The organism is Lysinibacillus sp. EB271-A1-10B (genome assembly GCF_058791335.1).
In genome coordinates, this window is sequence record NZ_JBYTDL010000014.1 from 6,490 (window position 1) to 118,813 (window position 112,324).

At 35.3% G+C, this 112,324-nt stretch carries 122 protein-coding genes and 6 pseudogenes; 32 read left to right on the forward strand and 96 right to left on the reverse strand.

Annotation, left to right across the window (positions count from 1 at the left end; translation table 11 throughout):
* Both AC3WSK_RS16950 and AC3WSK_RS16955 read right to left on the reverse strand, forming a co-directional pair.
* A pseudogene (locus AC3WSK_RS16950) lies at positions 1-569 on the reverse strand (hypothetical protein); the annotation flags it as partial.
* A 397-nt stretch (positions 570-966) separates the two neighbouring features.
* Positions 967-1,236 (reverse strand): hypothetical protein, encoded by a 270-nt coding sequence (locus AC3WSK_RS16955; RefSeq protein ID WP_492414798.1) that lies wholly within the window; start codon positions 1,234-1,236, stop codon positions 967-969.
* Between the two features lie 516 nt (positions 1,237-1,752).
* Between AC3WSK_RS16955 and speD the strand changes: the two genes are divergently transcribed.
* On the forward strand, positions 1,753-3,258 hold the full coding sequence (gene speD / locus AC3WSK_RS16960) for an adenosylmethionine decarboxylase (protein WP_492414799.1): 1,506 nt from the start codon (positions 1,753-1,755) through the stop codon (positions 3,256-3,258).
* A 620-nt stretch (positions 3,259-3,878) separates the two neighbouring features.
* Positions 3,879-4,919, forward strand: a complete 1,041-nt coding sequence (locus AC3WSK_RS16965; RefSeq protein ID WP_427483969.1) for a flavin-containing monooxygenase — start codon at positions 3,879-3,881, stop codon at positions 4,917-4,919.
* Positions 4,920-5,084: 165 nt separating this feature from the next.
* Here the strand turns inward: AC3WSK_RS16965 and AC3WSK_RS16970 are convergent.
* From AC3WSK_RS16970 to AC3WSK_RS17025, 12 genes and pseudogenes are all read right to left on the reverse strand, one after another.
* A pseudogene (locus AC3WSK_RS16970) lies at positions 5,085-5,174 on the reverse strand (RidA family protein); the annotation flags it as partial.
* 14 nt (positions 5,175-5,188) lie between these two features.
* Positions 5,189-6,013, reverse strand: a complete 825-nt coding sequence (locus tag AC3WSK_RS16975; RefSeq protein ID WP_079560342.1) for a sugar phosphate isomerase/epimerase family protein — start codon at positions 6,011-6,013, stop codon at positions 5,189-5,191.
* A complete protein-coding gene (locus tag AC3WSK_RS16980) occupies positions 6,010-6,978 on the reverse strand; it encodes a DUF6005 family protein (protein ID WP_492414800.1) in 969 nt (322 codons plus the stop codon). The genes AC3WSK_RS16975 and AC3WSK_RS16980 overlap by 4 nt, the downstream gene beginning before the upstream one ends.
* 13 nt (positions 6,979-6,991) lie before the next feature.
* Positions 6,992-7,249, reverse strand: a complete 258-nt coding sequence (asbD, locus tag AC3WSK_RS16985) for a petrobactin biosynthesis protein AsbD (protein ID WP_427483967.1) — start codon at positions 7,247-7,249, stop codon at positions 6,992-6,994.
* Positions 7,246-8,478, reverse strand: coding sequence for an AMP-binding protein (locus AC3WSK_RS16990; protein ID WP_492535076.1), 1,233 nt, complete (start codon positions 8,476-8,478; stop codon positions 7,246-7,248). Before AC3WSK_RS16990 ends, asbD begins: the two co-directional genes overlap by 4 nt.
* 2 nt (positions 8,479-8,480) lie before the next feature.
* Positions 8,481-10,235 carry an IucA/IucC family protein gene (locus tag AC3WSK_RS16995; RefSeq protein WP_492414802.1) on the reverse strand — a complete coding sequence of 585 codons (1,755 nt, stop codon included), beginning with the start codon at positions 10,233-10,235 and terminating at the stop codon, positions 8,481-8,483.
* Positions 10,207-12,030, reverse strand: coding sequence for an IucA/IucC family protein (locus AC3WSK_RS17000; RefSeq protein WP_492414803.1), 1,824 nt, complete (start codon positions 12,028-12,030; stop codon positions 10,207-10,209). The genes AC3WSK_RS16995 and AC3WSK_RS17000 overlap by 29 nt, the downstream gene beginning before the upstream one ends.
* Before the next feature lie 600 nt (positions 12,031-12,630).
* Complete coding sequence (locus AC3WSK_RS17005; RefSeq protein ID WP_427483963.1) at positions 12,631-13,227, reverse strand: hypothetical protein; 597 nt, start codon at positions 13,225-13,227, stop codon at positions 12,631-12,633.
* Positions 13,228-13,496: 269 nt separating this feature from the next.
* Complete coding sequence (locus AC3WSK_RS17010; protein WP_079560336.1) at positions 13,497-14,975, reverse strand: Lsa family ABC-F type ribosomal protection protein; 1,479 nt, start codon at positions 14,973-14,975, stop codon at positions 13,497-13,499.
* 377 nt (positions 14,976-15,352) lie between these two features.
* Positions 15,353-15,577, reverse strand: a complete 225-nt coding sequence (locus tag AC3WSK_RS17015) for a hypothetical protein (protein WP_492414804.1) — start codon at positions 15,575-15,577, stop codon at positions 15,353-15,355.
* 17 nt (positions 15,578-15,594) lie between these two features.
* Positions 15,595-15,951, reverse strand: a complete 357-nt coding sequence (locus tag AC3WSK_RS17020) for a hypothetical protein (protein WP_079560335.1) — start codon at positions 15,949-15,951, stop codon at positions 15,595-15,597.
* A gap of 227 nt (positions 15,952-16,178) precedes the next feature.
* Positions 16,179-16,769, reverse strand: a complete 591-nt coding sequence (locus AC3WSK_RS17025; protein ID WP_079560334.1) for an undecaprenyl-diphosphatase — start codon at positions 16,767-16,769, stop codon at positions 16,179-16,181.
* A gap of 310 nt (positions 16,770-17,079) precedes the next feature.
* Between AC3WSK_RS17025 and AC3WSK_RS17030 the strand changes: the two genes are divergently transcribed.
* Positions 17,080-17,478 (forward strand): glucosamine 6-phosphate synthetase, encoded by a 399-nt coding sequence (locus tag AC3WSK_RS17030; RefSeq protein ID WP_492414805.1) that lies wholly within the window; start codon positions 17,080-17,082, stop codon positions 17,476-17,478.
* A gap of 116 nt (positions 17,479-17,594) precedes the next feature.
* On the opposite strand, the gene AC3WSK_RS17035 is transcribed toward AC3WSK_RS17030, so the two are convergent.
* On the reverse strand, positions 17,595-18,371 hold the full coding sequence (locus AC3WSK_RS17035) for a class I SAM-dependent methyltransferase (RefSeq protein ID WP_492414806.1): 777 nt from the start codon (positions 18,369-18,371) through the stop codon (positions 17,595-17,597).
* 573 nt (positions 18,372-18,944) lie between these two features.
* Here AC3WSK_RS17035 and AC3WSK_RS17040 point away from each other — a divergent pair.
* Positions 18,945-19,292 (forward strand): hypothetical protein, encoded by a 348-nt coding sequence (locus AC3WSK_RS17040; protein WP_079560331.1) that lies wholly within the window; start codon positions 18,945-18,947, stop codon positions 19,290-19,292.
* A gap of 79 nt (positions 19,293-19,371) precedes the next feature.
* On the opposite strand, the gene AC3WSK_RS17045 is transcribed toward AC3WSK_RS17040, so the two are convergent.
* The 3 genes from AC3WSK_RS17045 to AC3WSK_RS17055 all read right to left on the reverse strand — a co-directional run bounded on the left by AC3WSK_RS17045 (position 19,372) and on the right by AC3WSK_RS17055 (position 21,159).
* Positions 19,372-19,581, reverse strand: coding sequence for a hypothetical protein (locus AC3WSK_RS17045; RefSeq protein ID WP_492414807.1), 210 nt, complete (start codon positions 19,579-19,581; stop codon positions 19,372-19,374).
* A 71-nt stretch (positions 19,582-19,652) separates the two neighbouring features.
* Positions 19,653-20,183, reverse strand: coding sequence for a GNAT family N-acetyltransferase (locus AC3WSK_RS17050; protein ID WP_492414808.1), 531 nt, complete (start codon positions 20,181-20,183; stop codon positions 19,653-19,655).
* A 112-nt stretch (positions 20,184-20,295) separates the two neighbouring features.
* Positions 20,296-21,159, reverse strand: coding sequence for a GNAT family N-acetyltransferase (locus AC3WSK_RS17055; RefSeq protein WP_492414809.1), 864 nt, complete (start codon positions 21,157-21,159; stop codon positions 20,296-20,298).
* 427 nt (positions 21,160-21,586) lie between these two features.
* Between AC3WSK_RS17055 and AC3WSK_RS17060 the strand changes: the two genes are divergently transcribed.
* Positions 21,587-22,759, forward strand: coding sequence for a multidrug effflux MFS transporter (locus tag AC3WSK_RS17060; protein WP_492414810.1), 1,173 nt, complete (start codon positions 21,587-21,589; stop codon positions 22,757-22,759).
* 79 nt (positions 22,760-22,838) lie between these two features.
* Here AC3WSK_RS17060 and AC3WSK_RS17065 read toward each other — a convergent pair whose 3' ends face one another.
* From AC3WSK_RS17065 to AC3WSK_RS17095, 7 genes and pseudogenes are all read right to left on the reverse strand, one after another.
* Positions 22,839-23,345: a hypothetical protein gene (locus tag AC3WSK_RS17065; RefSeq protein ID WP_492414811.1), complete on the reverse strand. Its 507-nt coding sequence runs from the start codon at positions 23,343-23,345 to the stop codon at positions 22,839-22,841.
* A gap of 457 nt (positions 23,346-23,802) precedes the next feature.
* Complete coding sequence (locus AC3WSK_RS17070) at positions 23,803-23,943, reverse strand: hypothetical protein (protein ID WP_492414812.1); 141 nt, start codon at positions 23,941-23,943, stop codon at positions 23,803-23,805.
* A gap of 125 nt (positions 23,944-24,068) precedes the next feature.
* Positions 24,069-24,493, reverse strand: a pseudogene (locus AC3WSK_RS17075) (suppressor of fused domain protein).
* A 237-nt stretch (positions 24,494-24,730) separates the two neighbouring features.
* A complete protein-coding gene (locus tag AC3WSK_RS17080) occupies positions 24,731-25,057 on the reverse strand; it encodes a hypothetical protein (RefSeq protein ID WP_139376944.1) in 327 nt (108 codons plus the stop codon).
* Between the two features lie 489 nt (positions 25,058-25,546).
* A pseudogene (locus tag AC3WSK_RS17085) lies at positions 25,547-25,828 on the reverse strand (phosphotransferase); the annotation flags it as partial.
* A 64-nt stretch (positions 25,829-25,892) separates the two neighbouring features.
* A complete protein-coding gene (locus tag AC3WSK_RS17090) occupies positions 25,893-26,336 on the reverse strand; it encodes a GNAT family N-acetyltransferase (protein WP_492414813.1) in 444 nt (147 codons plus the stop codon).
* Positions 26,337-26,361: 25 nt separating this feature from the next.
* Positions 26,362-26,679, reverse strand: a complete 318-nt coding sequence (locus AC3WSK_RS17095) for a MazG nucleotide pyrophosphohydrolase domain-containing protein (RefSeq protein ID WP_079560382.1) — start codon at positions 26,677-26,679, stop codon at positions 26,362-26,364.
* A gap of 142 nt (positions 26,680-26,821) precedes the next feature.
* Between AC3WSK_RS17095 and AC3WSK_RS17100 the strand changes: the two genes are divergently transcribed.
* A complete protein-coding gene (locus AC3WSK_RS17100; RefSeq protein ID WP_079560320.1) occupies positions 26,822-27,397 on the forward strand; it encodes an LOG family protein in 576 nt (191 codons plus the stop codon).
* A gap of 168 nt (positions 27,398-27,565) precedes the next feature.
* Here the strand turns inward: AC3WSK_RS17100 and AC3WSK_RS17105 are convergent, their stop codons facing one another.
* Complete coding sequence (locus AC3WSK_RS17105; RefSeq protein ID WP_492414814.1) at positions 27,566-27,877, reverse strand: hypothetical protein; 312 nt, start codon at positions 27,875-27,877, stop codon at positions 27,566-27,568.
* A 15-nt stretch (positions 27,878-27,892) separates the two neighbouring features.
* On the reverse strand, positions 27,893-28,087 hold the full coding sequence (locus AC3WSK_RS17110; RefSeq protein WP_492414815.1) for a transmembrane Fragile-X-F protein: 195 nt from the start codon (positions 28,085-28,087) through the stop codon (positions 27,893-27,895).
* Positions 28,088-28,280: 193 nt separating this feature from the next.
* Here AC3WSK_RS17110 and AC3WSK_RS17115 point away from each other — a divergent pair, with 193 nt between their 5' ends.
* The 4 genes from AC3WSK_RS17115 to AC3WSK_RS17130 all read left to right on the forward strand — a co-directional run bounded on the left by AC3WSK_RS17115 (position 28,281) and on the right by AC3WSK_RS17130 (position 33,185).
* Positions 28,281-29,447 (forward strand): hypothetical protein, encoded by a 1,167-nt coding sequence (locus AC3WSK_RS17115; RefSeq protein ID WP_492414816.1) that lies wholly within the window; start codon positions 28,281-28,283, stop codon positions 29,445-29,447.
* Positions 29,448-29,740: 293 nt separating this feature from the next.
* Positions 29,741-30,889, forward strand: a complete 1,149-nt coding sequence (locus AC3WSK_RS17120) for a hypothetical protein (protein ID WP_492414817.1) — start codon at positions 29,741-29,743, stop codon at positions 30,887-30,889.
* 357 nt (positions 30,890-31,246) lie between these two features.
* Positions 31,247-32,404 (forward strand): hypothetical protein, encoded by a 1,158-nt coding sequence (locus tag AC3WSK_RS17125; RefSeq protein ID WP_492414818.1) that lies wholly within the window; start codon positions 31,247-31,249, stop codon positions 32,402-32,404.
* A 469-nt stretch (positions 32,405-32,873) separates the two neighbouring features.
* Positions 32,874-33,185: an RNHCP domain-containing protein gene (locus AC3WSK_RS17130; protein WP_492414819.1), complete on the forward strand. Its 312-nt coding sequence runs from the start codon at positions 32,874-32,876 to the stop codon at positions 33,183-33,185.
* A gap of 75 nt (positions 33,186-33,260) precedes the next feature.
* Here the strand turns inward: AC3WSK_RS17130 and AC3WSK_RS17135 are convergent, their stop codons facing one another.
* Complete coding sequence (locus AC3WSK_RS17135) at positions 33,261-33,704, reverse strand: hypothetical protein (RefSeq protein ID WP_492414820.1); 444 nt, start codon at positions 33,702-33,704, stop codon at positions 33,261-33,263.
* 150 nt (positions 33,705-33,854) lie between these two features.
* Here AC3WSK_RS17135 and AC3WSK_RS17140 point away from each other — a divergent pair, with 150 nt between their 5' ends.
* Positions 33,855-34,100 (forward strand): YkuS family protein, encoded by a 246-nt coding sequence (locus tag AC3WSK_RS17140; protein WP_079560313.1) that lies wholly within the window; start codon positions 33,855-33,857, stop codon positions 34,098-34,100.
* Positions 34,101-34,182: 82 nt separating this feature from the next.
* On the opposite strand, the gene AC3WSK_RS17145 is transcribed toward AC3WSK_RS17140, so the two are convergent.
* Entirely contained in the window at positions 34,183-34,386 is a 204-nt protein-coding gene (locus AC3WSK_RS17145) for a CPCC family cysteine-rich protein (RefSeq protein ID WP_492414821.1), read from the reverse strand.
* Positions 34,346-34,648, reverse strand: a complete 303-nt coding sequence (locus AC3WSK_RS17150; protein WP_492414822.1) for a YfzA family protein — start codon at positions 34,646-34,648, stop codon at positions 34,346-34,348. The genes AC3WSK_RS17145 and AC3WSK_RS17150 overlap by 41 nt, the downstream gene beginning before the upstream one ends.
* Before the next feature lie 504 nt (positions 34,649-35,152).
* Between AC3WSK_RS17150 and AC3WSK_RS17155 the strand changes: the two genes are divergently transcribed.
* The gene (locus tag AC3WSK_RS17155) at positions 35,153-36,076 is read left to right on the forward strand and encodes a VanZ family protein (protein WP_492414823.1); all 924 of its coding nucleotides are present in this window, start codon (positions 35,153-35,155) and stop codon (positions 36,074-36,076) included.
* 360 nt (positions 36,077-36,436) lie between these two features.
* Here the strand turns inward: AC3WSK_RS17155 and AC3WSK_RS17160 are convergent.
* A pseudogene (locus AC3WSK_RS17160) lies at positions 36,437-36,826 on the reverse strand (RidA family protein).
* Between the two features lie 163 nt (positions 36,827-36,989).
* Here AC3WSK_RS17160 and AC3WSK_RS17165 point away from each other — a divergent pair.
* A complete protein-coding gene (locus AC3WSK_RS17165; protein ID WP_492414824.1) occupies positions 36,990-37,499 on the forward strand; it encodes a tubby C-terminal domain-like protein in 510 nt (169 codons plus the stop codon).
* A gap of 148 nt (positions 37,500-37,647) precedes the next feature.
* Here AC3WSK_RS17165 and AC3WSK_RS17170 read toward each other — a convergent pair whose 3' ends face one another.
* Positions 37,648-37,875: a hypothetical protein gene (locus AC3WSK_RS17170; protein ID WP_492414825.1), complete on the reverse strand. Its 228-nt coding sequence runs from the start codon at positions 37,873-37,875 to the stop codon at positions 37,648-37,650.
* Between the two features lie 1,140 nt (positions 37,876-39,015).
* Between AC3WSK_RS17170 and AC3WSK_RS17175 the strand changes: the two genes are divergently transcribed.
* Together AC3WSK_RS17175 and AC3WSK_RS17180 are read left to right on the forward strand one after the other, a co-directional pair.
* Entirely contained in the window at positions 39,016-40,008 is a 993-nt protein-coding gene (locus tag AC3WSK_RS17175; protein WP_492414826.1) for an Ig-like domain-containing protein, read from the forward strand.
* A 220-nt stretch (positions 40,009-40,228) separates the two neighbouring features.
* Complete coding sequence (locus tag AC3WSK_RS17180; protein WP_492414827.1) at positions 40,229-40,471, forward strand: hypothetical protein; 243 nt, start codon at positions 40,229-40,231, stop codon at positions 40,469-40,471.
* Positions 40,472-40,529: 58 nt separating this feature from the next.
* Here AC3WSK_RS17180 and AC3WSK_RS17185 read toward each other — a convergent pair.
* The 3 genes and pseudogenes from AC3WSK_RS17185 to AC3WSK_RS17195 form a co-directional block, all read right to left on the reverse strand.
* Positions 40,530-41,219, reverse strand: a pseudogene (locus tag AC3WSK_RS17185) (peptidoglycan recognition protein family protein).
* Positions 41,220-41,570: a phage holin family protein gene (locus tag AC3WSK_RS17190; RefSeq protein ID WP_427483941.1), complete on the reverse strand. Its 351-nt coding sequence runs from the start codon at positions 41,568-41,570 to the stop codon at positions 41,220-41,222.
* A 50-nt stretch (positions 41,571-41,620) separates the two neighbouring features.
* Positions 41,621-41,881, reverse strand: coding sequence for a hypothetical protein (locus AC3WSK_RS17195; protein ID WP_079560302.1), 261 nt, complete (start codon positions 41,879-41,881; stop codon positions 41,621-41,623).
* Between AC3WSK_RS17195 and AC3WSK_RS17200 the strand changes: the two genes are divergently transcribed.
* Positions 41,872-42,159 (forward strand): tyrosine-type recombinase/integrase, encoded by a 288-nt coding sequence (locus AC3WSK_RS17200; RefSeq protein WP_170938897.1) that lies wholly within the window; start codon positions 41,872-41,874, stop codon positions 42,157-42,159. The two genes, AC3WSK_RS17195 and AC3WSK_RS17200, sit on opposite strands and share 10 nt — an antisense overlap.
* A gap of 36 nt (positions 42,160-42,195) precedes the next feature.
* Here the strand turns inward: AC3WSK_RS17200 and AC3WSK_RS17205 are convergent, their stop codons facing one another.
* Both AC3WSK_RS17205 and AC3WSK_RS17210 read right to left on the reverse strand, forming a co-directional pair.
* The gene (locus AC3WSK_RS17205; protein WP_079560300.1) at positions 42,196-43,131 is read right to left on the reverse strand and encodes a PD-(D/E)XK nuclease family protein; all 936 of its coding nucleotides are present in this window, start codon (positions 43,129-43,131) and stop codon (positions 42,196-42,198) included.
* 12 nt (positions 43,132-43,143) lie between these two features.
* Positions 43,144-43,884 (reverse strand): sulfite exporter TauE/SafE family protein, encoded by a 741-nt coding sequence (locus tag AC3WSK_RS17210; protein ID WP_079560299.1) that lies wholly within the window; start codon positions 43,882-43,884, stop codon positions 43,144-43,146.
* A 90-nt stretch (positions 43,885-43,974) separates the two neighbouring features.
* Between AC3WSK_RS17210 and AC3WSK_RS17215 the strand changes: the two genes are divergently transcribed.
* Complete coding sequence (locus AC3WSK_RS17215; RefSeq protein ID WP_079560298.1) at positions 43,975-44,472, forward strand: hypothetical protein; 498 nt, start codon at positions 43,975-43,977, stop codon at positions 44,470-44,472.
* A gap of 99 nt (positions 44,473-44,571) precedes the next feature.
* On the opposite strand, the gene AC3WSK_RS17220 is transcribed toward AC3WSK_RS17215, so the two are convergent.
* From AC3WSK_RS17220 to AC3WSK_RS17255, 8 genes are all read right to left on the reverse strand, one after another.
* Positions 44,572-45,432, reverse strand: a complete 861-nt coding sequence (locus tag AC3WSK_RS17220) for a hypothetical protein (protein ID WP_079560297.1) — start codon at positions 45,430-45,432, stop codon at positions 44,572-44,574.
* Positions 45,398-45,916: an RNA polymerase sigma factor gene (locus AC3WSK_RS17225; RefSeq protein WP_079560296.1), complete on the reverse strand. Its 519-nt coding sequence runs from the start codon at positions 45,914-45,916 to the stop codon at positions 45,398-45,400. The genes AC3WSK_RS17220 and AC3WSK_RS17225 overlap by 35 nt, the downstream gene beginning before the upstream one ends.
* Before the next feature lie 121 nt (positions 45,917-46,037).
* Complete coding sequence (locus AC3WSK_RS17230; RefSeq protein ID WP_492414305.1) at positions 46,038-46,661, reverse strand: hypothetical protein; 624 nt, start codon at positions 46,659-46,661, stop codon at positions 46,038-46,040.
* 168 nt (positions 46,662-46,829) lie between these two features.
* Positions 46,830-47,015 (reverse strand): helix-hairpin-helix domain-containing protein, encoded by a 186-nt coding sequence (locus AC3WSK_RS17235; protein WP_079560295.1) that lies wholly within the window; start codon positions 47,013-47,015, stop codon positions 46,830-46,832.
* Positions 47,016-47,287: 272 nt separating this feature from the next.
* Entirely contained in the window at positions 47,288-47,896 is a 609-nt protein-coding gene (locus tag AC3WSK_RS17240) for a CPBP family intramembrane glutamic endopeptidase (protein ID WP_492414306.1), read from the reverse strand.
* Positions 47,897-48,142: 246 nt separating this feature from the next.
* Positions 48,143-48,544: a hypothetical protein gene (locus tag AC3WSK_RS17245; RefSeq protein WP_079560292.1), complete on the reverse strand. Its 402-nt coding sequence runs from the start codon at positions 48,542-48,544 to the stop codon at positions 48,143-48,145.
* Between the two features lie 60 nt (positions 48,545-48,604).
* Positions 48,605-49,033, reverse strand: a complete 429-nt coding sequence (locus AC3WSK_RS17250) for a GNAT family N-acetyltransferase (RefSeq protein ID WP_427483935.1) — start codon at positions 49,031-49,033, stop codon at positions 48,605-48,607.
* Positions 49,034-49,048: 15 nt separating this feature from the next.
* Positions 49,049-49,489 (reverse strand): GNAT family N-acetyltransferase, encoded by a 441-nt coding sequence (locus AC3WSK_RS17255; protein WP_492414307.1) that lies wholly within the window; start codon positions 49,487-49,489, stop codon positions 49,049-49,051.
* A 113-nt stretch (positions 49,490-49,602) separates the two neighbouring features.
* On the opposite strand from AC3WSK_RS17255, the gene pdxR reads away from it, so the two are divergent.
* Positions 49,603-50,988, forward strand: coding sequence for a MocR-like pyridoxine biosynthesis transcription factor PdxR (gene pdxR, locus AC3WSK_RS17260; RefSeq protein WP_427483933.1), 1,386 nt, complete (start codon positions 49,603-49,605; stop codon positions 50,986-50,988).
* A 25-nt stretch (positions 50,989-51,013) separates the two neighbouring features.
* Here pdxR and AC3WSK_RS17265 read toward each other — a convergent pair whose 3' ends face one another.
* From AC3WSK_RS17265 to AC3WSK_RS17285, 5 genes are all read right to left on the reverse strand, one after another.
* Entirely contained in the window at positions 51,014-51,166 is a 153-nt protein-coding gene (locus AC3WSK_RS17265) for a DUF5412 family protein (RefSeq protein ID WP_170938896.1), read from the reverse strand.
* Between the two features lie 151 nt (positions 51,167-51,317).
* The gene (locus AC3WSK_RS17270; RefSeq protein ID WP_492414308.1) at positions 51,318-51,602 is read right to left on the reverse strand and encodes a DUF5412 family protein; all 285 of its coding nucleotides are present in this window, start codon (positions 51,600-51,602) and stop codon (positions 51,318-51,320) included.
* 173 nt (positions 51,603-51,775) lie between these two features.
* Complete coding sequence (locus AC3WSK_RS17275; RefSeq protein ID WP_079560288.1) at positions 51,776-52,999, reverse strand: GNAT family N-acetyltransferase; 1,224 nt, start codon at positions 52,997-52,999, stop codon at positions 51,776-51,778.
* Positions 52,996-53,724 carry an AAA family ATPase gene (locus AC3WSK_RS17280; protein ID WP_427483932.1) on the reverse strand — a complete coding sequence of 243 codons (729 nt, stop codon included), beginning with the start codon at positions 53,722-53,724 and terminating at the stop codon, positions 52,996-52,998. The genes AC3WSK_RS17275 and AC3WSK_RS17280 overlap by 4 nt, the downstream gene beginning before the upstream one ends.
* Positions 53,725-54,411: 687 nt before the next feature.
* Complete coding sequence (locus AC3WSK_RS17285) at positions 54,412-55,434, reverse strand: trypsin-like serine peptidase (RefSeq protein WP_079560286.1); 1,023 nt, start codon at positions 55,432-55,434, stop codon at positions 54,412-54,414.
* Positions 55,435-56,010: 576 nt separating this feature from the next.
* On the opposite strand from AC3WSK_RS17285, the gene AC3WSK_RS17290 reads away from it, so the two are divergent.
* From AC3WSK_RS17290 to AC3WSK_RS17300, 3 genes are all read left to right on the forward strand, one after another.
* Entirely contained in the window at positions 56,011-56,226 is a 216-nt protein-coding gene (locus tag AC3WSK_RS17290) for a hypothetical protein (protein WP_079560285.1), read from the forward strand.
* A 380-nt stretch (positions 56,227-56,606) separates the two neighbouring features.
* Positions 56,607-57,998: a class II fumarate hydratase gene (gene fumC / locus AC3WSK_RS17295; RefSeq protein WP_079560284.1), complete on the forward strand. Its 1,392-nt coding sequence runs from the start codon at positions 56,607-56,609 to the stop codon at positions 57,996-57,998.
* A 353-nt stretch (positions 57,999-58,351) separates the two neighbouring features.
* Positions 58,352-58,945, forward strand: a complete 594-nt coding sequence (locus AC3WSK_RS17300; protein ID WP_492414309.1) for a YdeI/OmpD-associated family protein — start codon at positions 58,352-58,354, stop codon at positions 58,943-58,945.
* 127 nt (positions 58,946-59,072) lie between these two features.
* Here AC3WSK_RS17300 and AC3WSK_RS17305 read toward each other — a convergent pair whose 3' ends face one another.
* The 4 genes from AC3WSK_RS17305 to AC3WSK_RS17320 all read right to left on the reverse strand — a co-directional run bounded on the left by AC3WSK_RS17305 (position 59,073) and on the right by AC3WSK_RS17320 (position 61,359).
* Complete coding sequence (locus AC3WSK_RS17305) at positions 59,073-59,690, reverse strand: NUDIX hydrolase (RefSeq protein ID WP_427483928.1); 618 nt, start codon at positions 59,688-59,690, stop codon at positions 59,073-59,075.
* Positions 59,691-59,769: 79 nt separating this feature from the next.
* Positions 59,770-60,426, reverse strand: coding sequence for a GAP family protein (locus AC3WSK_RS17310; RefSeq protein ID WP_427483927.1), 657 nt, complete (start codon positions 60,424-60,426; stop codon positions 59,770-59,772).
* 24 nt (positions 60,427-60,450) lie between these two features.
* Positions 60,451-61,191 carry a MerR family transcriptional regulator gene (locus AC3WSK_RS17315; protein ID WP_427483926.1) on the reverse strand — a complete coding sequence of 247 codons (741 nt, stop codon included), beginning with the start codon at positions 61,189-61,191 and terminating at the stop codon, positions 60,451-60,453.
* Between the two features lie 18 nt (positions 61,192-61,209).
* Positions 61,210-61,359: a hypothetical protein gene (locus tag AC3WSK_RS17320; RefSeq protein ID WP_170938893.1), complete on the reverse strand. Its 150-nt coding sequence runs from the start codon at positions 61,357-61,359 to the stop codon at positions 61,210-61,212.
* Between the two features lie 154 nt (positions 61,360-61,513).
* Here AC3WSK_RS17320 and AC3WSK_RS17325 point away from each other — a divergent pair, with 154 nt between their 5' ends.
* Positions 61,514-62,176 carry a DUF4097 family beta strand repeat-containing protein gene (locus tag AC3WSK_RS17325; RefSeq protein WP_427483975.1) on the forward strand — a complete coding sequence of 221 codons (663 nt, stop codon included), beginning with the start codon at positions 61,514-61,516 and terminating at the stop codon, positions 62,174-62,176.
* Between the two features lie 188 nt (positions 62,177-62,364).
* Here the strand turns inward: AC3WSK_RS17325 and lepB are convergent, their stop codons facing one another.
* The 13 genes from lepB to AC3WSK_RS17390 form a co-directional block, all read right to left on the reverse strand.
* Positions 62,365-62,958, reverse strand: coding sequence for a signal peptidase I (lepB, locus tag AC3WSK_RS17330; RefSeq protein WP_079560267.1), 594 nt, complete (start codon positions 62,956-62,958; stop codon positions 62,365-62,367).
* Positions 62,959-63,222: 264 nt separating this feature from the next.
* Positions 63,223-63,456, reverse strand: a complete 234-nt coding sequence (locus AC3WSK_RS17335; protein ID WP_079560266.1) for a hypothetical protein — start codon at positions 63,454-63,456, stop codon at positions 63,223-63,225.
* 21 nt (positions 63,457-63,477) lie between these two features.
* The gene (locus AC3WSK_RS17340) at positions 63,478-63,639 is read right to left on the reverse strand and encodes a hypothetical protein (RefSeq protein WP_492414310.1); all 162 of its coding nucleotides are present in this window, start codon (positions 63,637-63,639) and stop codon (positions 63,478-63,480) included.
* Positions 63,640-63,670: 31 nt separating this feature from the next.
* On the reverse strand, positions 63,671-64,327 hold the full coding sequence (locus AC3WSK_RS17345) for a TetR/AcrR family transcriptional regulator (protein ID WP_427483925.1): 657 nt from the start codon (positions 64,325-64,327) through the stop codon (positions 63,671-63,673).
* A gap of 271 nt (positions 64,328-64,598) precedes the next feature.
* Complete coding sequence (locus AC3WSK_RS17350) at positions 64,599-64,976, reverse strand: hypothetical protein (RefSeq protein ID WP_492414311.1); 378 nt, start codon at positions 64,974-64,976, stop codon at positions 64,599-64,601.
* A gap of 182 nt (positions 64,977-65,158) precedes the next feature.
* A complete protein-coding gene (locus AC3WSK_RS17355) occupies positions 65,159-65,971 on the reverse strand; it encodes a DUF6597 domain-containing transcriptional factor (RefSeq protein ID WP_492414312.1) in 813 nt (270 codons plus the stop codon).
* 33 nt (positions 65,972-66,004) lie between these two features.
* A complete protein-coding gene (locus tag AC3WSK_RS17360) occupies positions 66,005-67,525 on the reverse strand; it encodes an aldehyde dehydrogenase family protein (RefSeq protein WP_492414313.1) in 1,521 nt (506 codons plus the stop codon).
* A gap of 14 nt (positions 67,526-67,539) precedes the next feature.
* Positions 67,540-68,085 (reverse strand): hypothetical protein, encoded by a 546-nt coding sequence (locus AC3WSK_RS17365; protein WP_492414314.1) that lies wholly within the window; start codon positions 68,083-68,085, stop codon positions 67,540-67,542.
* A 21-nt stretch (positions 68,086-68,106) separates the two neighbouring features.
* Complete coding sequence (locus AC3WSK_RS17370; protein ID WP_492414315.1) at positions 68,107-70,053, reverse strand: primary-amine oxidase; 1,947 nt, start codon at positions 70,051-70,053, stop codon at positions 68,107-68,109.
* Positions 70,054-70,324: 271 nt separating this feature from the next.
* Positions 70,325-70,870, reverse strand: a complete 546-nt coding sequence (locus AC3WSK_RS17375) for a GNAT family N-acetyltransferase (protein ID WP_079560259.1) — start codon at positions 70,868-70,870, stop codon at positions 70,325-70,327.
* A 14-nt stretch (positions 70,871-70,884) separates the two neighbouring features.
* Positions 70,885-71,418, reverse strand: a complete 534-nt coding sequence (locus tag AC3WSK_RS17380; RefSeq protein WP_079560258.1) for a cysteine hydrolase family protein — start codon at positions 71,416-71,418, stop codon at positions 70,885-70,887.
* A 234-nt stretch (positions 71,419-71,652) separates the two neighbouring features.
* Positions 71,653-72,585, reverse strand: coding sequence for a stalk domain-containing protein (locus tag AC3WSK_RS17385; RefSeq protein WP_079560257.1), 933 nt, complete (start codon positions 72,583-72,585; stop codon positions 71,653-71,655).
* A gap of 799 nt (positions 72,586-73,384) precedes the next feature.
* Positions 73,385-75,157, reverse strand: a complete 1,773-nt coding sequence (locus tag AC3WSK_RS17390) for a glycerophosphoryl diester phosphodiesterase membrane domain-containing protein (protein WP_492414316.1) — start codon at positions 75,155-75,157, stop codon at positions 73,385-73,387.
* A 258-nt stretch (positions 75,158-75,415) separates the two neighbouring features.
* Here AC3WSK_RS17390 and AC3WSK_RS17395 point away from each other — a divergent pair, with 258 nt between their 5' ends.
* Positions 75,416-75,634, forward strand: a complete 219-nt coding sequence (locus AC3WSK_RS17395) for a hypothetical protein (protein WP_079560255.1) — start codon at positions 75,416-75,418, stop codon at positions 75,632-75,634.
* Positions 75,635-75,676: 42 nt separating this feature from the next.
* Here the strand turns inward: AC3WSK_RS17395 and AC3WSK_RS17400 are convergent, their stop codons facing one another.
* Together AC3WSK_RS17400 and AC3WSK_RS17405 are read right to left on the reverse strand one after the other, a co-directional pair.
* The gene (locus tag AC3WSK_RS17400; protein WP_492414317.1) at positions 75,677-77,251 is read right to left on the reverse strand and encodes an amidohydrolase; all 1,575 of its coding nucleotides are present in this window, start codon (positions 77,249-77,251) and stop codon (positions 75,677-75,679) included.
* A gap of 149 nt (positions 77,252-77,400) precedes the next feature.
* A complete protein-coding gene (locus AC3WSK_RS17405; RefSeq protein WP_079560253.1) occupies positions 77,401-77,985 on the reverse strand; it encodes a biotin transporter BioY in 585 nt (194 codons plus the stop codon).
* Between the two features lie 516 nt (positions 77,986-78,501).
* Between AC3WSK_RS17405 and AC3WSK_RS17410 the strand changes: the two genes are divergently transcribed.
* Positions 78,502-78,711 (forward strand): hypothetical protein, encoded by a 210-nt coding sequence (locus tag AC3WSK_RS17410; protein ID WP_079560252.1) that lies wholly within the window; start codon positions 78,502-78,504, stop codon positions 78,709-78,711.
* A gap of 29 nt (positions 78,712-78,740) precedes the next feature.
* Positions 78,741-79,709, forward strand: coding sequence for a DUF2167 domain-containing protein (locus AC3WSK_RS17415; RefSeq protein ID WP_427483914.1), 969 nt, complete (start codon positions 78,741-78,743; stop codon positions 79,707-79,709).
* A gap of 238 nt (positions 79,710-79,947) precedes the next feature.
* Here the strand turns inward: AC3WSK_RS17415 and AC3WSK_RS17420 are convergent, their stop codons facing one another.
* From AC3WSK_RS17420 to AC3WSK_RS17440, 5 genes are all read right to left on the reverse strand, one after another.
* Positions 79,948-80,610 (reverse strand): TIGR04104 family putative zinc finger protein, encoded by a 663-nt coding sequence (locus AC3WSK_RS17420; RefSeq protein ID WP_492414318.1) that lies wholly within the window; start codon positions 80,608-80,610, stop codon positions 79,948-79,950.
* Positions 80,597-81,112: a sigma-70 family RNA polymerase sigma factor gene (locus AC3WSK_RS17425; RefSeq protein WP_079560250.1), complete on the reverse strand. Its 516-nt coding sequence runs from the start codon at positions 81,110-81,112 to the stop codon at positions 80,597-80,599. The genes AC3WSK_RS17420 and AC3WSK_RS17425 overlap by 14 nt, the downstream gene beginning before the upstream one ends.
* Before the next feature lie 188 nt (positions 81,113-81,300).
* Complete coding sequence (locus AC3WSK_RS17430) at positions 81,301-82,749, reverse strand: tetratricopeptide repeat-containing diguanylate cyclase (protein ID WP_427483913.1); 1,449 nt, start codon at positions 82,747-82,749, stop codon at positions 81,301-81,303.
* Between the two features lie 702 nt (positions 82,750-83,451).
* On the reverse strand, positions 83,452-84,660 hold the full coding sequence (locus AC3WSK_RS17435) for a hypothetical protein (RefSeq protein WP_427483912.1): 1,209 nt from the start codon (positions 84,658-84,660) through the stop codon (positions 83,452-83,454).
* The gene (locus AC3WSK_RS17440; protein WP_079560247.1) at positions 84,653-85,159 is read right to left on the reverse strand and encodes a sigma-70 family RNA polymerase sigma factor; all 507 of its coding nucleotides are present in this window, start codon (positions 85,157-85,159) and stop codon (positions 84,653-84,655) included. The genes AC3WSK_RS17435 and AC3WSK_RS17440 overlap by 8 nt, the downstream gene beginning before the upstream one ends.
* Before the next feature lie 125 nt (positions 85,160-85,284).
* Here AC3WSK_RS17440 and AC3WSK_RS17445 point away from each other — a divergent pair, with 125 nt between their 5' ends.
* From AC3WSK_RS17445 to AC3WSK_RS17455, 3 genes are all read left to right on the forward strand, one after another.
* Positions 85,285-85,725, forward strand: a complete 441-nt coding sequence (locus tag AC3WSK_RS17445; RefSeq protein WP_079560246.1) for a MerR family transcriptional regulator — start codon at positions 85,285-85,287, stop codon at positions 85,723-85,725.
* Positions 85,712-86,065, forward strand: coding sequence for a DUF4260 domain-containing protein (locus tag AC3WSK_RS17450; protein ID WP_079560245.1), 354 nt, complete (start codon positions 85,712-85,714; stop codon positions 86,063-86,065). The genes AC3WSK_RS17445 and AC3WSK_RS17450 overlap by 14 nt, the downstream gene beginning before the upstream one ends.
* 86 nt (positions 86,066-86,151) lie before the next feature.
* Positions 86,152-86,481, forward strand: coding sequence for a YrdB family protein (locus AC3WSK_RS17455; RefSeq protein ID WP_079560244.1), 330 nt, complete (start codon positions 86,152-86,154; stop codon positions 86,479-86,481).
* 28 nt (positions 86,482-86,509) lie between these two features.
* On the opposite strand, the gene AC3WSK_RS17460 is transcribed toward AC3WSK_RS17455, so the two are convergent.
* The 7 genes from AC3WSK_RS17460 to AC3WSK_RS17490 all read right to left on the reverse strand — a co-directional run bounded on the left by AC3WSK_RS17460 (position 86,510) and on the right by AC3WSK_RS17490 (position 92,921).
* Positions 86,510-87,457, reverse strand: a complete 948-nt coding sequence (locus AC3WSK_RS17460) for an MBL fold metallo-hydrolase (RefSeq protein WP_427483910.1) — start codon at positions 87,455-87,457, stop codon at positions 86,510-86,512.
* A 106-nt stretch (positions 87,458-87,563) separates the two neighbouring features.
* Positions 87,564-87,785, reverse strand: a complete 222-nt coding sequence (locus AC3WSK_RS17465) for a hypothetical protein (RefSeq protein WP_079560242.1) — start codon at positions 87,783-87,785, stop codon at positions 87,564-87,566.
* Positions 87,786-87,796: 11 nt separating this feature from the next.
* Positions 87,797-88,867, reverse strand: coding sequence for a LolA family protein (locus AC3WSK_RS17470; RefSeq protein ID WP_492414319.1), 1,071 nt, complete (start codon positions 88,865-88,867; stop codon positions 87,797-87,799).
* Positions 88,867-90,312, reverse strand: coding sequence for a HAMP domain-containing sensor histidine kinase (locus AC3WSK_RS17475; RefSeq protein WP_079560241.1), 1,446 nt, complete (start codon positions 90,310-90,312; stop codon positions 88,867-88,869). The genes AC3WSK_RS17470 and AC3WSK_RS17475 overlap by 1 nt, the downstream gene beginning before the upstream one ends.
* The gene (locus tag AC3WSK_RS17480) at positions 90,309-91,007 is read right to left on the reverse strand and encodes a response regulator transcription factor (protein ID WP_079560240.1); all 699 of its coding nucleotides are present in this window, start codon (positions 91,005-91,007) and stop codon (positions 90,309-90,311) included. Before AC3WSK_RS17480 ends, AC3WSK_RS17475 begins: the two co-directional genes overlap by 4 nt.
* Positions 91,008-91,268: 261 nt before the next feature.
* On the reverse strand, positions 91,269-92,285 hold the full coding sequence (locus tag AC3WSK_RS17485) for an inorganic phosphate transporter (protein WP_079560239.1): 1,017 nt from the start codon (positions 92,283-92,285) through the stop codon (positions 91,269-91,271).
* A gap of 15 nt (positions 92,286-92,300) precedes the next feature.
* Positions 92,301-92,921, reverse strand: coding sequence for a DUF47 domain-containing protein (locus AC3WSK_RS17490; protein ID WP_079560238.1), 621 nt, complete (start codon positions 92,919-92,921; stop codon positions 92,301-92,303).
* 411 nt (positions 92,922-93,332) lie between these two features.
* Between AC3WSK_RS17490 and AC3WSK_RS17495 the strand changes: the two genes are divergently transcribed.
* Complete coding sequence (locus AC3WSK_RS17495) at positions 93,333-94,100, forward strand: sulfite exporter TauE/SafE family protein (RefSeq protein WP_492414320.1); 768 nt, start codon at positions 93,333-93,335, stop codon at positions 94,098-94,100.
* A gap of 116 nt (positions 94,101-94,216) precedes the next feature.
* Positions 94,217-95,599, forward strand: coding sequence for a Na+/H+ antiporter NhaC (nhaC, locus tag AC3WSK_RS17500; RefSeq protein ID WP_492414321.1), 1,383 nt, complete (start codon positions 94,217-94,219; stop codon positions 95,597-95,599).
* 203 nt (positions 95,600-95,802) lie between these two features.
* On the opposite strand, the gene AC3WSK_RS17505 is transcribed toward nhaC, so the two are convergent.
* From AC3WSK_RS17505 to AC3WSK_RS17540, 8 genes are all read right to left on the reverse strand, one after another.
* Positions 95,803-96,759, reverse strand: a complete 957-nt coding sequence (locus AC3WSK_RS17505; RefSeq protein WP_492414322.1) for an LCP family protein — start codon at positions 96,757-96,759, stop codon at positions 95,803-95,805.
* Between the two features lie 27 nt (positions 96,760-96,786).
* Positions 96,787-97,437, reverse strand: a complete 651-nt coding sequence (locus AC3WSK_RS17510) for a helix-turn-helix domain-containing protein (protein WP_492414323.1) — start codon at positions 97,435-97,437, stop codon at positions 96,787-96,789.
* Between the two features lie 111 nt (positions 97,438-97,548).
* On the reverse strand, positions 97,549-98,202 hold the full coding sequence (ytaF, locus tag AC3WSK_RS17515; RefSeq protein ID WP_492414324.1) for a sporulation membrane protein YtaF: 654 nt from the start codon (positions 98,200-98,202) through the stop codon (positions 97,549-97,551).
* A 539-nt stretch (positions 98,203-98,741) separates the two neighbouring features.
* Entirely contained in the window at positions 98,742-100,304 is a 1,563-nt protein-coding gene (locus tag AC3WSK_RS17520) for an AAA family ATPase (protein ID WP_492414325.1), read from the reverse strand.
* Positions 100,301-100,864, reverse strand: a complete 564-nt coding sequence (locus tag AC3WSK_RS17525) for a hypothetical protein (protein ID WP_492414326.1) — start codon at positions 100,862-100,864, stop codon at positions 100,301-100,303. The genes AC3WSK_RS17520 and AC3WSK_RS17525 overlap by 4 nt, the downstream gene beginning before the upstream one ends.
* Complete coding sequence (locus tag AC3WSK_RS17530) at positions 100,861-101,055, reverse strand: hypothetical protein (protein ID WP_492414327.1); 195 nt, start codon at positions 101,053-101,055, stop codon at positions 100,861-100,863. Before AC3WSK_RS17530 ends, AC3WSK_RS17525 begins: the two co-directional genes overlap by 4 nt.
* Positions 101,056-101,072: 17 nt before the next feature.
* Positions 101,073-102,770 (reverse strand): hypothetical protein, encoded by a 1,698-nt coding sequence (locus AC3WSK_RS17535; protein ID WP_492414328.1) that lies wholly within the window; start codon positions 102,768-102,770, stop codon positions 101,073-101,075.
* Between the two features lie 6 nt (positions 102,771-102,776).
* Entirely contained in the window at positions 102,777-103,259 is a 483-nt protein-coding gene (locus AC3WSK_RS17540) for a hypothetical protein (protein ID WP_492414329.1), read from the reverse strand.
* A 401-nt stretch (positions 103,260-103,660) separates the two neighbouring features.
* Between AC3WSK_RS17540 and AC3WSK_RS17545 the strand changes: the two genes are divergently transcribed.
* Positions 103,661-105,118 (forward strand): copper amine oxidase N-terminal domain-containing protein, encoded by a 1,458-nt coding sequence (locus AC3WSK_RS17545; protein WP_492414330.1) that lies wholly within the window; start codon positions 103,661-103,663, stop codon positions 105,116-105,118.
* 51 nt (positions 105,119-105,169) lie between these two features.
* Here the strand turns inward: AC3WSK_RS17545 and AC3WSK_RS17550 are convergent, their stop codons facing one another.
* Both AC3WSK_RS17550 and AC3WSK_RS17555 read right to left on the reverse strand, forming a co-directional pair.
* Positions 105,170-105,535: a nitrite reductase gene (locus AC3WSK_RS17550; protein ID WP_492414331.1), complete on the reverse strand. Its 366-nt coding sequence runs from the start codon at positions 105,533-105,535 to the stop codon at positions 105,170-105,172.
* A gap of 383 nt (positions 105,536-105,918) precedes the next feature.
* A complete protein-coding gene (locus AC3WSK_RS17555; RefSeq protein WP_492414332.1) occupies positions 105,919-106,869 on the reverse strand; it encodes a sensor domain-containing diguanylate cyclase in 951 nt (316 codons plus the stop codon).
* 361 nt (positions 106,870-107,230) lie between these two features.
* Here AC3WSK_RS17555 and AC3WSK_RS17560 point away from each other — a divergent pair, with 361 nt between their 5' ends.
* On the forward strand, positions 107,231-107,989 hold the full coding sequence (locus AC3WSK_RS17560; RefSeq protein ID WP_492414333.1) for a class I SAM-dependent methyltransferase: 759 nt from the start codon (positions 107,231-107,233) through the stop codon (positions 107,987-107,989).
* Between the two features lie 92 nt (positions 107,990-108,081).
* Here the strand turns inward: AC3WSK_RS17560 and AC3WSK_RS17565 are convergent, their stop codons facing one another.
* From AC3WSK_RS17565 to AC3WSK_RS17585, 5 genes are all read right to left on the reverse strand, one after another.
* The gene (locus AC3WSK_RS17565; RefSeq protein WP_492414347.1) at positions 108,082-108,495 is read right to left on the reverse strand and encodes a GNAT family N-acetyltransferase; all 414 of its coding nucleotides are present in this window, start codon (positions 108,493-108,495) and stop codon (positions 108,082-108,084) included.
* Between the two features lie 213 nt (positions 108,496-108,708).
* Positions 108,709-109,032, reverse strand: a complete 324-nt coding sequence (locus tag AC3WSK_RS17570; RefSeq protein WP_079560229.1) for a YnfA family protein — start codon at positions 109,030-109,032, stop codon at positions 108,709-108,711.
* A 221-nt stretch (positions 109,033-109,253) separates the two neighbouring features.
* The gene (locus tag AC3WSK_RS17575; protein ID WP_492414334.1) at positions 109,254-109,991 is read right to left on the reverse strand and encodes an urease accessory protein UreH domain-containing protein; all 738 of its coding nucleotides are present in this window, start codon (positions 109,989-109,991) and stop codon (positions 109,254-109,256) included.
* Between the two features lie 493 nt (positions 109,992-110,484).
* Complete coding sequence (ptsP, locus tag AC3WSK_RS17580; protein WP_492414335.1) at positions 110,485-112,194, reverse strand: phosphoenolpyruvate--protein phosphotransferase; 1,710 nt, start codon at positions 112,192-112,194, stop codon at positions 110,485-110,487.
* Complete coding sequence (locus tag AC3WSK_RS17585; RefSeq protein ID WP_492535079.1) at positions 112,191-112,319, reverse strand: HPr family phosphocarrier protein; 129 nt, start codon at positions 112,317-112,319, stop codon at positions 112,191-112,193. Before AC3WSK_RS17585 ends, ptsP begins: the two co-directional genes overlap by 4 nt.
* Between the last annotated feature and the right edge of the window lie 5 nt (positions 112,320-112,324).

A 112,324-nucleotide genomic window follows, 5' to 3' on the forward strand; every position in this document is an offset into this window, starting at 1 on the left:
TTACTTACTAGTTTTTTATCTCCCTTCATTCCAAGAGCTTCATCAAGTTGTGTTATTGTTTCTTCTTTCGTTAATGTGCCCGCTTCTGCTTGGTTGAAAATTTCTTGTACTTTTTCTTTTGAAATCTCATCTAAGTTCGCCGGTTTACTTACTAGTTTTTTATCTCCCTTCATTCCAAGAGCTTCATCAAGTTGTGTTATTGTTTCTTCTTTCGTTAATGTACCTGCTTCTGCTTGGTTGAAAATTTCTTGTACTTTTTCTTTTGAAATCTCATCTATGTTCGCTGGTTTACTTACTGCTTTTTTAACTCCATTCATTCCAAGAGCTTCATCAAGTTGTTTTATTGCTTCCTCTTTCGTTAATGTACCTGCTTTTACTTGGTTAAAAATTTCTTGTACTTTTTCTTTAGAAATCTCATCAAAGTTAGCTGGTTTACTAACTTGCCCTTTCACATATTCACTATCTCCAATAATTTCGGTTGGGACTTCGGCAGCAAACGCAGCTCCAAAAGTTGAAAGTGCAAATACAGCACCTAAAGTAGTAGCAGCCAATTTCTTTCTCTTTTTCATAGTTTTTAATCTCCTTTTAAAGTATTTTGTCTTACAGTCTTGATTATATAGGCGATATCTGTAGTTATTGTGAAGACTATCTGAAGATTACCTGGAGATTTTGGAGTATCTGGGGTATTTTCCCGATTTTTTTTCTGTGCAGTAAACCATAGTAGATTTGAGTTCTAGCATTAATTCAATTTTTAACAATAACTATCATTTTAGAAGTATAGATGTTCATAGCACTCCCGCCAACTTCTTACTCAAGTATCTTTTGAAGTTGACGGATACTAAATTTTTTCTTTTTAAAAGTAAAAAATTGTCCCAAAACACAATTATGTACATATAAATTTATAGAGATAAATCGTTATCACACGTAGAAATGACCATTTGAACATCTTGTCTCTTCATTTAACTATTAGTGACTCTCAGCTGTTTTCTTGCTCCAAAGTCTTCTTTTTCTTTTTTTTAGATCCTTCTTCACCTTGTAAGGATAGTCCATCTGCCATTTCCCCATCTTTTTATCATATTCTTTAGCATCAAAAAGCCGCAAAAGTTGGCCAAAAGTACACGTAATGAAATAACCATTTCCTTCAATGAAACCATCATTATTGTTTTTAATTTTTAAAGCATCCGCAATATGCTTCGCTACGGACGGCTTCTCAGCAATGATTATTCTAAGTCCCATTTAAGATCAACCTCCCCTATTCTTTATCTCTTTCGAATTATTTATTTTAGAAAACTTCATTTAAGGCTCCTAAAAAACATACTGGTTATAAATATAATGTCATTTAACTACTTTATATATATTTCCACTTTTTTTCATCCATCGAAAAATCATATCAAATAGAGCGTATTTCAGTAAATGTACCCCCTAAATATTTCTTATTAAATTACACTATTTAGTGATACTTTCTAAAACTTGTGAAATTTCTACATCTATTGTATAGTAAAAATACTATTTTATTAAAGGGTGAACTTTTTGTTAAATGTAGAATTCTAATCTAAATCAACTTTATAGCTTAATTTTGTTGAGCAAACCACCGATATAGGTGTTATTTGTTATGCAAAAAAATAGCAAGATTAGAATTAGTTAGCTTCGTATAAACATTTTAGCGCGACTAATTTTAGTCGCGCTTTTTTCTATTCGTTGATTTAGATAATTTCAATTTTTTCTATTTAAAATTGAGAGGACGAATCTACAATGCAAAAACAATTACAACAAATTACAGCTAATATGCTGCTTGAAGAACATTATCACACATTAGAAAAGGCTTTACTTGCTTTATATTTTCATAAAAATTGTACAACCAAATCTTTAGCTAATATGACAGACTTACCAATACCTATCGTTTCTGCAATGAAGAAAGAATTTGCCAAGCAAGGATGGGGTAAACATAGCTTAACGAAAAAGGGCCAACTAGCTATCTCACAATATTTTCAACTCTCAGGTGCAAATGCTAAACTTTATTTTCAATTAACGACAGATAATTCGTTTCGTACAGAATGGATTGCACAAAATATTAGCGAGTTAAGCACCATTTATGATGCTAGACCCACAGCTGACGTAGCAATAGATCAAGCCAAATGTACAGTTGATACAGCATTAAAACGTGCATTGCTCGCACTAGACTATACAATGCTACTCAATAAGCGCATTTTATGTTTAGGCGACGATGATTTTATTAGTATTGCATTAGCATTTTTACTAAAGAAAATCGCTCCACATTCTGCAACTAAAATTGTTGTATTAGATATTGATAGACGAGTCTTAAGTACAATTAGCAACATAGCTAAAGACTATGAGCTTCCGATTAAAGCAGATTATTATAACGTTCAGGAGCCTTTGCCTAAAACATACGCCCATCAGTTTGATTGCGTATACACAGATACGCCGTATACCTTGATTGGCGCACAGCTCTTTTTATCACGTGCAATTAATGCGCTCAAGCCAGAAGCGATGCGACATGTGTTTTTTTCCTACGCTAAACGGAGCTATCAAAAACAGTGGGAGCTACAGCAAAGCTTACAAGCTATGGGCTTCGTGATCAATAGTATTAAATACGACATTAACACCTATGAAGGTGCGCAGATTTTAGGCGCTACAAGTCAGTTATTCGTATTACAAACAACAGAACATATGATTTCCCACATTCCTAATCAGCGTAAATTTACGCGGCCAATTTACACTGGAGAAGTTGAGCGAAAATCTGTCGTTTATCAGTGTATTCGTTGTAAACACTCACTTACAGTAGGTGCTAAAAATCAGTACACTACGATTACTCATCTTCAGTCCAGTGGTTGCCCTAGCTGCAAAAATAAAAAGTTTTCACAAATAAAGAGAACAGTACAAAAAACGCAGGATCAGCATGCATTAGGCCATCATATTTTATTAGAGTTGCATGATTGCGATGTTGCATTACTTAATGATGTACAAAAAATTAAAACAATTATGTGTCAAGCTGCCCATAAAGCAAAGGCAACGATTGTAACAGAAAATTTCCATCATTTCTCACCTTACGGGGTTAGCGGTGTCGTCATCATTCAAGAATCACATTTGACGATTCATACGTGGCCAGAGTACGGTTATGCTGCAATAGATGTTTTCACTTGTAACAGTAAAATAGCTCTACAAGAGGCCGTACAATATATTACTGAGCAATTTAATGCAGGAAATGCCACACAGCATTACGTATATCGAGGTAAATAGAAAAATGGGTAATATAGGCCCTTAAAATGTAAAAGGAAAAGAAAAACAACTTGTTAAAACGGCACCTATGTCCTGGACACAATATAAAAGAGATTAAGCAACTAGAAGGTGATTCCTATATGAATAGGGATCATCTTTTTTAAGTTCCCTTAATGACGATAATTGTTATAGTTAACCATATAATGATTTAATTTTGATTTAAGCTCTTTTAATGTGTTACAAGATTGTTAGTCTACCTCAAATGACAAAAAAACGACTCTTGTAGCGCATTGACCTAACAGTTCCCTCCCCTACCATTTGTCCCTCTAGTAGCCTAATTCTTGCATCCTGTAATTCAATTATTTCCGATGGTGTAAGTTGTCGTTTTAATGGTCTGCCAGAACCCATTTCCCTTGAATCTGTGAGCCCAATAAATTCTTTTTACAAGCTTTTTTCCACCTATGAGCTGATTGTTCAATTCGTACCATCCCTATAACTTTGTTAAAACATTAAAAAAACTCTAATCATAATTGATGAACATTACTTGACGTGTGAGAAGGAGTTGTTATAATGACTTTAATATATGAATATATGAACAAATGAACATATATTGATTTTTAAATAGAAAGTGGGATCAAGAGATGTTAGATATTATTGTGATTGGTGCTGGACAAGCTGGATTAAGCATGGGGTATTATTTGCAACAAGGAGGCTATAATTTTGTAATATTCGATGGAAAAAAAAGAATTGGGGATACATGGAGAAATAGGTATGATTCCTTGATTTTATTTACACCTAAATCATATAGTTCACTGCCAGGGATGAGATTAGAAGGAGATAAAAATGCATTGCCTACAAAGGATGAAATCGCAGATTATCTTGAAGCATATGCTGAACGTTTTTTGTTACCGGTGAAAATGGAGACGACTGTACTTAAAGTACAAAAAATAAAAAGTACATTTGAAGTCACTACTGATAAGGGGATATTTCATTCTAAACATGTTATCATCGCATCTGGTGCTTTTCAGAAACCGTTCATTCCTTCAATTTCCCAAAGTCTTTCACGAGAGGTGTTTCAAATTCATTCTTCTCAATACCAATCACCTGAGATGATTCCAGATGGCCCTGTTCTTGTAATTGGAGGAGGAAATTCTGGTACGCAAATTGCGACAGAACTTGCAGAAAATCGTGAAGTAACCATCGCTATTAGCCATCCTTTTAAATTTTTACCACTTAATATTATAGGGAAAAGCATTTTTTACTGGTTAGAAAAAATTGGTCTCTTATATGCAGGAACGGATACAAGGCGCGGATTATGGTTTCGAAAACAAAGTGACCCTATTTTTGGACTTGAGTTAAAGCATCTGATTCGTAAAGAAAAAATAAATATTAAACCAAGAGTCATAAAGATACAAGGCGGAGAAATAATGTTTAATGATCGTAGTAAAACAAACGTGAAAAATATTATTTGGTCAACAGGATTTGTTCCTGACTACAAATGGGTAGACATAGAGGGAGTTTTAGATGCAAATGGTTTCCCTCTTCATAAAAGAGGTTTGAGTCCAATACAAGGGTTATATTATATTGGACTACCGTGGCAACATCAAAGAGGATCGGCACTTATTTGCGGAGTCGGAAAAGATGCTGAGTTTTTATACTCGGTTCTGAAAAAGATGATTTAAGTTTTTCAATTTCACCTTGGCTTAATTGAAAATCGCTTCCCCACCATATTAGTTTCATTAATAAGCTCTTCTTAACTGTTGCTCTATGTGCCATAAACATATACAAAAACCCAAGGAAAAGACGACCACAGCTTTTCCTTGGGATACTCTGTTTACTAAAACATATTAATAAACTTTAGCTGCCCAAATCCCTATTTCAATTTTTATCTCAGGCAAACCTAACTCAGCAATATATCCCATCGTCAGTGCGGGATGTAAACAGCCTAACACTATATTTTCACCAACTGCAACGACTTCTTAATCTCCTGAACATCTTTTGCTAATACGCTCTTCACATTGGCTCCGAACCATTCCAGTGACGCATCTATCTCCATGTTTGAATCTACTTCTGCTAGGAATTCACCATAATCAACTGCACCTTCAAACAATGGAACCATCCCTTCTCTAGACCCTGCTGCAGCATAAACATTGTTTGGAGCAAAAACATCAAGTTGTGTACGTGAGGCAATATTTTTAAAGTGAAAATGTGAGATATAAGGACGAAGTTGCTTCATAGCGACAATAGGGTTCATCCCTGATTCCCATATATGTAAAACATCAAAGTTCACTCGTAAGCTTGAGTGATCCGTTTCTTCGAGTAACTGCATTGTTGAAGGTAGATTATCTGTCAATGTGTTCGGATGAGTTTCGACAAGCAAATATTGTCCTTTTGACTCAAGATAATCACAGAGCATTCTAAGCCTAAAAATAAGTTCTTCCCTTTCTTTCGTACTTGTGTCTGAGCTGCCCTTCTTTCCTACAAATGTACGAATCTTATTTGTTCCCCAGCGCCTTGCAAGTGAAGATAGCCTCTCTGTTTCAGCCATCATCTCAGAAACTGGTGCTTCTAATGGCAAATAATCACTAAGCATGCTCGTTTCCAAACCGTAGGAGCTTAGCCAATCTGCTCCATAATGAAGTTCGTCTGCCAAGTTTTTTGCATGAACACCCCAGAGCTCGATTCCTTGGAACCCCTGCGTTTTTGCAAATTGGGCTAATTGGTCAATCGAGTGGAGATGGTGCCGAAACGAGATTGTACAGATAGATAGTTTCATACTTTAACCTCTTTCTTGTGCTGTAATGTTAACCATGCTTCAAAACATTCTTGTAATCCTTGCTTAATCTTGAACTCAAGGAGATTTTGTTTCTCTAACTTCACAAAAATATCTTCCGCTAATATCAAATTTTCCGTCATCGCAAGCTTCATCGCCCGATACTGAATCGTTGTATAGCCATTCACTAGACGCTCAATTTCATCACCCCATGTGTCAAAGCCTTCCTCTTCGCGGCCAAGTGCTTCCCAAAAAAATGCAAACGCATGCTCATATGCATACTTTCTAATCGCTATAACCGGCAATTGTTTTAAGGCAGTCGGAAGTTTTGACATACTTTCTTTTCCTGAAATATACTCTTTAATAATTTCGGTAATGGCATCTGTCAACGGATTACAATGAAGCTTTATACATGTATTAAAATAGGCTTCAACCGTCTCTGTAGTTGGCGCAATAATCGTCTCAGCATCAAAGTAATAGCCACCTTCGACAGTTGGCTCTTGAATTGCAGCTAAAATTCTCTCCTTCGGTAAAATCCCTTCCCAGCGAAAATCAGGGTCATACATAAACCATTCTTCTTCATTTTCAGTCGATTCTAGCATCACATAATGAGGGAATGGACGTTGATGAAATTTATTTTCTCGCTCTGGAAGCATCGATAAATCCAGCATCACCATCACATGTTGATGTGGCGATTTATTCTCTAATAACCTTAGTAGATTGTTTGTATTTTCTTGTTTTGATTGCTTTTCGTCATACCATTTGTAAAGCTTAATTCCATAGAGCATTTCATACCATGTTTGAAAGAAATGATGATCAATTTGATCAGAGTGGTATGCTAGCACTCCGTTTTCGAGGACATCAAAATCTGCGTCCCATACCCCAAAATAGTAGGGCCTATGATCGACGCCTTTCGTTTTCTTAATAACCTCACAAACACAGCTTACAAAACAATGAACTTTTATCATTTTTAGCCTCCGATTATTCTACCTTTTGCTGTTTTTCTAAAAAGCTTGCTAGTGTTCCTACTGTTTTGAAATCTTTAGGAACGAGAACCTCATCGGGAATGGGGATGCCAAGATCCAACTCTATATGAAGAATCAGTTGAAGGACCATAATTGAATCCATATACAAATCCTCATTTAATCGGGCATCTTCATTAAAAGAAGACAGTGTCTGCAACTCTAATGAATTTTCCATAATATCATAGATGCTCTTGATCAATTGTTGGCGCGTCATACTGGTATGCCTCCAAGTTTTTTTCTACTTACTTTTCCGTTAGGTAGCTTTTCAATTTCATGAACAAACACAAACTCCATCGGAATTTGATGTGGAGTGAGATATTTCCGGCACCATTCTCTAAGTTCCATACTATCGATTGGTTCAGTAGACACATATAGTGCGCATACTCGCTCTCCTGATAAGTTGTCTTGTTTCTTATATACGACAGCTTCGACTATTCTTGGCTCACCCATTAATACAGCCTCAACTTCTTGCGGATACACATTCAAGCCTGCTACATTAATCGTGTCATCTATTCTTGCAAGAAAAGAAAGAACATTATTTTCTATATAGCCAAGATCTTTCGTATGAATTGTTTGTGTAGACGATTCAATGATAATTTCGCTCGGTGTTTGTTTATCACCAGCTGTCACCTTCACATGAGGAAGGGGGTAACCCATTTCTTTCGGATCTTCCACATTAGGGTGAATCGCAACACACCCAGATTCAGAGCATCCATACTGCTGTAGTACTTGGTTAGATTTCTCTCTTAGCGATGTCAACCAGCTATGTGGCATCACAGTTCCTGACGTCATCACACGATCAAATTGTTGATCAACCGGTAATAATTTACTTAATGTATAAAGTAACGCTGGAGCCCCATAGAGGATGTGCTTAGGAAATTCTTTTAGCTTTTTCAAAATATATTTAGGATTACTATTCGTAATAATAACCGGCTTTGCTCCCCTTCTTATGCAAGCTAAGACACCACAGATGAATCCATAAGAATGAGTAACCGGACAAGCAACAACAGAATTTGTCAAGGAATCGACAGGTAATGTCTTTACATAACTTTCAATCTCTTCTTCCACTGAACTCCACGTTCGTTCAATACATTTCGGAGCTCCCGTTGTACCTGAGCTCATTTGAACTAATACGCCTTCTTGGTTATTGACATGATTTGATAGTTCGATGAAAGAATCGATTGATTGGAACAACAAAAGATGACTACGTGCTGAAGAAGCAAGCCGTACAGATCCCTCTTTTGGCGTCGCTGGATGGATTGGGACAACTGATCCACCTTTTTCGCGAATGTATAAACTAAGAGCTATATATTGGAAAGTATCATCCGTACAAATAGCTAGTCTGCGATTGTTACACTCTCTTAGGTGAGGTAAGCTTTCATATAGTTCAAATTGCTTCTCGATATCTTCTACTGTATAAAATTGATCATTGACATAAAACATCATCATTTCCCCTTTTCATCCGCTTGCGCCAACGTATTGTTGACGATATGTCGAAAATTACCTTCTTCTTGATTTTGAAGTTTCTTTGTTAGTAAAGATTCAACATAAATATGTGTACTAGTATGCTGAAGCTGTTCATTTCTAGAGCGTAATGATGGAAAACGTTCAAAGTGTTTCTGTATTCCGTTCTTAACTAGACTCCAAAAACGTGTTTCTTCAAATCCATACTGCTCTTCTAGCAAATAAGATAGTTCACTTAAATGAAACACGAATAGTGTATCCATAGCTAACTCTCGTAAAGCCTCTACAGAAGACATCCAATAATAATGATCGACATGTGCATCTTTAAAACATTCGTGTATCGTTTCGAAGTCTGGAACGAGGCTTCTATCTGCAATGAATTCTTCCATATATTCGATACTGTCATGGAAATCCCTCAGTACAACTCGAGTCGGCCATCCATTTTGATGTAATAAAATCATATTTTGCGCATGTGCCTCAACAGCAATACCGTGAGCGACAAGCAAGTGCCACACAGGGATAACACTCACTTCTATCAAGCGTTTTACCCACTCCTCCGTTCCATATCGGCAAAGCCAATCATCAATAAATGGACGCCCATCTAACTCCATCATCATTAGTACCGTAAACGGTACCGCTTCCTCTTCATCCTTCATATACGTGCGCACACTTTCTCGCCATATGGAACCTAACTGACCTTCTAGTTTTCTACTATGTTTTTTTGTATTCGGTTCAAAAATAATCCCTGCATATTCTTCCAGTACAATAAGAGACGCTTCCTTTTGTAAATAGTCGTCTAATTGAACTACCTGTTTAAGCCATGCTGAAATATGAGGAGCGGCACAAACAGCATGAGAATGTAGCTTTCGTAATGAAGAGGTATTCACCATATTCATCGAGCATTTTAATTGCGCCTTTTTCAGATTTGAAAAGTTCCATAATGTTCGCACTGATTGGGTTGCCCTATAGTAATCTCCTTTCACATTTAGAGGTACTAGATCTTTTTGCTCCATTAATCCAGCAAGTTCTTGTTTCATGTTATGCCATTGCCAAGGATGAATCGGTAAGAACGTATATTCTTCAAATGTTCCATCGAATACCGCTAGCGTTGCAAGAAGGTCTTCCCACAGCAAATGCCCTAGCGCTCTTTTCCAAAAGTTCTCTTCCTCTTCAAGAACAGAAATTCGTACGTAGCTTCTTCGTACCGCAACCCATTGAAGGGTAAAAGATTGCTTTGCCTCAGGGCCATAGTCTTTATGGTCGTCGATCGTAAAACCGGTTCTGGATTTATAACAAGGATGATATGGATGTCCTTCAATGATTTCTGATTCTAATTCTTCATAGCTCGAATTTCTTCTCGACATCGGCAGTTGGAGATGACGATCATTCCATTCACATAGCTTACTCGTCAAATGAAGTTCTTTCAGTAACCGAACTTTGTCTTTACGAGTCGAAAGTAATTCATCTACTAGATCCTCAAGTGGTGCTTCTAGTAACGTTTCATCTTTTCCTACTAGAAAAATACTATCTCCCTGTATTCGGATGCGATCAAACGCCATTCTTCTTCCTTCACAACGATAGGTGCACTTCTGACCAACAAGTGTAAAAATTGAAGTCCATTTATCTAAAGGTGTTTCTTCATATTTGATCAGTCCTTCAAAAATCATTGCTTCTACAAGCTGCCGCCTTACTCGTAGCTCTCCTTGTTTAGAAGCTAAAGGCTGTAGCTGCTGCATATTCTTCCTCCTCATGCTGAAGAACGAACGGATTTGGAATTTTCGTGTATACCGCTTGTTCAAGTTCGGCTTCTAGTTCATCTACATCATGAAACCTTGTTAATAAATTTGCTTTGAACGGAAGCTCTTCTTGTTTTAGAATGTTACGAACAAATGCCTTCCCGAAACCTGTAAATTCTTTTTCTAATAAGTGCAGTTGATCGATAGACCACTTCAAAAGAATTTTTTCATCGATTAGCTGATCCGCTCCAAATCGGGAAATAATGGGGAATAATTGATTCATAAACAAATAATATGTAAATCTATCATGAATAAGGGCATCTTCGTAAAATAGCTCAGCTGTTTCATGTAAAGAAGGCTCTATTGAAAGAAGCACTTCTTTATATGTTTTTGATAAGTAATAACCTTGGTTATCACGATAATAATAAGTAGTTGGATAACCTGAAGAAATGTTTAACAGACTATTTTGCTGGTGTGCTTCGAGAGCTATTCCATGCTCATCGTATAATCTTAATAATGGTTCAATAGCGCATTTCCAATACACTTTAAACCAATCTAAGCTTACACTCTCTAATGAGCGGAATTCTGATTGTGAGATTTTCATAATGAGCTGACACAGTTTTGATTTTTCATTTGGCAAGGGCTCTTGCACAAGAGTAGCAATCATGCAGATTCCTTCATCATGTCCTTTAGGAAATACGTTTGAGCGAAAAATAACCTCAAACCCTGATTCCGTCTGATTTGGGAACTCTACAGTCATATAGGCTGGGTCATCAATCATCCGGAAAGATGGATGGTTCTGTAAGAAATCAATCTTACTCATTAACCGAGCCATAACAATCCCAGCTTTTAGTTCATGAGTTCTATTCACCCTCAATGAATTCGTTATTTTTACAGGAATTGAAAACTTATACATCATTTCTTCATTTGAGCTATATACCGTTCTTATCGAAGAGGTTGCTGTATAAAATGCCCCAAGCGCACCTTCGTATTTTATTAACCCTTCAGCAAGCGCTTCTTTTACATACTGTTGCTGTAAAAGCCACTGTGCTTGAAGCGGGTGCATCGGAATGAAGCAATCTGTCTCTGACATAACAAAATCGGGTTGTGATTTTGTTAAAGACTGAGAAATGAGTTCACTTGCACTTTTTTCTAATACAGAGGACTCTTTCACAATTTTACGGTCGACACGAAAATAGTGAAGTTGGAAAGAACCTTGTAACTCTGGCGCAAAACTCGTTTGTTGCCAATCTGCCATCCCTTGTCTGCTTTTAGGTGTCGGATGAAGCCAATGTCCAAGTAAGTTAGACTGCTCAGCTTCAATAAACGTACAGTTAGCTCCATTTTGTTTCTTACCTTCCAAACTCTTTTCAATATAATTTGCCATCGTTTGATAGCTCTCAATTATACGAAGAATCAGTTCATCAAAATGGGAAGAAAGTCCAAGACATCCATCCGCCTTTGCCATAAAATGCAGTTCCTGAATGAGCGTGATGAGTATCGTTAATTTATCTTCGACAAGCCATTGTTTTTGTTTCGTACAATATTTCAAGGAAACACCAAATATATGTCTTCCAACAAGAGATTTGTATTCCACGCCAAATGCAAAACGTGTGTTTTGGATCGGCAACTCAATCTCTAACATATGTGCCTCTGTAATCAAGATAGATAGTCGCTGTTCTTTTATCCACTCCTCCTTCCTGACCCAATGTCCGCTACTCACCTCTCGTATATAACAATTCATAAACGCCTGAAACGTTGCATTTTCTGCAATCTGTTTAGCAATCTGTTGCATGTAATTAATCATCCTTTCACAAAACCTTCTCCCTACCAAATGATAATGGTTATCACTCGCTGATAAAAAATTAGTCTCCCTAATTAAAAAGACTGATGATAAGAATTGAATGGGAACAAATATGTTGCTAAAAACAATTGATAATGATTATCACTTTCAATTACAATTACATATTATAGGAAATATAGAAATGACTCAACTGTCTAAAGTCCTATATGGCAATATACACCATCGAAATAGGTAAAAGTGTAGAAGAATATTTCAATTCTTGCATCACATGCGCAAGATAATTGATATAAGATGCAGTTTGACGACAAAATATTATAAAGAACTAGAAAACGTCAAACAAAGTTCACATCATATAATGTGAACCCTGTTTGACGTTTTGTATTTAATATTTAGCCTGTGCAATGACCGTAAAAACGGCTTTCTGGTTAAGCTCGAAATTATGCAAATATTATCCTATTTATTCTAAGAGTAGTACCTTACTCTCTTTTTTTATGTTATTAAACATCTGCAATGTACTTCGCTACGAATGGCTTCTCAGCAACTGATTAACCTCTCCTATTCTTTCAATAGAAGTCCAATATAGTTAGAGTATCAACGTATATAGAGCCCCTCAGTATTAGCTATCTTTTCAAATAGATCAAGATTATGTTCACTATATAGGATAAACGCTAATCCATCCCCTCTAAATACAATATTCTTTTCAGGTATAATGAAGAATACATCAAGATGATCCGAAACAGCTAATTTAATGAGAGAAAGTAACATAGAATACTCATCAATGTTTATTAAATTTGATTCTTCACGTTTTTTGGGTAATATTTCATTCCATTCCCTCTCGTAGAATTTATAATACATTGTATCTTTATACAAAGTTAATGGTACAGCATAAGAAGCATAAAATTCAGATGATCCTAACCATATCAGCTCAAAAAATTTCTCGAATTTTTCTAAGCTTTTAAAATACGAATGAAAATCCTGAGTTTTTTGTTGAAAATCTTTACTTTCCAATTTATCAAAGAATACTTCTACTTGACTAAACTTTTCATTACTTTTTATTTGATATGGATAAATATCCAGTATTTTAAGATTCTCATACTCACAAAGTTGATATAGTAACTCGTCTACTTTTTTACTATCTCTATTTTTAGCCTCTATGCAAATACGATTTACTAAATTTTCTAATGACATGCCATATGCCTTCTTTCATTATTTTCTTAATACTTCACCGTTTTTTTCTGTTAACTCCAATCATTGTACGTGTAATACTCTTTAGAAATAGGCTTGTAATTTGCGTAGAAATCAAGTGAATTTCGTCTTCCTTTTTCAAGGTCTGTATTTGATGAAAAAACATTACCTACATCATTAGTTGACAAAAAATAAAAGAATCCATTTTGAAAAGATTGATCAAAATGGATTCTTCTTTAAACGGTTTTAGCTTTCATATAGTTTAATCATGTTTACAGCGTTATCGTTTTTGTTGCAACTGTTTGTTGAAATGCTTGATCATGCTCAACAAATACCATTGTGGGATTAAATTTTTGAATAAGCTCTTCAATCTGCATGCGCGAATAAATATCAATGAAATTCAACGGTTCATCCCAAATATAGATATGCGCTTTTTCACATAAACTTTTGGCGATAAGTAGCTTTTTCTTTTGTCCGCCAGAATAATGAGAAATATCTTTTTCAAATTGAATGCGGTCAAAGTCCATCTTACGTAGGATAGATTTAAATAACGTTTCATCAATCCCATGCTCTTCAATAAAGTCCGATAACATTCCCTTCAAATGAGAAGTATCTTGTTGGACGTAGGAAATAATGAGGCCTGAACCTGCATACATCGAGCCCGTATACTGTATCGGATCTCCTTGCATGAGTTTGAGTATACTACTTTTTCCGCTTCCATTCTTTCCATCAAGCACAATTCGGTCACCTTGTTCAAGTTTAAAGCTAATTGGCTTATTCACTATTTGGTTATCATACTGAACAGACACGTCGGCCATAACAATCAATTCATTTGAATGAAAGGCCAATGATTCTAATTTTAATGACTCGGTTTTTTCCACATTTTTTAACAGTTTTGACTTTTCCTCAATAGCTTTTTGTTGCCTTGATTCAATGTTTTTTGCTCTCTTCATCATCTTCGCTGCTTTATGTCCTACAAAACCTTTGTCTAACTTAGAGCCTGAATTCGTTGTCCCATTTTTGGAAGCTTCCACTTGATTAGACCAACCGGATGTACGCTTCGAAGATTGTTTTAATCGCCCTATATCTTTTTGTAGACGCTCATTAGTCGCCTCTTCGTGTTCCTGCTGTCGATCAAAATTCAGCTTCCAAGAAGAATAGTTACCACTTTGAACTTCAATATTTGCCCTATTTATAGATAAAATATGATCAACACAGCCATCTAAAAAATTTCGGTCATGTGAAATTAAAATAAATCCTTTTTTCTTCCTTAAATATTCAGAGACTATCTTTCGCGCTTCCGTATCTAAATGGTTGGTTGGCTCATCAATTAATAGAAATTGTCCCTCTGTTAAAAAAAGTGCAGCAAGCAACACCTTTGTCTGTTCTCCATTTGATAATGTATTAAAAGGTCGATACATGACCTCGGCATCAACGTCTAAATAGGATATTTCACGAAGAATTTCCCAATCTTCTGCTTGGGGGCAAATTTCTTCCATGATTTCATGAGTATACTTGTTTTTATCCGAAACTGGATAAGGGAAATAATTAAATTCGACCGAAGAATTGATTTTCCCTCTATACTCATAATTCCCTAATAATAAATTAAAGAATGTTGTTTTTCCTCGCCCATTCCTACCGATAAATCCTAGTTTCCAATCCGTATCTATTTGAAAGCTTACATTTTCAAAAATATTGTCAAAGCTGCTTGGGTAAGAAAAAGTTAAATTTTGAACTTGTATCATTGACATGATAATTCCTCCTTTGTATATCAACACTTTTTACTTTTTATACAAAGTCGGCATATCCATCCATTCTAAATCACTCCGCATATGTTTGATGGATATTAACGACTTGTACGGAGTAATACATGCGTAACAATAGTATCTGAATCGCCCATTTCTCTCTCCCCTTATCGTTTAAATTGTTTATGAGAGAATAAAAAAATCCTCCCAATTTGTAATTGGAAGGATTAGTCTTTTACTGATCGTAAATAAGTCCCTTAATTGCCATCGGAAACATGACAAATAAAGTATAAACTGATTTATAAAAATGGACAGACTAATCCTATATTTTGTAATTTGAAGTTTGAAGTTGTTCATTTCAAATAAAAATATAGTTTAGTTAATCATCGTCCATTCATCAGTCCTCTCATAATTTGTATTTTTATTTTACCAAATTTTTTTATGAAATACAATTCAGTATCGATATCAATGCCAAATTGACTTCTATTGGTCACATTAATACCGGATGATTTTATTTTTTCATTAAAATTCACAACATGACCGTCATTAACTTTTCCGAACGTTAAAGGAGAGCTGAGGTTAAATTTAGTGAAGTCTCCCCAATCCAAATACCTATCCCTTCAATTTAATGGCATTCGAATAACACCAAAATAGGAGTTCCTTTTTCGCCTTCCCAAAGCTCAACAAAAAAACAGTACCCATTAGGGAAATCATTTAGATACGCTTCATCATCAAGGCTAATATTATTTTTATATTTCGTATGCCATTCATACTTAACATCATTAATCGACAGTAGTTCTAATTTGCTTGTTTGTTCTGTTTGATAGTTACAGATAAATATCATTTCTACTGATCCATTAAAAATCATTTGTTCAAGTTCCTGTAATGTAGGAGTATCAGGGTAAACTTTACTTGAAACTAATGCTTCATCGTTAAAAATCTGATTTTTGTTTTTGTCTATGAAATGTCCTTTTCTTCTCACAATATTCATTCCTTTTTGTTAATCTAAGGATAGATAATAATAATTATATGTATTGTACTTTCATTACTTCGCTATCGACCATTATCAAAGTTTGAGCTACCCTAACTTTACACTCGTTTTTACTTCTGGCTCAAAATTTATAATATAAAAAAAAGAGCATGCTTTTCAATTAAATAAAAAACATACTCTTAAAAAAGTATAAAACGACTATTTTCCTGACACAGATCTTAATGGCTGAATTTCGCTAAAAAAGGGATACGTTTCGTTAGTCTATTATAGATATTAAATAGGATTTGTACGACCGGCTCCATTTTTTTAGAAGACTTAATAATGACTAAACTTGCCCCAAATGACAGAAGGGCTCCGCCAATCACGTCCGCTGGATAATGAACGCCGACATAGATACGGGAAATACCCACTAGGATAGCCCATACCAAAACAGGAAACTTCCACGAGTCTTTTCGTAAAAGCAACGTACATGCTACAGCGAATACTAATACGGAATGATCACTTACAAACGAAGAATCATTAGCATGCGGTACTAATTGATGAACACTATATGTGATGAATGGTCGTGGATGGTAGTAGACCAAGTGAATGAGTGCGTTTAAACCCAATCCTAGTAAACATGTAAAGACAATGTATATAGCAGTATATTGTTTTTCTACCCTTTTTTCTTTGTTTGCAGTAAACCATAAAAATAACATAAATACGATTACGACATAAGGAACACTATCGGTGATGAAGATCATCCCTTTATCCAGAAAAGGATAGCGCCCCGCTATATCATTAATCCATTGAAACAATCCATAATTCATTTTGTAAATCTCCTTGCATTTAATTTCTAGGTGTTCATTTTGTAATGTAACAAGTACTGGCTTTTCAGGTGCTTAAAGCCCACATTGTGACATAACCCAAGTTGAATACCTACATACGCTCATAAATGACGTCATTATAAGCCTCATAGTTTCCCATAAATATTTTGAAATAAAAAAACCATTAATCAACAAACAACAGACAAAATGACGTAATCTACAATAATAATTCTTAGGCTAGAAAATATTATTGTAAGCTAGCAAAAATCAGTGTAAAAATGATAAAATATTCTCATAAAGGGGGCTTTCAATTATGGGGAAATTAAGCAAAAGGAACATTCTGTGGATTGTGCCAATCGGGATTTTAGGGGTATTCTGGTATTTTTACGGTCCACAAAAGGACATTACAGATAATGAATATATTACATATGTTAAAAGCTATTCATTCGAAAATAGTAATAAGACGTTAGAATCTGGCTTTGCCAACACTTGTAAAAATCCATATTGGGTATATTTTAAAACTCAAAAAGGACAGGACGTTGTAGAATTTAAAGGAGATTGCCCTATCAATAAAAAAGCTTCAAAAGTGAATGTTCAATTTCTAGTTGATCGGGATATGACAAATGTGAGATACGGTGCAATGCTCGTCGAGAATAAAATGCAGGAGGAAGCGGATCGAGACAAATTCATGCTCGCATTAGTTGGCGAATAAAAAGATACAAGCTCTCGTTTAAAAAACGAACGAGAGCTTCTTTTTATCGAATCGATGAATAATTGATTGAACTACTTTATCGTCGGATAGTTCATCAGAAAGAATCCTTTTTATAATCATTTCACGGCTTTCCAAATGGTCCATCTATCCTTTTCCACTATAGAACTCCCAGTTGAAATAGCCTGATCAATATAATTCACTAAATCATTTAATTCTTCATCGTCTATTTCGTGTAAAATACTTCTACCTGTTCTTGCCCGTAAATCGTTTAACAATTGCTCTTTCAGTTCATACACATTTCTTGTTTCCCATAACTTTACTTCTGTAATCTCGTTAAAACCTATTTCCTTAAGGGTCTCAACTACTAGCTCACTACTATGTCTCCGTTTAATTTCTTGTTCCTTTAATTTTGGAAAACATTCAAAGAAATAGCCTCTAATATGGCAGTCATCTCCCTTAAGAAGACAGTCTTCAGGTGTCCGATCTTGGATAATGTAGACCCCTTCATCCTCCAAAATTCTATATCCCTCTTGAAAACAAGCCTTTACATCTTGGATATGATGTATTAAAGCTCGTTCTAGTACTAACTGACAGCTGTCATCATCTAAGCCTGTTGCCAAAGCATTTCCTTGCTTGAAAGTTATTTGATGATATTGTTTACAATTTTCTGTTGCCCCAACGAGCATAGCCTCTGAAAAATCCACACCGATCACAGAAGTTACGCCCATATCGGCTAATGCTTTAGCGTAAATCCCTCCGCCACAGCCAATATCTGCAGCCTTATTAATACTCGTGATAGGGACTAATTCTTTCATTGTTTCAATCCATGAATGGTCAGCATGCCGAGTTGTATAAGTAGTTTGATTGTCCTTTTTGTGAAAATCAATGCCCATCTTCATCACTCTTTTCTGTTTTTAATACCAATCTTTCTGGATATTCTTGCTAACACAATTTTACATCTCTTAGATCCATAAGTAAAATCAATGTTAATTATAAATTTCTATAAGTTACCGTTATCAACATAAACATTGACTAAAATTTTTATCATGTGATTTCTTACTTTCTTCCATTACAACCCTCAGTGCAAAGCCCCCCCTCTAGATATAAACAAATATTATAACGTGTTAATATTTACCACAATCATTTTATTTACAAACGGTTACCAATAGTGTAATATTACACTATTAGTGAATGTTATTCGTAAAATGAAGTCGTTTAAATTAAGAAGTTGTAATTGATTTCTATAGAAAATCTATTGAACGGACCAACGCTGCACTAGCTCAAAGGTATGAATACTTCAAAAAAACATTAGGGGGAATACTAGTTTGGATTAAGTTTGCGAGAAATATTAGTATATCAAAATATGATGAGCCAGCATTGTGTATAAACGATGATGATGATCATTGGTATTAATATGTAAGAGGAAAATTCATGAATTATATTTTATTTTTAAAGGAGTAATCAAAATGAAGAAAAACAAGAAAATCATTATAATAAACAGCCTATTAATAGGAACTATCATTCTAAATCTTTTTATTTTCACTTCACGTATGCGCATCTTCCCTTGGTTTATTGAAGATGCATGGGGATATTTAGGCGTATTGCTTACAGCACCAATCTTAATAGGTATTTATTTCATATTTAGACATTATCACAAGCTACAACTAGTCTCAAAGATCACTAAAATAATCCCATTATTTGTTGCTGTATCATCATTGATTATTGTAATCATGCCAACAACTGATTTTTTAAATATTGTTGCCCTTGTAATAAACGTTGCTATGGTATTTTTAGCAGCATTTACACTAGATTGAGAAAAAAGTTTAAGATTAAAACAATCATCTAAAATGAAGCCCAACAAAAAACTCATGCAAGTCTTTTTGCATGAGTTTTTTATTTTACGGACTGGATAATGTTTAGCTCAAGTATTCGAATTTCCTTATTTAGCTTAGCAATGGCTGCTTCTATTTGGTCAAAGCGTTCCAAATGACTTTTACTGACAATGTGTGTGGGTAGCGCTTCATTTAGCGCTGCCTGCCCTGCATATAGAATTTCAAGTAAATCCAACTTTTCAAAATAAGCTGTGCTATATTGTATCTCCATACTTACGGGACGTTTATCCCCTAACTAACTTCTTCACTTTTGCCGAATTTCAGGGTAGAAGAAGTGATTCCTTAAACATTGTTTAAAATGGAATAGACAAATGTATCGTGTGCCAGCCCATTTTGGTACATATAATCTCTAAGAATTCCTTCTTTTTGAAAGCCTATTTTAGTTAGCAGCTTATTCGAGGCTTCGTTTTCAATAAATACAACAGCACCTATACGAGTTAGCCCCATATTTTGAAAGCCATACGACATAATTTCGGTAACCGCTTCTTGCGTATACCCTTTTCGCCAATAATCAGGATGAATTTCATAACCGATTTCTGCTCGTCTATGTATAGGCGACCAGGCATGAAAACCAATTGTCCCGATTATACCCTTTTCTCCTTTCCTTTCAATGCCCCATCGTATTCCTCTTTTTGCAGCAAAGTTTTTTGAAAATAAGTCCACTAAATCTTCTGCTTGTTGTAACTCTATAAATGGTTCTTGTCCGTAATAGCGAGTAACTTCTTCATTAGAAAAGCAATTGAAGAGGCTTTGCACATCATCTTGCATCAGCTCTCTTAAAATAAGTCTTTCGGTCTCTAAATTTGGAAACACAAACTTCTCCCCCTTTAAATACATTTATTCTCTATTCTCCACACTTCCTTTAAAATCCTTTAATACAAAAAAGCACACCCAATAAAACGTGTGCTCCCTTTGTATAAATGTTTTATCCAAAAATTTGTGCAGCTATAGCATATAGTGTATCATTTCTAGTCGGCATTTTTTCACCATGCAGAATCATCACTGGAGGTTTATTTGCTTCTATAAAACCACTTTGCTCTAACCATTTAATAAATTCAGTATGACCGGATGGTACATCAATTCTTAATTTTCCATTATGATCCTTCGCTAAAGTATGAATGATGAGACTAGCTGTTAGAGAATCAGGCGCAATAATAGGGCCGAAAATTAGATTGAGTGGGCCTAAAATGGATAAGCCAAAGCCTATCATTTTCCCATGAGAATCTTTCATAACGATACATTGCTTCGATTGTTTTATTCTATTCTGTAGAAAATTACTTCTTTTAACTCCAAAGGCTACTGCATCTAAGCTGACAATATCGGCAAAATTTCGCTCATAAAAATCTTCAATTGTATACTCGTTACTAGCTAGGTTTTTGTCACTGAAATAGTTATTATTCAAATATTTATGTACATAATCAACAGTGGCAAAGCCCATTTTCTTATATAACGGTTCACCCTCTTCCGTTGCGACGAGCATAATTGCCGTTTGTTCTGAAACACTTTCAATACATTTTTGAGTAGCTAATTTCCCAAGGCCAAGCCCTCTGTAATTTTCATGCACAATAACCATGCCTATAGAAGCTACCTTTGAATCATATGTGATAATGGCCGCACTTGAAACAATTGCCCCCTCGGCATTTTTATGCCCAAATATTTCACCAGACTTCATCACTGTTCTAATTTCAAATTCATCGTAATCCCACCCGACAGAGTCAGAAAGGGCAATTAATGCTGGAATATCATTTTCTTCGAATACTACTAACTGTAATTGATTAAATGTAGTCATTTTCCCACCCCACCAAGAACGTTTGTTTCTATTTTATATGTATACCCTTTTATGCACAAGTTTAAATTTTTCAAAAATTTAGATTTATCATTGAAGGTTAGTAATGACATTTTTAAACGTTGTAATTTGAAAAGTCGATTTTCGTTCCGGTTGGGCGACTCCTTGGGGATCAGCAATAGAGAAACGGAAATCAACCCACGTTTCGTTATGGAGACGAACCTAAATATTGAAAATATTCCTATAAACGCCTTTTAAAAATAACAAAAATCTATATAATAGAGGCTAGACTATGCACTCCTACTTTTAGCATATATAGGTGATTGAAAATGACATCTTATGAACGAATACTTATAATGGTCCCGCCGTTTCCCTAGCTACGTCTACTCTTTTCTAAAGAAGTAGATTTTGCTTGTAGGAGGGCAATAAGTTGAAAAAACATGTAGCACCATCTTTATTATTAATGATTGTTCTTGTAGCTTTTCCACAGATTAGCGAGACAATCTATACACCATCTCTACCTGATATTTCAGATGAATTAAATGCCTCAAATCGATCTGTACAGTTAACTTTAAGTATTTATTTTATAGGGTTTGCTATAGGTGTCTTTTGTTGGGGATGGCTTTCTGATTTTATTGGACGAAGACCGGCCATGCTAAGCGGTTTAATTTTTTATGGTATTGGAAGTTTCATGTGTTTTTACGCAGAAACGATCACTTTTCTATTAGTAAGTAGATTTATTCAAGCTTTTGGGGCAGCAACAGGCTCCATTATTACGCAAACCATTTTGCGAGAAAGTGTATCCGGCAGTAAAAGACATGCGATGTTTGCGCAAATTTCTGCAGTCATTGCATTTACTCCTGCTGTAGGGCCGCTGATTGGCGGTTGGGTCGATCAAGCACTTGGTTTTAGAGCTGTTTTCTTTGTGCTCGTTGCGATGAGTATTTTGTTGTTTATCTATGCTTATTTCAGACTTCCTGAAACTACAGATAAATCAACGAGAAAAAGGACGGCTATTTTTCCAGTTGTAAAAAGAATGATTTCATCTCCAAGGGTTCTTGTCTTTGGGTTGCTCATTGGTGGGATAAATGGCGTGTTATTTAGTTACTACGCTGAAGCTCCTTTTATCTTTATTGACCATTTCAATTTATCCCCTGGACTTTATGGATTTCTTGGAATAATCGTGGCTCTTGCCTCTATTATCGGTGCCATGATTTCTAAACGACTAGTCAATAAATATCAGCCAGAAAAAGTTATTCATCTCGGTTGTTTAGTTATGACTGTCGGGGCTTTATTACTACTAATCGTTAGTACATTACCATTGCCTACTATTGTCTTACTAATTGGCATGTTAGTGACCATTTTTATTACGTTATTAGGATCAGGAATTGCTCTACCTAATTGCTTAAGCCTTGCGCTTGTCAACTTTCAGGACGTTATCGGGACAGCTGGCGCGATTTTCAGCTTAGGCTATTACTTACTCGTAAGCTTTATAACGTCAGGTATGAGTTTCCTGCATACTGGTTCTTTGATAATTATGCCACTATATTTCTTCATCTTAACGATGATCCTGTTCATATTCGGAAGAAAATTTATTGATTAAACTATTGTAGCGGGAATATATAAATCAATAGCGCTTCCTTTACTGGCCACCCTATATATCTATTAGGGTGGCCTTTTATTTACTGAAAATAATAATTGATGACTTCCTCAGCCGAATGAAAAATAATATTGCTTTGCGTTTTATAAATCAACTTTGGTGAGTTACAGGCTTTTTCGAGACTTTTTGCGTACTTTAATGTATCGGTCATTTGCTCGATAATCTCAGAATAGCCATCAAGGTTATTAGAGATCTTTGGCATCATTGTATCGGAAATGTCTAAAACAATGGAAACTTGATCCTCCGCATAACTATTCAAATTAATAAAAAAGCACTCTTCCAAATCTTTCGAATGCTTGTCAACATTAATTACTGCTTCATTATAATTTGCAATTAGTCCAGTAGATGTCACCGTAATTGTAAAGCCTTGTTCAGTTAATTTTTTATTAACGGCATCTAAAAATGTTTTAATTTCCGCATCCATTTTAGGTGTTACAGTTGTCTGTATTAAATTATCACAGTTTTGATGTATAGTATCAATTTCTGCCTGCTTATCAACAAGTAATTTAAAGTTTGATATCGAATACACACTAAATCTCCCCTTTATTATAAGGTTGACATTAGCGCGTTTTTTTAGTCATCTTTCAACCATATATTTTTAGAACCATGAACTGATTCAAGAGAGATTACAAATACCCTTAAAGTTTTTAATAATGGCTTTTTTCTCAAATTATTGCTTCTGGGTGTCTATCATATTCAAATAATGCTCCCAGTTAGTGCAATAACGGATTAAGCATTGAACTATGTTTAATAAATGGTATTCCAAAACCTATCACTCTTCATATCTTCAACTATTTTTTTAAATGTATTTAAAATCAGCTCAACATTTTTATCATTAAATATAATCATTTGAACTGGTGAGATACTTGTAGTACCACCATTTTTTGAACAAGGGAAAATCCTTAATTGAGAGGAATCCTCCCAAACAAACGCCTCAATCAGCCAGTATGTAGCATAAGGGTAGTCAGGGGCTATTTCATCATTAGTCAGTTTAAACCTATTGCTTTCTCCAATCGGTAAAACTCATATCTTATACATCTAATGCCTTTTCTTTTATATCTTTGACGTTTGGCTTCATTTAAAACACTGTATCTATTTTCTATTTTCTTCTTTAATCGCTTTGTCATTTTTCACCTCTTCTTTAACTTTCTTTAAATGAACTAAACTGTGCCGTTCGTGCAAAAAAGAAAAAAGTGCCACACATGTAACTCAATGATCTCTAATTAACGCACCCTGTTACTTTAATTAGAATTTAAATTATTGAATTTCGCTCTAAGTCAAATACGTTGATTTGTTTCTCTTCGAATAGATCTTCTAGAGTCTCAACTCCAAATTTATCTGCATAACTTTTTTCTTCTTCTGAGATGGGGATAATCATTAACCATGCAACTTGTTTTTTTCAAAATTTACTGTTTTCAGTTTATCTTTCCATAAAAATGGACTAGTCAATAAAATATGTTTCATAGAACTATTTGGCAAATACATATTAACTACATCTTTATATATTGCACCAGGATGGCATTCAAATTTAGAATTAATTATATTAAATGCACATGTACTAAGTACATTAGGAAAGCATTCAAAATCACTTGCACCTACCAATTCAACTCTTAACGGTATTTCAATGTTTTCATAACCAAGGGAAAAATCAGAAAGACCAATTGTAGAGAATGACATTACATCATCGCCAAATTCAATGTCTTTGGATGCAAGAATATCTATTGAACTTTCGTTATTTTTATCCCAATATTTAAAAACTTTAGGTTTACCCCCAAATGCTTTCAGTACTAATTGAGCAATTTGTTTATTTTCTATTGATACGCTCACTAAAATTCCACATTTCTTTATGTATTTTTCTTATTTTATTACATATTCTTATTCAACTTACCTGCACCGTTATTTGAAAAACACTTCTCAATGGTGTGACCTTTCATAAAAGGTAACGAATAAATCAAAGTTACTAATAAATTCTTCGTATAGATTATGAAATTGAATTTCCAGCTCTCGTCTGGACAAGTAATTTTCATTTTTTAATTGAGTAATACTATCTTCTAATGATAATAGAGTTTTTATATTATTAACTAAATATCCTCTTTCTTCACTTGTATAATCCGCTTGAACGACAAGTTCTAGCAAAACCTCTCTAACTTGTTTTACATCTAGAAGCATCCTGTCTAATTTCAATTCATCAAATGGGATAGATTCTTTACTAATTAACCAATCTTGTTCAAAAATAGGCAATACATATTGTGTTCGGTTTAGCGTAAGATTTGGATATTCGTTATTTAAATCTGCATTTAAATCTTTTTTATAGGATTCTTTAAACTCACTCAGGATTGCTTCATAGCTTTTACCACCATATAAAACCTTATCTGGATGATAGACATAACTCTTTTTTACACTGAAAGGAGAGAATGGATAAAACCAAGTGATTATAGAAATAAAACCAATAGTTAATACAATGAATCCCCCTAATATCCAACTGATTCTTTTACCTTTTATACTAATATAAATCCGCTCCTATTCCCTATAATTCCCATGCTTCGTTAGCTTATAACAAAACTTGCAATCTTTATGTATTCAAGGGGCACCTTTTTATTTGACACCCCCATATTTTCCCTCATTCCTATTCGCAATGAACAATAATAAATCCTACTTTTACTAACTTGCACCGTTAGTTGAAAAAGAAATAGTTGAGATCTCTGTGAAATCTCATCTTGCAATAAATTTCTATTTTAACGCCTTTTCAGTTTCGTAATCATTAATGATTATGTTGATAATATTACATTGTTCATCTGCAACTGCTTTGTTAGAATGTTTATTGTAGTCGTAGGTTATTAAAGCCTTCCATAAAGCCCAACCTCTTGCTCTATTCCAAGTTTCTTCATCAAATTTCAATGCATTCTTAAATGTCTTTCTGCTTGTATCATCAAAAAATGTCCAAGCCATTGCAGCATCGCAAGAAGGGTCTCCTACTCCCAATATCCCAAAATCAATAACCGCACGTAATTTATTGGATATCCAAGGATATAACAGAAGGCTGTCGTAAAGAGCTAATCAGACAGCCTCTCTATTCTTAAACCAATGTTTTTACCATTGTAAAATAGCTACTGCCAGGGGGATAATCTTTTATTTCTCCTACTACTTGATAACCCCTCGCTTCATAAAACGTACGTGCTTGAAAATCATAGGTAGTTAACAAAGCCTTCGTAGCCCCCATTTGCTTGGCTGTTTCTTCAGCTTTCGCTAGTAGCTGTCCCCCGATACCTTTTCCACGGAATTCTTGACTGAACCAAAACTTATTGATTTCTACCCACCCCCAATAAACCTCAGCAGTGATACCGCCAATCCATTGCTGTTGAAGATCCGTTACGATTATGTTTAACGGACGAACAGAACCTTTTTTTCTACTTTCTTTATGATACGGTGAATATTCATCGTTGTACTCTCTAATCTTTGTATTTAAAAACGTAGTAAAGTCATCGTGTTTTTCCAATAAAATCTCTACTTGATAATCCATTTGTTTCCCCTTCCCATATGTATCTCTATGCTTTATAACGCTCCATTAGTTTTTCCTGATGAGCTGTGAAAATTTCTTCGAGTGAAATATCATATTTATTAGCTATAACAATAATATTCCCTAAAACATCTCCAAGCTCCTCTACTAATTCTTGCTTATTTTCTTCATAGGATTGAATCTTTTCATCTGGTCGATCCCTACCAATTTCCAACGCTCGTATAGCTCTTGCTACTTCCCCAGTTTCTTCAGCTAGAAAGCCAATACGCGTAAAAATACTTAAATCAGACCAACCACGTGCATCATAATAATCTTTCACGAATTTTTGAAACTCATTTAATTCCATTTCTATTTCCTCCATTTCTTTCCTCTTAAAATTAAATTATACTATAAAAGTGAAAAGTGAATCGGTGGGGCTTTTTAATCCCCCACTTAGTGTTCACTAACCGTTATTGCGGAAAAAACTTATCAGTTATGGAGGAACCATTATGAATAGTATTGCAGTATTTTGCGGATCAAGCATCGGTGCTTCTAAGGCATATAAAGAAGGAGCAATTCTTCTAGGAAAAGAATTAGCAAGACGTAATATTACGTTAATATATGGTGGAGCAAGTGTCGGTGTGATGGGAACAGTAGCAGACACGGTTCTGCGTGAAGGTGGCAAGGTCATCGGGGTTATTCCGACGTTATTAGAGGAGCGTGAAATTTCTCATAAAAATTTAACAGAGCTAATTGTCGTCAATTCTATGCATGAACGCAAAAGCAAAATGATGGAACTAGCTGACGGCTTTATTGCTTTACCTGGAGGACCTGGTACGTTAGAAGAATTATTTGAAGTATTCACTTGGAATCAAATCGGCCTTCTGCAAAAGCCTTGTGGTATTTTAAATATCAATCATTATTATGATTTACTCATTGGGTTATTTGACCATATGCAAAACGAACAATTTTTACAAGCCCAATCTAGAAATGCACTACTTGTCGATGAAGACGTTGCGGCACTACTAGATAAATGTGAAGCCTATGTTCCTCCTGCAGTCAAAACATATCAAACAAATAAATGAGGTAAAAGGATTTTGTATGGATTCTATTCAAATGTTTTATCTTACATACTCAAAAAACAGCTGAACATATGCATTCAGCTGTTTTTTCATGTTGTTGATAATTTCATACCTTTCTTGTTATTTCACCTGATTTAATAATAATTGAGACATACTTTGATTCACCACCGTCTATGTGCTTTTCCATCTGCGAGTTCCCTCGTTAGCTATAACATTAAAGTCTGCAAAGCCATTTACAACATAATTTAACATCTCTTGCGGAGACAACATTATAGAATACTCTTCGATTAATTGCTGATAGACTTTATCTTTCCATACATATCCATGATTATCGAGCTCAATAAAGCGATGAACATAATTCTCTTTTAAAATATGTGGTAGATGTGGTTTTAATCGCTCGTATTGCTGATCTATAAATGAGCGAACAAAACTATCCCGATTTAACAATGTCCCATATAAATCAAAAATCACAGCTTTAATCATTAGTATCCATCTCCTTTATTTAATTCCTCGACTACGTTTTTTCACTGCCACTACGGCTATTAACACCATGACTAACTTCAGCACCAAAATCAATGCGTACATGCTAAAAGATATGATTGCTGGCAAAAGAACTAACCACCAAGACCATGCAATAACACCCGAAAGTTTTAATACTACAAAGAAAATTGTTAATACTTCAGCAATTCCCAAGTTCGCACCACCTATCCAAAATAATACTATCTAAATTCCGCCATTCAATTTAATTGTTATACAAACATTTAAGCACTTATATGGAACATTTTAAACTTTTAAACTTCTTTCAATACATGACGAAACTTTTTATTTGGTAATTCGTCTAAATATTGGAAATTGTGATTTCCAAATTAAAAAGGGAGATATAATCATGAAAAAACCAATTAAAAAATCTTGGATGATTGCTTCAGCATTAACAATAGGGATGGCCGTTCTGACGCCACTTCAAGCAGGAGCTACTTCAGTAGAACCAATAAATGGTGTTACAGTTCAGATCGAACAACAAATTACAGGAACGATTACAGGCTTTAACATTGACGGATCCGGGGTTTACTTAAAAGGTAGAGACGGTAAAAACTACTATATCAGTTTCTATAAGTTTTCTAAAGAACAACGAGAAAAAATGAACTTAGTAGAAGGACAGGAAATTACAGCTGAAGGTGGTGTAGTAGAGAGTCATTCAGACTTTATCACTTTCGAAGTGTATAAAAAGGAGAGATTGCCTAAAGATGTACCAAATGAAGAGCTAACAAAATTAGAGAAAATGTTTAATGAATTGACGAAGTTGGAAATAAAATTGCAGGCTGAAATGGGTGAAATGACACAAGAAGAGTTTGACGAGAAATATGAAGAAATCACAAAAATTTATGAAGCTATATATAAAATCGAAAGGCCATATACTATAGCAAGTTGGCAGCCTCAGCCATTTGAAGAGTTTATAGAAGAAAACAGATTTATTGAAAGAAATATAACTATTACAGAAAATGACAAAAAAGAGCTCAAAGCTATTTATGAAGAGTGGGTAAAGCTTGAAAAAAATGTTCAAATAGATGAGGCTAATGAAAAAATGGAAAAATTCCACAAAATCCTCAAACCATATTCCGACCAACTTCATCCACCACTTCAAACATTTGAAGAATACATTGAAGGCATTAATTTAGATATCTCTGCTGAAGATTTAGCGAAACTAAAAACTATTTATGAAGATTACCGAAAAGCAGTAGGAGATGACAATTCCAAATTAATGAGAAAACTTATGGGGGAATTCTATAACATCATTGATCAGTTTAGAGTACTTCCAACGTTTGAAAAATACATGGCTGTCTATCAATTCAAAATTAATAAAGCGGATAGAAAGCAATTAAAACAGCTTTATGAGGAAATCTCAAAGTTAGATAAAAAAGAAGAACAAGCGAAAATTAAAGAGAAATGGGAAGCATTCAATACTATTTTGGAGCCATATATTATAGCAAATAAAGATATTCTAATCTCAGCTTCTAAACTAACAATTAACGGCCAAGTTTACCTACCTCAATAAATAAAAGAATCGGGGTGTCTCAACAATCATTAAAATGATTGTTGGGATCCCTTTTTTGTTGATTCCACAATAAAAGAACTTCTTTTAAAACTACCTTCCATAAATATGATAGATTTAACCCCTTCTCCCTTCTCCTTCGATACATTCATAGGCAGGTAGTGAAAATTATTAACAAACTCACTATTTTATGAAATGTTTAAAAATTTTTCAAAAAACAACGAACCTTTTCATTTGGTAATTCGTCTAAATATTGGAAACATCGAGTTCCAAAGTAAAAAAAGGGAGATATGATCATGAAAAAACCAATTAAAAAATCTTGGATGATTGTTTCAGCACTAACAATAGGAATGGCTGTTTTAACGCCACTACAAGCAGGAGCTACATCAGTAGAACCAGCAAATGGTGTTACTGTTCAAATTGAACAACAAATTACAGGAACGATTAAAAGCATTGGCGAATCCGGGGTTGACTTAAAAGGTAGAGACGGTAAAAACTACTATATTAGTTTCTATAAATTTTCTGAAGAACAACTAGGACAAATGAAATTAGTAGAAGGACAGGATATCACAGTTGAAGGCGGTGTAGTAGAGAGTTATACAGACTTCTACACGTTCGAGATTTATAAAAGGTCATTACCTAAAGAAGTAACAAATGAAGAGCTAACAAAATTAGAAAAAATGTTTAATGAAGTGAAGAAGTTGCAAAAAGAAATTTCAGATGACATGACAGAAGAAGAGTTTGACAAGAAATTTGAGGAAATTGGAAAAGTATATGAGGAGATGCATAAAATTACAAAACCTTATATATTAGCTAATTGGCAGCCTCAAACGTTTGAAGAATATATGGAGGAATTTGGATTCGGAGATAAAAATGTAATTATTGCAGAAAATGATAAAAAACAGCTTAAAGCTATTTATGAAGAATGGGTAAAACTTCAAAAAGATGATCAAGAGGATAAGGCTACAGAAAAAATGAATGAATTTTACGAAATTCTCGATCCATATTTTGAAGAACTTAATCCACCTCAAATATTTGAAGAATATATAAAAGAATTCAATTTAGTAGATATCCCTGCTGAAACTTTAGCAAAACTAAAAACGATTTATGAGGATATCCAAAAAGCAGATAAAGGTGACAATTATGACTTACAAGAAAAACTTTACGGGGAATTCTATGACATCATTGATCAGTTCATAAAGCCTCAAACATTTGATGAATACATGGCTGACTATGAATTCAAAGTTAGTGAAGCGGATAGCAAGCAATTAAAACAGCTTTATGAAGAAATCTTAAAGCTAGATAAAAAAGCAGAAGAAGCAAAAATTGAAGAGAAATGGGAAGCATTTTACACTATTTTAGACCCGTATTTTGAAGCATCTAAAGAAATCCTAATCTCTGCTTCTAAACTAATAATTAACGGCCAAGAATACCTACCGCAATAAGAAAAAAATCGGGGTGTCTCAACAATCATTAATATGACTGTTGGGATTCCCTTTTTTTGGTTCTACAATAATTTAGTCCCCCTTCCTGAAATACGATAAATATACCTCCCCTTCTACCTCGATTTCACCCATATGCTGGTGGTGGAATTGATTAACACATTCATTTCCAACAATATGTACCTTGTACTATTGGTACTGCTCAAGCTTTATTGTTATACCCTATTTAAACATTTAAAATGGAATCTTGGAAAATTGGAAAATTGTATCTTTCCAAAAAAATAACGAACCTTTCATTTGGTAATTCGTCTAAATATTGGAAACAATGTGTTCCAGAGTAAAAAAAAGGGAGATATGATCATGAAAAAACCAATTAAAAAATCTTGGATGATTGCATCAGCACTAACAATAGGAATGGCTGTTCTAACGCCTCTACAAGCAGGAGCTACTTCAGTAGAACCAACAAATGGTGTCACTGTTCAAATGGAACAACAAATTACAGGAACGATTAAAAGCGTCCACGGAGACGGGATTAACTTACAAGGTAGAGATGGTAAAAATTACTTTATTAGTTTCTTTAAATTTTCTGAGGAACAACTAGAACAAATGAAATTAGTAGCAGGACAGGAAATCACAGTTGAAGGCGGAGTAGTCGAGAATTATGCAGACTTCTACACTTTCGAAGTGTATAAAAAAGACTTGCCTAAAAATGTACCAAATGAAGAGTTAACAAAATTAGAAAAAATGTTTAGTGAAGTGAAGAAGCTAGAAAAAGAAGCTTCAAATGCGATAACAAATAAAAAGATGGACGAAGCTGAAAAGAAATATGAAGAAATGAATAAAATTTATGAAGAAATGCATAAAATCACGAAGCCATATTATTTAGCTAATTGGCAGCCCCAACCTTTTGAAGAGTTTCTAAAAGACTACGGATTTAGTGAGAACAATATAGTTATTGCAGAAAATGATAAAAAAGAGCTTAAAGCTATTTATGAAGAATGGGTAAAGCTTGAAAAAGATGGTCAAGAGGAAAAGGCTAAGGAAAAAATGAAAGGATTTAATAAAATACTCCAACCATATCTTGATGAGCTATATCCAACTCCAACATTTGAAGAATATATCGGACGCTTAGACTTATTAGAAATCCCTACTGAAACTATAGCAAAACTTAAAATTATTTATGCAGATGTACGAAAAGCAGAAAGAGAAGAAAATTATGATTTATTTAGTGAAATCTGGCTTGAATTCCACGACATCCTTGGTCAATTCATAATACCTCAAACGTTTGAAGAATATATGTCTAGCTTTGAATTCAAAGTTAATAAAGCGGATAGCAAACAATTAAAACAACTTTATGAAGAAATCTTAAAGCTAGATGGCAAAGAAGATTCAGCAAAGATTGAAGAAAAATGGGAAGCATTTTACACTATTTTAGAGCCATATTTTGAAGCAAATAAAGCTAATCTAATCTCTGCTTCAAAAATAACAATTAACGGCCAAGATTTCATTTCACAATAAGTAAACGAATCGGGGCGTCTCAACAATTATTTAGAAAAGATCGTTGGGAGCCCCCTTTTTAGATCAAAAGTTTGCTTCACCACCATGTACAGACTATTTAAATATTTCAATATATTTGTTACCCTTTAAATAAATGCCATATTATAAGGGGTGATAGATTGACGTTTGATCTATTCAAAACAATTGCTCGTTAGGGGACGAATGCCGAAGTCAGTGATTATAGGAGAACACCTACTAGTGGAAGATGGAGCAGTCCGTCTTACAGTGGTTGACACAAAAACATAAAATCAATCGTGGTCCGGATCAAAGGATGAAATAAGTCTTTGTGAAGCAGGAACTAGAAGTAATCGTTTTGAAGAGCAAGACGGTGAATTCGTACATTCCCTATAAAAGCCTGATACTGCTATTGCAGAAAAAGAAAACGGAACCCTTCCTTCAATGTTGAAATAACATTTTGGAGGAAGAGCAATTGAGTAGAAAAAATGAGAATACAGCATTTCAATGTGAAAATTGTAGTACGATGGTTGAACCATTAAGCAACGGCAGCTTCAGAAATCATTGTCCAAATTGTTTGTTTTCGAAACATATGGATAATATTCCTGGTGACAGAGCGAGTACTTGTAAAAGTTTGATGAGACCAATTGGAGTCGATTATACTGGAAAAAAAGGCTTTCAACTTATCCATCAATGTACAAAATGTCAAAAAAAGAGTCGAAATAAAGTTGCTGTTGATTCCATTCAAGAGGATCAAATTATTCACTTTATGCAATCGATCATTTAGTTAAGTATTTATAAAAGACGCATGGAAATAAACTTCAATGTGTCTTTTTTTCATAATAAGCCATTTTTAACGTATTCATTTTACTTCTATAGCAAAAATATAAGAAGAACTACCCTTATCCCAACTACCGAAAACACTATAAATATACGTCCCCTTTTCTTTCGGTACAGAGAAAACATCACCTTGTACTTTTACTACCTCTATTTCACCGTTGCCTAACCATTTATCAACTTCTATTCCCTCAATAGGTGCTTTCTTAAAATTAATATTAATTTCACTTTGCGGTGAAACAGGAAACGGAACAATATTATTATTAGCAATAATTTCAGGTGGTGGGATTTTATCAACACATCTATTATTTATAAAGCCTTGCCAACAATAGGAACCTTGTACTATTGATACTTCCTTACCTTCTGACAAAACAACAGGCTTGGGTGGTCCGGCAATAATTAGCATCATAATCCATACAAAGGCGACAATAAATAAAAGACTAAATATTGTTTTCTGTAGTCTTCCCATTTAAAAGATCTCTCCTAATATTAAATTTTATTCTTTGATTTAAATTCAATTCAATTTTGAGGCGTTTTTAATTATGTATAACAAAAAAATGAATGTAGTGAATAATTAGCAATCCTATATGACACATTACATATAGGAGGTGGAAGAATAATGACTAGAATAATTGGTGTAGAACAATCATTAACAAACGTTGAAGACGCTTTAAAAGCAAAAGGTTATGAAGTTATTCAGCTTCGTACTGAAGAGGATGCAAAAAAATGTGATGCTTGTGTAATCACTGGGCAAGATAGAGATATCATGGGAATTAGCGATCCTGTCATGGCAGGGCCTGTTATTGACGCTGATGGTCTTTCTGCTGACGAAGTCATTCAACGTGTCGACAAATATTTCCACTAATAAATAACTAGGTGCTGTCGCTATAGCTTTGTTGACTATAGCACAGCACCTTTTAATGTATATGTCGATTATAGAATGGACATTAATAAATTCGCCAATTCGAATCATATATGCCTCTGCATATTGCGTCCGGAATTGGCTTTGTGAATTGAAGCCCATCATCTTCCCAGAAGCAAATCCTACAAATTCCAAATGTATACGGTCGTTCCTCATCTAATGTTAGATGCCCACAACATGAACAAGTATTACTTTTGTAGACTTGGTGAAAAGACGTTTTTGAACGCACCGATTACTCCGGGCACTAAAAAGACAATGCCAAAAAAGATAGTAAGTAAATTGAAATTTTTTGTTTCATAAAAGGTAAACCACTCTTTGAAAATTGGAGATTCAGTAATTCGTCCAAATAGCGTTCCACTAGTATCTCGATAATTAGGAATCCATCCTGTTGCTTCAAATGTAACAAAGATTATTTGCGACAATACAAATACACCAATAGAAGATACCCAAGGTTTTTTCAAAAATGGAGTATGATGTTGTTTATTAGCCAAGTAATTCCCTCCCTCTATTTAATTCTATTTACAAATATACGTAAAATCAAGGGTTAAATACCAATATTAAACAAATACTCTTAACACCTTCCGCCTTTTACATTCCATTCAACAATGACTTAGATACATACAACATATTTACCATTAATCAGTTAGCCTTTCATCACCCCACATCTGATTTAGCAAGAAAATTTATTGAATAAAGACTAGCTTCCTCACCCTCATTTCACTTATATTCTTTTTGAATCATAATACTTCCCCCTACTACACAATCCATTTCATTGCTCCACAGCATTTATAGAAAGTTTAGTATTGCAATTTCTTAAGAAATCTTCATAAATACCCTCAATAATTATTAATTATTTCCATTTATAATAATGATACTGCCACTTGATTTTATAAGAATACTACATGAAATATAAGCACTCCATACTGGGGAAAAGTTAAGGACATAAGGTAGTTCGTACAATGACAAGAGGTATCGTGTGAAAAGGAGTTAAAAAAATGAAAAAACGAAATTTAATTATGGTGATTACTATTCTTTACACAGGTCTGATCTTATACTTCATGTTCTTAGGCTTTAATCGTCTAGACGGTTATGAAGAATACAAAAGCGCCGGCTACGAATTTCTGCTCGTCCCATCAGACGTTCCTTTGAATTTTCCTAGATTTACGTTTTCTTGGTTATACGATTTCGGAAATATAGCAGCATTTATCCCCTTTGGTATCTTATTTCCTTTACTCAATCAAATTGATTATAAAAAATTTATAGGATGGTTCATTATCGTGATTCTTGGATTGGAAACGATTCAATCTTTAATGTATCTCGGGACTTTTGATGTAAATGATGTTATTTCAAATAGTATAGGTGCAACAATTGGATATGTTGTATACAAAGTTGGTTTCACTTCAAACCTGACTTTAAAAAAACTCCTTGCTTCTTCCTTAACTGCCATTATACTGTTAGTTGGCGTAATGATTGTCTCTGAAGTTTTAGATAAACGAGTAAGTCCGGTACAACCCTTGGATGCTATTAAAGAAGTCACAGGAGATAAACCACTAACGAACGATTTACCGACTTTCTCTGTAGCTGGTAATAAAATAGAACCTCAATACAATTTATATAGTAATAAAGAAAACACTACCAAAACCTATACATATACTATTGAAAATAAAGAGGAGTTAATATTTTATCTAAACATCGGCATTCCCGATCAAGAGGAATTCAAAGGTGAAGTGACTATAATTACGGATGGAAATGTAATATTTCAAAAAAATGAAGTGAATTTGAAAGAAGAATCCGAAACAATTGAAATGCCATTAGAAATTCCGTTATATTATGAAGCCAAAAAAATGACTATTATGATCACAGGTAATATAATGCTATGGGATGTAGGCTTCACAGAACTGAAACATTGGTGGGAATAGAGTGATTCATTTCGCATCGGAATAATTGCATCTTTCTAAACGAGAAGAAGGCTTTATTCTTTTTCTTCTTTATACCATACTGGATGTTCTCTTACGTCCATAAACAAAGTGAAGCTTGGGCTCAAAATTAATTGAGTATTTGGCTTCACTTCGTTTATTGTATATTTTTTATTTCAACGTTGTTGAATCGTAAAAACTTCGTGACAACTAATTTTGAAAGGTACTGAATTTCACATAGCAATTGAGAATCCCGTCAAATTGCAACTGTAGCTTTAAAATAATAGTTAAACATAAAAACCTTCTTTGCTCCTAGTTTCATCTTATATAGAAAAGCCCCCTAGCATAATGCGCTCAATAAATTTAAATATCTTTACACGCCCAAGCATCAACCTCTACTTTAAAGACTGGTGCTGCCAGAGCTACTACATAAATCATTGTCGTACAAAGGAGATGTTCACCTAAAAAATCGCCAATAATTTTTCTTCGTTGCTCTGCTTCAAAGTCACCAACTAAGTAAAAAACCAACTTTGTTAAATCACTAACATCCATCTCAGCAGATTCAAGGTTTCTTTTTATATTCTCCAATGCTAACTGTAATTATTCTAATGGATTCTCAGGTACTGTCCCATCTACTTCTAATCCTAACTGACCCGACATATTAAGCCACTTCTGAGGCCCAGTGACCTCTATTTGGTGTACGTACGGTGCTACGGGTTTATGTACCGTTTCTGGGTTTCTTGAAATTTTCAAAATGCACCATTCCTTTATTTTTTTGTTTTTGTCGAAAAAATTCTGCATTTTATTATAACAGAAAATCAATTCGTAACTAATTACGGTACAACATATTTGAACAGGGATATCAATGCATATTAAAATGTAATTATTTAAGAGAGATCATAGAGGAGAGACATCTTTGCAGATTTATTCATATAGCATCCCAGAATTAGATTCCTATTACACAAGTATTCCCATTTTTAACAAGGACAACAAAGTTATTAGTATTCTCAAAAAAAATCGCCATCGTATCCTAACACAACTGTTTCATATGTTTCTCCGATATGGAATGCCCTACTGCTATAATGCTTTTTCAATCGATAATCATCCAATATACAAAATTGATTGCGTATTTACAGGTGTTCGTTATACGCTTTATAGCAGCAAAACATCGAAAAAAATTGCAATTAAACAAAATCGTGTGCAATTAATTGAAAAGATGCAATCTTTTAAGCTTAACGGAGACGTGTACCAATTTGAGAAAGACTATACTTATGCAGGAACATTAAAGTTAAATGGTGAAAAAATCGCTACTATTAGAAATTTAGATAGTACAAATACAAATTTAACGAATCGCATCCACATTGAAGCTATCAATGATGACATCGCCTCTCTAATTGCTATCATGTATCAAACATTTGTATATTAAAAATGAAACAGTTATTTTTCGTGCGCTTTAATGAAAATTGATTCTACACAAAATTAATCCTGCCTTAATAACAGCGCATTAAAATTTATTTCATCCTTCCAAAGAAAAAAGCCACACCTTTTTAGAGGGTGTGACTACATACATTTGATTAATCAAATTCTAAAGTGTTTTTTTCTACTACTATTTTGTAAACATCTATTGTACTAATTAAAATCGTTTTATAATGTTCTGTTTCAGTAAATGAATACCAAGGTTTCTCATTGAACCCATTAGAAATTTCTTCTGTAAATGTTTCTTGTTCAATATTATTCTTGATTTTATACTCTTCTTCATGACCTTCGTTATAGTAAAACTTCACTTTATATTCATACTCCATAAGTCAACACCTCCCATCTATCTATATAATGGATTGGAATGACAAGAAATATGAGCATAATAAAAAGCCACATCTATTTTTGCATGACAAATAATATTACTTTACCTCTGCTTTGTTAAATTGTTTTTACTGCACAGTACGGTACTCATATTTATGTTGATAAAGTTAGGATTATGGGCTCAATATAAAAACATAATAATAAAATAAATAATTAAACTGACAGCAATAACGGTATTGAACACCAACGCAATCTTATAGTGAAACTTAATTTTAAATAAAGACACCAGTATATTATGTAGAAGTAAATATATTGTTAATACAACAAAATGCATGATAGAAAACACGAAGCTCATTATGGCTAAAGAAGAGCGACTCAAATCTCCTGGAAAACTATCTGCAGCTGTAAAACGTATACTGCCCACAAAAAGTACAGTTATCCATTGCATATAGTAGGTTAAGATAGACACAATTAAAAAATAAACTACATAAGATACATATTGAAGAAATGACTTAATATCCATTTCACACTCCTTAACAAAACGAGAGTATTGAACTCTGATTTCTCAGTATGATTAAATATAATAACGATAAAACTATTAGATTTGTTGCATATTTCTCCAAAAATGAAACTATAACCCGTTATACATAATAAAAAAGCACCGATAATTAAAGGCGCTTTCATTTTTGAGTTTGATGACTTTTTTTAGTTGATTACTCGCTCCATTTTCAAAATCAATTTTGCACACATAATTCTTTAAAATCACACCCTTTACAGTGCCATTTTTCAGTGGTTTGCTCGAATTCCTCAAAGTCCACGAGTTCATTCGAGAAAATATCCGCCTGATATTTAAATTGGACTTTCGCTATGTTTCAAGTTAAATCAAAAGCTTGATTTAACAATGTTTTTTTATCATTGTATTGTCATTAATAATCACCAACTATAGCTGAATGTAACGTTTAGTCAATTGTTGGTCACTTTTTAGTCACTTATTTTCACACGAATGACCATTAAGGTCACTCAATTGAGTGGCTTTTTATTATTAAAAATAAACGATTTTTATTATGGTAAATACATTTAGATATGGTTAAAGTTGTTATTGTAGGTTATTAAAAGAATTTTTTTGATTAGGAGGATAAATCATGAAGAAATATTTTTCAATTTTAATTTTAGCTATTTCTATGTTTAGTTTGTCTTTAATTACGGATAATTCAATTGAAGTTAATGCAGCTTCTATTGGAGAATATTTACCACAACCCGAAGAAGGATGGAAAAGGTACGATAACACGAACCCCGCCATTAAATATGAGGGATCATGGAGACATGTTACCTCTACAAGTCCTAGATACAATAATACAGAATCTCATTCAAATGTGGTTAATTCATCTATAGAGTTTTATTTTGTCGGCACAGATTTAAGAATCATTAATACAATGGCAAATAATAGAGATTCTATAAATTATATTACTATAGACGGAGAAAAAGAAAATTACTCAGACTATAGTAATAACCCTTTAGGAGACAATCATATAGTTACATACGAAAAATTGAATTTAGAAAACAAATTGCATCATGTTAAAATTGAGAAAAAAGAAAACTCGAATACGACTTATTTAGTACTAGACGCCATTGATGTTGACGGAACTATATTATCAGAAAACGAGATTCCTAGTGGAGAATCTATTTCATTAAATAAAAATAATCTAGAATTATTTGAAGGTGGCTCAGAAAAGCTAACTGCCTCAGTCACTCCAGATACAGCAAAAGTAATCTGGTCATCTAGTGATAAGTCAATTGCTACTGTAGATCAAGATGGAAATGTAACTGCAGTTCGCGAAGGTGAAGCAATTATTACTGCAAAAATAGAAAATACTGATATTGCGGCCACTAGTACAGTAATTGTTAAGAAACTAAGCAATGAATCTTCAAATGCTATTTTAAGCATTACATTAGTAAACGGTATTACAAAAGAATATGACGTTACTAATAATGTATTAAATGACTATTTGAAATGGTTTGATAGTGCTCAAGGCACATCAACATTTAAATTTTCAAAAACAATTTCACCTTATAAAAAAGTAACGGAATATATTGTTCATGATAAAATAGCTTCATTTGAAATAAGAGAATATTAAACAAAAAATGACCAGGTACTCACTTTCAATCGAGCGCCTGGTCTTTATTTTGGTGACTGATGTCGCGTTGTAATGACGTTTGTAATTTAGCAAGGGGTAATTACAGAAATAATTTTTAAGTAACGTGATTTCAGTTACTATTTCCTAATTTTATATATACAATTCACGCTAAATTTCCTAAAATGGTAATTAGTAGATAAGGTTAGTGAGGAGAATATAATTGAGTAATTGCCCTAATTGTTTAGCCATAAATCCATTTAAGAAAGTACATAGAGATGGGGCTGTGATTGAAATATGTGAGTATTGTAATACGATTAACGAAGAAGAGTACGAGGAATATACAAAAAAACAAATCCAAAATAAAGAGGGTGCAGATCCGATTGTTACATTCGGATTAATTGTGGCGGTAGTGATTTTGGTTATTTGGGTTCTTGGTATGTTTGATACTTTTCACTACATGTAGTGATATTATAAATGAACATTGACCAAGACGGCAATTAAGCTATCTTGGTCTTTACATTTTAGTTACTACGCTGTGCAATGATAAGTTTTAAACCTTCATAATCACCATTTGTCATAGTTCCATTATCAAATTTATCTAACCACTACTTTTCAATTAAACCTTTATCTGCTGCTTTTGTTGTCTTATTCGTAAATTGCATTGTATCATCATCCTTTTCAGTTGGTTTATCTAAGCCGTTTTTAATGTCTAATTTGAATTGTTCCTCTGAAATCCCCATACTCTGCAGATACGAAAATGGATCTCTATGGGTTGTACCTTTTAAATTGTCCGTAATCCAACGGTGTGATTTTATACCGTTGCCACTGCCATCGAGTACAACAGGTATTCCAGCCTCTTTAGCAAGTTCACGTTACAACCAAACATAAGCTGCATAATCCTTTTTAAATTGATCCTTATCATTTGTACGAGCCAACTCTATTTGTGCATAGCTAAGTGGATTACCTTTCGGGTCACAACCATATTGCACACGATTAACTGGCGCAACTTGTACAATTTTACCGCCACAGCCTACCCAGTGAGATGTAAATGCATTGGCTTTATTGCGGTTCATGTATGCTATCTCATTTTCCAAAGCGTTTGGACCACAATTGTTTGGATTCCCTGATTCATGGGCAATAACATATTTAACAGCTTTCAAAGCCTGATTTGGCAATCCTGACATCAAACGTTGTTCAATGGTATAAGTCATTTACGCCCACCTTCTTCCAGGCATATCTACACCTAATGTTTGAAGGTTTTCAGCGATTGAACCACCTTCTTTGTATAAAAATAATGCTAATGTGAAGCCTGTTAAATAGAAATCTAAGCCAAAGATTAAATCAAATAGGATAACAAATGTAATTGCAACCAGCTCTCCAATCCATCGAATGATACCATCTCGCATAATCCGTGTTTGATAAGGTGATACCTTCTTCCATGTTTTCAATAAGCCTGTTGCAAAATCCAATACTTTAAATGCAAAATAAGCAAGTAACATATATAAAATCGTTGCTGGTACTAATGATAAAAACGGATATTGAATTAATTGTGCAATGTCCATATAATAAAAGCCCTTCACAATTATCTGTGGAAGGCATAATGATTAAAATTTCACTCAGTTACATATCCCCGTACAACGTCCCAAAACACGCCGTAAAAAACTAAGCTTTCAAGATTAAATTGCTCTACTATATTCCATATTTGTTTACCTAATTCATGACTATATTCCATTGTAAATCTCACATAGCAATCATCTTTAATTTGCTCTATTTCGATATTATCTACACCTTTAGTAAGGAATAGGTAATATGCAAATTCATAAGCTTCTTTTAGATTAGTAGTAAATACTTTTTCATTTCTTATTGCATTCAACTGAAATACACCACCTCTTACAATCTAATTTCGACAAAAGGAATGAATCCCTGCTGCTAGATACGGCTTGGAGAAGAATTATTGAGAAATATAATCTTCCTAAATTAAATTTTCATGCTTTACGACATGCTTCTTATATGGTTAGTAAAAATGTCAACTTTAAGATTATTCAAGAACAATTAGGTCACTCTGATATAAAAATGACGATTAACATTTATAGTCATTTAACTAGTAAAGATAAAAATAAAGCTAGTGACTATTTTGATGACTTAATTTAATTGGTCACTTTTTGGTCACTCGCTTCATTTTTCTACTTAATTATGCTCACATAATTCTTTAAAATTACACCCTTTGCAGTGCCATTTTTCAGTGGTTTGCTCAAACTCCTCAAAGTCCACGGGTTCATTGGAGAAAATATCCGCCTGATATTTTTTCATTTCCAGCACACTTCGCTGAAACGTATGTAAAATATTATCCATATCATATGCTGTAAAGGTGTATTTTTTTCTTTTGCCTGTCAATAAATATTCATTATAGACATCAATCTGGTCTAGAGAAACCCGATATTTCTGCTGAATATAGTAAGCATAGAGTGCTAACTGTTGGCGATCATCATCGGACTCTCCCCCTGTTTTCCAATCGATAATAATCCACTTGTCTGTCATCTCATCAAAATAATGAAAATCCATTACGACAAAAACTTGTACACCCTCGATTTTCATGGAACGAAATTGTTCAGGCTCACCGATTCGCAGCGAGCCTTTTTGTGCGGTAATTTGCTGGAATGTTTCACTATTAAGAAAGTTGTCAAACACAGCCGTCATGCGCTCTTTATAGTCCTGTACCAGTTCAGGATTTAACTTTCCTTCGTAATAAATTTCTTGCATCATATAAAATTTATTTGGCTTATGTCTCCATAAATCTACATGACGTGTAGAATCGATAAAAGCGGCATTAAGCTGGCCACGTGCACGATTTACGAGTTCAGCAACAGTCGTAGTCTCGCGGGTTTGCAAATAATCATTGATCGATTGCTCTATTAAATGATGGACGATTTGCCCAAATAAAATCGGCATGGATTGAAGCTTTTTTAAGCGATAGACATGTTGATGATATGGCTCCACATTGTAACTGAGCCAGCCATTATGAGAAAAATAATATTCATAGCCATATTTTCGCGCACAGCTTGTTACCGTTTTATGACGGGACAGTGACCACGAAAAAGATGGATAAGGTGTAATTTCAAACATCCTATCGCCTCCTTAAATCTGTTTTATAAAATCATAGACGAGCTGAACTATCAGCACAATGGTTACAATACGCAGCAATAGCTTTACTTGATTTGCCTTAACCTTTCTGGCAAGGATAATGCCTATTTGTGCACCGATTACAGAACCAACCATTAATACGATTGTCAACGGCCAATCAATTTTACCTGTAGCAATATACGTAATCGAAGCTCCTAAGCACATAGCAAAAACACCTACACGCGACAAACCTACTGCTTTCATATAAGAGATTTTCTGATGTGCATATGTATAAAGTGCAAGCGTACTGCTACCAGGGCCGAACATGCCATCATAAAAGCCAACCCCTAAAAGGATTGGACCGTTTTTACGATTCATTGTAAAGCTTTCTTTCTCTCCAAATTCAGCTCCGCCTAAAAAGGACATAACAAGGGCAAAGCCTAATAAAATGATGGCGATAAACGTTAATGTGTGACTGCTCATAAATGATGCAAACAGACCTCCAAGTGTACCACCTATTAAGGAAACAAGTAAAACTGAACGCATTTCTGACCATACTATTTCTTTTCTTTTATAAATTGTGTAAAAGCTTGAAAAGGCACTTACCATATTAGAAACCTTATTCGCACCGATTGCTGAATGGACGGGTACCCCTACTAGCATCATAGTCGGTAATGTTATTAACCCGCCACCTCCAACTAACGTGCCAATGATGTTGCCGATAATTCCAATTAGTAAAAACAACAAGTATTCCATCTAACCCTTCTTTCTATGTCACACATGATGGTATTCTTATGATACAGTATAACAGACTGCACTTTTTTAATTGAACTATGAGGTGAACAAATGCTAGAACAACAAAAAACACCTACACCACGCTTTTGTAAATCGCTAACGCTTATTGTTGCGACTATTTTTTTAGCTGGCATTACGGCAACACTAATCCAATACAATAAGCTCCCCGCTTCTATACCGGTTTTGCAAAGCTTTAAGAGTGAACATGCGCAATTTGGCCCGAAAATCACCATTTTTTATTTACCATTCATTGCCTTAATGCTATTTTTACTTTTACAATACTTAGAGATGAAAGCAGCTTATCCTATCCTACGTAAAAATAAGCCAACCTTATCTCATATCCAGCGACAAAATGGAATCATTACCTTTTGTCTCATCAAAAATAGTATACTCTTATACTTTACATACTCACTATTCAATGATTTAACAGTTGCTTTAGGACATGAACGTATTTTACAGCAGTGGCATGCTTATGTATTTTTATTTGTACTAGGTACAATATTTATAATGGGGATTGTGCGTGGGATTTTATTGAATAAAAAGGAATAAGGTACAACTCGCCTCCATAATGCGTTGAAAAATAATTAAACCACCGAATACCTTCGCAATAGTCTTTTGTGAAAGTAAAGGTGGTTTTATTTAAATTCGTTAATAAAGGATAATAATTAAAACAAGTGTTGCACTAATAATGCTTATTTTAATTGTTTCTACTTTATATATGGCATAAGTCCGTACCTCTCGTATTATGAAATACCAAAAAATGAAACCATATAAAAGCGCAAACGTAATCATTAAAGGCTTATACAATGGACCGACCCAGGTTGCCCAAGCAAATATGCTAGAAAGCATCGCAAGCACAAGTACTAACAGCCACCATACATGTTTAGATGGTTTAGATCCTTGTAGATTATGACGTTTATAATAGTTCATAGAGATTATATTTACAGCTATCACGATAAGTGGAAGGATAAAAATCCAAGGTTTTGTTGTTACAGAGTATAATCTATGAAATACTATATCATACGTTACAGAATTCCCAGCAAAAAACTGGCCAGAATCTACATTTAGCATACCTGTATCTGAAATCTGATAGTGCTCTTCTTCGCGATCTCTAACAACGATTACATCTGCAATATGGTTACCCAACTTTCCATCAGCCTCTTCAACATACTTTGTTAAGTCTTCAAAAAAGTTATACACAATTGTATCTTCAACCTTTTCCGTAGATATATATAAACTCGAACTTCTCGCAAAAAATTTCGCTTCTTTTCCTCCGAAATGCTTATATATTGCTTGGATGGAATGGTCAGCAGTTTGAGGAGGTGAAGGATTTTGTGGTGTCATAATAAAAAATAGAGCAATCATTGCAATCGTTAATAGTAGAACACTCTCTTTCCATAGCGGTAAGTCTTTTTTCCTCTTATGATGAATACGTTCATAAATACGGGTTTTTACAGCACGATCCTCCGGTAATTTATTGAGTTCCTTCAGTCGATTGTTTAAATCCAAATTCATCACCTCCAAGTATTTTCTCTAAAGCCTTTATAGCATTTCGCTGTGTATTCGCTATTTTTACTGTAGACCATCCTAAAATTTCACTAGTTTCGGCTAAATTCAGCTCCTCTATTTTTCTATAAATAAGAACCTCTCGATATTCAGGCTTCAATAATTGAATTGCTTCATATAATAGTCGCCGCTCCTCAGATTGCATGATCCAATCATGTGGTACATATTGTGTCTCCCGTTTTTCATGTTCTTTTTGAAATGGTAGCCATTTAATAAGTGCTTTTTTTCTATAGGTGTCGTAGACAAGGTTTCGTGCAATTCTCCTTATGTAAGTGCCCATAGCAGCCTCGTTTCTAAACTGTCCTTTATAAACCCGAATAAATGTTTCCTGCGTTAAATCCTCCGCTAAACTTGGATCCGAGACCATATAGTAAATAAATTGATAAATGCGTTGAAAATATTGTTCATAAAGCTCATCAAACTCCATCTTCTCACCTCTCTTACTTTATTAGACGAATGAGTAAACAAGATTTGTATGTTTAATATGAATTTTCTATACTAAAAAATAAGCTACTTGACACCAATTAGCATCAAGTAGCCTATATTTTTTACAGATCCATTTTCATCTGTTCGTAGGTATGTATTAACACATATTTTTGTACGCCGCGCGCAAAGGCAATACTTTCTTTCTGATACTGATCAAACGCGGCTTCATTCTTCATCTTGTGCGCATAAACTGCTTCAATTGCTGGCTGCATCCACGGCTTTGTAAGTTGATCGCTTCGCATGTCTGTTGTTCGTCCTTCAAGTGCAGCGATATAACATTTTGCATAGCTAGTTAAAGGCTCTTTATTTATTTTATTTGCCGCATCCTTTGCTTCCTCTAAATTCTCTTCCAAGATCCCCTTAATAAATTTACAGTTATACTTCATTGCTGGCTGCTTATACTTTCCAATTGCTGTTTCTAATGAGTGTAACTGGTCATGCTTTGTACCATAAGCAACTGCATATAGGTAGGCAAAAAAAGGATGCTTCTTACGATCTTTTACTAACTTATCTACCAATTTCATATTATTAGTCCAGAATACAATATGTATATGTCTATAAATCATTGCAATCGCGATAAGGATAATGATGTCAAGTGAAATGGATTGGCTAACTCCAGCTAGTGATAGTAATAGTGCCAACATAAATATGGCTAAATAAAATATGGATAGTTTTGTAATTTTCATAATTCCACCTATTGTAATTTCCTTCGCATCTTTCGAGAAAAAATAAAGCCTGCTCCAAGGAAGAATATAAGCGCCATAAATTTCATGAGAGGAATAATAAACAACTTGCTGATTACGAGAACAACAAGAATATAATAAACCACCATTGCCAGTAATAATAATGTTAGTTTATTCACTGTTTTCCCTACTTTCATTCAGTGCTGCTTCAATGGCCGCTAACGCTTTAGGCCCCATCCCGTGTAATTTTTTTAACGTCGATAAATCAACCTTTTCCAATTGCTCTAATCGTGTAAATCCTGCTGCATTTAATGCACGTATAGCAGGCTTCGCTACACCCTTTGGCCATTCCGTCATCTATGCTCGTCCCTTCCTTTTTCGTCTATTCAGTATCTCTGTTCCTATAATACCTATTAAGAGTATAGCTAGTGAGGCGACATGATAATCAACGAAAAAAGTCGTAAATGCTATATTATAATAGCGGCATATTGAAGTGATAATACGCCCTCCCATTAATATTAAACCGATAATCAAGCATCCTTTTACTACTTGCTCGATGAATTGCATTTCAATCACCTCTCCGCTTTATTATGCAAGGGAAAATGATGAAATGCAAATGAGCTAGGTCTTTAGAGCATATTAAACATTGCCACGAAGGCGGCCAACAAATTGCCAATGCCATGTATGCCCCAGCTTGTGATAATGGAGCCATTGGATTTTCGTTCATTGATCCACCCCATTAAATATCCTGCAAAACCGGTTGCTAAAACAACCAACACTACAACACCAAAAGGAATAAAAGAAAACATCATCAATCCATGTAATATGCCAAACAGTAAACTTTGCAGGATATTTCCAATTTGAAAACCAAACTTATGCATGAATCTTTTCAGTAAAAAGCCTCTGAAAAACAGCTCCTCTGACAATCCTGTTTGTACAAAAGCATGGAGCAGTGCAGGAATGAATGCTGAAAAACCAAGCCCTGCAAAGCGATTTGACGCTAAGGTAGAGCTATCAAGGAAGAAATAGGTAATTGTAGTAAGTGGTACGACTATTAAAACAACAATGAATAAGAACCACACAATATAATTACCTTTATTTTCAATGATAGGCTTTTGGAGGCCTAGCCATGTAAAAAATGATTGTTCCTTTTTTGCTGAGAAAAACCACCAAACAAATGGTATAGCCGACAATAAAAAGACCTGAAAAACTGCATCTATTACACTTTGCAAAACCATTATTTCCACCTGTTCATAGTGTTTTACATGAAGAATGACAAGCGATGGTAAAAGGTTCCTCTCGGATGGAGAAATCCGCCGTTATTCTATAGCTGTCCTTCTTCATGTTAAGCATATTAAACAGCCGCGTTAAAATCAAGATAAATTTAATGATAATCATTAAATAATTATCTTTTATAACTAAATATTAAATGCTAATCAGTATTTACCCATAAAAAAACACGACTAGAAAAACACTAGTCGTTTTCATTCTTTATTCGGATTTCTCTCAATAAAATCTGTAATTTCATCTTTTAATTCATAAACTAAATCAAAATAATGATGTTCGTTCATCGCCCCCTTCTTTCGCCACTTTTGCATTTCTTGATAGTGAAATGTCACAAAATAATTTATTATTTCACGTTGGTCAATACCTTCCCTTTTTGCCATATCGACAATCGAAAGTCCTTCTTTCCAATATTGATCATATACTTCTTTCGTAATCCCAAGAACTTTACAAATAGCAGCATAATCGTACTTTACATGGTATACAACCTGTCCCTCCTCACCATTTGCATGTTGTTGAATTACATTATTTGCATAACCAATTGATGTAAAGCTCATCATAAATATGCTTATTAGAAAAAGCTTTTTGAACGTTACTTTCATATAAACCTCCTTCATGTTTCCATTAGTGTGTGAAGTTTAAAAAATCATATTCCTTCTGAGTCACAATGCTTTTCGAAAAGAATAGCACCATTTTTCATACCCTAATCGACCCTCATAAAAGCGATGTGCATTAATCCTTTGAATACCAGACTCTAAAGCAATATAGTGCGCCCCATTTTCTTTGCCCCATTGGTGAAGATAATGCAATAATTTCTCACCATAGCCCCTTGAACGATACTGCTCATCCGTTACTAAATCATAAACAAAAATATGGCGCTCACTGTAAAAGTTGACTCTCCAACTTAATCCGGCGACTGCCACCATGTTCATATTTTCATATAAAGCAAATAACATATAGCCATCTTGCATCATTTCCTTTAATAGTAGGAGATATTTTTCTACTGTTACTTCCGTACGGAGCTGCATCATAACAGCATATGCTTCCATCCACTCTTGCTGAGTTGTTAATTGCTTGATGGTTACGGTCATTATTCAAACCTCCTTTTACCAATATTTAATATAATGAAATACGCCATTATCAATTCTCATCCCGAGCTTCTCATATAATTTTTGAGCACGCACGTTGTCTGTCGCTGTTTCTAAACTTAAATAACGCGCATCGTTTTGTACACAATACGAATAGCACTGTTCAATTAGGGCCTGTGCTACCCCTTGTTTCCTAGCATGCTCAGCCACAAATAGATCATTTAAAATAAATGCCTTTTTCATTGCAACAGATGAAAAAGTAGGATAGAGCTGAACAAAACCAACTGGCTGCGCATTTATATAAGCTAGAAAAATGACCGACTCTTCCTTATTTAAACGCTCTAATAGAAACTGGTTAGCCTGCTCTAATTCAGATTGTTGACCGTAAAACTCCCGATAGGCATTAAATAATGGCACGACCTCTCCAACCGTTGCTAAAGTTACTGAACAAACCTCCATTCACTTATCTCCCCATTCCTTTTTTATATGTCATTCATCTATTATGATAATTAACAAACTGACATTCAAAAAGAAACAGTTCTAGACATTTCACCATGTCAAGGAGGGGCTTTATGGAGGATTTTATTTTCTTATTCACTGAAGAAGAAGCAAAGTATAAACAAATTTATCAGCAGGTCAAATGGTTAATCGAACAAGGGACATTGAAAACAAATGATTCTCTTCCTTCTATTCGAAGGCTAGCCGAAACTTTACATGTCAGTCGAAATACAACGTTAACTGCCTATGAGCAGCTAATAGCGGAAGGATACATACGTGGTGAAGGTCGAAAGGGCTATTTCGTCAATGAATTTGAACAAGTGTTTCTACAGGAGGAACGACCAAGCCTTACTCAAAATACGAAAAATAAGCGTGAAGATATCATCATTGACTTTCGCGCTGGCGCTGTCGATCAACAGCATTTCCCTTTAAAAATATGGCGTCAAATGGCTAATCAAGTGTTACCTTTAAACGAGTGCTATCAATATGGCGACCCTTTCGGCGAGCCCCTTTTAAAGGAACAGCTTGTACATTATTTACTTCAAGCTCGTGGGGTTCATGTAAACGAAGAAGACATTATTATCGGAAGTAGCACGCAACAAATGTTAATTTATCTAGGCTTTCTATTTAAGCAAGATTTCCAAAGTGTTATTTTAGAAGATCCTGGCTACAACGGCGCACGAGAAGCGTTCAAGCTACATGACTTTCATATTGAGACATTACCTGTGTTGGAAAGCGGTGCGCAGCTTGAGCATTTAGCGCATTTACATTCGCGTTTACTCTATGTCACCCCTTCTCACCATTTCCCATATGGGGTTTCCATGAGCATTCAGCAGCGACAAGCTTTAATTCAGTGGGCCAAAAACGTCGATGGCTATATACTTGAAGATGATTATGATGGTGAATTTCGATATACGCAACAGCCGTTTCCTGCTCTCGCCTCCATCGACAAGTCACGAGTTATTTACATGGGGACATTTTCAAAATCATTTTTACCAGCTATTCGTTTAAGTTATATGGTGCTACCAAAAGCACTCGTTCAGCCATATAAAAAACGATTTGCTCATTTTGAACAAAACGCCTCGTCCTTACATCAATTAACAATGGCGAAATTCATGGAACAAGGTGAATGGACACGACATATTAAAAGAATGCGTATCACCTATAAACATAAAATAAATACACTTGTAGAGGAACTTACCAAGCAATTTGGAGAAAAAATTACGATTCTTGGAGAGCAATCTGGACTTTATATTTTGGTCAAGGTGCATACCCAATTTTCAGAAGAACAGCTCATCCAAAACGCTCAACAATACGGAGTAAAGGTCTACCCTACGAGCCCCTATTTTCTACAACAGATAAGTTCAGCGCCAATTATTCAATTAGGCTTTAGTAAGTTAAAAATGGAAGAACTTATCCTCGGTGTGCAACAACTAAAAAAAGCTTGGATTACAAAATAATAAGCCATAACTGCAATCGTTATGGCTACTCATTTTCTCGATAATCATATGTTTCATCTGGCACATTCAATGTCACTCCGTTAATACTGACCGTATCATCGTCGCTCCATTGAATGTAAGCTTCATTTTTTCGATATTGCCAATATATCTTTTTAGATTTTCTTTTCTCATGATTCAATTATGCCTTGGCATAATTGCGTCCGGAATCGGCTTTGTGCATGTACAAAGAACTCCTTTTCTGATTCCGTGACATCCGCCAGAGGCCTTAACTTCTTTCAGCGGATGTATGTCCCCCTGAAAAGTGACTTAATACTGTATTCATCTCACCATCACGATAAAGGTAGTTGACTTCTGCTGAAAGAAGTTAAGCTTAATTCTCCCAATACCGCATAAGAAGTCGTCGCCCCAGCATCTGAAACATAAGCTTTCACCGTATAGGTTCCTTGTGGTGATGTAGATTCAGCAATCAAATCTTGTTTAAATCTAGACCAATCAAAAAATAACCAATAAATACCGTACCCTATAATACTAACAAAAAATAAAATCCAAATAAGTAGCACTAGAAAAGTTTGTTTGTATACTTTCTTGCGTTGCATCTTCTCGGATTCGTTCATCGATATCCCCCAATCTGTTTATATAAGAAACGATTTTAGCGAATTAGATGTTTCCTTAATAAGGCAATAAAGTTCTCCAAAGCAGTTCTTTCGCTTACCCGATCCATTCCCTCCTGAATCCATAAAAAAAAGGATCTGCACAGTCTGTCTCTGCACAAATCCCAATAAATAAGTTAAAAATAATCAATAAACGTTGGAATGCCAATTGGTAGTATGGTCTCTAGTAATGCAATTTCAATGGCATTGCCTTGTAAACGCTCAATTTTTTCTAAATAGCTCGGTCGTTTATAACCTAGTAACATCGTGGCAAGAGTTTGGACCGTTAGCTGAACAGCATTTTCAGACTGTACCTCACTCACCATTTCGACCGAGACTTTTCCATCTTGCTTTGTGATGACAAATGTGCCATTATTCCAAGCCACAATGCGATCAGTTACAGCGAGTCGAAGCTGAAAATCATTTCCCGTGAATGGATAGCGTAACAGAAATTCTTTTACATCGACAATTCGTGCCATAAAATAAGGGGACACCTTTTGAATAATTTCACTATCTTCTAGTAAAAAGGCAACGGCTTCATTGCCAGTTGTTTTACCATAGACATTATAAATCATCGAGCTATGAGCTGAGACAAAATTCCATAAGCCTTTACGCGCCTCTTCCTGCAAATAGACAATCTCATCGATGTAGTAATTTTCCTCCATAATGCGGTAAAACATATACCCCTGTGGCAGATCATCCTCATCATAATATACGGCTGCCTGAAGGTTCACATCACTATCTATAAATTTTTCTTCCCAGAAATCTTCTTGAAACTTTTCATTCCAAGCAATGCTATTTCGTACCATGACACCGTGTGTTTTCTTGGCATAGCGTGCATAAATGTTCACAACATCTTCATGCTTCGGATCTACACGGCGGATTTTACCGTTTAAGCCTTTATGGTGAGGAAGCTGCGTATCCTTAATCTGAAATTCCACAATATCACTCATAATTTCCCAACCCTTTTTCCGGTAATACGGGATCGAATATGGAAATAAATAGGATATACTTTGCCCTTCATTGCGCATCCGCTCCAGGCTCTCAATAATAAGGCTCTCCATCAAACCATGCCCAGAATATTCCGGGTACGTTCCGACCGCAGTAATGCCTCCCATTTCATAGATCCTACCATGAACATTTACCTCAAAAGGTAGGCTTAAAATTTGAGATACAAGATGCGAACCATCGAACCAACCAATGGCATGCCCCTCATTAAATTGCTTACTTTTGGCATTTACAAAGCGACGATCCTTGTGAATGGACATGGACATTTGAAAAACATAATTAAGCAAATCGATAGACTGTGCCATTTCATCTAATCTTATTTCGCGCATGACTAAGCCTTTACGTTGATTCATGATTCTCTCTCCTCATCAAATAACTCTGAAAAAATGGATTCCGGTGCATTTAAAAAGCGCTTCGTGACGATGTAATGGATGGTATCCTCATAGCGAATAGACTCAATATCCCCATTATCAAAACTATAGATTGTCGCATTTGGATAGCCAAGCAAAATAGGTGAATGAGTGGCGATAATAAATTGGGCCTCATGCTCCAAATCCTTCATAATTTTAAGGAGACTAAGCTGTCTAGTAGGTGATAACGCCGCTTCAGGCTCATCCAATAAATAAATAGCTTTCCCCTTAAAGCGATGCATAAATAGCGATAAAAAGGACTCACCATGTGATTGATGATGTAACGACTTACCACCAAAAGCGGTATATTTTCTTGGATCTTCTAACAAATCAATATGACTTGCAAATTGATAAAATGTTTCCGATCGTAGGAAAAAACCATTCGTCACTTTCGGCATCCATGACAAACGGATATATTCCCCTAGTGAAGATTCCGCCTTATGTACTTCATATAAATTTTGACGACCACCACCCGCTGTATTAAAATCACAGCGATCCGCAATTGCCTCCAGCAGTGTTGATTTCCCAGAGCCATTTTCCCCAACAAAGAAGGTCACATTCGTAGGAAACTCTAGCTCTTGTAAATCCTGCAAACTTGGTATATTAAAGGGATACTGGTCTTTATCTTCTATATCACCCTGTAATACCTTACATGATTTTAAATACATTTTGTTTCCTCCCTTACTACTATTATAACCCGCTTATGCTTTTTTCCAAATATAAGCTACGGTATCAATGACTATAAAAAAGGCGATAGGTCGCGAAAAATCAATCCATTAGAACAAATCATAAAATCATCATTTTTCTTACCCTATAACCAAACCTAATCCCTAACTATAAAAACTATATAAAAACCATAAAACAAACTGCTACAACCTACAATTTCCTATGAAATATTTCCTGAGAAATAAATAAAAAATATGTCGAAAGTTACAACGGAAAATGATAAAATTATGCCATAAAATAGCGATTAACAAAAATCGTTGTAGTAGCATAAACTGTCTATTTCATCTTAAAACATTCAAAGAACAGCCCACTTTGAACTGCTATTTCCCGCTAATATTAATGTACTTACAATAAATGTACCTATAACAATCACTAGTTAATCTCGGAAAAAGCTCCCTATTGATTCGTTTTTATTGTTTACGAATCTTTATTACAATTTCCCATCCGTCGGTGTAAAACATTGGATTTATACAAGACCATTTAATTGAATGCTTTCTATTTCAATTTCCCAAATAAATAGTACATTCTTATTGTTAGTTTTGGATGGCTATTACCATCTACTCTTATTTTTCAATTCAAAAAAAAATAGACAAACTGAAATTCTCAGTTTGTCTACAATATTAGTAATTTTACTCTAAAGCTTTGGAAACAAATTTAAACATATAAGAGTTCATCTTAGGTCCTCCATTCATAGGGTTCCCATTAATAACGAACGAACCTCTATGAACACCTACAATTTGATTGTCAGTATTTAATAATGCTGAACCTGATTGTCCTGGTGCTGTATCAATTGTATAAAAGGCTACAGATGCATCCTCTCTTGTAATATTTCCTCTCGTACCAAATTGAGAAATCTCACCACTTGCCTCCATTAAGTCTCCTGGATAACCATAAATACCGATATTTTGATTAAGAAGATTATTCACCTGTTTGATTCCAAAAGTACCTGCAACATCTCCCGCCTGTTTATTGTCTTTTGATACATCTAAAACTAGAATAGCGAAGTCTTCAGTGCTCGAACCAGTTGAAGCCCAATTTGCAGCTACATAATAATCATTAACATTATAAGAACCAAATAATCCAACACTATTACTTACACCAGGGTAAACCTTTGCACTAGTTATAGTTTCTTTTGTTTCTGGATTTATAACACAATGCCCATTTGTTAGGACTTTATTTTTCCCAATTAAAGAGCCTGTACAAGAACCACCTTTTCCATCAGGCCAATTTATTTCAATGTACGTAATTGCACTATATGGCATTTCTTTAGTATTCTCTACTTTTTTTCTACTATCGTCACCGATGACAATCCGTGGTGATATTTGTAATGGTCCTCTAGCAGTAGAATCATTAATAACGACTGGAGGTGGTGTGATGTCGATAAACGAGTGTCCTTCCATTATGGAATCAATCTGAACGGGTGAAATTTCTCCCGTTCCTTGAACGCTTGGTATTTCGTTAATTAATTGCGAATTACTGTCATTAAACTCTTCATACTTAATGACTTCACCTTTCGAGTTTACCATGTCATAAGGATGAGATACCTTACTTGGGTCAAATGAAAATTCACCTAAAGACTCCGCAGCAAAAACATTCATAGGAACTAACAAAAACATAAGCATAAAGAACAACTTAAAAGTAATTTTTTTCATTTTATTCCTCCTTTTGATTTAATCTATTTGTAGTTTAATAGAAATATCAGGAAAAATAAAGGTAAAATATTGAAAATATAAAATATTATTAAAATGACGATAATTCAGAATATATCAAAAGCTATTGTAAATAGCTTTAATTCGCCATTTACGATTGAAACAGAATCAAATTTTTTCGAGTAAAAATGTTTTCGCTAATTATCTATTTTAGATTGTTTAATCTTCTCACCTTTAACGAAATAGTTTGTTTTAGTTTGTTTCCTTATCAATAACTAAATTAACAATTTCACTAGTAACATTCTTACTTGCAACTAGTTCACTCATGCCCTCAACAATCCATAAAAACGAGCAAAAAAAAAACTGTAGTATCTTAGGAGTTCTAAAAGCATTACTACCCTTTTGAAATGTTCTATATTTCAAACTCTTCTCATACATTGTGTAAAACCTTCTACCTGCAAATACCCCCTAAAAAAATCTGTCTCTCTTCATTCCATAAGTACAATGTGGTGTTTAAAAGGAAGGTACAAATAACGTTTTTTCTGCGTAAAATAAAAAAAGTTATAAGGAGAAGAGATTATGTTTGTAACTCATTTTTACGAAAACAAGATGTCCGTTTTAAGCCAGCTACTAGTAAATCTTCCTACTGTCGAAGAAAACATTAAAATTAAAGGACGTAAAGCAAAAATTGTTCAGATTACTCAAATAGACGACCACAACTATCACGTGAGTATCATTTTTGAAAAAGTAGCTAAAAAACAACCACTAAAAGAAATTGGGAAGAAAAAGAGATAGCTCTTCCCTTTTATTGTGCTGACGCTATCGTTTCATGGTAGCGTTTTAACTTTTTAAAAGCAGGAATCGAACTCTACAAAACTTCCATTGCAAATTGTTCTCAATGAGTATAATTATTTCAAAATTAAATATTTGACTTTTTAATTGATAACGATTATCATTATCGGTAGATTATTTCTTTTCTCCGACATGCTTAATTCAGAATCCCCCCTATTTTTTTGAAATAAGCATGTATCAAACGGATATTCTTACATCAGACTAAGAATATCCGTTTTTTAACTTTTTTGTGCATGCACAAAGCCGAATCGGAAACAATTATGCCAATGCATAATTAATGATTATTAATGGACAGATTTACATAAATAAAGGAGCTGTTTTACATGGATTATCGTATTGAAAAAGACACTATGGGTGAAATTAAAGTACCTGCAGATAAAATTTGGGGTGCTCAAACGCAACGCAGTAAAGAAAATTTCCAAATCGGTACAGAAAAAATGCCAATTGAGCTAATTCAAGCAATGGCCATTTTAAAGAAAAGTGCTGCGATCGCTAATAATAAACTAGGTAAGCTTTCAGATATTAAAGCAAATGCGATTGTGCAAGCAGCTGACGAAATTTTAAATGGTCAATGGGACGATCAATTCCCTCTTGTAGTTTGGCAGACTGGTAGTGGTACTCAGTCTAATATGAACGTTAACGAAGTAATTGCGCACCGAGCAAACCAAATTTTACAAAATGCTGGTGAAGCTGATCGTATTCATCCTAATGATGATGTCAACAAATCTCAAAGCTCAAATGATACTTTCCCAACAGCTTTGCATATTGCAGCAGTGCTAAAGGTAGAAGATTATTTACTACCTCGCCTACGCTTACTAAAAGCAACATTGGATGAAAAAGCAGAGAAATTCAAAGATATTATTAAAATTGGTCGTACGCATTTACAAGACGCAACTCCGCTTACTTTAGGACAAGAAATTAGTGGCTGGGCCGCAATGCTTGCTAAATCTGAGCATATGATCGTCCAAAATATTGAATATATGAAAGAACTAGCGATTGGTGGAACAGCAGTTGGTACTGGTATTAACGCACATCCTGAATTTGGTGAGCGTGTAGCAGCTGAAATTAGTGACATCACTGACAAACATTTCACTTCAGCCGCAAACAAATTCCATGCACTAACAAGTCATGATGAAGCCGTTGTCGCACATGGCGCATTAAAGGCTCTTGCAGCTGACTTAATGAAAATTGCCAATGATGTTCGCTGGTTAGCAAGTGGTCCTCGTTCAGGTATCGGTGAAATTACGATTCCAGAAAACGAGCCGGGCTCATCGATTATGCCTGGTAAAGTAAACCCAACACAAAGTGAAGCGATGACGATGGTTGTCACACAAGTCGTTGGCAATGATGCAACAATTGCCTTTGCCGCTTCCCAAGGTAATTTCGAGCTAAACGTCTTCAAGCCAGTCATTATTTATAACTTCTTACAATCGACTCGCCTACTAGCAGATACAATGAAATCATTTAATGATCATTGTGCTGTAGGAATTGAGCCAAACAAAGAAGTGCTTGACCATAACTTACAAAACTCATTAATGCTTGTAACTGCCTTAAACCCTTACATCGGTTATGAAAATGCGGCTAAAATCGCGAAGAAAGCCCATAAAGAAGGCACAACATTAAAAGAAGCAGCGGTTGCATCAGGTTTATTAACGGACGAACAGTTCGATGAATATGTGGACCCTGCGACAATGATTTATCCGAATGTAAAGTAATAGGCAAGTCAAACGCGAAACGTTGGTACATCAACGTTTTTAGATAACAAGTTCCATTTTATAACTTGTATTTTACGGTTATTGCTCCGCTACATTAGAGCAAATAATATTCGGTGAGCGTGTTGTACAAAAAATATATGTGAATGAGCAGGATTGGGGATAATGCCTCAATCCTTTTTTTCCATCCGTATGTCCTCATGATTCTAAACGTGCAACTATTTTATCTATTTAGTGCATTATTTTAGTAGCCCCCTATTCGTAGCTCCCTATTTTTAGCTAGACATGACACTAAATATTGTTTTATGATAAATCGATTAAATAATTAATTACTAATAGTAGAGGGGTGTTCTTGGATGACAAATAACAAAACGAATCCGAAAGTTGATGAATTTTTAAATAAATCTAAAAAGTGGCAGGAAGAATATTCGGTATTGAGAAATATCGTTCTTGACTGTGAGCTGACAGAAGAATTTAAATGGATGCATCCTTGTTACACACTTGAGAACAAAAATGTCGTGTTAATCCATGGATTTAAAGATTATTGTGCGCTTCTTTTTCATAAAGGTGCCTTGTTAAAGGATACCCATGGGATATTAATTCAACAAACGGAAAATGTACAGGCCGCGCGCCAAATTCGTTTCACTAGCGCTCAAGAAATAGTTGGAATGGAAACCATTATAAAAGATTATATACTTGAAGCCATTGAAGTTGAACAAGCAGGTTTAGAAGTGCCGATGAAAGAACATAAGGAATACATCATTCCTGAAGAACTTGACAATAAATTTAATGAAATGCCTACCTTGAAAACGGCTTTTGAAGGATTAACGCCAGGGCGACAAAGAGCATATATTTTACATTTTTCTCAACCTAAACAATCCAAAACTCGCGTATCAAGAATCGAAAAATACACGCAGCACATTCTGGAAGGTAAAGGATTAAATGATTAAATTTTTATAAACTTAAAAGCCCAATTTCTTATACATTATAATTAAGAAATTGGACTTTTATCATTATATAGAAATATTGCCGATTGTTTATCATAGTAAATTCAACGCTTCCATTAACTTTTTACTATTAATCAAATATTGTATCTTTAGAAGGATCCCTTAAAAATTCAAAAAGCATATTAATTTGAGTATTTGTATTTCTCCCTAAAGAAAGCTTCGGTAAATGATCTTCATTATAAAATTTTACTCCTTTAGTTTCCAAACCATTTCTTGCTTGCCCGCCAGTAATCTCACATTGAACAAACAATTTATAATAATGATATGCTTGAGGTGGATGCGAGTGCTTATTCATATCCAATAAAGCAAGCAATTTCGTAGGGACCACATCGTAACCCGCTTCTTCTTTAATTTCTTTGACAATGTTTTCACTAGGCGACAAACCTATATCACAGAAACCGCCTGGCAAAGACCATCTATCATCAATTTTTTCTCTGACCATTAATATTTTATTGTTCTGAAAAACTACACCTCGAACATCTATTTTAGGTGTTTGATAACCCGTTTCATTCGTAAATAAATCCTTGATTTTTTTCATTTCTAACCCGGTGTATTCACTCATAATCTCGGCACTTAAATTTCTTAATTGTTCATAACGTTCAATATCGTAAACATCTTTTGAAAAAGTTAATCCTGCTTGGGAAATTGATTGGATCTTTTTTGCCCATTCTAACCATTTATCACTCATGACGAATACCTCCCTACCATTATAAGTTCAACAAAGTAATTAACGGTGTTAAAACCCGTTTCATTCATATAAAGAATCATTATAGATAATCTATTGTGTAAAATATTAATATTACCCCTACTATACACATCATCCAGGATAAGGCAGAACTTGAACCGCTTGATATTTTATTCCGAAGATTTACTAAGGTAGGATTTATCCACTTTCCAAACAATTTATATCCTAAAAATATAAGCAGTGCTGGTAGAACCATTATTATATTGTATGCTGCTAATATTGGAAGCCACTGATAAAAAGGCATATCCGTTGTCGTTAATAAGCCAATAGCGGCAAAATACGGTAAAGCCATGCCTGCCTCAATGATAAAAGTCGTAATACCAATAATAATAATGGAGAATATGCTTCGAGTTTTAGGCTTTGGGAAATTACTTTTTTTATTAGCAGGGATAAAAAAGCTAGCAATAAATAATACAACCCCTACTATAAAGATGACCCAGCTAACTAGTTTATTTTGAAAAATGTTAGAAAATGCTTCTATAATAAAATTTAAGCCTAACATCATGATGATCCCTAATGAAAAATAGAGTAGCCCAATTGTAAGAAGATATGCTAATAATCTTGATGTTACATTTCTATTGTCTGTTAAAACGAGAAATAACGTAACACCCATAATCGTAGGGCTTAATGTATCTAAAAGAGCTAAGCCACCCAAATAAATTAATATATCTGTTCCCATCTTTCCCCTCCAAATTTCTAATAGCTATGATTTATGTTCGAGATAATATATATAAGCCTTTTCCATAAAGTTAAGGATTTCCTGATCCATTGGATATAAATTATATTTTTCGGATTCCTCAGGTGACATTCTAATGTCCCAAAGCTTATCTAAAAAAGCATCTTCGTCATTAAAGTCTTCACCTTTTTTTACATCCATTCTCTTAATAATATTTTGTATTCGTGTATTACTATAACCAAGGTGTATATGTTTTTTTAATTGCCCTACTAAAGCAATCCACTCTAAAGAGTCTGGATCGCTACTACCCATTTTCGGAAGTTTTTCTAGCGCTTCCATGTTTTTAAAATTTAATGTATCTCGATTATTTTTTAATACTTCTTTAGAATCCTGATTATTATATAAATCCATAATTTTTTTAATCCTAAATTCTTCCCCATCAATCGTTATACCGTTTATTAGTCCCCTTAAACTAATTTCTATCTTTGAAAGACGGTCCTGTTCACTAATAACATAAGATAGTTGTTTCATTAAACTATTCGACCAATCCCATTCTTCGGACTCTAACATCATTTTGATCTCACTTAATTGAAATCCTATAGTTTTTAAAAATTGTATTTGCTGAAGTTTTTTTAACTCAGAGTATGAGTATAATCGATGACCTCCTTCCGTTTTTGAGACAGGTTTCAGAAGGCCAATTTTGTCATAATATCTAAAGGTTCTGACAGATACACCACTCAGTTTTTTAAATTCGTTAATATGAAACAAGTTAATATCCCTACTTTCTTATTCATTTGTTTTATTAAAAAACATAGTTTTTAATAGGTAACCAATTCCTAAGCCGATTAATACCCCCGGAATAGCATTATCAATCAATAAACCGACTCCTGCTCCAATAATAACGCAAGCATAAATAATAATATCGTCTTTCTTCATAACAGGATTCTCCTTTAAGTTAATTTAAAGTAAGAGCTCTACTAACAGTATAAAAGATGACGTAACGTCACTTTCAAGTCACATTCTGTTGTATAAAATTTGAAAATGACCTTACGTCATCTAATAAAATCAATTTTAAGGGGGGTGGAAAGTGATGAAACAAACAACCATTCGTTTATTTTTAGTACTAATTATGCTTGCAGGATGTTCGTCAAGGGAGGAAGAAGTCGTCGTCAATAAAGAATCTGTAGAAAATATTGAGGAGATTTTGATAAATTTTGCAAGTACTGATGTTGTCTTTTCTCCAAGTGAAACAAATGAAATAGAAGCAAATTTAACGGTTAATGATGACGGACCGGGTGCAATAGTAGAGAAATCTTCAAAACAGATATCAATTAAATTGGATACTGATATTACACGATTATTTAATCTTAGTAAAAAACCGACTTTAGAAGTTAAAGTACCTATGCAATTCAAAGGTAAATTAATTCTTGATGGATCTTCTGGTAATATCATCGGAAAGGAATTAATTCAAAATGACATCGAAATACGCTCAAGTAGCGGTAATGTTAAACTTCATTTTATAGAATTGAACAATGATGTAAAGATAACAACGACAAGTGGTAAAGTATCAGTGGATTTTGATGAGGAGCAGCCTAATTTACAATTAGATATCAAGACAAACAGTGGTAGACAATCAATTGACTTAACTTTAAACGGCAATTCAAAGACAAAAAAGGAGTTGCAAGGTATTTCAGGTAGTGGTGATCATAAGATGCAAATTGTAACGAAGTCTGGAAATATAGATTTGAAATAATAAAGGATAGATAAATTTAAATGGCATAGCATATTTAAAGTTCAATTTGCTATGCCATTTCTTTTCAATGAAGGTTTTATTTAACGTTTTACATTTTGTGTGTCTGTTTTCTGCAGAGGTTGATTTAGCAAAGACAATACAAATAACCACTCATTGGAGTGGTTATGTTTGATAAGTCTTGTTCAATTCTAGTTAAAGTTAAGGTCAATATGCTTAAGCGGCCAACAGACGATACTTGTTGTACCCATTATTTTATCTTTAGGGATGAATCCTACCTCAGGATTTCTACTATCATTACTTACAGGACGATTATCACCTAATACAAAGTAATGTCCTTCAGGTACTGTAGTTTCACCTAAAAGTTGGTCTAGCGTAAAATCATAAGTGAGTGATCCAGAACCTTTTAATTCCTTCTTGAATTGGTCTAAATAAGGTTCACTGACCTTCTCTCCGTTTATGTATAATTGATCATCCTTATACTCGATTTTATCTCCTGGTAGGCCTATAATGCGTTTAATAATATTTTTTTCTTCGTTTTTGTTTAGAAGAACATGTTCAACAACAACAACGTCAAATCGATCAAGCGACTTAAATTTCGGACCGATTTTGTTAATAATAACACGGTCTTTGTCTTCCAGTGTCGGCATCATTGAAGCACCTTTTACGAGTACTGGCGTAAATAAAAACTGTTTGATAACAAACGCCACCAATATAGCGAAACCAATCGCCTTTATCCATTCGATTAACTCATTTTTTAGCTTTCCCTGTACTTTTTCTTCCAAAATTTCACCTCCTACTATTTCTCTTAATAAATACGACAAAAAAGGAAAAAAGTTTCAATTTTTCGTTCAAAGAATTATGCTTTTATTGAAATCCCTTTACAAACAAAGCTCAAGAAGCCATTTTATGCGATTAATGACTATATCCATTCCTCTAATCACTATCGCTACCAGAAATGAGTAAACGACCTGAGTCCTATAGAATTCAGGTCTCAAGCCGCTTCATACATGTTTATTATTCCTCTTGATCTGGCGCAGTTCAGCATTCTAAATTTTTCTAATTTCAATAGATGTTGCAATAGCACTTAAAATACCTATTGTTCCTAGAACTATTAACGACTTCGAAGAACTCATAATCCCCCATGTTAATCCTCCTACTCCTATAACCGTTGTTAAATACCTACTATATTTCAGTCTAGATTTTGTTACTTTTGGCGTTTTCACATTTACCCCAACCATCTTATTCACCTTATTCAAAGCAGCATCTAATTGTTTAATCATTTTAATTTACCTCCGTTAGATTTATTTTAATAAAATATTAATAGCTGGATTAACTAACAGCAAAAAGCTAGAAGCTAATACATATATTCCACATTTTCTCTTTTTTAAAATATAATACCATCCAATAATAAATACAACAAGTGCAAGTCCAATTGATAGGTAGCTGAATATTAAATTTTCCATAGTATCTCCTCCAATCTTAACCTTTGTTTTGCTAATTGATACCATGATTCTTCATTGCATTTTTGCTTGCTAAAGAAGATGAACTTGCAAAAATTTGATATAGAGAGTTCTCAAGTAGAAAATTGAATATTTCGCATTTGTTATAAATTGAATCTTTTTTCATCGCTGCAGTATATAATAATGTACTAAAAATTCCGTATGCTTTTTCTTTTGGGATTCTCATTTTTAAATTTAAATGCTCTAAAACTTCATCAAAAAAATGCTTATCATTTTCTATTAGATCTTCAATTTCCCCTTTAGATAGCCCTTTAATAAACAATTGATAATCTGGATTATTGAAATTATATAATGTAGGATGCTTTACATACTCTTCAAAAAGCCAGTTCATAGCTTTTTTAAACCCTTCAATACCGGAGTTACTTTGTACCATAGAGTACCATTGTTTTTTCAATTGATTTTGAATCATTGATAGCACCTCAAGGAATAGCTCTTCTTTTGATTTATATAGCCTAAAAAAAGTTTCCGTTGATATGCCAACTTCTTTAGTAAGAGTAGCAATGTTAGTTAATTTGTACCCTTTCGCTTTCCAACTCTGTGCACAGATTTCACGTAACTTTTGTTTAAGTAATGGAATATCTTCTTCAGTAAAATTTTTAGCTATAAGATCGGTTCCTCTATTTTTTATCATTTAGATCAGTCCCTTTCAGTTCGTACTTTAATTGTACGCATCGTTTGTCTCTTTTTTCTTACTCAATCCTTACAAGTTTATTAATTTTGTAAAACTGAAGGTAAACCAAATGAAAAAGCAGAGAAATGGATTAGGCTTAATCATGCTGAAAAAAGCCCTACACATAAGATTGTGGCAGGCAATAGAAATATTTTAGAAACTTGTCCTTCTAAATATTTAATGGGAGACAAGCTTGCCTCCCACTTCATCAACATTTAATATAGGGCACTTATCAAAACCCCCGCCTCGTGCCAATACTTCTACCGCCGTCATTTTCCCAACGATCAATGTCCCAAACAACATCTTCCAAGCCGTCTTGTATTCCTCCGCTAGGAAGGGTACCGGTTTTTACTTTTACTATAGAAATAATACATCCTCCTTTTTTTATCATTTCGCCTTGCCGTAATTGTTGCTGTCGCTTCGCTTTCGCACAGAAAACATTTGTTGCTGTCGCTCCGCTTTCGCACAGAAAACATTTGTTGCTGTCGCTCCGCTTTCGCACAGATAAATTGCCACAGGACGTGGTGTTCTTAGACTGAGTTCCTCTATTCAGTAGGTGTTTATTTGAATAAAGATAAATAGTTCTTATTTTTATATTATGTAAGGTCATTTGTTTTGTTCATCTCCAAATATGGGGCTGTATTTTCACTATTACATTCACAAACAAAAACTAAAAAAAGACCTACGCCCGGTGGAGTACCGAACTCAGGTCTTAGAAGTTACTTAACTAAATATGTTTTGGGTCAAATCACAAAGTTGTTTTTTATAAGAAAGAGTGAAAGCTTGGAGGGGCTAATAAGATAGTAACTTTCGTTTTAGATTTTTCCAACCTAAAAATTCTTTTATATATTCAGCAGGTGTTATGACAAGTAAGCTTTTAAATTCTTTGTAATAATGTGAAGGATCATAGTAACCATATTGGTCAATGTTTACAGGTGTCTCTTCAAAAGAAAAATGTTGAAGTAAGAGTTGAATACGTATGAATTTGCTTAATTTTTTTGGTCCAAAACCTGTTTTTTTGTAGAAAAGGTCTCGGATATATCGCTCAGAATAACCTGTTTTATGCTGAATTACATCTGGTAAGAACAGTCCATAATTCTCAATAATAGAATCAAAACAAGTAGCGAATATTTCATCACCCAAGCTTTTTTCCTTTTTCCGAGAGCCAAAATACTCATTACAAATCTGCACTCTTTGTTCGAAATCTCCTGCTTCAAAAACAGCTTTTATAAATTTAGAGTCTAGTGTGCAGCCTAATTCAACATTAACAAACGGTTGTTGAATAATTTGTTTTAATGCGCAATTGTATTGAATAACTGTTTGTTTTGGATTTAGACGAACACCAAAATATTTACCTTTTGGGGTAAATGAATAAATTTCACGTGTAGTCGGGGTATTCCCTAAGACAACCTTTTGATCTTTTCCCATGTAAAACATTAAATCTTGGCAAGCATCAGGAATGACATGAATATCACTATTACTGTCTATTGGTTCAAACTCATAATAAAATAGTATATCCTGGTTTAACTTATTGTTTGGAGTCAGTTCTCTATAAGAATACGTTTTTTGGACCAATTCAGGTTGTATTGGATAATAGCTACTCAATAAGCCGCCCCCTCACTTCACTCTTAGGTAAAATTAAAAGAATCCTTGCGCCTGTTCATTGTAACTAGCTAAAACACATTTAGTCGATTGATACGATTCTAAAGCTTTTAAATGATTTTCTCGACCGAAGCCTGACTTTTTGTAGCCTCCAAATGCTGCACCAGCAGGGTATTGATGATACGTATTTATAAAAACACGTCCCGCTTGGATCTCTCGACTTGCTTTATAGGTAACGTTTGTATTACGTGACCATACAGCTGCCCCTAGCCCATACATAGTATCATTTGCAATTTCAATTGCTTCCTCGAAGGTTTTAAACGTAGTCACTGCCAATACAGGACCGAAAATTTCTTCTTGGAAAATACGCATTTTGTTATTGCCTTTAAAAATAGTTGGTTTAATAAAATACCCATCTAAATTATCAAGGCGATTTTCGGCGCCACCGATTAAACATTTTGCGCCATCTTGTTTGGCAATTTCAAAATAAGAAAGAATTTTTTTATGTTGTTCTTCTGAAGCCTGTGCACCCATCATTGTTTCAAGATCGAATGGATCACCAACTTTAATTTTCTTTACTCGTTCAATAGCTTTTTCCATGAAACGATCATAAATAGACTCATGGATCAAGGCTCTAGATGGACAAGTGCAAACTTCACCTTGATTTAAAGCAAACATAACTAATCCTTCAATCGCCTTATCTAGATATCCGTCATCAGCATCCATGACATCTTCAAAGAAGATATTAGGAGATTTTCCACCTAACTCTAGTGTAACAGGGATTAGATTCTCAGATGCATATTTCATAATTAGTTTGCCGACAGCTGTAGAACCCGTAAAGGCCACTTTCGCAATACGTGGACTTGAAGCTAACTCTTTACCAGCCTCTACACCAAAACCATTAATGATATTTAGTACACCTTTTGGTAATAGGTCTTGAATAAGCTCAACTACGTATAAGAATGATACCGGCGTTTGTTCTGCTAATTTTAATACAACACTATTTCCAGCAGCAAGTGCTGGCGCCAATTTCCAAGCTGCCATTAGAATAGGAAAATTCCATGGGATGATTTGGCCTACTACACCAATAGGTTCTTGGTAATGATAAGCTACCGTATCCTCATCAAAAGGTGTCATTTGCCCTTGTTGTGCGCGAATGGCACTTGCAAAATAACGGAAATTATCAATTGCCAATGGAATATCAGCATACATAGTTTCACGAATCGCTTTCCCATTATCCCAAGTTTCTACCTTTGCAATTTTTTCAAGGTTTTCTTCCATACGATCAGCAATGGCTAGTAAAATACGTGCCCGTTCTGCTACGGGTGTTTTCCCCCAAGTTTTTTGGGCTTCATGAGCGGCATCTAATGCTAACTCTACATCTTCTTTTGATGATCGAGCTACACGTGTAAATACTTCTTTCGTGATAGGCGTACTATTATCGAAATACTCTCCATTTACAGGCGCTACCCATTCACCACCGATAAAATTGTCATATTTCTTTTTGAATTGAATGCCAGATTCTTCAATATTCGGTTTAACATTTACCTTTACCATAATTATCGACCCCTTTAATGATGATTATGATGCTGCTGTTCTTCTTTTACAGGTACCTCTTTTTGAATATCAAAACTACTTACTACTAATACACAAATCATTAAACCAGCCACAATGTAAATATGCTTTGGAATGGCTTTTATAAAGATAGGAAACATCTCACGATTCCATACACCGATAGAAATGATAGCACTTACAATAAACATCATTGTAAAGAAAATAATGCTTAACGTTAAATATTGGGTAGTCATTAATGTTAGCATCGCGCCCATCATTGCTCCCATAAAACTAGATGCTACACTTTCCATGAATAGATGCATTGGTAAGCCTATTGACAGCAAATAGCCTAAAGCAATAGAAATAATAATAGATGCTATTGCACCTAGTACCATATCGGGAAGCCAGGTAGCCATATTCATCCCAACAGCAGTACTCATTGTCATAGAAATCAGCATTATACAGCACTTGGCCATGCCTTGATCAGCAAAACGCTGCTTTAGTAAACGGTTCGTGATTACCGTAAAAGTAACAATCACCAACATGCTTAGGGATGGTAGCATATAAACACTCCTTTAAGAGTTTTATTGTATATGACAAGACGAAGTTGTGTGACACTTCTTGTCCGGTCTAGGAACGTCTATTGCCGGGTTTCGATCAAAGAATCCAACCGGTTTTAATTGGAAGTTGATATATGCAGTTGGCATTACAGGCCAATCTTCAGGGCGCGGAATATGATGATGGCCCATTGTGTACCAAACGACGATATCTTCATCATCAATTGAACGGTTTTTCTCAACGTATTTTGGAAGTCCATCTCCTCCAGCATGTTGATTTGGATACATACCTGTTGCATATTTTTCATTTTCATCAAATTGCGTAACGTGTAAATGGTGTTTAAGGAAACCAGCACGTTTCATAACACTTGATTCTTCATGAGCAAATGGGAAGCAATTTTCACCAGGCAAAATTTTATATCCAACAGGTTGATTCACTCGGTTAAGTGAGTTTTTATTAATAATTTTCCAAGTACGCTGTGTTTTTAAATCTAAATTACGTAACGCTTCCTTCTCCGTTTTAAAGATACGAGAAAGAGGATAGAAACCATTACTATTCGGATTGTGTTCCCCCAATGTTTCTGATACTGTTTCTGTTTCAACTACTGAATTATTTTCACCGTCTAACATCGTATCAAGTCGGAAATTAAAGAAGTGTTGATGATGTGATGCGTTTAATCCTGGAGAAATCTCAGATCCATATTTCGTTTGGATGCCATTTTCACATGTACCAGTGCTTAAAATACCCGTTAGCTTGACTTCAGCTTCAATCGTACCGTCTTGGTAGAAACTCCAATAGAAGCCGTAATCATAATTTCCAACTGTACAGAAGAATGAAATCACTAGTCGACGTGAACGCCTTACCTCTACATGGCCTGTACGCCAATCTGTATGTTTCCAACCAATCCCGTAATCTTCTTCGTGTAAGCAAATCGCATTTTTGATCGTGCGCGCATTTCCTTTAACATCAGCTACAACGCCATCAAAGTATTGAATTTCGCCTAAGCAGTCGCAACCAAGCTCTAACGAATTGGCTAATTGACCCATTCCATATTCACCAGCATCAAAGGCATTTTGTGTGTTATGCGAAAATGTTGGTTCACCATAAGGGACAACCATTTCTGATAAAGCTGCACGATAAAGAACCGGACGATCCTTGCCTTTGTCATGGTAATTAATTGTGTATAATACAAGGCCTTCACGTGGTGTAAATCCATAGCGGAAACTCCACTTTTGCCATTTGATCAAATTACCTTCAATTGTAAAGCTTGGACCTTCAGGTTGAATGATTTCCAATGGTTTTAAGTCATTTCTAAACACTATTGATTCATCAACTTCAGGATGGTAATTACCTGATGTCGTTGGAATTGGACGTACCCCGTGATCTTCTACTTTGTAAACTTCCATTTTGTTTAGGTCTACATACGTTACAATACCTGTTAAAGGGTAAGCATATCCGTTATCTTCTAGTGATTGTTTTTGCCAACAAATCGCACGAAGTAAACGTTTACCTTCATGTTCCTGAACACCAAAATTCCCTGCTGACCACGGATCCACCATAATTAAATCAGGATTGTCAATGCCACGTTTCTGTAAAGCTGCTACAAAATCAGGGTGGCTCTTTACTAATTCTTCACATTGCTCAAACTCCTCTAAGGCTACATTTGGTTGTACACCAGGAATATATTCGTGGGAATCAACTTTTTCTGAAGTTAAATTTACAACTGCTTCAAATGTTTTCAATTCTTTATCATCTAAAATCACTAAAAATACTCGGCGATCTACAGTATTACCTGGTTTGTAATTTAGTACTTCTGATTTTTTAGGTTCATGTAACATCACCGACATAAATCGTACATGTTCAGACAACTGTTGCTGTTCCTTGACTATTTGAACAGCTTTTTCAATTTCTATTTCAGATAATGGTGATAATGGGTGGCTTAGCTCAACGTTTGGATTAACCTTTACTGACATTGTATCAACCCCTTATAATTTGTTCTCTTTAATTATAATCAGAAAATTCAGTGAAGTGATTGTAAATAACGGCATTTTTATAGATAAGTTATTTTCAGCAAAAAATATATAATGTTTTCTACTCTAAGTATTATTTATGCTAATCAAACTATTTTTAGTTCTCTTCTGAAGACCACCATTTAGACTGCCTTTCATCTTGCCATAGCAAATTGTTTTTGTTGTAAAAAAAAACAGCTAAGCACCTATTTGCTTAGCTGAGTTTATAGTATAATTATGCCTTAATTCTTCCCATGACAATCGTATTATAATAGTTGCCATCTGAAAGGAGTTTATCATTTTTTAAAACGCCTTCAACTTCAAAGCCAAGTTTCTTATAGAGCAAAATTGCTTTGTCATTTGTCTCTATAACATGTAAAGACATTTTTTTAATATCATTAGCGTCAGCCCATTCTATCGAAATATTTAAAAAATTTTTGCCTATTCCATAGCGCCAAAACTCCTTCAATACACCTACACCAAATTCTACTTTATGAGCAATTCTTTTTAATGGTGATCCCGCACATCTTGAAAATCCGACAATGCGATTATCGACTACTGCCACTAAACACAAATTTCTTGGACTTTCAGTGTCTTCCTTAATAATCGCTTCAAAACCTATCGTATCGATAAAGCCTTCCCCTTGTTCTCTATCGAAGTTTTCCGTTTCTCCATCAAGTTGTAGCCTTAAAGCTGATAATGCTTGGGCATCTTCGAGATTGGCAGATCTAATAATATAATGAAGTTCATTGACAATAAATTTTTGACTGTTTATGAGCATTATTGAAACCTCTTTTACGTAGTTTTAAAAAAAGTAATTGGCTGAATTTTCACGAATCGATTGTGCCATACGGACTCGTGGTGCTTAATAATTTGCTCTGCATTTAATACACGACTATGTAGTGTGGTATGTGCACCTTCAACTAAAATATTATGATGGTATCCATGGCTGTAAGCATTGCGAATGGTCGTATCAAGGCAAAATTCTGTTTGAGCACCAGCGAAAATAAGCTGCTCAATTTGTTGTTCTTGTAAGTATTGCGCTAATTCCGTTTGATAGAATGCATCCCAAGTTGTTTTTTGAATCACTTTATCTTCAGTTTGTCGCAGAAGCCCATGATATAGATCCCAGCCTGGCTTACCAAATGCAAATTCGTCATCCTTATTTGAATCCGTATGTTGGATGAAAATAATAGGAACTTCACTATTACGTCCCCAAGTTATTAACATATTAATATTATCTAACACTTTTTCATAATCAAATAAATAGTTTTCACTATCCAAAAAGAATGCTTCCTGCATATCCACGATAATTAATGCCTGCTTCATATAGTGCTCCTTTAGAATCTGACTTTAATTATCTAATTGTACATAAATTTATTTTCCATTTAAAGAGAATTATGAGGGATGAATAGCGCATCACCATAGCGTGTGGCTGATTTCCGTTCCGACTATATACTTTCTTGAGAGCGTCTGATGAGCCGCATCCTTTCTAAAGCATATACTAAGTTAAAATAAAACCCCCTCCACAGCACGATGCCATGAAGGGGGTAATACAACATTTTATTCCATTAATTCTTCGACAAATTCAACTGGTACATATGTTTTCGCTGGTTCTAATAAAGCTGGTGCTACTTTAAAATAACGAAGTGCTTTATTATAGCCATATTCTTTTTGACCACGTGTAATTGTATAAGATACTGCGCCTTTAGAGATAATAGCGCCTTTTCCTGTTGATTCTACTTTAAAGCCTAGCTCTTCGGCAATTAAACGTAATGGTACCATTTTAGTACCTTCAACCTCATAAAAGTCATTGTTAATAATTTCTTGTACAGCAGCTTTTGACGGATCTACTTCACCTTGTTCCTGTGCAATCGTATCTAAAACGACAACTTTTGAAGGTGGAGTTTGTGCTGGAATGCTCATTGTTGTAATTGTGTAGAACACTAGTAAATGTTGCTCTGCTAAATCTTTAGCTTTTACTTTTTTACCAGATAGGCTAAGTAATTCTGTTTCTTTGCCAACATTTAGCTTTAACGTGTTATCTGTATTCACCAATTCTTTATTGAAATAATCTACTTCAACAATTCCCATTTCTTTTGTTTCAACAATAATTACTTCTGGGTTATATTGTGGTGGATAGATCATAAGCATTGGCTTATTTGCATACGTGTAAGCTGTTACTTGATCACCCTTTTGTAGTTTAACTTCTTTACCTATATTATCGAAAACTAGTGTCTCGTCATTTACGACAAAAACATTTGTATTTTCGTTCTCTTTCACAGTGTAATAGGTTGCATCCTCACGCTTTTCAACACTCTCAATTGTTCCAGCTATTTTAATAAAAGTTGGTTGAACTTCTGGATTTTGCTCCTTATTATCAGTAGCATTCGTCACAACTGCTTCTCCTTCGTTTGCTGATGCGGTTGGAGCTACTACAGCGCCCCCGATTAATAATGCTGACATGGCAAATGGTACGACTTTCTTCATTTTCATAAAAAAGCATCTCCTTCATTTCACGAATTCATAGAAGTAGTCGATTATAAAAGAAAAAGGTTACAGCCTTGCCAACTTTTTTAGAGGAATGCTAAAAAAGCCGAGATTCTTATACATCGAAGAATCTCGGCTTTTACTTATATTATTTGTATTGATTTGCGGATATTTCCTTCCCTTCCGCGGGTTTTTGCTCTTCTTCCGCAGGTATTTCCCCCTCGCGCGGGTATTCGCCTTTCTTCCGCGGGTATTCACCTTCCTTCCGCGGGTATTTCCTTCCCTTCCGCGGATATTCGCTCCCCTTCCGCGGGTATTTGCCTTCCCCCGCGCGGTTATTCGCTTTCCTTCCGCGGGTATTCGCCTTCCTTCCGCGGATATTCTTCCCTCGCGCGGGTATTCGCATTCCTTCCGCGGGTATTTGCCTTCCCTCGCGCGGGTATTCGCCTTCCTTCCGCGGGTATTCGCTTCCCTTCCGCGGGTATTCTTCCCTCGCGCGGGTATTCGCTCCCCTTCCGCGGGTATTCACCTTCCTTCCGCGGATATTCTTCCCTCGCGCGGGTATTCGCTTTCCTTCCGCGGGTATTTGCCTTCCCTCGCGCGGGTATTCGCTTTCCTTCCGCGGGTATTTCCCCTCGCGCGGGTATTCGCCTTCCTTCCGCGGGTATTCGCTTTCCTTCCGCGGGTATTTCCCCCACGCGCGGGTATTTGCCTTCCTTTCGCGGTATTCTTCCCCCGCGCGGGTATTCACCCTCCTTCCGCGGGTATTTCTTTTAATCTAGTATTACACGCATTCCATACAGATTTAATACATGAATTGAAGTAGGTTTAGTATTCGCTGTAAAAAGTATTCACGTTCATTTTGCTTTGTTCGTATATCCAAAGCCATATCGGGGAGATCGGTTATGACTCCATTGACATTTTTCCGAATAAAATCATGTAATGACTGATTATTATTCAATGTCCATACGAACAAGTCAATTTTTTGCTGCTTCATCTCTGAGATTAGCTGGTCTGTTACCCATGCTTCCTCTAGTGAAATGAAATCAACGGTTTCATCCATCGGCCCGATATTTAATGCATAGACAACTCCAACACGTAAGTTCGGTGCCAATTTTTTTATTTGTGACATCATTTGTGGATCTGAAGATTGCACATAATACTTATCAAGAACCTTGTAAGCTTTTAGTTTTTTTACTAACTTGGGCAATACGTCTTCCGTTTCTTTCCCATGTACTTTTAGTTCAATTAGTAAGGATACATTTAGGGCTTTTGCTATTTCAATAAAATCATCTAATGATGAAATTTTGTCGTTAAAGCCATTAGCATGAATTGTTAACGTCTTCAATTCACCGAGCGTCATATTGGCGATAACACCATTTTTACCTGTGAGTCTTCTTAATGTTTGATCATGAAATACTACGAATTGTCCATCAACGGTTTGTTGAATATCGATCTCGATTAAATCTGCACCCGAACTTGCTGCACTGACAAGTCCGCTGATTGTATTTTCCACATTTCCCTTCGTGTAGCCCCGATGTGCAATAATTTTTGTATCTTGTGCATAGACACTTTTCTCTAATGAAATACCATTCATCACACTTAATGCGATGAAAACAACCAAAATGATGAAAGTTAACGGTTTATAGTTTCTTTTTCTAAATTTCGGTGTAAATCGTGATCTGCCTAAAATAGGCGTTTTGTAGGTAATCGCCACCATTACTTGTGAAATCATTGCTTGCAGTAAACTAAATAACACTCCAAACACCATTTCTAAAAAAGCAAGAGTAATCGCTGCTGTTACAAGTGCGGTGCTCGGAATCAAACGCTCCAACAAATATAATGGAAAAGTACTTATTATCGTAATGCCAAGCATCACAAGTAAATGAACTATAATAAGCGTGAATATTAATCCAAGGAGGCCCAACAAGCCGCGCTTTGAAAAGCGCCAGCTTTGTATGAATGAACGAAGTAATGATATTTTTGGCTGGATTGTAAAAATCGGCATTGTCAAAATGCTACGTATCCCTACTATAACTAAAAGTATTGTTATAGCCGCATAGAGTAAACGACCAGAACGACTGCTCATGATATCATCTGTCAAAATATGTGGAAGGGAAAAGGTTTGTGTGAATGTTAGCGGAAGTATCAATGAAGTTAATGGCAATAAAAGTGCAATAAAAATAATTAAAAAAATGACTTGAATACTAAAAAAGGAAAGCATCTTACGATTGAGTTGCTGCCATATGTGTTGAAATCGATATCGAGTACCTCTTTGTTGATGAAAGGCCATTATAAAAAGAAAGCCCATTTCATAATAAATAAATAGCAAAATGAGCATTATCAAAAGAATGATCATCAAGATGACAAAGGGATGCCCCACAAAACTTTGAATATTTTGCTCAGTTATTTGTGTGTACCCGGTAACTCGTAGCATTAGCTTAAATACGATAGCTGTTACTGGAACAATTAATAAAAACTGAAATAATTTAATCAGTGCGAAAACTTGTATATAATCAAAGCGATACTTATAAATATTGTAGACGGCTTGGCGCATCACTTGTCCTGTTTTGTGCATTTACTCACCCCAGTCATACCTATCGTATCCCCTATCTTAAGCATCTTTACGATTTTTATAAACTCTTCCTTACAGGATATGTAAAGCCATTTATGTTAAATTACTTGAGCTCTTGAAATACAATTTGTCCCATATAATATGCGAGTAAAAATGATAAGATTTCTGTATTTATAGTAGTGTCTAAAAATTTTTTTGAAACTTTTTTGTATGTCACTCAGTAAATAATAAAATCGATACAATTTAAGGGGGCTAATAATTATGATACATACGATTTTTAACTTTAGAGATCTTATTAGTACAACTGTACTTCTTGTATGTTTCCTCGCCATATTTTTCGTGATGATTAATATGATTAAAAAAATGAAATCGACAGCTCCTCTACCTCCTGAAGAAACACTTCAACAAAAAGTAGACGATTTAACAACACGGGTGAAAGCGTTAGAGCATCGAGTGGAAAACTTATCAGAAAAACAATAGCGCTTAAAAAAATATTTGTTAAATGAAAAAACGCTGTAAAGTTTATCCTTTACAGCGTTTTTCATAAACGATACGGCCATCCACAACCGTATATGCCACTTTTACTTGTGGAATATTTTCAATAGCTATCGTAAAAAGATCCTCTTCTAATATAGTGAAATCTGCTGTATAGCCTTTTTCAATCTTACCTCGAATATCGTCTTGGGCTATTATTTGTGCAGCTCCTACAGTATAGAGTTGTACTGCCTCAAAACGTGATATTTTCTCCTCTGGTCCGTAGCCGTTATGAGATTCTCCAAAATTCCGTCTTGTGACTGCCGCGTATATTCCGTGTAAGGGGTTTGGTACTTCAATCGGGGCATCACTGCCACCTGCAACGACTAATCCGCTAGCAAGTAGTGATTTTAATGGGTGCAAGCCTTTTGTTCGTTCCTCCCCTAGCCTAGCTAGTTCTGCCGTATACTCGCCCTGCACAAATTGCGGCTGCATATCCACAGCGACTGGCAACGCAGCAAGTTTTTCTACTATCCCTTCGTCCACTAAGCTACAATGAATAACACGATCTAATTGACCTTCTTGGGGCGGATAGGTAGCAAATACGTTTAAAATTGTTTCGATGGCTAAATCCCCAATGGCATGCACGGCCACTGTTTGTCCATGCTGTCGTGCAAGTTGAACATATTGCTCTAATTGTTCTGTTGAATGGACAAGCATACCGTAATTGCCTGGCTCATCACAGTATGGTTCTCGTAAGGCTGCAGTACGTCCTCCAAAGGCACCATCGATAAAGATCTTCATTGCACCAAACTCTAAATACGGAGAAGATGTTTCTTCCATCTTAGTTACTTCCTTAAATACTGTGTGGTGCTGTAATAAATGAACTTTAAACGATTGCCTTGCCTCGACAATCTTTCGAAAAGCATTTATTGGTTGAATCGGTGGCCCGTAATAGCTTAAATCTTCAGAATGACCACCCACTAAGCCATATGATTGCAAGGATATTACCGCCTTCTCAAGCGCATCCTCGATATATTCGGGCGTAATATGAGGCATATGGTTAACAATCATATACAATGCTGCATCCTTTAAGACGCCTGTTAGCTGACCATCTACTTTTTCAATGACGCCACCTTCTGGTGATGGTGTATCGTTTGTTATTCCTGCAAATGCCATTGCCTTGGAATTTGCCAAAATTAAATGATGGCAACTACGCTTAATTATTAAATGTGCTTCCCCTAAAGCATCGAGTTCCGATAATGTTGGGAAAATAGGAACTTCAAACTGTGTCTCATTAAGTCCTATCGCAATTACCCATTGATCTGCGGGAACTTCCAGCATCCTTTCACGAATAATGGCCAGTAGCTCATCCTTACTTCTGACGTTCGATACATCAATATGCTTTAATTTTTCCCCGTATCCAATAATATGTAAATGACTATCGACAAAGCCTGGATACATCACATTCCCTTGTAAATGTTTAATAGAAGTAGCTTGTGGCGACAAGCTCTCTACTGAGCCTGTCGCCACAATTTTTCCTTCTTTAACTAGGACTGCTTCAACTGTTTCGCCAACTTGTGCCATCGTGTAAATTTTTCCACCTGTCCATAACGCTGCCAAAACAATTCCTCCTATGCAATCAGTTCTAATCAATTATGCTTCGGTATAATTGCGACCGAAGGCATTGGGCCAACGTGATGTTGGTCACTCAGTCGTGTGTCGCTGTCGCTTCGCTTTCACACAGATAAATTGCACAGGACGTGGCGTTCTTAGACTGAGTTCCTCTGTTCAGCACGAGTTTGGACCACGTTGAAAGAAATTAAATGTGCTCGCTCTAGGCGACGACGAACAATTACGCCAAACCATCCTGCCATAATGGCTTTCACAATACCTACTATAATAAACGGTGCCGCACCACCCATAAATGCAGCTGTCCAAGTTAAATCTCCAACGATTTTTAACCAAGTCGTTCCAAATGCCAATGTCACAACCATCCCAATGATGTTCGAAGTAATAGCATGGAAAATTGTAACTCCGAATTTATCTAAATATAAGCCCATAATGATTGCTGTGACAAGGAATCCGACAATATAGCCACCTGTAGGGCCAACTAAAATCGCAAATCCTCCTGACATACCACTAAATACTGGAATACCTGCCGCTCCAAGCAAAATATATATCAATACTGACAACGTTCCAAGTTTTGTTCCTAAAATCGTTACGACTAATCCTACTGCTAATGTTTGTCCTGTTATTGGAATAAGTGGTAACGGTATCGTTACTTGTGCAAGAACAGCAATAATCGCTGCACCAAATGCCGCTAACACATAATTATATGTACTACTCTTTTTCAAACTAAATTTCCTCCCCTTGTGCGTTAACTATAGATGAAAATAAGTTAACACAAACATAAAGCAAATGAAAACTGTTGTCAATCTATTTCGAAAAATTGCTATAAAAAAAGAAATTACTATAGTAAACTAGCAATTTCTTATCATATGTCTTCATGTAATTTAAATAAATCAGGAACTATTTGATAAGAATATCACACCAACTAAAATCAAAATCCAAAAATGCTTATTAAAAAATGCGTAAATATAATTAGTCACATATGTTATTGAATGTACGATTCGTTAACATTCTACAATTAATATTGGTTTTTTGACTATAATTAGTCAATTCGGATAAAAATCATTCGGAAAAAGACCCGTATTTTGAAAATGAAGGATAGGTATCTCAGTCTCCAATCATGTGCAAGCAAGTGGTAGTAATTGTGCCTGCATACTTATAGTTGGAAGAATGTGCGTTGTAACATTTTGGTTTATATGGTAACATACTTAAGTATTTTTCCATTATTAAGGAGGCAAGTTATGTTACGCACTGGAATCATTCTTTTAATTTTAGGTTTAGGGGCATTTATTCTGCCGCAATTCGGTCTACAATTCAAATTATTTACCGTTTTTAACGACATTTTTGGCGGGGGCGAAACCTATGTCGAAATTGCTCTTGCAGGTATAGGCGCCGTCCTAGTATGCATTCATTTATTTAAAGGAAAGAAGGACAAGTCGTCCGCAGCATAAGAACATGTGATTTTTGGGAGGAAGATATTTTGAAATCGTTAATTGCAAGACTATTAAAATCAGTAACTGCTATGACTTTAATTATGATGGTGTGTGCGGTTCCCGCATTCGCCGAAGAAGAGCTAAATTGGGTCGAAGGTGGACAGAAAGTTGACGTGGGGACAAATTTAGCGGAACTGGAGTTAGACAGTGATTTTATTTTTCTGAATGCCGAAGATACGAAAAAGTACCTAACGCAGGGCGGAATGGAGCCGAGCGGGTCAGAAATCGGCGTGGTTTTTCCAAAGGATGAAACTCAGACTTGGGCCGTTTATTTCGAATATGACGAATCTGGATATATAGAAGACGACGAAAAAGCGGAAATCGATGCTGATGCCTTGTTGGAAAGCTACAAAGAAGGTACTGAAGAAATGAATAAGGAGTTAAGCCCTGAAAATCAGTTATTCGTTGACAAATGGGATGTTGCTCCATTCTACGACAACCAATTACATAGTTTGTCGTGGTCTTTATTAGCCCATGATAATCAGAACAATGGTGTTATTAACTACAATGTGCGAATTCTATCCCGTGAAGGCTATATCTCGGCGATACTAGTCTCAGATCCGGCAAATTTGCAGGCAGATCGTATAGTGTTTAACAACAAGATCCTGTCGCAGTTTAACTTAAAGAAGGGTCAGCGCTATGAGGATTTTGACAAAAAAACCGATAAGGTAGCTGATTTCGGCTTAACAGGATTAATTCTTGGAGGTGCGGGTCTAGCAGTTGCCAAAAAAGCGGGCTTTTTTGCTGTACTCCTCCCTCTATTGAAGAAGTTCGGGATCATAATTGTGCTGGCTGTCGGTGCGATTTGGGGCTTTATTCGTAAAAGAATGGGATTGAAGAAAGAGCAACCGGAGCAACCTGAACATTCGGAAGAACTACCGACACAAGTAGAGCAATCGGAGCAACCTGCTCAGGACCAGGACAAGGACCAAGAGATTGACAAGCAGAAAGTTTAATTTGCATGAGAAATAACCGCTAAACGTTTCGCGAATGTGGTTAAAAATAGGAATAATTAAAGCCCCTCCTAATCACTCGTTAGCCGAGTGATATAGGAGGGGCTTTTCATATCGGTATTCATTTAAAGAAGTGCCTTATAGCCAAAACCGTAGCGAATATTGTATCCTCTCACCCGTTGTCAATCTAATCTAATAAAAAAGAAATTGCTATAGTGAACTAGCAATTTCTCTATACAAATTACCAAAGCGGATCGTTGATAGGATCATCTTCTTGTAAATCAAATACATATGGTGCTAGTAGTCGATAATAAATAAGAACACCCGCCATAAAGAAAATAGTCCCAATAGAAATATTATTAAAAATCATATGCATAAATACCATAAGTGGAATCGGGAACGTTAAAATACCACCCATTTTCATTGATTTTTTTGTGCGATATTGTTTTTTCCCACAATAAGGACATTCGATTTGTCCATTTTTCCGGTACATTTTTCGAGCTTGCTTCTCTGACCAAGTTTCCCCACACTCAATGCACACCGGTAGGCCATAGCCTTTCTTGATTAACACACCTTTCACAATCAAAGCAATCCCTATCAAGAAGCTAAAAAGCAATATACCTTTTACAAATTCGTTTTGTAAAATTGTCCATAGGCTCCATGTATCCGCTTCTTGCTGTACACTAGCTGCCTGATGACTACTTGAATGTTTATTCTGCGATAATAAATAACTAAAACCAATGGCCAACATCGTAAACGTCGTAAGCACCACACGATATTGCCACGGACTGCTTCTTCTTTGTTTCGTTTTACTACGTGCTTTCTGAGCAATAGCCTGTTTTTTTTCATCTGTAAGCTTTACTTCATGAAGCTCTTTTAGCATATCTTCTTTAAATTGATTCATGGCGTAACACCTCCCAATCATAATCACCGATAGCTGTTGCAAGTTGCTTTCTAGCACGCTGTAATCTTGTACGTATTGTTGCTTCTGGACAACATACGAGCTGTGCAATTTCAACTGTCGTCATATCCTCAAAATAATAGAGAATCAGTACTTCCCTATAGGCCACAGATAATGTAAACAAAGCTTCTACTAGCTCTCGTTTTGTGGACTTAGCAAGATATTCTTTTTCAGGCGTGACTGCTGTCGTACGTCCTGTTATTTTTTCAAAGAGTGTCAGTCGTTTACTTTTCCAGCTGCGCAAATAATCATGGCTTCGATTGACCGTCATTTTCACTAAATATGTACGTAATGATGCTTCTTGACGAAATTGCTCCTGCTTTTGATAAAAGGCGATAAACACATCTTGCACAATGTCCTCAGCTGTTGCTTCATTTTTCACATATAAATAAGCAACCTTTAGTAAATAATCACCGTGCTCTGCAATAATATTTTCAATATCCATCGTTGTCCTCACCTTCTTTCTAAACTACTGACGGACGTCGCTTCATTTCCGATTCACTTTTTTAAAAAATTTTTTCAAAAGAAAAGAATCTGCGAAACTCCAACGACTATACGTTGGAATGAAGCAGATTCTTTTTGATTGATACTAAATATTTGCACTTACATGCCAGTACCCATCATCTAACTTGTTTAATTTCGATTCCCCGCGCCACTATATTGATTAAAAACAGTGCTTTGGTTACGACCATTGCGCTTTGACGTATATAATGCTTTGTCCGCATTATGGATCAGCTCCTCAACAGTGGCAATCTGACCTTGTTTATTCGTACTGACGCCAATACTAAATTCCAACTGAACGGTCTCATCATTAATTGTTAAGGACATAGAGTTTAATGTTTGATAGAGATTTTCCGTTATCGTTTGAATAGATTCACCCTCCGGTAATTGACTAAGAACAATAAACTCATCTCCGCCAAAACGAGCAACAATCGACTCAAATGATTGAAAATAATCCTTTAATGTAGTTGCAGTAATCGTTAAAGCATCATCACCAAATAAATGACCATTAGCATCATTAATTTCTTTAAAATGGTCTAAATCAATCATCATTAATGCTAATTGCTGATTTTCTACCGAAGCTTTCTCCAGCATTTTTTCTGCATTCTCATCAAAATAACGTCGATTATAAATATTCGTTAATGGATCAACGTAAGAAGTTTTTTCAAAACGTTTTTTCTGGTCATTATACTCCATCTCAAATAACAAATGAGTATAATTTTCCCTTTGCATTTCCAATAGAATGTTAATATATTCCTTTTGTATCGAGCACAATACAAGCTTATTCCCTTGTTCTTCTATTAGCTTCACTAAAGAATTATAAATAGTTTGAAGCATAGACAAATCATTATTTTGTAAGGCATAGTGCTTCGACTTTTGATACAAATCAATGGCCTCGCCAATGCGCCCCTGTTTTTCACAGAGCAATGCATAGGCATTCATAACCTCCAATTGTAACTTGGAGTAAGGTGGTTTCTTAATCGTCACTAGCAATTCTTGCAATAATTCATCTGCTTCATCAAATTCCTCCAAGCAAATTTGTGCAACAGCTAAGTTTATTTTTGAATAAATAATCCCTGAATAAGGATTTTCATGCTTTGTTTCAAAATAATTGGCATAGTATAAGCTCTTTAATGCAAAATCCTTCGCTTTTTGAGAGTTCCCTAAAGAGTTTTCTAAGTCGCTTAAATTATTATAAATTTTCCCTATGCTATCTGTATGTTGAATACGTTCAGCAATCTCTAGTCCCTTGATCATAAACTCTTTCGATTTCTTTATATGGCCGAATGTCCCCCAATAAATGGATGCTAAAATATAATGATGGATTAAATCGATATCATCGCCATATTGGAAGGTTAATTCTCGATATTGCTCTAGCACACTAATGGATACTTGCAAATCACCTGTTTGAAAATAGCTTGCACAGCTATAGCGTAATAACAGGATTGCTTTTTTATACATACCAAGCTCAATAGCACTTTCAATTGCGGCACTACTTAATTCTATATATTCTATAAAGCGATTCGCTTCATACAATTCATTGAGCGTAATCCATAATTCTTCAAACTCCTGTGTGTTCATACCGCCCCTCCTTAAAGTAACCCTACTTCTTTAATACTATCTTTATGTGCCAAATATTACAATTCCTCAGACTCATTTATTTTCAAATTTATGAGTAAAATTAACCTCAAAATCCCATTCAGTGATTCATTTATCCTAAAAAGTTGTGATTCCTTTTGTAAAATGACTCTTTTTATAGGGGGGAATATTAAAGATACCATAATTTTCCGTTAAATAAAAAAAACAGCCTCTTCTCGAAAGAGACTTGAAGAAGGTGTGGATGGCTAGATATGTGTGGATCATCATCATAATATGTGGTTGATTTCCATTCCGGCTAGCTACTTTCCTGGGAGCTTCGGGGCAACAGATGTTTTTTTGTGCGAAAGCGTAGCGGCAGCAACAACGTGTTTGGCTGTGCGAAAGCGTAGCGGCAACAACATGAGAGTTAGTCACCAAGCTGCAATCACAGGACGTGATATCTTTAGCCTTCGTTCCTCTCCCCGCTTCGCTTGCGCTCCAAATACTCATCTGTGACACTAATATTCCCACCGGGTCGCCCAGCCTCCAATCAAAATATACATGACGTAAACAAATGTTAAACTAATCGCAAAAATCAATTATTCTTCATCACAAAAAGATTTCAAAGAAATCAAACCTCGTCATAAAGAAAGCGCTCCCAAAAAGTCCAAATGGTAAGGTCCGCCGATTATATTATCATAACGTTTAATGTAAAGATTCTTCAATACTTAAAAGCTTCTTTAACTCTACTGACCTTTCATTATTTAGATGTACCATACCATAACCTACTTTATACAAATCAAGTGATTGACCGGAACTATCCCAGATATCTACACGAACTCCATCTAGTATAAATGAATAATCTGGAGGGTATCCAATATTTTCAACAGGCTGCCACTCTGTTTGTCGAAAGAATTGCATGACTTCCTGTTCGTTTTGAACGTTGAGCATAGTCGTTACTGTTGGTTCAACAATTTCCACATTGTTTAATACGCCGTAATTTGTGACTCTACCATATTCATCAATTGACTCACTCCTATTTGATTCTATACTGACATAATCTCCTTGCTTTACCGGGAAACCATCCAAAACCGGATACCAAGTTGCTTGTGGGTACTTTTTCATAATTTGCTCTTGCGATAATTTTTCTAAGTCCTCAGGAATAGCCTTTTCAACAAATAGAAAGGCATTGGATTCTACTTTTATGACTGTTCCCTCATACTTAATTCCATGTGAATTACTTGAATAATTCTTGATTCCTTTTTGCTCCTTTATCGCTTTTACCTGATCTGCAAAATGCTTATCAAAATAGCGGATAGCATCCTGAGCGGCTATTTCTTGTACTATACCGTTTGGGAGAGTAGGATACTTTCCTCGGTAAAAGGAATCCAGCTTTTTTTGAGCTGTATACATCGGTAACAAAGGCTCCACATATGTTTTAAAGTAGTTCTTGATTCCCTTCTCTTTTAAAAGCTTCGCATATTCAGGTGATTGTTGTAACATAAAAAGCTCGTCATAATGCTCCTTCCTTACCGCCTTTAGTTCTGCGTCAGAATATTGGAGACTAAGTGACTTCGCATAATAATAAGTGGCAACTACCTTCTTGTAGCGCTCTATTGCCTCTTTTGTATAAAATTCCTCGTCTTGTTTGCCCCAATTAATGCGCATTATATTTTCAAAATGGGTAAGCTGTGTATCGTTAAACATAATTGCAGATTGTTTCGTCTCCTTATTCAGTAGCTGCACCATAACAAATCCAACGAAGCAAAACGTGACAATCACTGTTAAAAGCGCGAAACGAATGGGCTTTTTAGCTTTGACATCTCGCTGCTGTAAGACACGATTTTTAACACGCTCTTTACTCTCTACCATATCCCCTGCCACTTTCACCAACTCTTTTTGCCATTCATTCATGTCCAAGCACCTCCCATTCCTCCAGCTTTAATTGAGACTTTAAAGCTTCTCTTGCCCTTTTTAACCTTGTTTTAACAGTGTTTTCTACAATACCTAGAACTTGTGCTATTTCGGCAATCTTCATCTCTTCGAAATAATAAAGGATGATTGGCTCTCTATATTTTAGTGGAAGCTTTAAAATAGCTGCCCCAATTTGGGTCCTTTCCTCCGCTTCAATCAGTGTGTCGCTCTGTATGTTAGCCCTCTCAGGGAATATTTTTTCTTGTAAAATTAATTTCTTAAAATGCCAGCTTTTTAAATAATCTTTGCTTTTATTAATCGTTAACCTTGATAAATAAGCACGTAGCTGTCCACGTTCCTCATAATCATGCTGAGAAAATTTTATAAAAACCTCCTGCACGATATCCTCTGCCGCGTGTCTATTTTTCACGTAAAAATAGGCGAGACGCAATAAATGCTCTGCATGATCATCCATAATTTGTTCAAGTATGCCGTCCACCTCCCCCTCTTACACTATAAACGACTGCCAAGAAATGACCGTTTCACTTAATTTTTAAAAATTTCAATTTTCGTATTGACCTTGGAGCACACTCCAATGTTAGGATAAATTTAGGAGGTGCTCACATGCATATTAAACAGTTTGCAGCAAAGTATAATTTATCTACGGATACCGTACGTTACTATGAAAAAGAAGGATTACTACATCCAAATAAACAGGACAATGGCTATCGCGTTTATGATGTCACGTGTGAACATACAATCAAATTTATTTTAGTCTTAAGGCAGCTTGGCTTCACATTACAAGAAATCAATCAACTCCTTACACTAGAGCAAAAGCCTACTTCAGATTCCTGCAATCAAAAGACCGTACAGCTTTTCTCTGCAAAGATTACTCACATTGAGCAGCAGTTATATTTTTATCAGCAGGCACTACAATCCTTACAGCTCACTCAAACATTAATGGCTGAAGGAAAATATGCAGAAAATAAGTTAGTCATCGGCTCACTTATCGAGGATATGTATAATAAATTACAAGAAGGAAGTGTTCATCATGAAACTACGTAAAATTATCTCATCGGAATATTTAATAGCACTTTTAGTAGCTGTATTTTTCTACTGGCATTTTGAATTTTCTTTCCTATATTTTGTACTACTTTTATTACTACCTGATATAACGATGTTAGGCTACATAGTAAACACTAAAGTTGGCGCGTTATTTTACAATATTGGCCACAGTTTAGTCCTGCCAGGTATTCTCTTAATTATAGGCTTTGTCACTGCATCATCACCGCTACTAATGGCTTCTATAATTTGGTTAGCTCATATATTTTTAGATCGTGCACTAGGCTATGGTTTAAAATATGAAGCAGCTTTCAATAAAACACATTTACAACAAATAGTTTAAGTTAGAAGTTGAGGCTCTATCAGTGAACGGTATTTTATCAGCGATTATGTTTACCCTTTTAAAAAACTATTTTTCGGAGGGATCATATGGTGTTGAATTTAGTTCTTCGCTTTCTATTAGAAATTTGCGTGTTAATGGCTTATGGATATTGGGGTATACAAACTGGGAAAGGCATATTCTTCAAGCTCTTACTTGGGGTTGGAGCACCCGCTTTGTTTGTAGTTCTATGGAGTATGTTTGGTTCTCCCAAAGCAACATTTCCATTGAGTGGGATTTCGCATTTTATGTTTGAATTTGTAATATTCTCGCTAGCCGTCATAGCACTATATGCAACAGGTCAAACAAAATTAGCTTATGTATTTGCTATACTAATCATCATTAATCAGATTTTATTGTCCGTATTTCATCAACGCTAAAAAAATCCACTTTTTCAAAAGTGGATTTTCAGCTTTTTTGAAGGTATGTGTATACCGTTGTAAGGTTAGCTTTAATACCGTTTACGCCCTTCCACTCCCTAAACGTTTTAGGTACATCAAATTCAGAAATAAAATCTTCCAGTGACAACTTTTGTTGAAGGGCCTCTTTTGCTTGTTGAGTCATATAAGATAAATAATCAATTAACGTATCGCATACAGTCAAATCTGCAACATTACCATGACCAGGAACAATTATATTGATATCGATTTGTTTAACTTGCTTTAATATGTTCAAAAATTCTTCTGGGTTATAGATCGGGACATGTAAATCTTCTGTCACTAAATCCCCCATAAAAGCTATTTTTTCTTTAGGTAAGTACATAAATGTATCACTCGGTGAATGTCCCCCACCTAAACAGTATAATTCCACAGTTTTATCGGAACCTGTGATAGTCAGTTTTTCTTCAAACAACATGGATGGTAACACAATTTGTAATTGAGATAAATCATCCAAAACCTTCGACATTTCTTGATATTGGTTGATTAAACTCTTTTTAATAATGATGTCCTCTGTTGAATCAATTTTACTTTTTAGCTGAAGCAGGTATTGATTCATATCCTGCTTTTCCTTCTCGTAGTCTTCAATCTTATTCTTTTCTTTGAACAATTTCTCCGTTACATATGTAGAAATAATTGTTGTATCCGAAAATACTTGATTCCCAAAAACGTGATCCCCGTGATAGTGACTGTTAATCAAATACTTTACTTTCTTACCGGTTAAACTTTCAGCTTGGCGTCTTAACTCTTCCCCCGCTGAAGGAGTACTTAGCGAATCAAAAACTAGAAGTTCGTCACCTAAATCAATGATTCCCGCATTACTCCAAGCACCTTGACCTGGTTTAGCAACCGCAGCATAAACACCGTCACATAAATGATGCAAAGTAAAATAGTTTGTTTCTATAATCTCCCGTCCCATTCATAGTTCCCCTTTGAAGTTTTTACATATTATAGCATTTATACTTGTAAATAAATCAAGATATAAAAGAAAATCCACTCTTTTTCAAAGTGGATTTTCCTAAATATTAGATGAGGCGTTTAATTTTCGTTTCATATAGAGCAACTATTAGTAAGCCACCAAGTATAGGGATTAGAGAGCCAAAACTGAAATAAAAACCTTCATCATTGAATTGTCCTAAGAAATGAAATTGCAGCCACGGAACACCGTATGTTTCACCTACACCGTATAAAAAAACTGTGCTAAATAAAAACAACGCAAGACATTTAATAAATTCATTTCTTTTCATTTCAATTCACCTCATTTACCGATGATCATTTGTTCTGCATAGGCTTTAAGGTCTTCGATTGTTCGCTCAGGGTTTTCATTCATAATGCCATATTGATAACCATTTTCCTGCCAGCCAATATAACGGAATTTTTTCTCGTCCATGGCAGTCCCTTTTTGACCTCGGATGTCTATTTCTTTTTCACCTAAAGTAGGATCAACCTCAGGTGCATTACCACTTGCTTTAAAAACTGTTACTGAAATTTCTTTCTGACTGTTCTTTGTATAATTAAAAGTATATTCTGAACGTCCTTCTATCCCTTTATCTAATGAAATATCCTCCAAAATTAAACCATTTTCTTCTGGCACCATTAAAAATTCACCAAGCTCTCCTTTCACTGTATCGATTGTTACCGACTCAGATTCATGCCCGCTAATTTCCTCGACTTTTGCATCCTTTGGAATATCAATTGTAAATTGTGCATCATCAATTTTTGCACTGTCGTCTAGTTTCATATACTCTGATGTTATTTTATTTCCAGCACTATTCGTTATAGTTTTTAACGTCACCCAAGTTTTTTTATCAATCCATACTTCAATATCACCTACTAAAGTATCGTCTTTTTTGGCTTTCGCTACAATTTTATACGTATCTCTTCCAGCAACCTTCTCCTCCCCTCCCATTTTCACGTCATGTGTATCCTTTACTAAATTAAATAATGCTTCTGCCTGATCTCTTGGTGATTGAAATAAAACCGGACCACCTTCATCTATATCCATTTTATGAACAGTGTTTTTTACAACATCATATAAAGTGACTTGTGAGCCATTATTGACTGTGATGACATGCTCACCATTTTCAGCTGTTATCTCAACACGTCGTTTACCATCTTTAGTCCACTCCTTAACTTGAGCTTTTCCACCAGCCTCATCCATATCCATCTTGTATTCTGCGTAATAAGTAAGTGGTTCTTTCGTTTCCTGTAATGCTTGGTCAATAATTTCCTGTGGTGAATATGCCCCCTCCGTATTACATCCTACTAAGCTAAATGTTAGCGCGGCAACTAAACCTGCTGCACGTAATGATTTTTTCCAATCCATCATCAATTCTCTCCTTTAAATGGTGGCAACCAGCAAAGTACAGCTGTTCCATAGTCTTCTTTTGATACCAGCTCGACTGTCCCACCATGCTTTTCTATAATTTGTTTTGCTATATTTAATCCTAGTCCAGTGCCGCGCTCCCCAGCCTTTGTTCGTGCTGAATCTGCTTGGTACATGGGCTCAAATAACTTCTCAATATCCTCTTTTTTTACACCTTGCCCGTTATTTTGCAAGATGATATACATACCGTCTTGCTTTCTTTGGGCTGCCCGTACAAAATCAAAGCACCATATTGGACACTCTCCAGCATTCACGGCTGCTAAGCCTATCGTTGTACCTAAAGCTCCATAGCGCCAAGCATTGCTCATTAAATTGTCGATCACCCGTTGAAGTTGCTTCGGATGGACTGCATACATACCTTCTATGTCACAAGTGACTTCAAGCATAAATCCTCGATCCTTGCATAGCTGCTCATAATCAGACAATGCCATTTCAAAAAACTCGGCCCCATCTACTGCAACAAGTTCTAAATGATAGCTTGTGGATCGCAGTATAGTGAACATTAGTAAATCCTCTAACATCTGCTTCATCGTTTCGGACTTTGTTAATATAATTTGTCGGTACTCATCTTGTTGTTCTTCTGATAGCGCCTTGCTTTGTAAAGACTCGGCATACGCTTGAATAGCTGTAAGTGGCGTTTTCAAATCATGGGAAATACTCGCAATCATTAGCTCCTTTTGCTGTTGTTCAACTTTTAAATGCGCTCGTGCGGCTTCAATTTCGTCCTGCATGGCCAGAAAGGTTTGAGCAAGTTCCCCGATTTCATCTTTTCTTGCTTCTAAATTCGATTCCACATGCTCCCCTTTTGCAAAAGCACGCATTTGCCTCATTAGTTCATGTAACGGTCGATTTAATTTACGATTAAGCAGCATCATAACTGCAAAATAAATAAGGAGGAATAATAGTATAGTGCTGGCTATTACAAGCCAAGAACGACTTTCTACACCCTTTACCCAATCCGTCCGAATTAATTGAATTTCATATACCCCAAGCAATTCCGCATCTTGATAAACAGGTTCTTTATACGTAAAGGCATTGTAATTTTGCTTTAGTTCATATAAACCTTTTAAAATAGTATCCCTAGATTCATAGTCCGATTTCAATGGATTTGAGGAATACAAAAGAATGCCTGATTTTGTGTAAAGTGTAATGGCGAGTTGATCATTCGATAATCCTTCAATCTCTTGTATATCCGCATTTTTTTTATAATGCGCAGGATCTTCAAGAATGGATTTCACCTGATTAAGCTCTGTCATTTTTTCGAAATACTCTGCAACGTTTTTATCTTGATAATAGGCATTAATCCACACATAAAGGCTATAAGCACCTGTTATCGGTAACACCATCACGATGAAAAAAGTGATGAGTAACCAAGTTTTTATTTTCATAGCGGTTCACCAATGAAGCGGTAGCCCTTGCCCCAAACTGTTTGTATATAATACGGGGTTTTGACTGGGTCCTTTAACTTTTCTCGTAGCGCCTTTATATGTACTGTGACTGTATGTGTTTCATCTACGCTCGCTTGTTGCCAAATATGCTGATATAATTCTTCTTTTGAAAAAGTTTGGTTTGGATTTTTCGCAAGTAGTTTTAACAGCGCAAATTCCTTCTGTGTTAAGGTAAGCTCTTTATCATGAAGGCGCACTGATTCCTTTTGCCAATCCATTTTTAAGCCTTGTGCAAAGGATGTAACATCTTCTGTTATTTCTTTTTTCGTATAACGTTTCCAACGACGTAAGTGTGAGGCGACACGTGCCTTTAACTCCTCTAAGCTAAACGGTTTCGCAATATAATCATCAGCGCCCTGCAAGCCCTCAACCTTATCTGCCTCTTCCTTACGCGCACTCATCATTAAAATAGGTACATCACTTTCCCAACGAATATTTTGACAAACAGTAAGACCGTCCATCTCCGGCAACATCCAATCGACTAACACTAAATCAAATGTATCAGCTTGAAAATCAGCTAGCCCTTCGAGTCCTGTTGTTGCCCAAGTAATTTGGTAACCTTCTTGCTCAAGCGTTTCCTTCACAATACGTCCAATCGCCGTATCATCCTCAATCACTAATAGCTTTTCTTTCATCTGACTTCCTCCTGCACTAACCTTACTATGTAAAAAGACATTTTTTCTGAACTTTATACTTTCTTTATAATTACCATAGATCTGGCTTTCCGTCACTTCTCGTTTTTTATCCGTCGCTCAGCTCGGTCTATCCGTCGCCTGCATTTCTTTCCCCCGCTCTAGTTGGAATCCTTCGCTTCACCTTTGAATCAATCCATCAATCCTATCCAATAAAACAAATAAAAAAAGGAATGCACAAATTGCGTGCATTCCCTCATTATGTTAGAAAAATAAACTTAAGATATAGTAAATAGCTGCAGCCATGACTGCGGAAATAGGCATCGTGATTACCCATGTTGTTATGATTTTTCGTGCCATGCCCCATTTAACACCTTTTACACGATGTGCTGTACCTACACCCATAATAGATGAAGAAATAACATGTGTTGTAGATACTGGCAAGTGAATTAATGTCGCACCGAAAATGATGGATGCAGAAGCAAGGTCTGCCGCAACACCGTTTACTGGACGGATTTTCATGATCTTACCACCGACTGTTTTGATGATTTTATAACCACCTACAGAAGTACCAAGACCCATCGCACATGCTGCTGCAAAACGTACCCAGAAAGGAATATCGTCTGTATGGTGCAAGCCTCCTGCAATTAAAGCTAGCGTAATAATCCCCATCGCTTTTTGCGCATCGTTTGTACCGTGAGTAAATGATTGTAAAGCAGCTGTACCAATTTGCAATGTCCGGAATCCTTTATTCGTTCGATATAAATTCATATCCTTAAATAATACTTTGAATAAAGACATCATTAAGAAACCACCTGCAAACGCAAGTAATGGTGAGAAAATAAGTGCCTGAAGGATTTTTATAAAGCCACTATAGTTCAATATATTGAAGCCTGCCGCTGCAATGGCAGCACCTGCCACAGAACCAATCAATGTATGCGATGAACTAGACGGAATTCCAAAGTACCACGTTACTAAGTTCCATGTAATCGCTGAAAATAATGCCGCTAAAATAACGACAGAACCTGTAGTATCCCCAATATAAGAATTTAAGCTGAACGGGTCAACAATATCCTTTGTTAATGCTTTCGCTACCCCAACGAATGTAATAGCTCCAATGAAGTTCATAACCGCAGCCATATATACTGCTGTACGTGGCTTCAATGCCCTTGTTGATACAGAAGTTGCGATCGCGTTGGCTGTATCATGGAAGCCGTTAATAAAGTCGAATACAAGTGCAAATATAACGACTAATATTGTTATCAGTAATATCGTATCCATTTAGTACTCTCCATCTTACGCGTTACGCATAATTATTGTTTCAATTGTATTTGCTACTGTTTGACAGCTGTCAGCTATATCTTCAAATTGTTCGTAAATACTTTTAAACACCATGATGCGCATTGGATCCTTTTCTTGAATAAATAATTGCTTCATCGAAGAACGGAAAATTTCATCACATTCACGCTCATAGTCCTTAATTTGAATAGCATGTTTACGCATTTCAACAAGCTTTTTACTATTTAATAGCTCCATTGCTTGGACCATTTCGTCTGTGCTTTTCGCAATATAAGTTAAGAATTGACGCATCGGCTCTGTCACTTCTGTTAAATTATACATATCAAAATGAGCAATACAGCCTTCCATTCCATCAATAACATCATCTAATTTATTGGCAAGTGCTAAAATATCCTCACGCTCAATTGGTGTCATAAATGACTTATTTAACATCACAATAAGTTCGTGAATTAATTTATCTCCACTTGTTTCATAGTCCTTCATTGTGTCTGCGATTTCTTTTAGTGCATCTATATCTTGAATACGCGCATTGTGAGCATAATAAATACCTTCTTTGACATTTTTAGAAATATTTAATAATGCTTTAAAAAATGGATCTTGCTTGTTTGAGTTGAACATCATGTTCCTCCTGTTGAATGAATATTGTCGATTTCTGCAATCATCATAACAAAACTTTCACATACTTCTACATATTTTTAAACATAAACGAGTTGAATTTACAAAAATGTAATATAAAATTTGCCACAATTATTTCTAGGTACTTTTCCAAGTTGAAAACGTTGGAAACTCGATAACAAAAATGAACGTTTTTTCTTTAAATATACCCATTATTTCTTTTATTTTTATAAAAATACTTGAAAAACTTTTTTCCTTCCTATTTTTTTCATCTTTATTAATGTTAAGGAATTGTAAACGAAATTTACATTAGAAATGAAAAACTCCATTGCCATTTATTACAATTCGCAGTACTGTTATAAGAAAAGTGTAACTTACACAATATGCGTGAAAGAAGGTTGTGAGTATATACATATGGACATCGATTTACTATCACTTACAATACTTTTAGTACTCGGCTTTATCGCATCCTTTTTAAATGCGATTGTCGGTGGCGGAGGGTTAATTTCATTACCTGCGCTTATGGCGGTTGGTTTACCACCAAGTACAGCGATTGCCACAAACAAACTCGCCAATACAATTAGTAACGGGACTAGCATGTTAACTTTTTTACGAGCTGGCAAGGTCGATGTAAAAAAGAATCGAAAAATAATACCTTTTATTTTTATTGGTTCATTCATTGGTGCCTATACTGTGCATCTTGTATCACCTGCTATTTTAAAGCCTCTAATGCTTGTTATGCTCGTCCTTGTTACCTCTTATACGGTTTTTAAGAAAGATTGGGGACAACAACCTGAAGAGCGGATTTTAAGTACTAGGAAGAAAATCATCTTTGTCGGCGCTTTTGCTGCTGTTGGCTTTTATGATGGTTTCTTCGGACCTGGTACTGGTTCTTTTTTTATTTTCATTTTATTAATGATGGGCAATGATTTTTTGCAAGCTGCGGGTAATGCAAAAGCTTTTAACTTCACCTCAAACTTAGCAGCGCTTGCTATGTTTTTACTTTTAGGAAAAGTGAATTTTTTATATGGCCTACCGATGGGCTTTGTCATGATTTTCGGTGCCATACTAGGTTCAAAATTTGCGCTGAAACGCGGGACAAAAATGATGCGTACTATTTTTATCATCATGACCTGTATTTTAATTATCAAAAATACTTGGGATTATTTCAGTAGCCATTAAAGTCGCTACTAAAAGGAAAAACAATACTGATATCATTGACAAAATGTTTCTGCATGCTATAATACTTTTGGGCTTCAACGCATTGAAGTGAAGAAGTAACTGTTAGGAGGATTAGCATGTTTCGAATTGAAGCAAAGAGTAACCCTCGATTTATCGAGGCAAGCTTTATTATACTTTTAATTATTGCCGTGATGGCATACAGTATTGGGTATTTAAAGGCGACACCCCATATACCTATTTTTCTTGTCATGTCACTTTTAATTGCATATGGATTACTAAAAAAAGTTCCGTTCCGTGAGCTTGAAACTGGTATGATTGCTGGTGCAAGTGCTGGACTTGGGGCAGTTTTTATTTTCTTCTTTATCGGTATTTTAATTTCTAGTTGGATTATGGGTGGTACAATTCCAACACTTATCTACTATGGCTTTTTAACTGTTTCACCAAGCTTTTTCTTTGCCATCGTATTTTTAATTTGTAGTATCGTCGGTGTTTCAGTTGGGAGTTCTTTAACGACTGTTGCGACAGTGGGCGTTGCTTTTATGGGGATTGCTGGTGCAATGGATATCTCTTTAGCTATAACGGCTGGTGCGATTGTTTCCGGAGCTTTCTTTGGGGATAAAATGTCTCCCCTATCGGATACAACAAATCTTGCATCTGGTACAGTTGGTGTAGATCTTTTCGAGCATATTAAAAATATGGGTTGGACAACGATTCCAGCTTTCTTGATCTCATTCATCCTTTATGCCATCATTTCGCCAACAGATGGAAATACTTCATTTGAAACAGTTGAGCTATTTAAAGAGGGCTTACTGTCAACTGGACTTATTCATTGGTATACATTATTACCAATTGTTGTTCTCGTTATTATGACTTTTTATAAAGCACCTGCGCTTATCACACTCGCAGTGGTCTCCATTCTTGGTGTCGGACTTGCCTACATACAAGAACCGATTGCCTTATCGAATGTCTTTAAAATCCTTTTTGAAGGCTATGTATCTACTACAGGATATAAAGATGTAGATGCACTACTGTCTCGTGGTGGTATGAACAGTATGCTATTTACAATTGCCTTAGTCTTATTAGCATTAACAATGGGCGGACTATTATTTACGCTCGGCATTATTCAAAGTATTTTAGCGAAGGTCGAGAGCTTCTTTAAGAGCGCTGGCTCTGTTATTACGGGTGCTGCCATTACTGGGATCGGTGTGAACACATTAATTGGTGAGCAATATTTATCTATCCTACTAACGGGTGAAGCTTTTAAAGCACAGTTTGCAAAAGTTGGACTTGCCCCTAAAAATCTTTCCCGAGTTATGGAGGACGCAGGGACAGTAGTCAATCCTCTTGTTCCGTGGAGTGTTTGTGGTATTTTTATTGCTAGTGTACTAGATATACCAACAACATCTTACTTGCCATTTACCTTCTTCTGTCTACTCGGACCAATTTTGACGATCCTATTTGGTTGGAGCGGTAAAACATTAACAAAGCTTGAAAAATAAGATTGGTAGCTGATGAATGAAATCGTCAGCTACCTTTTCTATAGCATGAAATGAAATAAATTCGCTAGTAGCAGATTGGAATATGTAGTAACTTATCTTGATAATGCAGTGATATCTAATTATAGAAACAAAAAGAGTATGCTTTGAAAACTGTTCAAAACATACTCTAATTTTATTGTGTTGCTAACTCGATACCTTTTCACTTAAGATGAAATTTCGTCTGTCTTAGCCATTTTTTCACTGTCCTTCGATGATAAAAACTCCTCTAACGCCTGTTTGTTCTTATCTAAGTTAATATCTAAAACATCTCCTACATTCGTACGTTTATCTTCATAAGAATTTGCAACTGGAATTCGTAAAGTGTCCATACTAGATTTTCCATTTACAATCCCTTTTCCAATGGTAAGGATTGTTTTATTATCAACATTTGTATCAAAATATGAATCTGCAACACCAAATAATTTTGGCAAATTCATTAAGCTTGAAACACCGATTTGTTCTTTCACCTTTGTCAAAACCTCTTGCTGGCGTTCCACTCGTCCAAAATCACTTAAACGGTCGTGGCGGAATCGTACATAGCCTAATAACCCGTCACCATGTAAAGTTTGTTTTCCAGGATGTAAGGTCATACCAATTCCATAGGACATTTCATATGGAATATCAACTTCAATTCCATCCGGTGCTAAAAGGTCAATAATTTTGGGGAATCCTTTAAAATCCGCGATAGCGTAGTAATTAACATCAATATCAAAATTTTGCTTAATTGTTTTCCTTACAAGTTCAGGACCTCCAAAGGCAAAAGCAGAATTTATTTTATTCATTCCGTGCCCTGGGATGTCAACATACGTATCTCTCATGATAGAAATAAGTTTTACATCATTCGTCGTTTGGTCATAGTGTGCAATCATTAACGAATCCGATCTACCATCCTCGTCCCTAGCGTCACTTCCCAGTAATAGCACATTAATCTGACCAAATTGCACATCTGCACCTTCAAATGGGTCATACGCCTTTTCGTTATCTTTAATACGACTATCGTCTGCCATAGCCAATCCACTCTTGTATTGATAAACCGAATAAATAAGCCCTGCTACGATTACTAATGCGAATGCTAAGAACAAATTTCTTAGCCATTTACGGCTCTTTTTGCTTTTTTTCATCCATATCCACCTATCATTAACTCTAAATTATATTTTTAGTAATGCCTTTGAAGTAAGTTGTACAGCTATGGCATCGTCTAAATAACCAACAGCAAATAGATAATCAGGTATAACATCTACTGGAATAATAAAATATAATAATGTACTTCCAATTACAGTTAGTTCAAAAATTGTGCCCTTTCCTAATGAGAATTTCTCATATAACTCTTTTAATTTGCTTATAAACGGACCTATGCTACCTACACTCTTAATTTTTTCATCAAAATCCTTATGAATCGAACTTTTACCTTCTTCTGTTTGCGCATATAATCCATAGCTTTCTAGTTTCTGTTCAACATGTGCTACCGAAAATTCATCATCATAAACATTTGAAGATTTAAGTAGAGCCTGTATTGCGTCAACAGACGTATGCATATCTGAATCTGAATCTGACTCTTCTTGTCTCTGTTCTATAGCGTATCCCGCTGCTTCAAAAAGATTGATTAACGGAACGCCAAGGCAGTCAGCAAATTTTTCTAAATGTTGTGGGGTCGCTTTTCTCTTTCCATTTATTATCCGTGAAATCGTAGCTGTATCGATTCCAGTGAGTTCACTAAACTTCCGCATAGATAATGAACGTTCTTTTAATAATTCTCTCAGCAATACACCAAGAGTAATACTGTTTCTCTGCTCAGCCATTTTTGATTCCCCCTTCTTACAATGACTAACATGACTTCACGCAGTCGCTTAATATGAAAATATCATTCTCAAGAAGTGTATAATTACGTTGACATTTTGTCAACACACAAATTAGAAGAAAGCAGCAAAAGCAATTATTATCAACATTACTCCACTAATAATTGTTCCAAATTGCCCTACAGTAAATGAACCGATCCGAACATCCGCTACTTTACTCCCTAACTTGACACCTAACCAAACAGTAATAAAACTCCCAATTGCAGCAAGTATGGAGATGACAAGCGGCGAAAGACCAAGTAAACCTGCACCTACCCCGTTCGTAAGTGCATTTGCCGCTAAGGCAATGCCGAGAAGTATAGCTTCTCCCCATCCAATTTCTCCAGACTTATTGAAATGTGCTTCCTCAGGATTTTTTAAAATATCTTGAACATTATTGGACTGCATTTCATTGTTACAATCCACTATTGAAGTCTCTTGTTTCCGTGGTTTAGCTAAAAGGATAATACGAATTCCGATGATAAATAATAACAACGCTCCGATGACCACAGGCAGCATACCGGGAAGAATTTTTGACAGCCATACACCAAATGTAATGCCTGCCATACTCATAAGAAAACAAATGACCGAGATTAAAATATTTTTATTAAATCTAACATTTATCTTTCGAATCCCGTAAGAAAGTCCGACACCCAAATTATCAATACTGGATGAAAAAGTAAAAGCCAAAATGATTAACCAAGTCACCGTACCACATCCCTTATTCATATTATTCATGTTGACAAATGGTGCGTATTTATTCGAAAAACGTTGACAAAAAAACAATGAGTCCTTAGTAGCACAATATAAAGTACTTATTAAAACATTGAAAAATACCATGACATGCAGGTGATCTTTTTATACGAAGAATTGATTTTGTTTGCTTTGGACGCGTACCCCTCAAAAGCAAACAAATTTACGCACGCCAAAAAGACCTAACGAAATATTCATTTGTTCGCAAGGTCGGATTGGATATTATGAAATTACCATTTATAAACGGTTGGGAGCTGTTCTTTCTTATTCATTTGATAAATTGGGTTAAAGAAGATGACATACTACTTTCAAAAACTTATGTATACTCGCAATGGCGCCAATCATATGAAGCTTTTTCTGAAGTTTCAATTTTAATCAATCTTAGTACTGTATGAAGGAATTTCGGATTCTAGTGCCCTGAAGCTCTCCCCTCACTTCTACGAAAAAAATAGTACAAACCACGATCTTGGTTTGTACTACTAATAAAAAAATTTATGATACTTTATTTGGTTATTTTATACTATAACACTTCTTGGCCCTTTTCTTCTTGCATAATGTTCACCATCAATCGGTGCGTCTTCAAAAGGTTTACCAGCTGGTACGGCTCTTTCACGCCCCCATGTTCGGATTTGGTCAATCTGTTCTGGACTCGTTTGGGAAAGAGGTACAACATTTTCAAAAAAGCTAATAAATGTCTGGTCTGTTATGGATTCATCCCCATTAACCACAGCTTGTTTTACAACATCTCGTACAGCGGCTTCGATATCGGCTCCCGCAAAACCGTCTGATAAATGAACTAGCTTTTCTAAAAGAATAAGGTTTACTTCGCGTTTTAGTCCTTTACTAATATAAATCTTTATGATTTCTTCTCTTTCCTTTTGTGTCGGAAGATCAACAAAGAATAACTCATCGAAACGACCACGACGCAAAAGTTCAGGTGGTAACTTTGATACATCATTTGCGGTTGCGACTACAAATACTCGCGCTAAACTTTCCTGTAGCCAATATAAAAATTGTCCGACCATTCGTGTAGAAGTACCACCGTCTCCGCCACCTGTAGCGCCGGCTAAACCTTTTTCAATCTCATCAATCCACAACACACACGGTGCTACATGATCGGCTGTAGCTAAAGCTTCCTTTAGCCTAGCTTCACTTTGTCCTAAATATTGTCCGTGAATAGTAGAGAGATCTAATCGATATAATGGCAAATTCCATTGAGATGCAATTGCTTTAGCTGATAATGACTTTCCACAGCCTGGTACGCCAACTAGTAGTATACCGCGGGGTGGTCGAATGCCTCTATCACGTAAGTCAGCCGTTAGCAACTTCTCATTTACTTCGAGCCATCGTTTCATCCCTTCTAAACCGCCAATTTCATAATCTTCCCTAACTTTCACTCTTTCAATTCCGGAAATGTCTGCAAAAATTCGATCCTTCGCATGCATTAACTCCTTTAAATCATCATTACGAATAGAGCCATTCGCCAATTGTGTTGCAATAACATTCTCAGCTTCGATTTGACTAATACCCGCTAAAATTGCGGCCGCTTTTTTTTCTTCCTCTGGTCCCCACTCAATCGGAATTTCCCCTCGATAAGGAGAAATTTGTCCCTGAATAATCGTTAACATCTCATCTTCATTTGGTGGAGCTAACGTAATCGACATACCGTGTCGCTGTAACGGTCCCCATATCGGTTTATTTGTAATAACAATAATACTGCCACCAGTTTCAGTAGCCATCATCGCTAAATCTTGGAATTGTCTTGCTGTCGGCGTATCGTCTTCAATATCTTGAACTTCCGTAAAAATCATCGTGATATTTTGTTGTTGTCCGATTTTTTGATTAGCAAAATCCAGTCCACCCATCACCGATCTGTCATCATTCACTAAACGGTTCGACAAAATATCCCTAGTTCCTTGAGAAATCGTATGATAGAACACAGTAATATTTAATTTATGGGCAATTTCTCCAGCAACCTCTAATGCTCGAGCACGCTCAGAAGTTCTTATGGAAATAAACGGAATCCTCGCTTTTAAATATCGCTCTAATGTATTTAAACAACTTTTTAAATCATTCATGGTAAAATAACCCTTCTTTTACTAGATTTCACTCCTCGCACTTGTGGATTTTCAGCGTCTCTGTTCATCTCGTTAGACATACTTACAGAATTGCCAAATACATTTTCCACTTTAGCGAATTGAGTGAGATTATTATTACGAAATAGGCTTCTCAAACGACCTGTTCTATCACTAAAAGCACTCTTCTCCAATGATTCTTGCGTTTTTTCTGCATAATCCGAGAGAACTTTCAACATTGTTTCTCTAACATTGTCTGGGAATGCTGGTAAATCGGCAACTCTCTTTAATAAAGCGAGCCTTTTTCGAGCTGATAGAATTGCTTTCACGATCATCGTCTCATTACCATAGCTTCCATCTAATTCCTTTTGAAGCAAATCTGATGTTCGTTTTAGCCTACTTTCAATCGTATCGAAAAGGTGCTGTGTCAAACGTTCCGCAACACCTTTACTCCATTCAATGGTTCCTTGCTCCATTTTCAATATGATTTCTTCGTCATTCGTCCCTGTTTTCAACTGTTCAAAGCATTCAACCCATTCTGCATAAGTAACAGGCTTCATCATAACAATTTCGTACTCCTTCTTTTAACAAGCTTTGTTGGGGGATTTAAATCCCACTCCGGAAATTGAGTAGCAAGTGCAGAATTAATCGTCTCTTTTTCAACTTCCTGTAACATTCGTTGAAAAGAATTTTGAGCTTTTTCATTTGATTTAACACGATTTAATACATTTGGTTGATTTTCATTTTGATTCATCTTGTTATCTCTCCCCCTTAGTTAATGACAGCTCGAGCTGCATCATGACTAGAGAATGTATATTGCTCTGGAGAAATAGAATCTAACAAATCCGTCACTAGTTTTGAATTTTCATCTTCTTTTGTGTACTCTTTTCTCCAATCAACAGTCTCAGCTAATGTTGCACGTAATTCTTGGCTACAAAACTCGAATAAGTTCGCAAATTCAGCTGCAACTTGATCTTTTCTCTGTTTAAGGTTTTTGTTTCCTATATAGAAATAACCAAAACAGAATAGGGCCACAATGAATAAAATCGGAGCACCAAAGCCTATAAATGTAGATACAACTCCGCCAACTAAAGATGCCCAATGTTTTGCCGTTAATTTCACTTGTTTCATTGCGTTCTGTTCACGTTGTTCAATGTGATTTTCAAGGGATTGTACTAATTCCTGTTCATTCGATCCGTCCCTTGTTATTCCTTTCCACTGATCGATCGTTACTTCGATATCGATCGGAACACCCGCTCGATTTTCTGCAGTGATATCATCATGAGAATATTTTATCCATTCTTTAGACAATGCGATAGAAAGTTTTTGCGTTGCCAAAGAAGCGTTAGAAACTTCAGGATGCATTGCAAAATTTGTTAACAGTTGTGTGAAGGACACGCGTTCCTCTAAAGTCTTTTCATTATCAAACAACTGTTGTGCACGATCTTTTTCACCATCTTGTTCGATAATTAACGATAACAATCGCTCGTCTTTTCGTAGCGGCAATTCCTCATCATCAAATCTTGAAACAAGTGTGTCTAGTAAAGCATCCACGGCGTAACCAATATTTTTTGCTGGTGTGATTTCCTTTGAAAAAATAGTAGTAAAATAGTTATAAATAGTAGTATGAAGCTTTGCTCCTCGTAAACTATTTTCCAACTTCGTCCATGTAGGACTGTATTTTTTTAAATTAGGGTATTGATTTTCATTTAATTTTTGAACTTTTGATTCAAGAGCGACTTTCCATTGCTGATGTTGTTCTTCAACAAAACCAACCTTTTGCGATAACTCTTCAATCCAAGCCTCTATTTGTTTACCTGATTTAATTCGCGCATCAGGTCCAAATATGCCATTTGTAAACCCATCTATTAGTATTACAATCTCTCTTTCTAAATTATGAGGGTCTTGCAATCCTAAATAGCGATCAAGCCAATCTTTACTTGCTTTATATCTTGCCCCACGGCGTGTTACCAATGCGAAGAATAATGAGGATTTTTCATCATCACGGCGCAAAGCTTCTAGCATTGCTTTATCAGCTAATTCTTTGTTGTCATTCAACCACGCAGAAAGAGCGATTAAGCATGGTGCCAGCCAATAGCGTGGTGCAGCCAGCATATGCTCTTCCGTTGAATTTTCGATCGTTTCTTTTTTAACTAGACTGACATCAACAGCTTGAAGAATACCCGTAACACGACGGCGAACTTCTCCGTAATAACCGAAGTTTGTCTCAATTTCTTGTCGTACTTTTACAATTCGTGTTTCAGCAAGATGAACATTTTTCTCAAACGTATCTTTCCGAACATATTCATGAAACTCATTAATCAGTGCTTCTAAATTAGCCTTTGTATCCTGCACTTCATAATTAACAGATTCCACTTGGTTGGAAACATGATCCATATTGTTTGCTGATGTTCGAAGGTTATTTTCAATTGTACTTAGATCTGCTGCATGTATTATACGTTCTGACACTATTTATCACCCCTGAATTACAGATACATCGCCATTTGCGGTTATGGCACGTAGCGTATCGTTATATACTTCAATAAAGACATAGTTTGGATGGAGGGCTATTCCCCTACCTCTATCCATTTGTGATGGAAGCATTTCTCCTTTTTTATAATGCTCCACAATATCCAATTTAACATCTAGTATATGGACCTCATAAGGCTCCCCTAAGTAACACTTGGCAATGATACCAATTGGGTATTGATAAGGAGTTAAATCAGGGAATTCATTTTGAATTGCTTGTATTAAATCATTTATTTTGGCTTGGCTACTTGTTACTCCGCAAGCATCAAGTTTGGCAACACACTCAACATAAGCTTGAGATCGTTTTTGACGTAAACGCTTGTCAAGTGCCATTCCAGTTAATTCAAACGTTGTACGAGAAACCTGTTTAGGAGACACCGTAACATTTACTTTCTTGTCTACATTCATATTAATAATCGGACGCCTCATTACTTTACTCCTTCCAAAATCTCATTGTTACGAAAATTAAAAACGATACTCTTTTATTACTTTAACAATATGTAGATTTTACTATATAAAAAAATGAAAATGAACCATTTTTTACATTTCTTTGATTTTATGGGGGGGATATATATTTATTCACATTAATTAATCCGTATTTAACTAAAAATAAAGAAATAAAGATGAAATAAAAAGACCTTATTCATCAATAATTTACTTAAAATTAAAATATATATTAATTTTATAAAGTGAAAATTAATTTTCATCAGCTACTTAGTATTTTAAACTTAAAGATATAATCCTTTAATACTAGCGAATTTATCCTTTTATTGATTTTATAGTTATTTATTTGTATAATAATACAATATTATTTTAAAGGAGTGTCACTATTGAAAAAACATATTTTAAGTTTATTTCTTGTGATGTTTGCTATGATTGGATTCGCTTCAACAAGTCATGCATCAGATACGATTTATTTAGAATCTGGCAACACACATTCAAACACACTAACATCTTCAAAAGAATCACAGTGGTATCAAATTAATACTACGCAAGATAACAGCGATATTAATATTTATTTAGCAAACACAACTGCGCCAATCAAATTTACTCTATATGATAGTAATAAAAAATCAATTAGTAGTTCTAACTCATCTTATTTCGAATCTTTAAAAGCTGGTACATACTATATTGAAGTTTATGGTTCCTACTGGGGTGATAGCTATTCTAGTGGTTCTTATGAAATTAAAGCGACGTATAGTAGTGGAAAAGTAACTCATGATTCAACTACTTTTGAACCTAATGATACGCGTGAAAATGCTTTCCCTATTCAGTCAGGAAAAAAGATTTCTTCTTTAATTTCGAATGAATATGATGCAGATTTCTATAAATTTAGTACGACTGTAGACAATGGTGATGTTAATATTTATTTAGCAAATACATCTGCACCAATCAGATTTAATTTATATGATAGTAATAAAAAATTAATTTCTAGCTATAACTTATCTCTTTTCGAATCTTTAAAAGCTGGAACATATTATATTAAAGTTTATGAATACGGTTGGGGTAGTCAATACTCTTCTGGTACGTATGATTTAATTGCGACTTATTCTACAAATTCTAAAGAGCACAATCCATCAACATTTGAACCTAATGATACGCGTGAAAATGCTTTCCCTATCAAATCAAATGTTCCAATCACATCTCAAATTTCAAATAGCAATGATATTGATTTTTATTCAATTACGGCAAATAAAGAAGGAAATATTAACATCTCGTTATCCAATACTTCAGCGCCAGCACGTTTTGAAATCTATGATGCAAATAAAAAATATTTGGGTAGTAGCTACTCACAGTCTTATTCAAAATATTTAGCAGCCGGTACATACTATATCAAAGTTTACAGTGACTCTTGGGGTGATCAATACTCTTCAGGAACGTATACTTTAACTGCTGGTTATCCAAATTCAATAACAAAAAGTAATGAGATTTTATTATATTTAAATAGTAAAACAGCCTATATTAATGGTAAAAGTAAAACACTTGCTGTTGCCCCTTTCACTAAAGAAGAAACAACATTAGTTCCTTTACGCTTTGTAAGTGAAGAGCTTGGTGCAAAAGTTAACTGGAATTCTAAAACTAATGATATTACTGTACAATTAAACGGTACAAAAATTGTATTAAATACAGATAGCTATTATGTAACTGTTAACGGCAGTTATAAGAGACTTCAAGTAAAACCTGAAGTCATAAAAGGCACGACATTTGTACCACTTCGCTTTGTAAGTGAAGAACTTGGTAAAACTGTACTATGGAACGCTAAAAACAAGAGCATTTTAATAAAATAATTACAATAAAAATCTCTAGTAAACAAGGAGCTTACTTTGTTTACTAGAGATTTATTTGATACGGATTCTGGCAGTTTTTTTAACTTTATTTTTCTCTCGTTCTTGAGCGACTTTCTCTAATAGTTGAATAAATTTTTTCTGTTCTTTTTCGCTACTCTTTAGTAGATAAACACGAATAGAGCTTTCTAAATACTTTCTAACATGTATATTGATAAAGAAGCTACTATGATGCCGGTCATCTTCATATAAATCATTGAACCATAAAGATAACCTTAATTTCTTTATATTGCGCTCAATTTTTCGGGAGTCTAAGCCTGTGTCAGGCATAAAAACATTTGTTGAAGTTAATAGACTAATTGCTACACCTATTGAGTAAATAGCTGCTAATCCTAACCATTTTAGTAAGAACCTTTTCATTATAAGTGAATCTCCATCTATTTTTATTACTAGGTTGCATTGCTTCGAACTATTGAATATGTACTGACGAACTAAAAGTCCGCTATGAAATTATAGCATAAAAATCTTACCTTTCTTTCCCCGTCTGGAACTTTTTTATAAAAATTTGATAGTTACTAAATTTACAGAAGTCCAGGTTAGGCCCCTAGTGAAACAATGATACACTTGAGAATACAGATTCAGGAACACCCCCTCAAAGCGTACCTAGAACGAAAAACAATTCCTTCAATAGCAAAAAGTCACCATTTTCACTTTCGAAAAATGATGACTTTTTATTATGTCCCAAGCTCTCTTTTCATAAGTGCACTTCCTTATAGTGCGGTTTACTGCGTCAACATAACAGACTAAACCTTTTCCTTTAATAATTTTCTTTTCTTCTTATTTTTATACATCTTCGCATCTGCTTGGCTAAACAACTGCTCCATAACGCCGTAAGAGGAATTGCTATATTCATATCCGATAGATATTTTAATCGATGAGAACGGCAAATCTTTATAGTCTCTTTGCATTTTCATCTCAACATTTTTTAAATATTGCTCGACTTGTAAAACGCTTTTATTTGGAATAAGAATAGAGAATTCATCACCACCGATTCTTGCTATAAGCATGTCATTATCTGCATAAGCTTCCAAACAAGCTGCTGTTTCACAAACTAATTTATCTCCCATTTGATGACCATATTCGTCATTAACCCATTTCAGCTCATCTAAATCTGCTAGGACTACTGTAATCGGGTCGTTGCGTTCGTTAAAATGAGCCATCTTTACTTGAAAATAATCACGATTATACAAATTTGTTAAGGCGTCATGAGTAGATTTGTACTCTAATTGCTGTTGTAATACGATTTTATCATTAATATTTCTAAATAAACCTTGTATAGCTACAAACTTGCCGTCCTTATAAACAGGCGTAGCATATTCTTCAGACCAAATGTATTCCCCTAGATGATTTCTTAAGCGTACCGTAATAGGCTGGTTAAAATTAAGTGTCCCTACTATTTTCTTTACTAAGATCTCATAATCATCTGGATGGATTATTTCGAAAATTTTATCAGGATCCTGTACATGATCTCTTAATGCATTTGGACCAAGGAGATTATTAACAGTAGGACTTAAATATAGATATTTCAACTTAGGAACCGTCTCACAGTAATATAAAATATCACGTATATTTTCAACCGATTCCACCAGTGGTTCTAATAACTCTACTTTTTGTTGAAGCTTAAATTTTTGATAATGTAGGCGTATACATAGTAGTAAAAGTCCTATTATTATCCCCCCAAAAAAAATCCACATAAAAAAACCACCCTCATTTAAATTGTGAAAATTCATTTTCCCGAAAATTACAACCGAATCTATTTTCCAATTTTTTTCAACATAAAGTAAATTATACCTTCATTTTACCTATAACAAAATGCTTATATATTATTTATACAATTCTTCCATATAATATAATAAAAAAATGACTTAATTGAGTAGCTGCACAGGTAAATCAATACTTTAGGACTTTCATTTTTACCGCACTTACTTATGATACGGTCTACCGAAACTATTAAACCGGTCCCCCTATATTCCAATGTGGAATCAAAACTAATCATTTTACGCATTTCTGTACAATTAAACTCTCTGTTATGCTCAAACAAAGGAGATGAGGGAAATGACACAAAAATGGAATGCGAATTTATATGATCAAAAACATGACTTTGTTTCAAAATTTGGAGGAAGCTTAGTTGATTTGCTGGCTCCACAAATAAATGAAAGAGTTTTAGATGTCGGCTGTGGCACTGGTGACTTAGCCCATGAAATTGCTACTCATGGCGCCCATGTTCAAGGGATAGATGCCTCCCACGATATGATTATTGCTGCACAGCAAAAATATCCATCCATTACGTTTCACACAATGGATGCTACAGCACTTCATATAACCAATCAATTCGATGCTGCCTTTTCAAACGCTGCATTACATTGGATGAAGCATCCGGATGCGGTCATCAAAAACATTCACAGTGCACTTAAACAAGGTGGTCGCTTCATCGCTGAAATGGGTGGACACGGTAATATTGCTTCTATTGTTTGGGCGCTTCAAAAAAGTATGGAAGAATATAACCTTCCTTATATTGAGGAATATTTCCCGTGGTATTTTCCAACTGTAGAAGAATATCAATCGAAGTTGGAAGGTGCTGGATTTACAGTTGACATGATTTCACTATATGAACGTCCAACACCGCTTCAGGGCGAGGATGGGCTACGAAATTGGTTAGTAATGTTCAGCACTAATATGCTCCAGCATTTATCGGAAACTGAAAAAGAACACATTTATGCAAAATGCGAACAATTATTAAAGCCAATGCTTTATCAGAATCATCAATGGGTTGCTGATTATTGCAGATTACGTTTTGTTGCTATAAAAAAATAACAATCATCTCACACATGAAATCGTAGAAAGCATTGACGAATAATTAAGCACGAAAAAACGCTTGGAATATATCCAAGCGTTTTTCTAACTATTTATTTGTTTGAAATTCCCGATTGCATTTCGTAATTCCTAACAAGCATACCGTTTGATTTGATCATGCCAAACTCTTCATAATAAGGAACTAAGTCATTGTCACAACACAAATCAACCATATAAATATGATCAAGTTCCTTTAACATTTGATTGACTAATTCCTTGCCAATACCTTTTCCTTTATAATCCGGCAAAACTTCAAGAAACGGAATATAAGCGGATAGAACCCCATCGCTAATCGCTGTAATAAATCCAACTACTTGGTTCGCATGATCGTCTAAAGCAATAACTACTTTACTACTATTTTTTAGCAACTTTAAGTGAGTTTGGGGATTTGGTGGATTCGGCCAATCCACAAAAAAGCCGTTCAACATCTCATCCGAAATTCCATCAATAGAATTTTTGTATATCATCATATATCAACTCCTAAATTATTTTAAATTTTTTTAGGTAGATGATACACATCAATAATAAAGTAGCAAAATTGCAACCCCCATACTTTTTCGGCATTACTACAAATATTCGATTCAAATTCTAAAAATCCTCTAATTTGATTTTTACACTAAATTAATGAAAAATTGGCCTTTTTTAGCTTAATGTTCTACTTTAATCACTTTAACAATCTATCAAGAACGAGGTAATAAAATCACCATCACACCAATCAAACAAATACCAGCTCCAACCCAATCTAATATGTCTGGTTTTTCTCCGTCTATTCCCCAGCCCCACAAAATGGAAAGGACAATAAAGACACCTCCATAGGCAGCATAGACCCTCCCAAAGGTTGGAAAGGATTGAAAAGTAGCGACTACTCCATATAAAGCTAACGCAATTCCGCCTAAAACGCCCCAGTAAAATGGTTTACCTTCTCTTAACCAAAGCCATATTAAATAGCCGCCTCCAATTTCCCCAATACCTGCAAGGATAAATAATAATGTTGCACCTATCATTTTTTTCACTCTTTCTATTCATATTTATAAGAAAATTTGCATTGTCTGCTCTATTATACATAAAAGCACTTTCCCATTAACGAAATCAAAAAAATTCGCTTTTCTCCTGTGCAACCAAAAGCAAAAGGTTGTTTATTTTAACGGGAGAAATGCGAAATATTGTAAGTACATATCGCTATTTTATTTTTACTTTACTTCTCTTCTTTTTACTTTCTTCCACTTTAATACAACCCCCAGTAAGTAATTGTATCCGTTAGGCCGATTAGAATAAGAATAATCCCCGCTACGACTTGAATCACTCTCCCCATTTTCATGCTTGTACGCATAATAGACCTTTTTGCGTCAAATAAATGGATTAGCCCCAGCATCACTAGAAGTGGCACAGAGGTTGCAATTCCAAAAACGGCCGGCAAAACTACCCCATATGAAGAGGTTACAACAGTAGGCATTAACCATACGAAAAATAGTACAAACATCGTAGGGCAAAATGCAATGGAAAAACTAGCCCCCATCAGAAAGGAGCCCAATTTTCCCTCTTTTAAAACAGCAGGAATATAAGTAGGGATTCGATTTAAAAATTTTAATTTTAAAACTCCAATTAGGACGAGCCCTGTTATTAGCATGATTGGACCAATAGCTTGACGAAAAATTGGAAAATACTTTGTCATCTCCGTTTCAAAGGACTGACCGAATAGCCAGGCGAATAAACCTATTAAACTAAAAACAACGACTTTCCCTAATATAAAAAAAACAATTTCCTGCCAATTGTTTTTCATTTGCAAAGATCGATTTCCATAAAAAGTGATAGCACTCATATTCCCCGTTAATTGACAAGGTGCTAAAGCGCCTACTAATCCGAGAAGAATTGCTATAATGAATGGGGAATGTTCATAGGCGTTTAAAAATACTGTTATAGGTTCACTGATTATTTGACTTATTTTCGATATTAAACTATACATACATTCACCTTCTTTTGTAACTTACCCGCATTAGCAAGTTACTTCCAATTTAGCCATTCATCTTTCGTTACTATTAAACTCAAAAATTTATTTTCCCTGCTTTCATTTTTCCCACTCTTCTTAAACTAGTTATGAATTCCGATATTCCCCTAGTATAGAAAGTAAATGTGAATAAATGATGCAGATTAACGTAAAAGTTCAATATAATTAATTCTAATTTGCTAACCGTTTGTAGATCGTATGACAAACCGATAAAAACGCCTCTATATCCGCTGTTACATATTTCGTTTTCGAAACAATATGGGAACATTCCATTAACGAATAACTATGAAGCAATTGCTAATGAGAATCTGCCTTAGTACACTCTTTGATATCGAAATGTATTTACGTCCTAAATCCTTTCCTAAACAAATCATTAGCAAGAATGGTCCTAAATAAAAAAGCAGTTAAAGATCACCCTCTTTCATGATCTTCAACTACTTATTATTTTCAATTAATGAACAGCTTGCTTCACTCTAGCTAATATTTCATCAGATGTTGTTAATTGTAATGCTTCTGTTGCTAATACTCGCATATCCGCTACGGATAAATGTTTAATTAAGGTACGTGTTTTTAAAATGGATGTTGCACTCATTGAAAATTCATCTAGACCTAAACCAAGTAATAGTGGTACAGCATATTCATCCCCTGCCATTTCACCACACATACCAGCCCATTTATTTTCTTTGTGAGCAGCATCAATGACCATTTTAATCAAACGTAGAATAGCAGGATTGTACGGTTGATATAAATAAGATACTTTTTCATTCATACGATCCGCTGCCATCGTATATTGGATTAAATCATTTGTACCAATCGAGAAGAAGTCTACTTCTTTCGCAAAAATATCTGCCATCACTGCTGTTGATGGAATTTCAACCATAATGCCAATTTCAATCTCACTTACCGTTACGCCTTGTGCAAGTAGGTTTTCCTTTTCTTCTAAAAGAATCGCTTTCGCGTCACGGAATTCTTGCAATGTCGCAATCATAGGGAACATAATTTTTAAGTTACCGTAATTGGATGCCCGTAGTAATGCACGCAATTGTGTACGGAAAATGTCTTGATACTCTAAACATAGACGAATCGCGCGATGACCGAGAAACGGATTCATTTCTTCTTGAAGCGGTAAATATGGTAAATTTTTATCTCCACCAATATCGAGTGTTCGGATGACAACCGCTTTACCTTCCATTCCTTCTAATACCGTTTTATAGGCCATAAATTGTTCTTCCTCAGAAGGTAAATTGTCTCGTCCCATATATAAAAACTCTGTACGATATAAACCGATTCCTTCACCACCGTGACGTAGAACGCCTTCTAAATCATTTGGTGACCCAATGTTCGCAGCTAGTTCAACTTGAACACCGTCTTTGGAAATCGTTTTTTCGTTTAATAATGTCGCCCACTCTGCTTGTTGAGCAGTAAAGTCTTCTGCTTTTTTTCTATAGGAGGCAACTACATCTTCTGTTGGGTTCACAAGTACATCGCCTGTTAAACCATCCACGATTAATAAATCTCCATCTTGAATGGACTCAACTGCTGTACCTGTCCCTACAACGGCAGGAATTTCTAGTGAACGTGCCATAATGGCAGAGTGTGAAGTACGACCACCAATATCCGTTGTAAAGCCAAGTACAAAATTACGGTCCAATTGTGCAGTCTCAGAAGGTGTTAAATCAGTTGCTACAACAATCACCTGTTCATTAATATTGCTTGGATTTGGAATATGTACACCGAGTAGATGCGCTAAAACGCGGTTTGACACGTCTTTAATATCTGCAGCACGCTCACTCATATATTCGTTATCCATACCTTCAAATAATGATACAAACATCGTCGAAACTTCATTCAATGCATATTCAGCATTGACAGCTTCTTCGGCAATTTTTTGTTTGATCGGTCCAATTAATTCTGGATCTTTTACGACAAGTAGATGTGCACCGAAAATGGCAGCTTCCTCCGCCCCTAACTTTTCTTGCGTTAGCTGTTGAATAGCGGCTAACTCTTCTGCTGATTTTTCAAGCGCGGCCACTAAGCGTTGCTGCTCTGCATCAATATCCTGAATAGTTGTTTTCGCAAACGATAAATCCGGTTGTACTAAACAATATGCTTTTGCAATGGCAATGCCGTCAGATGCGGCAATACCTTTGAGTCGGATCATTGTGCTAGCCCCGTTTCTGAAATTAATTTTGTTAATGCAGTAAACGCTTGTTCTTCATCCTCCCCCTCTACGTGTAATGTAAACATTGAACCTTGTTTTAGAGCTAATCCCATAACGCCTAAAATCGATT

Coding starts and splice junctions, on each gene's coding strand:
- AC3WSK_RS17465 (WP_079560242.1), bottom strand. CDS start 87,785: ATGAAAAGAAATGAATTTATTAAATGTCTTGCGTTGTTTTTATTTAGC.
- AC3WSK_RS17445 (WP_079560246.1), top strand. CDS start 85,285: ATGCATATTAAACAGTTTGCAGCAAAGTATAATTTATCTACGGATACC.
- AC3WSK_RS17250 (WP_427483935.1), bottom strand. CDS start 49,033: ATGACCGTAACCATCAAGCAATTAACAACTCAGCAAGAGTGGATGGAA.
- AC3WSK_RS17270 (WP_492414308.1), bottom strand. CDS start 51,602: ATGAACGAATCCGAGAAGATGCAACGCAAGAAAGTATACAAACAAACT.
- AC3WSK_RS17525 (WP_492414326.1), bottom strand. CDS start 100,864: ATGATGAAGCCTGTTACTTATGCAGAATGGGTTGAATGCTTTGAACAG.
- AC3WSK_RS17300 (WP_492414309.1), top strand. CDS start 58,352: ATGACAAATAACAAAACGAATCCGAAAGTTGATGAATTTTTAAATAAA.
- AC3WSK_RS17565 (WP_492414347.1), bottom strand. CDS start 108,495: ATGATATACAAAAATTCTATTGATGGAATTTCGGATGAGATGTTGAAC.
- AC3WSK_RS17530 (WP_492414327.1), bottom strand. CDS start 101,055: ATGAATCAAAATGAAAATCAACCAAATGTATTAAATCGTGTTAAATCA.
- AC3WSK_RS17090 (WP_492414813.1), bottom strand. CDS start 26,336: ATGGATTATCAAGTAGAGATTTTATTGGAAAAACACGATGACTTTACT.
- AC3WSK_RS16955 (WP_492414798.1), bottom strand. CDS start 1,236: ATGGGACTTAGAATAATCATTGCTGAGAAGCCGTCCGTAGCGAAGCAT.
- AC3WSK_RS17325 (WP_427483975.1), top strand. CDS start 61,514: ATGAAACAAACAACCATTCGTTTATTTTTAGTACTAATTATGCTTGCA.
- speD (WP_492414799.1), top strand. CDS start 1,753: ATGCAAAAACAATTACAACAAATTACAGCTAATATGCTGCTTGAAGAA.
- AC3WSK_RS17095 (WP_079560382.1), bottom strand. CDS start 26,679: ATGGAATTAAATGAGTTTCAAAAATTCGTGAAAGATTATTATGATGCA.
- AC3WSK_RS17170 (WP_492414825.1), bottom strand. CDS start 37,875: ATGGAGTATGAATATAAAGTGAAGTTTTACTATAACGAAGGTCATGAA.
- AC3WSK_RS17000 (WP_492414803.1), bottom strand. CDS start 12,030: ATGCAACAGATTGCTAAACAGATTGCAGAAAATGCAACGTTTCAGGCG.
- AC3WSK_RS17425 (WP_079560250.1), bottom strand. CDS start 81,112: ATGGATATTGAAAATATTATTGCAGAGCACGGTGATTATTTACTAAAG.
- AC3WSK_RS17215 (WP_079560298.1), top strand. CDS start 43,975: ATGCTAGAACAACAAAAAACACCTACACCACGCTTTTGTAAATCGCTA.
- AC3WSK_RS17025 (WP_079560334.1), bottom strand. CDS start 16,769: ATGAATTATGGATTGTTTCAATGGATTAATGATATAGCGGGGCGCTAT.
- AC3WSK_RS17005 (WP_427483963.1), bottom strand. CDS start 13,227: ATGTCATTAGAAAATTTAGTAAATCGTATTTGCATAGAGGCTAAAAAT.
- AC3WSK_RS17125 (WP_492414818.1), top strand. CDS start 31,247: ATGAAAAAACCAATTAAAAAATCTTGGATGATTGCATCAGCACTAACA.
- ytaF (WP_492414324.1), bottom strand. CDS start 98,202: ATGAATAAGGGATGTGGTACGGTGACTTGGTTAATCATTTTGGCTTTT.
- AC3WSK_RS16990 (WP_492535076.1), bottom strand. CDS start 8,478: ATGTTTTATGTCAATGATCAATTTTATACAGTAGAAGATATCGAGAAG.
- AC3WSK_RS16980 (WP_492414800.1), bottom strand. CDS start 6,978: ATGATAAAAGTTCATTGTTTTGTAAGCTGTGTTTGTGAGGTTATTAAG.
- AC3WSK_RS17210 (WP_079560299.1), bottom strand. CDS start 43,884: ATGGAATACTTGTTGTTTTTACTAATTGGAATTATCGGCAACATCATT.
- AC3WSK_RS17310 (WP_427483927.1), bottom strand. CDS start 60,426: ATGGGAACAGATATATTAATTTATTTGGGTGGCTTAGCTCTTTTAGAT.
- AC3WSK_RS17340 (WP_492414310.1), bottom strand. CDS start 63,639: ATGGAAAATTTAATATTCAGCTACCTATCAATTGGACTTGCACTTGTT.
- AC3WSK_RS17475 (WP_079560241.1), bottom strand. CDS start 90,312: ATGAAAATAAAAACTTGGTTACTCATCACTTTTTTCATCGTGATGGTG.
- AC3WSK_RS17225 (WP_079560296.1), bottom strand. CDS start 45,916: ATGGAGTTTGATGAGCTTTATGAACAATATTTTCAACGCATTTATCAA.
- AC3WSK_RS17385 (WP_079560257.1), bottom strand. CDS start 72,585: ATGAAAATGAAGAAAGTCGTACCATTTGCCATGTCAGCATTATTAATC.
- asbD (WP_427483967.1), bottom strand. CDS start 7,249: ATGACGCGCCAACAATTGATCAAGAGCATCTATGATATTATGGAAAAT.
- AC3WSK_RS17070 (WP_492414812.1), bottom strand. CDS start 23,943: ATGACAAAGCGATTAAAGAAGAAAATAGAAAATAGATACAGTGTTTTA.
- AC3WSK_RS17390 (WP_492414316.1), bottom strand. CDS start 75,157: ATGCACAAAACAGGACAAGTGATGCGCCAAGCCGTCTACAATATTTAT.
- AC3WSK_RS17370 (WP_492414315.1), bottom strand. CDS start 70,053: ATGTCAGTAAAGGTTAATCCAAACGTTGAGCTAAGCCACCCATTATCA.
- AC3WSK_RS17305 (WP_427483928.1), bottom strand. CDS start 59,690: ATGAGTGATAAATGGTTAGAATGGGCAAAAAAGATCCAATCAATTTCC.
- AC3WSK_RS16965 (WP_427483969.1), top strand. CDS start 3,879: ATGTTAGATATTATTGTGATTGGTGCTGGACAAGCTGGATTAAGCATG.
- AC3WSK_RS17115 (WP_492414816.1), top strand. CDS start 28,281: ATGAAAAAACCAATTAAAAAATCTTGGATGATTGCTTCAGCATTAACA.
- AC3WSK_RS17560 (WP_492414333.1), top strand. CDS start 107,231: ATGACACAAAAATGGAATGCGAATTTATATGATCAAAAACATGACTTT.
- AC3WSK_RS17570 (WP_079560229.1), bottom strand. CDS start 109,032: ATGATAGGTGCAACATTATTATTTATCCTTGCAGGTATTGGGGAAATT.
- AC3WSK_RS17140 (WP_079560313.1), top strand. CDS start 33,855: ATGACTAGAATAATTGGTGTAGAACAATCATTAACAAACGTTGAAGAC.
- AC3WSK_RS17455 (WP_079560244.1), top strand. CDS start 86,152: ATGGTGTTGAATTTAGTTCTTCGCTTTCTATTAGAAATTTGCGTGTTA.
- AC3WSK_RS17285 (WP_079560286.1), bottom strand. CDS start 55,434: ATGAAAAAAATTACTTTTAAGTTGTTCTTTATGCTTATGTTTTTGTTA.
- AC3WSK_RS17350 (WP_492414311.1), bottom strand. CDS start 64,976: ATGACCTTACATAATATAAAAATAAGAACTATTTATCTTTATTCAAAT.
- AC3WSK_RS17275 (WP_079560288.1), bottom strand. CDS start 52,999: ATGAATCAACGTAAAGGCTTAGTCATGCGCGAAATAAGATTAGATGAA.
- AC3WSK_RS17175 (WP_492414826.1), top strand. CDS start 39,016: ATGAAGAAATATTTTTCAATTTTAATTTTAGCTATTTCTATGTTTAGT.
- AC3WSK_RS17320 (WP_170938893.1), bottom strand. CDS start 61,359: ATGAAGAAAGACGATATTATTATTTATGCTTGCGTTATTATTGGAGCA.
- AC3WSK_RS17490 (WP_079560238.1), bottom strand. CDS start 92,921: ATGTTCAACTCAAACAAGCAAGATCCATTTTTTAAAGCATTATTAAAT.
- AC3WSK_RS16995 (WP_492414802.1), bottom strand. CDS start 10,235: ATGCAGCAGCTACAGCCTTTAGCTTCTAAACAAGGAGAGCTACGAGTA.
- AC3WSK_RS17230 (WP_492414305.1), bottom strand. CDS start 46,661: ATGAAAATTACAAAACTATCCATATTTTATTTAGCCATATTTATGTTG.
- AC3WSK_RS17135 (WP_492414820.1), bottom strand. CDS start 33,704: ATGGGAAGACTACAGAAAACAATATTTAGTCTTTTATTTATTGTCGCC.
- AC3WSK_RS17365 (WP_492414314.1), bottom strand. CDS start 68,085: ATGCTACCATCCCTAAGCATGTTGGTGATTGTTACTTTTACGGTAATC.
- AC3WSK_RS17450 (WP_079560245.1), top strand. CDS start 85,712: ATGAAACTACGTAAAATTATCTCATCGGAATATTTAATAGCACTTTTA.
- AC3WSK_RS17555 (WP_492414332.1), bottom strand. CDS start 106,869: ATGTGGATTTTTTTTGGGGGGATAATAATAGGACTTTTACTACTATGT.
- AC3WSK_RS17120 (WP_492414817.1), top strand. CDS start 29,741: ATGAAAAAACCAATTAAAAAATCTTGGATGATTGTTTCAGCACTAACA.
- AC3WSK_RS17100 (WP_079560320.1), top strand. CDS start 26,822: ATGAATAGTATTGCAGTATTTTGCGGATCAAGCATCGGTGCTTCTAAG.
- AC3WSK_RS17360 (WP_492414313.1), bottom strand. CDS start 67,525: ATGGTAAAGGTAAATGTTAAACCGAATATTGAAGAATCTGGCATTCAA.
- AC3WSK_RS17240 (WP_492414306.1), bottom strand. CDS start 47,896: ATGGTTTTGCAAAGTGTAATAGATGCAGTTTTTCAGGTCTTTTTATTG.
- AC3WSK_RS17410 (WP_079560252.1), top strand. CDS start 78,502: ATGTTACGCACTGGAATCATTCTTTTAATTTTAGGTTTAGGGGCATTT.
- AC3WSK_RS17010 (WP_079560336.1), bottom strand. CDS start 14,975: ATGTCAATGATACAAGTTCAAAATTTAACTTTTTCTTACCCAAGCAGC.
- AC3WSK_RS17190 (WP_427483941.1), bottom strand. CDS start 41,570: ATGGACATTGCACAATTAATTCAATATCCGTTTTTATCATTAGTACCA.
- pdxR (WP_427483933.1), top strand. CDS start 49,603: ATGGAGGATTTTATTTTCTTATTCACTGAAGAAGAAGCAAAGTATAAA.
- AC3WSK_RS17280 (WP_427483932.1), bottom strand. CDS start 53,724: ATGTATTTAAAATCATGTAAGGTATTACAGGGTGATATAGAAGATAAA.
- AC3WSK_RS17495 (WP_492414320.1), top strand. CDS start 93,333: ATGGACATCGATTTACTATCACTTACAATACTTTTAGTACTCGGCTTT.
- AC3WSK_RS17205 (WP_079560300.1), bottom strand. CDS start 43,131: ATGTTTGAAATTACACCTTATCCATCTTTTTCGTGGTCACTGTCCCGT.
- AC3WSK_RS17035 (WP_492414806.1), bottom strand. CDS start 18,371: ATGGGCATTGATTTTCACAAAAAGGACAATCAAACTACTTATACAACT.
- AC3WSK_RS17480 (WP_079560240.1), bottom strand. CDS start 91,007: ATGAAAGAAAAGCTATTAGTGATTGAGGATGATACGGCGATTGGACGT.
- AC3WSK_RS17030 (WP_492414805.1), top strand. CDS start 17,080: ATGGGGAAATTAAGCAAAAGGAACATTCTGTGGATTGTGCCAATCGGG.
- AC3WSK_RS17470 (WP_492414319.1), bottom strand. CDS start 88,867: ATGATGGATTGGAAAAAATCATTACGTGCAGCAGGTTTAGTTGCCGCG.
- AC3WSK_RS17055 (WP_492414809.1), bottom strand. CDS start 21,159: ATGACTACATTTAATCAATTACAGTTAGTAGTATTCGAAGAAAATGAT.
- AC3WSK_RS17510 (WP_492414323.1), bottom strand. CDS start 97,437: ATGGCTGAGCAGAGAAACAGTATTACTCTTGGTGTATTGCTGAGAGAA.
- AC3WSK_RS17505 (WP_492414322.1), bottom strand. CDS start 96,759: ATGAAAAAAAGCAAAAAGAGCCGTAAATGGCTAAGAAATTTGTTCTTA.
- AC3WSK_RS16975 (WP_079560342.1), bottom strand. CDS start 6,013: ATGAAACTATCTATCTGTACAATCTCGTTTCGGCACCATCTCCACTCG.
- AC3WSK_RS17430 (WP_427483913.1), bottom strand. CDS start 82,749: ATGAACACACAGGAGTTTGAAGAATTATGGATTACGCTCAATGAATTG.
- AC3WSK_RS17375 (WP_079560259.1), bottom strand. CDS start 70,870: ATGCTCATAAACAGTCAAAAATTTATTGTCAATGAACTTCATTATATT.
- AC3WSK_RS17335 (WP_079560266.1), bottom strand. CDS start 63,456: ATGATTAAACAATTAGATGCTGCTTTGAATAAGGTGAATAAGATGGTT.
- AC3WSK_RS17485 (WP_079560239.1), bottom strand. CDS start 92,285: ATGGATACGATATTACTGATAACAATATTAGTCGTTATATTTGCACTT.
- fumC (WP_079560284.1), top strand. CDS start 56,607: ATGGATTATCGTATTGAAAAAGACACTATGGGTGAAATTAAAGTACCT.
- AC3WSK_RS17245 (WP_079560292.1), bottom strand. CDS start 48,544: ATGAAAGTAACGTTCAAAAAGCTTTTTCTAATAAGCATATTTATGATG.
- AC3WSK_RS17550 (WP_492414331.1), bottom strand. CDS start 105,535: ATGAAAAGGTTCTTACTAAAATGGTTAGGATTAGCAGCTATTTACTCA.
- AC3WSK_RS17155 (WP_492414823.1), top strand. CDS start 35,153: ATGAAAAAACGAAATTTAATTATGGTGATTACTATTCTTTACACAGGT.
- AC3WSK_RS17045 (WP_492414807.1), bottom strand. CDS start 19,581: ATGGAGATACAATATAGCACAGCTTATTTTGAAAAGTTGGATTTACTT.
- AC3WSK_RS17345 (WP_427483925.1), bottom strand. CDS start 64,327: ATGATAAAAAATAGAGGAACCGATCTTATAGCTAAAAATTTTACTGAA.
- AC3WSK_RS17255 (WP_492414307.1), bottom strand. CDS start 49,489: ATGGAGGTTTGTTCAGTAACTTTAGCAACGGTTGGAGAGGTCGTGCCA.
- AC3WSK_RS17520 (WP_492414325.1), bottom strand. CDS start 100,304: ATGAATGATTTAAAAAGTTGTTTAAATACATTAGAGCGATATTTAAAA.
- AC3WSK_RS17235 (WP_079560295.1), bottom strand. CDS start 47,015: ATGACGGAATGGCCAAAGGGTGTAGCGAAGCCTGCTATACGTGCATTA.
- AC3WSK_RS17435 (WP_427483912.1), bottom strand. CDS start 84,660: ATGAATGAATGGCAAAAAGAGTTGGTGAAAGTGGCAGGGGATATGGTA.
- nhaC (WP_492414321.1), top strand. CDS start 94,217: ATGTTTCGAATTGAAGCAAAGAGTAACCCTCGATTTATCGAGGCAAGC.
- AC3WSK_RS17575 (WP_492414334.1), bottom strand. CDS start 109,991: ATGTATAGTTTAATATCGAAAATAAGTCAAATAATCAGTGAACCTATA.
- AC3WSK_RS17460 (WP_427483910.1), bottom strand. CDS start 87,457: ATGGGACGGGAGATTATAGAAACAAACTATTTTACTTTGCATCATTTA.
- AC3WSK_RS17105 (WP_492414814.1), bottom strand. CDS start 27,877: ATGATTAAAGCTGTGATTTTTGATTTATATGGGACATTGTTAAATCGG.
- AC3WSK_RS17380 (WP_079560258.1), bottom strand. CDS start 71,418: ATGAAGCAGGCATTAATTATCGTGGATATGCAGGAAGCATTCTTTTTG.
- AC3WSK_RS17420 (WP_492414318.1), bottom strand. CDS start 80,610: ATGAATCAATTTAAAGAAGATATGCTAAAAGAGCTTCATGAAGTAAAG.
- AC3WSK_RS17290 (WP_079560285.1), top strand. CDS start 56,011: ATGTTTGTAACTCATTTTTACGAAAACAAGATGTCCGTTTTAAGCCAG.
- AC3WSK_RS17540 (WP_492414329.1), bottom strand. CDS start 103,259: ATGAGGCGTCCGATTATTAATATGAATGTAGACAAGAAAGTAAATGTT.
- AC3WSK_RS17395 (WP_079560255.1), top strand. CDS start 75,416: ATGATACATACGATTTTTAACTTTAGAGATCTTATTAGTACAACTGTA.
- ptsP (WP_492414335.1), bottom strand. CDS start 112,194: ATGATCCGACTCAAAGGTATTGCCGCATCTGACGGCATTGCCATTGCA.
- AC3WSK_RS17040 (WP_079560331.1), top strand. CDS start 18,945: ATGAAGAAAAACAAGAAAATCATTATAATAAACAGCCTATTAATAGGA.